Genomic DNA, 115343 nt, shown 5'->3' with positions numbered 1-115343 from the left:
GCGAGAGCGAGACGCGACAGTTTGCGTACTCACGGGTGAGCGCATTTGGCGGACTTACCGTCGCCGGTACGTTCGTCGTTGACTTTACGTTCATGGATCATGTCGGAGACGTGTTCTGGACGCTCGTGGTATTGGCGGGCATCAGCGTCGCGGCGGCGATGGTCCCCATTGTGATGGGTGTCGCCTACCCGCGCTGGGCGGGCCTGGTGTTCGCCACGATCCTCATCCTCGGGATTGCGTATTTCGTTGCCGTGGCAGGGGGTGAGCTTCCGGCCATCAATGCACTCATGGAGCTCCCGCTGTTCGCGCTGTACATTGGCTGGTTCTATCGCCCGGTCCTGTCACGGAGCATGCTGCTCGGCGGGTTCGCCCTCATCGGATTCGCCGTATGGTGGTCAGGCCTGCACATCAGTTCGGCTTCGACCGTGCTGTATGCGGTCCTCATCTCGCTGTTCTGTTACGAAACAGGCGTATTCCTGCAGCGAGAGACGAGTCGGCGTGCCACCACCGACCCGCTGACGGGCGCCCTGAACCGATTTGGGATCGTTGACCGCGGGAATAACGAGCTCCGTCGTGCCGCTCGGACGGGCGAGGCACTCACCGTCGCCGTCGTTGACTTTGATAATTTCAAGCGACTCAACGACACACGTGGCCACGCGGCGGGCGACGCCGCACTGCGCGACACGGTTGCGCAGTGGCGTGGGGCGGTCCGCAGCCACGACATCATTGGCCGCAGTGGGGGAGACGAATTTGTCTTCATCCTCCCCGCGACTGAGCTCGAGCAAGCTGAGAGCCTCCTGCGACGGCTGCGCGAGGACGCAGTGCACCCCTGGACATGGGGATGCGCGCAAGCGACCGCGGGTGAAGACTTAGCCCAGCTCATGGCCCGCGCCGACGAGCAAATCTACCAGCGCAAGCGGAGCGACTAACCCGTAACCGACTGATCCTCATTGTTGGTCGCATCGCGGTCGACGGTGTTCGTCTGGATGACCGCGACATCGGTCGCGTTCGCTGCGGTCGAGGACAGCTTCGTCGCGTTCGTGAGTACTTCTCCCAGGCTCTCGAAGTAGCGCGCGACTGCGCCGCGCTCCACCTTCAGCTGAGCCATGCGGTCCTCCGCCGCGGCGAGCACCTCGCCTGCCCGGTTCTCGGCGCTCGTGAACGTGAGGTGTGCCCGCTGCTCAGCCTCGCGAATGATCGCGGCGGCAGACGTCTCGGCATCCTCCCGAATCTTGCGAGCTGCCTGGCCCGACTCGGCGACGATTCGTTCGAGTTCAATGCGCTGCTGCTGACCCTGCTCGGTGAGCGACACGAGCTGCGTGCGCGCGTCCTCAAGTTCCTGCTGGGCCGCGGTGCTGGCCTCGGCGTGGCGCAGGCGGAGGTCAGTTTCCAGCTGCTCCCTGAGGCGCGTGTCCTCGAGAGTGAACTCCCGCTTCGCGGCGTCGATGCTCTCGCGCAGCTCGCGTGCATAGTCCTCGGCGAGCGTGCGCAGCGTCGCGAGCGCGGTCTCCTCGTCGCGACGGAACTGGGCAAGCTCTCCGACGGTCTGTGCGCGAAGCACATCCGTCTCCTCGGTGACTTCGCGGCGCTTCTCGGCTACCTCGAGCGCGATGCGCTCGGTCTGCGCCTGCGCCTGCGCGGCCAACTCGGCGGCGTGCTGTTCGGCAGCCGCCGCGAGGCTGCGTTCGTGCTCGTCGCGCTCGCGCGCCACATCCGTCGCGAGGCGGTTGCGACCGACCTCGATCTCGAGCGCCAACGCTTCGCGCTCGAAGCCGAGGATCGCAGCGGCTTCCTGGCGGTCCGTGGCAACCCGCGCCCGGTGCGCCTCGATCTCGTCTGTGATCTCCTGGTCGTGCAAGCGACGCGCCGTATCCAGACGCTCAGTGTGCACCTGAGTCTCGTCGCTGAGCTGCGCGTCATGCGCGGCTCGCTCTGCGGACAGCGCAGTGTCGTGGGCCTCGCGCTCCGCAGCAAGCGCAGACTGCAGCGCAGCTCGCTCGGCAACGAGCGCCGCTTCGTGCTGCGCGCGCTCGTGTGCAATGGTCGCTTCGTGTTCGGCGATTTCGGCGCTCAGTGTCTCGTCGTGCTCGGCGAGTTCTTCGGCAATCAGTGTCTCGTGTTGTGCCCGGCCCGCAGCGATCTCCCGCGCGAGCGATTCTCGCTCTGCCGCGAGGGATTCCTCATGGTCGGCGCGCTCGCGGACCAGCGTGCGCTGGTGGTTCGTGAGTTCCTCGCCCAGCTCCACTGACTGCGTCTCGCGCTCCTGCAGGATCAACGCCTCGTGCGCGGCGATCTCAGCACCGATGCGGGTCTCGTGATCCGACTGCTCGGTGGCGAGGCGCGCGTCGTGCGCTTCGCGCTCGGCAGCGATCGTCGTCTGGTGCTCGTCAAGCTCATTGGAGAGGCGCGCGTCGTGGGCTTCGCGCTCCGCGGAGATCTGTGCCTGGTGCGCCTCGAGTTCGGCGGTGATTCGTGCGTCGTGTGTCTCGCGCTCATCGGCGATCTGGCTCAAGTGCGCCTCGCGCTCGGCAAGGAGGCGTTCAGACTGCGCCGCCGCCTCCGTGAAAAGGCGAGTCTGGTGAGCCTCGAGCTCGTTCGCGATGCGGTTCTCGTGGGCGCCGCGCTCCTTCGTGAGTCGCGCCACATGCGTCTCGTTCTCGCTAGCGAGCGTGACATCGTGTTCCGCGCGAAGCGTCGCGATCTGTTCGGCATTCAGCTCCGCCAGGCGAGCGCGCTCTCGTTCTGCCTGGGCAGCGAGCGTGGCGGCCTCTTCAACCTGCGCCTGTACTCCACGCGCGAGTGCCGCTTCGTGCTCCGAGCGCTCCTGTGAAATGCGCTGCTCGTGAGCCTCGCGTTCCTGAGCCACGCGCTGCGCATGTGACTCTTGTTCGCGGGCGATCGCTGCATTGTGCTCGGAGCGTTCCTGCTCGATGCGACCGCGAAGCGTTGTGATTTCCGTCTCGAGTGCACGTGAGCGCGCATCAAAGGTTTCGGTGAGGGTGCGCTCGCGCTCCGCGAAGTTCGCCTCAAGTTCCTGTGCAAGCTTCTCGCGCTGTGCGGTGAACTCGGCGCGCGCCTGCTCGCTTGACTGCGCGAAGCGTGCGCGTTCGAGGGCAGCCTCGCGTTCCGTTTCGGCGGACTCCCGGGCGTGAGCCTCGGCCCGTCGCTCGGTCTCGGCACGAAGCTCGTCAGCAGCCTGCTGCGCTTCAGTCAAGATCATTGCCGCCTGAGCGCGTGCCTCGGCAATGGCCGAACGCGATTCGCGATCCGTCCGCTCGACGCTTGCCGCGACATCACTTTTCAGAGTGGTGCGGAGCAGGTTCGCCGCCTGCTCGGACTCTGCGCGCAGGCGTTCCTTCTCTTCATTCGCCCGGGCGGTCATCTCGGCAACGTCGTTCTTTGCCCCGGTCAGCAGCGCCTCGGCCTGCTCGGTTGCGGAGGTAACGAGCGTGTCTGCCTGTATCTGGGCCTGCGTGAGCAGTCGCTTGGTCTCGAGCTCAGTTGCTTTGCGCAACTTCTCGGCGTCAATGTCGGCCTGCGCAATCAGGCGTTGCGAGTGCGCCTCAGCGACCTGCAGGCTCTTCTCGACGCGGAGGCCGAGGCCCGAGTAACCGGTTGCCCCGAGTTCCGCGACCTGCGCCTGCAGGTCGGCGATCAGCCCGCGCTGCTCGTCGCTGTTCGATGTCGACTGCTGGTAGGCGGACTGCAACGAATCGAGGTGAGACTGCAGCGTCGCGACGTGCTCGGTCAGCGCTGCCATTCGGTCATCGACTTCGACACGGTTGTAGCCGCGGAAGACAGAGGTGAAGGGGGCGTGCTGATCGGACAAGGGGCCTCCGTGCGGCGAATGCGGGGTGTTGGGCTCGACGAGGTCCGCGAGAGGGGAAACTCGGCGTCGTTCTAAGAATAGGCCAGGGGTGTGTGTTGAGGTGAGTTTCACTGCGATTCCCCGGGAGTATTCCAGCTCTTCCGGTACCGTTGACGAGATACACCGTTCGCGGTCCGTGCCTACTGAGTGGTTCGGGCGTTGAATCGAACGCAGTGAAGGAGTACGTGTGCGCTACGTCTATGCGATCATCACCCTGGTTTTGGCTGGGGTGCTGCTGGTGCTTGGCGTCGGTCAACAGACCTTCCTCGCCGGCCCAGACGCGATTGTGAAGGACGCGGCAGACACCGGCAAGGCTAGCTACGCGGTAATTTCCGCGGACACGCTGGATGACGTCGTCGGACGGCCAGTCGTCGAGATGAGTGGGAAGAATCCGTTCGTGGCGGTGGGCTCGATGAACGACATCGAGGCCTGGCTTTTGCCGTTCGATCATGCAGTACTCTCGCTCGATGACGCAGGCACGGAGATCGTCGCTGAGCAAGTTTCTGGCGTGGCGCCGGTAGATGAAGCGGCCGACGGCGATGCTGCCGCAGCCGGCGATCCAGCCGCCAGTGATGCCGCGGCTGACGAGTCGGCGCTTGAGCCGATTGACCCCCGCGGAAGCGATTTGTGGATCGAAGAGCGCTCCGACAAGACCTCCGTATCGTTGCCCGTCGCGTTGCAGCCGAACCAGGGCGTGATCATCGCGACTGACGGCACCGAGCCGCTTCCCGGAAACATCTCAGTCAGCTGGATGCAATCTCAGCGTGCGCCCCTTGCGGGTCCGTTCCTCGTCGCTGGCCTTGTCTTTGGCCTTGCCGGTGCAGTCCTCTACCTCCTCGCCGTTGACCACGATCGGCGGGGGCTTGGCCCGCGTCGCGGGCGGGGCGGGCCGCTTCGTGGCGTGCGCGATCTGTTGGGCCGGTCCGGCACCAAATCCGCCGCGCCGGCGACCCCCGCGGCTGCGGCCGCGACTCCCGAGCATGCCAATCCGTCGGCGGCAGAACCGTCATCTTCGACGGCCGACACGGCCGACACGGCCGATGGCGCTGCTGATGATGCAGCGTCGTCGAAGCCAACTCAGATGCGCTCGCACCGCCCGGCGCGCTGGTTCGCGGCTCTTGGCCTGACCGCGACCCTCGGGTTGACGGGCTGCTCCGCCGACTCCTGGCCCGACTTCAGTCCGGCCCCCGAAGCGACGACGCCCGCAGCGACGTCGACTGGTTCGGACGAGGCGACCGTCGCACCAGTTCCGGTCGTCGATGCGCAGATCGATCGCATTATCTCGGACGTCGCCGATATCGCGAACGCGGCGGACGACGCAATGGATCCCGAGATCCTGAAAACGCGCTTCGCCGGGGACGCGCTCGAGCAGCGCGTCGCGAACTATACGATTCGCTCGGTCGTGCCCGATTATCAGACCCCTCCTCGGATCACGAGCAAGCGCCTCGACTACGAACTCGTACAGAGCACCGAGGGGTGGCCCCGAACCCTATTCGTCGTCGTCGAGTCTTCCGCCGAGGCGGAAACTGACGAAAGCACGAGCCCGAGTCAGTCGGCGGGCGAAGCCGCGCCCACGACGCCGTCCTTGGCGCTAGTGCTCACGCAGACCGACCCCCACGAGAACTTCCTCGTCACGCACGTCTCTGAGGTACGCGGCGGCATCACGATGCCTCCGGCTGCTCCGGCCTCGGAGGGCACGGCGCTGCTCGACCCAGACATCAAAACGCTGCGCCTCACGCCGGACAAGGTCGGAGAGGCGTACGCTGACATCCTGCAAAACGGCGAGGCTTCGGCCTTCACCGAGGACTTCGACCTCACCGACGACGTGCTGCTCGAAAAGCTCGGCGCGGCCTGGGCCGTGGCGGCGCAGGCCGAGGCAGACGCCGCTGGCCAAAAGGTCCAGCACAGCGTGCAGGTGAGCGAGGCGGCGAGCGTTCCCGTGACGCTGTCAACCGGTGAGGGCGGTGCCCTGGTCTCGGTCGTGATCAACGACGACCTGATCTCGAGCTCGTCGGACCCGCAGTCGAAGGTCAAGCCGACCCCGAGCGTGACCGCGCTCTCCGGCATCACCGATTCGCGAGATCGTATTGTGCAGCACTGGACTCACCAGATGTTGTTCTTCGTACCGAGTGCGGACAGCGGCGAGCTGATCCGCGTGCTGGGAGCCACCAGCGCAATGATTGGAGCGGGTTCCTAACCATGCAGCAGCAAATGCCCGAGCGTATTCCCGGCGGCGCGGTCGACCTCAGCCACCTCGTTGCAAAGGCTCAGGCCGGGCATGCGGGGGCGTCAAGCCCCGCGGGCGCAGCTTCGAGCACGTCAGTGATCGATGTTCCCGCGGCGGTGTTCGATGCCACGGACCTCACCTTTGAGCCGGTTTCCCAGCTGTCACAGGTGGTGCCCGTCGTCATCAACCTCTACTCCGTGCAGAGCGATGCCAGCGCGAAGCTCGGTCCGATTCTCGCGAAGATTACCCGCGAGACCGCGGGGCGCGTGGTGCTCGCGATGGTTGACGTCGACGCGAACCCTGGGCTCGCCCAGGCGTTCCAGGTCCAATCGTTGCCGACCGTGGTCGCGCTGATCAACGGCCAGCCGGTGCCATTGTTCCAGGGGGTTGTGCCGGAGGATCAGCTGCGCGAGCTCTTCGGGCGAATTGTGGAGCTCGGTCAGCAGCAGGGCCTGACGGGTCGCGTGAACGCCCCCGATCTCGCCGAGGGCTTTGTGGGGGAGCCGGCGCCTGCCGAGCCGGTGGTTCCGCCGGCTCACCGTGAGGCGGTCGATGCGATCGAGCGCGGCGACTATGCCGGCGCAGCGGCGGCATACGAGGCCGTCATCGCCCGGGCTCCCCGGGACGAGGAGGCGCGCGCCGCCCTCGTGCAGGTTCGGCTGTTGTTGCGCCTCGATGGTGTTGACGCCAACTCGATCCGCGAGGCGGCATCGGACGCCCCCACGGATGTCGACGCTCAGATGAGCGTGGCGGATCTCGACGTCTCCGGCGGGCACGTCGAGGACGGATTCCTGCGGCTGCTCGAGTGCTACCCGACCGCTTCCGACGAGGACCAGGCGCGCCTGCGGGAACGCCTCGTCGAACTGTTCGAGGTCGTGGGCGTCACTGACGCGCGGGTCGTCGCGGCTCGCCGTCGACTCGCGAGCCTGCTCTACTAGTCCAGATGGCAGGATCCGCGCGGCCCGCACGGGCGTACCTCGACCACGCGGCCACCTCGCCGATGCCGGACGAGGTGCGCACGCAGTACCTGCACGCGCTCGGGCTGGTGGGAAACCCCGCCTCGTCCCATGCGGATGGTCAATCATCTCTTGAGCTGCTCGAGGCGGCCCGCGAACGGATCGCCGCGACGCTCGGCGCCGAGCGTGTTGAGGTCTCACTGACCTCCGGGGGTACCGAATCGATCAATCTGGCGGTGAAGGGCCTGTTCTGGGCACGGCAGTCAGACGGACCTCGGCCGGTGATCCTGCTGGCCCGTACGGAGCATCACGCGACACTCGAGGCCTGTGAGTGGCTGCGGGACCACCAGGGAGCCGAGTTGTTTTGGCTGGACGTCGACACGGAAGGGGTGTTGCGCCCCGAGACTTTGGCAGCCGCGATCGCCGAGGTCGGTGCTGAACGGGTCGCGCTCGTGACGTTCCTCCTGGCCAACAATGAAGTTGGGTCGGTGCAGCCGGTCGCGGCACTATGCGCGGTCGCTGAGGGCGAGTCGATTCCATGTCATGTCGACGCGGTCGCTGCTCTCGGTCAGGTGCCCATCGACTTTCACGAGCTGGGCGCGAGCACGCTGAGCGTCTCCGCGCACAAGATCGGCGGCCCGGTCGGCGTTGGCGCCCTCTTGATCGCTCGGCGAACGAAGATCGAAGCGCTCCTCCACGGTGGCACGCAACAGCGGGGCCGATCAGGTACGCAGGACGCGGCCGGAGCGGTGGCGTTTGCCGCCGCACTCGATCTGGCCGCGGCGACCGTCGCGGATCCCTCCGCCCTTGCGCGGGCGCGCGACCGCCTCATCTCAGGTGTTCGCGTGCTGGTACCCGACGCGAAGCTGCACGGGACTGCCCCGGGCGCGGGTGTCAGCGCGCGCCTTCCCGGCAACGCCCATTTCACTTTTCCCGGCTGCCAGGGCGACTCACTCTTGTTCCTGTTGGATGAGGCGGGGGTCTCGGTCTCCACCGGGTCCGCCTGCCAGGCGGGAGTCGCCGAGACCTCTCATGTGCTCCTCGCGATGGGGGTTCCCGAGAGCGAGGCGCTCGGCGCGCTCAGGATGACGCTTGGCGGATCAGACGCCGAGTCGGCGGTCGACCGCTTCCTGGATGCGCTGCCAGGGGCCGTGGAGAAGGCCCGGAGGGCGGGGCTGAGCTAGCCGCCCGTCCCAGGAACCACCGACCAGCTCGGCGTAGACTTGCCCGATGAAGATTTTGGCGGCGATGAGTGGTGGCGTCGATTCTGCGGTCGCTGCGGCGCGCGCGGTTGACGCAGGTCACGAAGTGGTGGGCGTACACCTGGCGCTCAGCCGCATGCCCGGGACCCTGCGCACCGGTTCGCGCGGCTGCTGCACCATCGAGGACTCGATGGACGCGCGCCGCGTCGCCGGCCTGCTCGATATCCCGTTCTACGTCTGGGACTTCAGCGAGCGCTTCAAGGAGGACGTCGTCGACGACTTCGTCGCCGAGTACGAGGCGGGTCGTACCCCGAACCCGTGCATGCGCTGCAACGAGAAGATCAAGTTCGCGGCGCTGCTCGACAAGGCGATCGCCCTCGGATTCGACGCGGTCGCGACGGGCCACTACGCAATCATGGCCGAAGGCCCGAACGGCCGCGAGCTGCATCGGGCGAGCGCCTGGGCGAAAGATCAGTCCTATGTCCTCGGGGTGCTGACCGAAGAGCAGCTCGCCTATTGCTACTTCCCGCTCGGTGACACCCCGTCGAAGGACCTCGTGCGCGCAGAGGCAGCCGAGCGCGGCATCCAGATCGCGCAGAAGCCGGATAGCCACGACATCTGTTTCATCCCCGATGGCGATACGCGCGGCTGGCTCTCCGATCACAGCGAGCGCACGCCCGGTGACATCGTCGACGAGGCAGGTGTTGTTCTTGGACAGCACGACGGTGCGAACGGGTACACGATCGGTCAGCGCAGGGGCCTGGCGATCGGACGGCCGGCGGAGGACGGCAAGCCGCGCTTCGTGCTCTCGATCCGGCCGGTATCGAATCAGGTCGTGGTGGGCCCCAAGGAGGCTCTCGCCGTGAGCCAGATCTCGGGCGGCCGCTTCAGCTGGGCAGGAGAGCCCGGTATCGATCTTGCAGAGGCGTTCGACTGCGAGGTGCAGATTCGCGCCCACGCCGACCCCGTGCCGGCGGTCGCGCGGCTGGTCGAGATCACCGACGACGCGCGCACCGAGCTCCACCGCGTCGACGCGACGCACGAGGTTGTCGTCGATCCCATCGATCCGCTTGTGGGTGTCGCTCCCGGCCAGACCGCGGTGCTGTACCTGGGCACGCGTGTGCTCGGTCAGTTCACGATCGATCGCTCGGTATCGGCGACCTCGGTTTCGGCATAGCCAGTTGTCTGCGGCTACTTCTACACTGGTCATGTGACCGAGCAGCCCCTGAACTTTGAGTCCGCCCGCGCCGAGGCCGAGGAGCTGAGCGCGAAGATTGACGCGTACCGCTTGGCCTATCACTCGAGCGGAGTCAGCCTCGTGAGTGACGCCGAATACGACGCGCTGATCCGACGAGTCGAAGAGATCGAGCGAGCGTTCCCGGAGCTCGCGGGCCAGGACAGCCCGACGCGCCAGGTCGGCGCCGCGATCGTGTCGGCCGGATTCCCCGAGCACGAGCATGCGGAACGCTTGCTGAGCCTCGACAATGTCTTCTCGATCGACGAGTTCCGCGAGTGGGCCGAGAAGACGGCCGCCTCGGCCGGCCGCGCCGTGCACTGGCTGACCGAGCTGAAGATCGACGGCCTCGCGATCAACCTCGCATACCGCAACGGCGTGCTCGAAACTGCGACCACCCGCGGGGACGGGCGGGTGGGTGAGGACATCACCGAGAATGTCGACCTCATTCCGGCGATTCCGCGGAGGTTGAGCGGCACAGATGCGCCGCCCGAGTTCTTCGAGGCCAGGGGCGAGGTGTTCTTGAGCGGCGAGAACTTCGCCTGGCTGAACGAACGCCAACACCAGCTCCAGGCAGCGTACGTCGCCGAGCAACTCGCGAAGGGCAAGAGCGAGGAAGACATCCCGGTGAAATACCCGGAGTTCGCGAACGCCCGCAACACCGCGGCCGGCAGCCTGCGCCAGCGCGCGGACAAGAAGACCGAAGCCGAGCTCGTACTCATGCGCGAGCGCCTGGGGCGGCTGTCGTTGTACGTGCACGGCATCGGCGCCTGGGAACGTCCTGACTTCCAGAATCAGTCCGATGCATACGCCGCGTTGGAGGCGTGGGGCCTGCCTGTCTCGCCTCACTCAGCGGTGCTCGACTCGATCGACGAGGTGGTCGACTTCATCGAGTCCCGCGGCGAGCGGCGGCACGATTTTGAGCATGAGATCGACGGCATCGTCGTCAAGGTGGACGAGCTCGAACTCCACGCGGAGCTGGGTGCGACGAACCGCGCGCCGCGTTGGGCGATCGCGTACAAGTTCCCGCCCGAAGAGGTGCATACGAAGCTGCTCGACATCAAGGTCGGCGTCGGGCGCACCGGGCGGGCCACGCCCTATGCCGTGATGGCCCCCGTGCATGTCGCCGGTTCGACGGTGAGCCAGGCCACCCTCCACAATCAGGACGTGGTGAAGGCAAAGGGTGTGCTAATCGGCGACACGATCGTACTGCGGAAGGCCGGCGACGTGATCCCCGAGATTCTGGGCGCAGTGGTGGAACTGCGGGACGGCTCCGAGATCGAGTGGCACATGCCGAAGGGGTGCCCCGAGTGCGGCACCGAGCTGCGCGCCATGAAGGACGGCGACATCGATCTGCGCTGCCCCAACGCAAGGAACTGCCCGGCCCAGCTGAGCGGTCGAGTCGAGCACATCGGCTCTCGCGGCGCGCTTGACATTGAGGTGCTCGGTGAGATCACCGCCGACGCCCTCACCCGCCCGGAGGAGCCCGCCGAGCCGCCGCTCGCGACGGAGGCCGGCCTGTTCGACCTGACCCTCGAACAGCTCGTGCCGATCGTGATGATCGTTCGAGACCCCGAGACCGGCGAGCAAAAGGCCGACCCCGAGACGGGTGAGCTGGTTCGGCGGGCGCCGTTCCAGAAGGTCACCCTCAGCTACCCTCCGGGGGCCGAGGAGATGACGGCGGCCGAGCGCAAGCGCGACGGCATCCGCAAGAACTTCCGCAACATCTCGCCCTCGAAGGACGCGTACACCCTGCTCGCCGAGCTCGAGAAGGCGAAGACCAAGCCGCTCTGGCGCCTGCTGGTCTCACTGAACATCCGTCACGTCGGCCCGGTCGCGGCGCGTGCCCTTGCCGAGTGGTTCGGCTCGCTCGAGGCAATTCGCGAGGCGACACCCGAGCAGCTAGCCGAGGTGGACGGGGTGGGCGGAGTGATTGCCGAATCGCTCGCGGACTGGTTCGAGGCCGACTGGCATCGGGAGATCATTGAGCGCTGGAGCGCCGCTGGGGTGCAGTGGTCGACGCCGGGTCACCCCGGCCCGGGGGCGGCAGCAGAAGCGGGTGGCGTGCTCGCCGGCCTCACCGTCGTCGCGACCGGCACGCTCGACGGCTTCACGCGTGACGGCGCGAAAGAGGCGATCCTGCAAGCGGGCGGGAAGGCCGCCTCGAGCGTCTCGAAGAAGACCGATTTTGTGGCGGCAGGCCCCGGCGCCGGATCGAAGCACGCAAAAGCGCTCGAGCTCGGCATCCCGGTGCTCGACGCTGCCCAGTTCGCGGTGCTCGTGAGCGAGGGCCCGGCGGCGCTGCAGCTCGGAGCCGATGCGGATCCTGCGGGGGACAGCGCGCCCTAGAATAGTGGGGTCCCCACGTCACCCCCAGACCCGCGGAGCAGCATGCCTGAAAACAGTGCCGCGAGCGGCGAGATCACGGTCGAAACCGTGCAGCACCTCGCCGGACTCGCTCGAATCGCCCTCACCGACGAAGAAGTTGCGACGCTTACCAGCGAGCTCGGCTCGATCGTGCGAAACATCGCCAAGGTGAGCGAGGTGACCACGCCGGATATTCCCGCGACGAGCCACCCCATTCCGCTCTCGAATGTGACCCGCCCCGACGTGATCGCCGACGTGCTGACACAGGAGCAGGCGCTCTCCGGCGCGCCCGACGAATTTGATGGACGATTCCGTGTTTCCGCGATCCTGGGGGAGGAGCAGTAGTGACTGCCGAACTGATTCACCTGACCGCTGCGGATCTCTCCGCGAAGCTCGCCTCGGGCGAAGTTTCCTCGGTCGAGGCCACGCGCGCGCACCTTGATCGCATCAACGAGGTCGACGGGACGCTCAACGCGTTCCTCGCGGTGAACGAGGAGAACTCGCTCGCCGCCGCGGCCGCGATCGACGCTCGCCGTGCCGCGGGGGAGCAGCTGGGCGAACTCGCCGGCGTGCCGCTCGCGATCAAGGACGTCCTCGTCACGACGGACTACCCCTCGACCAGCGGCTCGAAGATCCTCGAGGGCTGGATGTCGCCCTACGACGCCACCGTCGTCCGCAAGACGCGCGAGGCCGGCCTCGTGCCGCTCGGCAAGACGAACATGGACGAGTTCGCGATGGGCTCGTCGACCGAGAACTCGGCGTACGGCCCGACTCGCAACCCGTGGAACCTCGACCGAATCCCGGGTGGATCGGGCGGTGGCTCCGCCGCGGCCGTGAGTGCGTTTGAGGCGCCACTCGCCCTCGGTAGCGACACTGGCGGCTCGATCCGCCAGCCTGCGGCCTTGACCGGAACCGTGGGCGTCAAGCCCACCTACGGCGGCGTCAGCCGCTACGGCGCGATCGCCCTCGCCTCGTCGCTCGACCAGGTTGGCCCGTGCGCCCGCACGGTGCTCGACACCGCGCTGTTGCACGACGTGGTCGCCGGCTTTGACGCGCACGATTCGACCTCGCTGCAGGTCGCGTGGCCGTCGATGGCCGCAGCTGCCCGCGAGGGTGCCGCAGGTTCCTCGCTGAAGGGCCTGCGCGTTGGCGTCGTCAAGCAGCTCATGATCGACGGTGTCCAAGCGGGTGTAAAGGCCCGATTCGAAGAGTCGCTCGCGCTGCTCACCGCCCAGGGTGCCGAGATCATCGAGATCGACGCCCCGCACTTCGAGTACGCGGTCTCCGCGTACTACCTGATCCTGCCGGCCGAGGCCTCGAGCAACCTGGCGAAGTACGATTCGGTGCGGTTCGGCCTCCGAGTGAACCCCGCGGGTGGCGGCACGGTCGAAGGCGTGATGAGCGAGTCTCGCGCGGCCGGGTTCGGTGCAGAGGTCAAACGCCGCATCATCCTTGGTACCTACGCACTGTCTGCTGGTTACTACGACGCCTACTACGGCAGCGCCCAGCAGGTGCGCACGCTGATCCAGCGTGACTTCGCTGCGGGCTTCGCCCAGGTCGACGTCATCGCGTCCCCGACGGCGCCCACCACCGCGTGGAACCTCGGCTCGCACCAGGGCGATCCGATGCAGGACTACCTGAACGATGCCACGACGATCCCGGCGAACCTCGCAGGGATCCCGGGGATGAGCCTTCCCATCGGCCTCGCGGCCGAGGATGGGCTTCCCGTCGGCCTGCAGCTGATGGCCCCCGCAACCGAGGACGCGCGCCTGTACCAGGTCGGCGCGGCCATCGAACAGCTCATCGCGGAGCGCGACGGCGCCCCGTTTTACGCTCAGGCGCCGGCGCTCTCGGCAGCCTCGCTCGGAAAGGCGGCCCTGTAATGGCGAAGACCAAGCTGATGAGCTTCGAGGAGGCGCTCGAGCGCTACGAGCCGGTCATCGGCCTCGAGGTGCACGTCGAGCTCAACACGCAGACGAAGATGTTCTCGTCGGCACCCAATACGTTCGGCGCCGAGCCGAACACGAACCTCACCCCGGTGTGCCTGGGCCTTCCCGGTTCGCTGCCAGTGGTGAACGAAGAAGCGGTGCGCTATTCGATCCGTCTGGGGCTCGCCCTGGACTGCGACATCGCCGAGGTGTCGGGGTTCGCGCGCAAGAACTACTTCTACCCGGACATGGCGAAGAACTATCAGATCTCGCAGTTCGACGACCCGATCGCGGTCGACGGCTCGGTCGAGATTGAATTGGCCAGCGGCCGGGTGGTGCACGTTCCGATCGAGCGCGCACACATGGAGGAGGACGCCGGCAAGCTGACCCACGTGGGCGGTTCGACCGGTCGCATCCAGGGAGCCGAGTACTCCCTCGTCGACTACAACCGCGCGGGCGTTCCGCTCGTAGAGATCGTCACCCGGCCGATCTTTGGCGGAGAGGCCGACACTCCCGAGATCGCGGCAAACTACGTGTCGACCATTCGCGACATCGTGCTCGGGCTCGGGATTTCTGACGCGAAGATGGAGCGCGGGAACCTGCGCTGCGACGCCAACGTGTCGCTGCGCCCCCGCGGGAACGAGGACGCCGGCATGTCGGTGCTCGGTACGCGCACGGAGACCAAGAACGTGAACTCGCTGCGCTCGATTGAGCGCGCGGTGCGCTTCGAGATTCAGCGCCAGGCCCGGATCCTCTCCGAGGGCGGCTCGATTACCCAGGAGACGCGCCACTGGCACGAGGACACGGGCGAGACCTCGCCCGGCCGTCCCAAGAGCGACGCCGACGACTACCGCTACTTCCCGGAGCCCGATCTCGCGCCGCTCACGCCGTCGCGTGAGCTGGTCGAGGAACTGCGTCTCACGCTGCCTGAGCACCCGACGCTGCGTCGTCGCCGGCTGCGCGCGGACTGGGGCTTCACCACGCTCGAGTTCCAGGACGTCGTGAACTCGGGTCTGCTCGACACGCTCGAGCAGACGGTCGCCGCCGGGGTTCCCGCGCAGACCGCCCGCAAGTGGTGGACCGGCGAGATTGCGCGAATTGCGAACGAGCGCGGTGCCGAGGCATCCGAGCTCATCACGCCGGAGCAGCTCTCCGCGGTTGTCGCGCTGGTTGACGCGGGGACGCTCAACGACAAGCTGGCCCGCCAGGTCATCCAGGGTGTCATCGACGGCGAGGGTACGGCGACCGAGATCGTCGAGGCCCGTGGCCTCGCCATCGTCTCGGACGACGGGCCGCTCATTGAGGCTATCGATGCGGCGCTCGCGCAGCAGCCCGATGTGCTCGAAAAGATCCGCGACGGTAAGGTGCAGGCGGCCGGCGCCGTCATCGGCTCGGTCATGAAGGCGATGCGCGGCCAGGCTGATGCCGGCCGTGTACGCGAGCTGGTGCTGGAGCGTGCAGCTCAGCTGTAGCCCCTGCGACGTTCGGGGAGCAATGTCGGTGGTGTGTGAGGGAATGGGACGATGAGTTCCCTCCCTCGCACGCGGGCGTCGATGCTGCACGTTGACATGGACTCGTTCTTTGTCTCTGTCGAGCTCCTGGATCGGCCCGACCTCATCGGCAAACCCGTAGTGGTGGGCGGTACGTCGGGCCGATCAGTCGTTTCCAGCGCAAGTTACGAGGCGCGTACGTTCGGCGTCCGCTCCGCCATGCCGATCGGCCAGGCGCTCGCTCGGTGCCCGCAGCTCGTGATCCTGCCCGGCAGCTACGACAAGTACCGGATCGCCTCGCGTGCGGTGATGGCGATCTTTGCCGAGTTCACCCCGCTCGTCGAACCGCTGAGTATCGACGAGGCGTTTCTTGATGTCGAGGGCTCGCGAAAGCTCTTCGGGGAGCCGATCGAAATTGCCCGCGCAATCCGCGAGCGCGTGCGTGAGGTGACCGGGCTCCCGGCGTCGGTGGGATTGGGCGGGACGAAGTTCATCGCCAAGCTCGCCTCCCAGCGAGCCAAGCCCGACGGGATCTTGGAGATTCCGCCAGCGCGCAGCCTTGAGTTTTTGCACCCGCTTCCCGTGGGGGCGATGTGGGGAGTTGGCGCCGCGACCGAGAAGGCGCTGCGGTCGCGGGCGATTCACACTGTCGCCGATCTCGCGCGCGAGCCGATGGAGTCCCTCAGGCGCCTGGTGGGCGCGGCCTCGGCGCAGAAGCTCCACGAACTCGCGAACGGCCGCGATGCGCGAGATATCGTGACGAGTCGGATCGAGAAGAGCATCGGCCATGAGGAAACGTTTGCGCAGGACGTCGCTGATCCGCGGGTCTTGAATCGCGAGCTTCTCCGTCTGTCCGCGAAGATCGGGGAACGGCTGCGTGCGGCCGAGGTCGAGGCGCGCACGGTAGCGATCAAGGTCCGCTGGGCAAACTTCGAGACGATCACGCGCTCGCGCACATTGCCGGAGGCGACGAATTCGTCGAGACGCCTCTTTCAGACGGCGCACGAGTTGTTCGAGGCGCTCGATGTAGCGGGTCGGCCTGTGCGCCTGATCGGCGTGCGCGCGGAACAACTCGTCGCAGAGGGAAGTGACCCTGCCGGACTGTGGAGCGACGACGACGGCTGGCGTGCCGTCGACTCAGCGGTGGACGAGCTGCGCGAGCGTTTCGGTGCAGCGGTCGCCCCGGCGCGCCTGCTCGAAGGTCGGGGGACCGTCGTGGACCCGCGGTCCTTGCAGAACCCGCAGTAGCCCGCCACCCCGCAAGCCGGGCTATTCGATGGGCTCGTCGCCGAGGACTGACTCGAAGCGAAGCAGGGAATCGACGATGGCCGCGAGCCAATCAAAGACGAGCACGGTGCCGTGGGTCTCGTCGTCCTCGAGCGCGCGTTCATGGTCTTCTTCGCCGTCGATGCCCAGCCGGGCCGCGATGGCGAGGCGCAGCGCGCTGACCGTGCGAACCCATTCCGGCAGCGACTCGGCGGTGATGGTGACGCGCACAGGCTCGTGCGCCGCGGCGTCGACACCGGCGCGATCTGGGGCATCGATTGCGAGCGCCGTGACGACACTCGTTGCGTCCTGCAACTTGCGGTTGAGCAGGCCCTGCTCCGTGACGCGACGAAACTTCGCTGCTTCCTCGGCATCGGAGTAGGCATCGGGGAACAGGCGTGCGAGTGCGGGATCCTCGGGTGTTTCGTCGGTGCCGCCGATCTCGAGGCTCGCGAAGAGCGGATCTGGGTCCAGGCTCGTGCCGCTGTGGCTCTGCAAGAGCTCGATGAGCTGGTCGAGGAGGTTCTCGAGCAGGGTAGCCTCTTCGTCGAAGAGCTCCAGGGTGAGTGCGCCGGCCCGGCCGGCGACGATGCGCACTAACTCCCCGCCTGGCGGAGTGTTGCCCAGAGGCCGTAGCCATGCATCGCCTCGACGTGCATCTCCATCACCTCTCGCGGGCCGACAGCGACGACCGCGTTGCCGTCGTTGTGGACCTCGAGCATGAGCGCTTCCGCTCGCTCGAGCGTGCAACCAAAATGGGTGCGGAAGACGTACGACACGTACGACATCAAGTTCACGGGGTCGTCCCACACGACCGTCTGCCAGGGTCGCTCCGTGACAGCGACGGGGGAGTTCTCCCGATTGATTCCTGTTTCCGGCATGGCGCTACCCCCAACCCAGCTCGTGAATGCGCTTCTCCGAGAGGCCGTAGAAGTGCGCGATCTCGTGGACGAGAGTCACGCGAATCTCGGCGACCAGGTCTTCTCGATTCTCGCAATGGGCGAGCAACGGCTCGCGGTACAACACAATGCGATCGGGCTCCTCGCCGTACCCGTAGTGCTCACGCTCGGCGAGCGAGAACCCGTGGTACATGCCGAGGATGTCAGAGCCGTCGGTCGGCCGATCCTCGACGAGAAAGATCACGTTGTCGAGTTTGGTGAGCATGTCCTCGTGGAGGGAGTCGAGGCCCTCCGAGACCAGGGTCTCGAACTCGTCGTGTGACATCGTGAGCATGTCTTCACCCTACACATCTGCGCTCGGTGCGTGCCGCGAAAATAGTGAAGGCCCGAACCCCCGTCAGGGGATTCGGGCCTTCACTATGTCTTGCGACTTTTCTTCGGGTCCCTGCGTAGAAAGTTCTCAAACCCCACCCCGAAGCTGAAATCGTTGATTTCTCGCTGGAAACGAGGGGTATACCGGGTATCGCGGCGGGCCGATAATACCCCGATTCACGACGTACGAGGGCCTTGCGTAAGGAGGATTGGGAAACCTCAAACCTTTCTCACCCCCGCAGAAGTAGATCGACTTGTCGACGATTACCTCACTGGTTTCAGCGTCGGATACCTCGCTCAGAAGTATGGTGTGCACCGTGCAACCGTCTCGAAACATCTCACCCTGAGCAACGTCGTGCGCCGCCAGCACGGCCTCACAATCGAGGAAGCCGCAGAGATAGTGAAGCTGCACGGCGGTGGCATCTCAATGCGCGCTATCTCACGCACTCTCGGTGTCGACCGTAAGCAGGTTCGCATCTCCTTAGTCGCAGCTGGTGCACTCGTCGATCAAGCCTCGACTATGAGAATTTAAACGAAGCCTTCCTCGACAAGCACACAACCGCTCTCGGTAATGACATGGGCCTGGCCTGAACCGCCAACGACTCGGCTCCAACTCTCAACCAGCAATCGACCCTTGAATATCGACATCGAGAAGCCGCCGTACATACCTGGATAACCAAAGTACAGATTGTCCAATGTCTCCAACGCGATGATCTCGGAAGGGATTGGCCGAATCTTTACGGGCTCCAAAGACTCGGTACGTTCCTGAATCAGTTCAGATAGGTACTTGTCCCATGCAGCAAACTTTCGCAACTCGTTGTCGCTCAGATCACGCACGGTCAGCGCATCAGCAAGATGCTGATGATTGCGTTTCAAAGCAATATCGATTGGACGATCGCCTTCAGCGTTCCGTAACGAACGCCATGCTCCGCGCCGGATGAGTTCATCCACGACCTCCGATGAGGCGCCGAGCCAAACTGCCTGGTGAAGTGGTGTGAACCAAGAGTCACCAGCGATTCTCCATTGATTTACGCTCAGAAATCGCTCTCGATCAAGAAGACGAAATACCGCCTCCCAATTGCCGACTTTGGCAACGTCCGCAAGACGATTGATGTTGTCGACGTGACTCTCCTTGAGAAGTCCCGCCTCTATCACGCCTGGCCAATCAACTTCCAACTGCCACCCTACGCTCGACATTCGGACGGTGTAACCAGAACTACTGCTGCCGGATCTACATCACTTGCCGTTGCAAGAGTCGGCAACTCGGCAGAATCAAGACCAGCAAGTTCAAGTGCTGCCTGTCCAGCTAAGTGAGCCGAACGCACAGACGGGACTGCTGCACGGATAGGTGACAGTTCTAGTCACGCCGCCAGTGCGACGGCACTCGATCTCCTCTGCAACCCGTCAGACCTTGACCGAACCTTTTGCGACCGGCGCACGGCAAAGTAGCGCTTGGTACTTCTCAACGGCTTCTGCCATTCGCTCTACAAGTCTGGGTCGGAAGACGAACTGCTTGAAGGTCGGTGAGTAAAGGCAGTAGCGCGGCGATCTGCGGAGCGCTGTCGATGTGATCCGACTCTGACGCAAGACGCTCGGCACCATCAAGACGAACCTGTCTTGGGCGTTCGCCTATAACGTGGCAGCGATTCCGGTCGCAGCGTTCCGTATGCTTAACCCAATGCTCGCCGGCGATGGCGTTCTCGAGCGTCTTCGTCGTTGGCAACAGCCTGCGTCTGCGCGGCTTCACGTCCATCACCAAGCAGGCTGCCTAGCACACCGGGCCGGGTCGCCCAGCCGAGAGAAGACACCCATGACGAAGCCACACGCGGGCCACGGGCACGACCACGGGCCTCACAGTGGCCACGAGCACCATGAGCGCACTGGACACGAGGATCACGATGGTCACGCTGGCCATATGGGCCACTGCGGCCACGGCGATCATGTGGCACAGTTTCGGCGCCTGTTCTGGGTGAATCTCGTGCTCGCGGTGCCAGTCGTCGCGTTCTCGCCAATGTTTGCCATGATCCTCGGCTATTCAGTACCAGGCTGGGCCACCTTGATCGCACCTGTTATCGGCACCGTGATGTATGTCTGGGGCGGCTCCCCATTCTTGACGGGCGCGGTGAGCGAAATCAAGGCCCGCAAACCGGGCATGATGCTGCTGATCGCCCTGGGCATCACCGTGGCCTTCCTCGCATCGTGGGGCGCAACACTCGGGCTGTTGCATCACGAGCTCGAATTCTGGTGGGAACTCGCGCTGCTGGTGGTCATTATGCTGCTCGGGCACTGGATCGAGATGCGTTCGCTCGCCCAGACCACTTCTGCGCTCGACTCCCTCGCGGCGCTTTTGCCCGACGAAGCCGAGCGGGTCGAGGGTGAAACGGCCGTCACGGTGAGCCCGGCGGAGTTGCGCGTTGATGATCTCGTGATCGTGCGCCCGGGCGGCAGCGTGCCGGCCGACGGCATGATTGTTGACGGACGTGCGGCCATGGATGAATCGATGATCACCGGCGAATCGCACCCCGCGACCCGCAGCGAGGGCGATGCGGTGACCGCCGGCACGGTCGCGACCGATTCGGGGCTGCGGGTCAGAGTCACCGCCATCGGAGACGACACGACACTTGCCGGCATCAACCGACTCGTCGCCGACGCACAGAACTCGTCGTCTCGTGCGCAGCGCATCGCCGACCGGGCTGCAGGGTGGCTGTTCTGGTTCGCCCTCGCCGCAGCGGTCATCACCGCGATCGTTTGGATGCTCGTGGGCGACCCAGATGCGGCCGTGATGCGCACCATTACCGTGCTAGTGATCGCCTGCCCGCACGCGCTCCGCTTGGCGATTCCGCTCGTGGTTTCCATCGCCACCGAGCGCGCGGCTCGCGGCGGGGTGCTCGTGAAAGATCGTCTCGCGCTCGAGACGATGCGCCAAGTCGACGCGGTGCTCTTCGACAAGACGGGCACACTCACCAAGGGCGAACCGGTTGTCACCGGTGTCGCGCCAGTCGGCGATGTTGACGAGCACGCCCTGCTGGCCCTGGCCGCCGCGGCCGAGGCCGACAGCGAGCACCCCCTCGCCAAAGCGATCGTCGCCGCGGCGAGCGACCGAGGCCTCAGCCTTGCACCCGCCACCGGGTTCTCTTCTTCACCGGCGGTTGGCGTCACCGCCACCGTGGCCGGCCACGAGATTCGGGTCGGTGGGCCCCGGCTTCTGGAAGAAACCGGGCAGCCCGAGATCGGTGCAGCCGATGCCTGGCGGGCCGAAGGTGCCATCATTCTGCATGTCGTTCGTGACGGAATCATGATCGGCGGGCTGAAGCTCGCCGATGAGATTCGCCCGGAGTCGCGCGATGCCCTCGCCGCACTGCATCGGCTCGGTGTTGAGGTCGTGATGATCACCGGTGACGCTGCAGCCGTCGCGGGGGAGGTTGCTCGCGAACTCGGTATCGACCGTGTGTTCGCGGGCGTGCGCCCCGAAGATAAGGCCGCGAAGGTGGCCGAGTTGCAGCACGAAGGCACGGCTGTCGCGATGGTCGGCGACGGTGTCAACGATGCCCCCGCCCTCGCGCAAGCCGATGTTGGTATCGCTATCGGGGCGGGCACCGATGTGGCGATCGCGTCGGCAGGGGTGATCCTCGCCAGCTCTGACCCGCGTTCGGTGCTCTCAGTGATCGAACTCTCACGTGCTGCCTACCGCAAGATGAAACAGAACCTGTGGTGGGCGGCGGGGTACAACTTGATTTCGGTGCCGCTTGCCGCCGGGGTGCTCGCCCGCGTCGGGTTCGTGCTGCCGATGTCGGTCGGAGCGATTCTGATGTCGCTGTCGACGATCGTCGTGGCGCTGAATGCCCAGCTCTTGCGCCGCATCGATCTCAGTCCAGAAGCCAGCACTCGCGCCGTGCTCGAACGCACGAACTGACCTCACGCAGCCCAGGATCAGCACATGTCATCAACCACTGAATCGCACGCGTCGCACCACGGGTATATCGGCGATAAGAAGCGCTACCTGCAGCGCATGAAACGAATCGAAGGTTTGGCCCGGGGCATCGCGAACATGATCGACGAAGAGCAGTACTGTATCCACATTCTGACCCAGGTCAGTGCGCTCACCCGCTCGCTGCAGGGGGTGGCGACGGGGCTGCTCGATGATCACCTGAAGCACTGTGTGCTCGATGCCGCCAAGCTTAGCGACGAGGCCGCCCACGAGAAGATTCAGGAGTCCACTGCCGCGGTCAACCGGCTGATCCGATCGTGACTGTGTGAGTCGGCCTCGCGGGTTAGCCTACCGGCACTTCCCGCCGAGCAGGGCCCTCGCGCCGCGCACCCCGGTGCGCTCGGAGCGCGCGGAGCGCCGACAGAATGGCCACAAGGTCAACAATCTCTTGCAGGAGGGCCCCCACAACTGCGGGCAGGTAACCGAATGCGGCGACGAGCATCAAACCGACTGAGATGATGATGCCCATCCAGATCGACTGCAGGGCGATCTGCACCGTGCGCCGCGAGACATAGGCAACATCTGCCACGCGTGCGATGTCGTTCGAGGTGATCACCGCCGCTGCTGACTCGCTCGCGACCGTTGCACCCCTGCCCGCCATCGCAACACCGACATCGGCTGCCGCCAGCACCGGGGCATCATTGATCCCATCGCCGACCATGAGTACGGGTCTCGGCCGCATCGCCTGCACGATCTCGACCTTGGTCTGGGGAGTGGTCTCAGCGTGCACCGTCTGAATGTCGACCGCGTGTGCGACAGACTCCGCGGTCGACGTGATATCACCGGTCACCATCGCGATCTCGGCTACGCCTGCTCGGCGAAGACGGGACACCGTGTCTGCAGACTGCTCACGAATCGGGTCGGACAAGATGATCACTCCGGCGAGCTCGTCACCGACCGATACGTAGACGGCCGTCTCCCCAGCTGAGAGTACGGGTCGATCGATCGCCCCGGTCACCACTTCGATAAATGAGGGCTTGCCCACTCGCACCGAAGTGCCGTCTGCCAGGGAGGCGAGGACACCGTTCGTTGCTACCTCGTCAGCGTTCGTGACTGCTGGCAGCTCGAGTTGTTGTGCTCTTGCGGCTGCGACGATCGGGTCGGCGAACACATGCACGGAGTACTGCTCAGCGGCTGCTGCGAGGCGAAGCGTTTCGGTCGCGGTGCGGGAGGACGGGTGAATGTCGACGACGTCGGCTTTACCTTCGGTCAAGGTGCCGGTCTTGTCGAATGCGACTGCACGGACCCGGGCGAGCACCTCTAACACGCCACCGTCTTTGATGATGACGTTGAGCTTTGCTGCGGAACTCATCCCGCCCATGAACGCGACCGGGGTGGCGATGAGCAGCGGGCACGGCGTCGCCACGACGAGCACCTCGGCAAATCGCACCGGATCCCCGCTGAGAAACCACGCGAAGCCCGCAATCAGCAATGACACAATGGTGAACGGCACCGCGTAACGGTCGGCGAGTCGCACCATCGGTGCCCGGGAGTCCACGGCCTCCTCGACCAACCGTACGATCGAGGCGTAGTTCGAATCGGCTGCCACCTTCTGCGCGCGCATCGTGAAGCTCGTCGTGCTGTTGACCGTTCCAGAAAGCAGTGGGTCGCCCGCGTGGTAGTTCGCCGGGATCGGTTCACCGGTCACGGATGATTCATCAATCGTCGCGTGATCCGATAGGAGCACCCCGTCGACGGGGAGGATCTCTGAGGAGCGCACCAGCAGTTCGTCGCCGACTTTCACCTCTTCGATCGCGATGCGTTCGACCTCACCTGTTACCGGGTGAATTCGACCCGCGAATGCTGGGGCTCGGTTCAACAGTTGGTCGAGTTCTCGGCTCGCGCGGCGAGCGGCGAGGTCTTCGAGTGCTTCCCCTCCGGTGAGCATCAACGCGATGATGAGCCCCGCGACATATTCCTGTACGGCGAGTGTCGCGATCATGGCGATGACCGCAAGAATGTCGAGCCCCCAATGCCCGCGCATCAGATCTTTGAACATGTCGATCGCGGTGATCACGATCACGATACCGAGCACCAAGTATGCGGTGACCCCGAGAGCCATCTCTGCGCCGGTCAGCCAGAGCATAACCCCGGTCGCCAAACCGACGAGCACGAACATCATGAGCTTGCGGTTGCGAAGAAATTCCACCGTCGATGACATTGCGTGTGACGCTTCCGAGGTACGTGGGGCGATGGTCTGGGCTGGCACGGTGCTGTTCTCAGTCTCTCTTCGAGAGGGTTGAGAGTGCGGTGAGCGCGGTCACATCAGTGATCGTGATCCGCCCCTGTTCCTGTTGTGAGATCACCCCGGTGTCGGTGAGTTTGCGAAGTTGCCGACTGAGGGACTCTGGTGTCGTGGACAGGAGCGAAGCGATGTCCTTCTTTGCGAGCGGCAGCGTCACGTCGATGGCTCCTCGCGGCCCTGGCGTCGCAGGGAGCGAGAGCAGGTAATCGGCGAGACGAGAGCTCACGTTTCCCGAGATGACAGAAGCCAGTCGCGCCTCAGTATCATCCAAGCGCTGACTCACTCCTTGCAGCATGCGCAGCCCGATGCTCGGATGCTTCTCGACGAGACGCCCGAGATCGGCATGACGGAACACGCACAGTTCGGTATGCACGAGCGCTTCTGCTGCGTGATCGGGTCTCGTGCCGGTGAGAAACGCGGATTCTCCGATGAAGTCGCCCGGCCCGAGGACCCGGATCACCTGCTCGTGCCCAGCCGCACTTGTGCGAGCGATCTTCACCTGACCGGTGTGCACCACCATCAACTGCGATATATCCGAGCCTGCTGTATACGCCTGCTCGACAGCGTCTAATCGGACGGTACGTGCAAATCCCGCAACTTCCACTTGCTGCGCATGTGTGAGCCCTTGAAACAGTGGTACACGGGCCACGCAGAGATCATTTGCTGGATCAGCATCCACATCGGTTGAAACAGCCAACGGCATCCTTCCCTTCCCTTCTAGTATGGCAACTCGTGGCACAACACCCGCGCTTCAGCTGAAGCCAGGGGTGGCGCGTGCAGTGATGTACGCGTGTGGCGTCCGCGGGTTCGAGCGCTGCCCGATCACCTCAAACCCGGCGTGGGTGAGGGCTTCGACCATTTTGTTCATCGGCCACCGGTATGCGGCGGCGATCGGATGGTCGAATGCCTCTAGCCGCGGCCCCGCGAAAAAGGACATCAGCAGCGATCCGCCGTCACCCAGCCGAGTGCGCAGTGTTGCGAGCGCGTGTAGAAGCTCTTCTGAGCTCATGTGAATGGTCGAATACCAGGCGAGGATCCCACCCCAGCGGGTCTCGCAACGGGCGAGACCTTCGATGGAATCGTGATGGAACACAATCGCAGGATGTCTGGCTCGGGCAATCGTGATGAGGCGATCCGATGGCTCGAGCCCTTCCACCGTGTGTCCGAGGCGTGCGAGGTGACCGGTCCAACGCCCGGTACCCGCGCCGACATCGAGAATGGGGCCATCGACTGCCGCGGCCCACGGCTCGATGACCGCACGGTCAGGGTCATCCGGTGAGATCTCGGCACCGAGAATGCCCTCGATATCAACCTCAGGCGACCCGTATGCATCGGCCACCCGGTGTATTGAGGCCACAGGATCAGACGTCCGTGCTGCTGTGAATACGGCGTCCGTCGGTGCCTCAGGCCGCTGGGTCATGGTTCGATGATCACTTTGCCGGCAGTGTGCCCGGCCTCCACCATGGCGACGGCTTCCGCAGCCCGATCGAGACTGTACCGGTCCGTCACCTGCGGATCGACGAGACCGTACTGGGCGACGCCGGTGACCTTCTCGAGCCCTTCACGCGTGCGCACCACCGCTACGCCACCGAGTTGCTGCACGGTGGTCGGGTCTGCGGTACTGATGATGACGCTCGGGTCTTTGGCGACGACCGCGAGATCACGAAGCGCCTGCCCACCGACCAGGTCGATGAGCACATCAACACCCTCCGGCGCGATGGCACGCACCCGGTCAGCCGCACCCTCCCCGGAGGCAACGAACGTCGCACCGGTCGACTCCACCAGTTCCTGCTTCGCTGCACTGGCCACACCGATGACCGTGAACTTGTGCACATTGCCGATCTGCGCCGCCATCAGCCCGACCCCACCTCCGGCGCCAAGAATCAGCATCGTCTGACCAGGTTCCAGCTCGATCTGATGCGTCACGTCATACGCAGTCGCCCCTGCGACAGGCAGTGCTGCAGCGTCAGCAAAGGAAAGCTCTTCGGGCTTCTGGACGGTTTGTGCCGCATCCAACACCGTGTGCTTCGCGAACGTTCCCTGTCCTTTGGCCGCGAGGCCGAGCACCATGTCACCGACAGCGAAGTTCTCGACCTCTGCGCCTACGGCGGTGACGACACCGGAGGCCTCTCGGCCCATCGGTGCGGGAATCGGCCAGAGGGAGCCCATCTGCCCGGCACGGATCTTCCAGTCAGCAGGGTTCACCCCGGCCGCTTTCACTTCGATCGCGAGCTCTCCAGGCCCAGGTGCCGGAGCGGGGCGTTCAACGAGTTCCTGCGTCTCGGGGCCGCCATAGGCGGCGAAGACCAGCGCTTTCGACATTATTGACTTCTCCTCGTTCTCCAGGTGAGTGACACTTACGTGGTTGCCTGTGGCGGAGCGTCTTCACCCGAAGCCTCTGCCGCATCAGCGAGTTCCTTCGTGGCATACTCCGCGTCAATTGCGTGCTCCGGAGGTGAATAAACGGTGTAGAGCACCAAAGGCTCATCGCCAGTGTTGCGGAAGTTGTGGCGAGTACCGGCCGGGACAGCGCACAGGTCGCCAGCATCAACGGTGTGCGTCTCGCCGTCAAGGTCGGCTTCTCCGCTGCCCGACACAAAACTCAGCAACTGGTCGGTGGTGTCATGCACCTCGTCGCCGATCTCCCCGCCCACCGGAATCGTCATCGCAACGAGTTGGGAATGCTTTCCCGTCCAGAGCACCTGACGAAAATTCGTGTTTGCTTTCGCGACCTCGTCGATGATGAAGTGCGTCGCCTTCTCGCCGACGCTGAACTGGTTCTCACTCATGTGTGTGGTCCTTTCTTAAGATGGAAGTTCGGATGAACTCTGGGCCGTGGCTGGTTCGACCGGGCGGCCTGTTTCATGTGCGGCTCGGGCGCGTTCACTCCTCGACAACGCAGTGGCTCCTTGGGTGTTGCGCAGCAGGCGCATCGCGTTGAGGATTACGATGAGCACCGATCCCTCGTGCACGAGCATGCCGATAGCCATCGTGACACCCCCTGCGAAAACCCCGACGAGCAGCACAACAACGGTGATGAGCGCGATCCAGATGTTCTGGCGCATGACGTTCACGGTGCGTTTGGCGAGGCTGATTGCTTCGGGCAGTTTCAAGAGGTTGTCGCCCATCAGGGCAATGTCTGCCGTCTCCACGGCCACCGCTGAGCCCGCTGCACCCATGGCAACACCAATGTCGGCGGTCGCGAGGGCCGGGGCGTCGTTCACGCCGTCGCCCACCATCGCGACCGTGTGCCCCTCGCGCTGCAACCGCGCGACAGCGTCGAGCTTGTCCTCGGGTAGCAACGAAGCATGGATCTCATCGATACCGACCGCCTCACCGATGGCTTCGGCGACAAGGCGCGTATCTCCGGTGAGCATCACCACCTTCCGCACCCCGCCAGCGTGCAAGCGCCTGATCATCTCGGGGGCATCCTCGCGGATCGTATCTGCGACACCGATTACGCCAAGCACGCTCTCATCGACCGCGACAATCATGGGGGTCTTGCCTGCCGCCGCCAGTTTGTTCGCAGCCACAGCCGCCCCCGCGTCGTTCACGATCCCGTACTGTTCGAGCAGCGGCACGTTACCGATGAGTACCCGCTTGCCGTGAGCGTCGGCCACGATCCCCTTGCCCACGACCGGTGTGACCGATCCCGGAAGGCCCTCGGGGGCCACTCCTTCTTCTCGTGCGGTGTCGAGGATCGGGCGGGCAAGTGGGTGCTCGGACCCTGCTTCTGCGGCGGCTGCCCAGCGAAGCACCTCGCGCCGATCCGCTTCAGGATTGAGCACAACGATGTCGGTGAGTACCGGGCGGCCCTCGGTGAGAGTCCCCGTCTTATCGACTGCGACGGCCGAGATCTTGGCCGAGGTTTCGAGGTACTCGCCGCCCTTGATGAGAATCCCGTTGCGGGCCGAGCGGCCGATTCCCGCTACGATCGCCACGGGAATCGAGATGACGAGCGCGCCCGGGCAACCGATCACGAGCAACGTGAGGCCGAGCACTACGTCACCAGAGATGAGGCCCGCCGCAAGCGCGAGTACCATCACCGCGGGCGTGTACCACTTCGAGAATCGGTCGATGAATGCCTGCGTTTTCGCTTTCGCATCCTGCGCTTCTTCGACACGGTGAATGATGCGCGCGAGCGTCGTGTCGGCTCCGATGCCGGTCGCCATGACCTGTAGGAATCCGCCCCGCGAGATCGTGCCCGCAAACACGTGATCTGACTTCGTCTTTTCGACCGGGATCGACTCACCCGTGATCGATGCCTCGTCGATCGCTCCGGTGCCTGACACGACCTGCCCGTCGACGGGAACTTTCGCTCCGTTTTTTACGAGCACGATCTCGCCCATGCGCACCTGATGTGCGGCGATCTCGACCTGCTCACCGTCGCGCATCACGACTGCAACGTCGGGGGCCACCGCGACCAACTCAGCGAGCGCTGCACGGGTCTTGTTCATCGTGCCGGCTTCGAGTGCGTGACCGATCGCGAAGAGGAACGTCACGGCGGCAGCTTCCCAGAAGTTGCCGATGAGTGTCGCGCCGATCGCTGCAATCGATACGAGCAGGTCGATACTGATGAACTTTACGAGCAGTGCCCGGACGGCCTTCACGACGATTCCGTACCCCGCGACAATTGCTGCGGCGAGCATGAACGCGTTCGCAAGGGTAAACACATGACCAGAACCGTGGGCGTGTTCGCCAGCGTCGATCCACCAATGCGGACCGACCGTGACGTTCCAGCTGCCGCCGAAGAGCTTTTCGACGCCGAACGACACGAGAATGAGGAGGCCCGAGACAACGGGAATGAACCAGTTGCCATACCGCCACTTACGGAACGCCTTCACGAATGTGCCGCCTTTCGAATTGGTGAACTTAGTGCGTGAGGAGCCGTTTGGCTAGAACGCGGAGGCCTTCGACTTATAGCCGGCCTTATTGACAGCAGCAATGAGATCGTCGACGGAACTTCTTGTCTCATCGTGGTCGATCTCAACGCGACCCGAGGCGAAGTGCACCGTCACGTTCTCGACGCCATCGAGCTTGCCGACCTGCTTCTCGATCTTGGTCACGCACGACGGGCACGAGAAACCCTCGGCGCGCAGCAGAGTGTGGGTGGTGTCAGTAGCGTTCGCCATGATGAGTCCTTTCGCTTCACCCCGAAACGGGGATCGACCAGGAGGTTCCTGGCCTTCACGACCCAGACTATTGTGTTGACAGAGCCTCAGCCTTGACCTAGATCAAGTCGTGCTCGGAGCTCCTCTCTGTGGCTCACCAGCTACTTGGGTGCTGTGAGTCGCTTCTTGGTTGATCTGCTGGGCGCCATGAAGGTCTACAAGACCGAACTGATCCGTCAGCAAGGCCCTGGCGGACGGTCGAGCAGGTCGAGCTTGCGACCCTCGAATACGTGTGGTGGTGGAACCATGAGCGGCTCCACGGGGAACTCGATATGCGTACTCCGATCGAGGTCGAACAGGCGTACTACGCTGAAACCGAGACGCTTCTGTCACCGACCGGCTGACAGGGAAACCGGTCGGAACAAGAACCAGGCCAATTCAAAATGCTTCTTCCTGCCAAGCGTAGAGACCAAGGCGCCCGTCTTCGAGCGGATGCAAAGGAAGAGCTGTACTCAGCTCGGGCTGCACCATCATCGGCATCGTCTCCATATAACTGATATTGCCATTACCCTCCGACATTCTTGGATTGAGTGCGTGGGATTCTGTTTTCGGTTGAGCGGCTATTTGGAATTTCGGGTTCCCAGCGCACAAGCCTTCGACGTATGCTGAGGGCAGGCGGCCTCTACCTGCTACGTCATCGCCCCAAGCGATGACACAACTCAACGGCCTTGGCTGAACAGTTTTCTTCCTCCTGTCGCCCTCGACTTGGGGAGGTCTGTCACCATGTTTCGCCTGATCTGGATCATCAGCATCTACGTTCGCAGCTTCATGCGACGCTTCATGCTCAGCAATATTGCAATCACCGCACTCCGCACTCGCAGCGGCCTCAAGTGGGCCGCACCGGCGATGCTTCTGTCAGTGCCGTACTTGTTCGCAGCAAGCTACGTCTCGAATCTTGTCGACGGTGGCGCATCGAAATGGCTCTATGTCATCTTCGTCGTGTGCATCTGGAACGCGTTGAAGTTCGTAGCGAACGGCATTGTGTGCATGGGGATACTTGCGCGGGTTCGTGTTCACGAGCGGCGACTGCGTAAGTCTGCCGAAGCACCTGCCGTGCACCCGAACGAGCAATTCGTCGGAGGCTGAACACGAAGCAGCTAGCGTCGCTCAGCGTTCTACGCCGCCGCGACGAGTAGCTCGTCCCAGTTCGTGAGGCATCGCCGAGAAAGTAGCTCGCGCTTCATCTCCCAACCGGGTGGGACCTTCATGCCGCCCAGCCCAACCCCAACAGCAGTGGTCGCAAATTTTCGATTGATCTTGTCGAGCGCTTGCCCAACGCCGCGACCCTCGAATTCTGGTCTGAAGAGGTCGAGCGGTTGCACTCCGCCAGCTTGTCGCAGGTCGGTGAGCACGACACCGGCGCGGGCGTACCTGATGCCCTCGGCCGGGAACAGCTTCGGTATCAGCGCGCGTGCGGCTTTGGTGAGTGTGATCGGATCGTCAGTTGGTGTGGAGAGCCCCACGGATACTTGAGCGCTGTGGGCAACGGTGTCGGTATCTGCCCAGCCAGTCATTGCCCAGGCAGACAAATGCCCTGCGAGTGATCCCTGTGCTCGTAGTCTCGCCGATACTCGTTGCGCGTACAGCGAGATCACCTGTCCCATCTCACGGTTGTCGGTGATCTTCTTCGAGAAGCTGCGCGAGAAGATGAGTTGGTCTTTGGCCGTCGGTGGGAACAGTTCGAGCGAAATGCATGGAGTGCCGCGGAGTTCGAGCACGATGCGTTCCATGTTCACGTTGAACTTCTTCCTTGCCCATTTCGGATCGAGTTCGCGTAGATCTTTCGCGCTGTGCACGTTCATCGCGGCGAGCTTTCTTCCGCTGCGCCCTGCAACGCCCCAGAGGTCGGTCACGGGGATGGTGTCGAGGATCCTGCTCATTTGTTCTTCGCCGTATCGCCCGAGGTGCAGTACTCCGTTCATAGCGGGCACCTTCTTGATGCCGATGGCGGCGACCTTCGCAAGGGACTTGGTGGCCCCCATCGCGACGCGCACCGGCACCCCCGTGAGCTGACCAACTGCCTGCCTGATCTCGGTGCCGACTCGCTCCAGCTCGGCAGGGGTGCCTCGGAGCCCAACGAATGATTCGTCGATCGAGTACACCTCTTGCCAGGCGGAATAGCGCGAGATGATCTCTACTGGTAGTGACGATTGTTCAAGAGTGCACAATTCGGGAACTATCCGACCCCAGTCCAGATGACGACGACGACGATAACCGGGCGCAGAGGATCGCAGTGGCCAGTGCCTGCTCGATCATCTGCTGCGCATCTGCTCGGCGGGTGGGGTTCGCCAGGTGAGTGCTGCTCCAATGATCGTGACGACGACAGCGACGTCGTAGCTTGCCAGGGTGTAGGTCCACACCGCGGTCTCGCCAGCAAACTGTGTATCGCTGAGGATGTGGCTCATGATGAGCGCCGGTCCGAGCACCAACAGCACTCGTCCCAGGCGCACGAGCCGGCGGTGCGTCCGTTCGTTATGTGGAACCGTCGATGTCGTTACAGACGGGGACAGCGAGATGTCAGCAAGAGGCCGGAGGTGCCGCAATGAATCCGTGGGTCTCCCGTCTGGGTGTAGGTGGGGGTCATTGGAACATCGCCCCGATAGCGAGGTAGCTCGCGATCGCCACGACTATGAGGGCGATGGTCGCGGCGGTGATGAAGATCACCGGGGTGCTAAGAGGATTCTTTCGCTGTTTCATGATGCCTCGATCCGAAGAGTAAAGCGTTGCCTACCGTGCGGGGCTGAGGACGGTGGTGTCATCTGCGATGATGTCGACGATGCCTCGATCGTCGACGAGAACGATTCGTTCATCGCCGATCGCGGCGAAGGCCTGAACAGCACCGTCGACGGCCTCGAGGCGTTGCCAGGTCTGGTCGGCGTCTTGTTCCCACAGAGCGCCGTCCGTGCCGACGCCGACGAGGACGCCGTCCGGGCGGGCGTCGAGCATGTATAACAGTGGCGCGCCCTCGACGGGGACGAATGTCATACCGTGGTCGTCGCTGCGCAGGAGTCCTTCTTCGGCTGCGGCGTAGATGCCGTTGTCCGTGGCGACGAGATCTGCCGCTCCGATCGATGCTCCTGCTGTCCATTCGTGGCCGCCGTCGGTGCTGATGAGGAGCTCGATGTCGCTGGACGCGATTCCGTAGAGGGTGCCGTCGGGGCCGGCGGTGAGGACGTGGAAATCGGTGCTGCCGTTGAGCGCGACGGGTGACCAGGTCTGGCCGTAGTCGTCACTTTGGATGATGCCGAGGTTGGGGGCGCCGAGTTCTGCGGCGGTTTTGGGGCCGGGGTGCCCGGAAGCGAACAAGGTGTCTTCGGCGATGGTGAATCCCATCGCGTCGAAGTCGTGGCCGCCAATGGGGCCGGAGACCTCCCCGTCCGGGGTGACGGCGTAGATGCCGTTGTGGGTGGCGACGAGCAGGTCAGTGCCGCGGGGGTCTTCGGCGATGCCGTGGACATGTTCGATACGGGGTGTGGCAGCGTCGGGTTCGGTGGTTGGGGTGTTGGCGCATCCGGTAATAGCGAGAGCGAGTGCGGTGAGCGTGGTCAGGGGCAGGAGGCGGTTCATTGGTGCTCCGAGAGAAGTAAGTAGAGGGCCCTACGAGACGGCAGATCACGGGTCGTAGGGTGCGCGGCAGAGGGGGTTCGCGTCGAGACCTGCTGTGTGAGGTTACGACGGGGCCGGGCGGGTCGTGTCGAGTGTCGGCCCGCCCGGGGTGCGTCAGAGCTCGTTGAGGAGGTCCTGCATGGTGGAGATCTCGGCGGTCTGGTCGTCGATCACCTGCTGGGCAAGGTCAAGGACGTCCTGGTTTTGACCGTCTTCGAGAGCAGTGCGCGCCATATCCACGGCGCCGTCGTGGTGCACGATCATCTGCTCGAGGAAGATGCGGCTCGCTTGCGTCGCGTCTGCCTCTTCCAGCGTTGCCATGTCTTCTTCGGACATCATCCCGTCGCCGGAGTCGTCCATTGAACCGTGGTCCATGCCACCCATGTCGTCGGGTTCGTACTCGACGCCCCAGTCGTCCAGCCACCCGAGCATCCGCTCCATTTCCGGGCCTTGGGCATCCTTGATCTGCTGAGCGAGCTCCGCGACGGCCGGGTCGAGTCCATCCTTCGCCAAAACGATGTCGGCCATCTCGATGGCCTGCTGGTGATGCGGGATCATCATCGTCACGAACATCTCATCGGCGTCGTTTGCCGTGACGGTCGATGAGGTGTCCGACGGTGCAGTGTTCTCGCCTGTCGGCGCGGATGCGTCAGAGCAGCCGGTGAGAACGAGAGCGAGGCTGAACACGCCAGCACCGAGGGCAAGGGGAAGCTTCTTCATGAGTAAATCCTTCGAATGAGTAGATATGAGGGGTCGTGGACACAGCGCCGCGCAGAGGGCGACGCCGGGGTGTCGGCAAGATGCCGACGATGACCGATCAGGTTCGACTAATCGAAAGGAATATGAGTGAGGGTGTGCGCGGCAGGATGCTCACAGCCCGCAACCGCAAAGACGACGCCAGCGCCCGCAGGGGCGGGCCGAGATGCTCCAGAAGCATCGGGCGAACCAGCAGAAGAAGAGCTGCAAGCAATGCGAGGACGCACGCGGTGACCATGTCCGAATGGCTTTGCCCGGTTCCCATCAGACAGGTGTCATCACACGCGATAGCGCCGCTGATGTCAGAGGTGGCCGCCATCGGGGTGGAGTGCTCGGGGGCTGTTGACGCTGTCGCGGAATGGTGGGCGTCGTGGCCTGCCACGTCGGCGCTGAAGGTGTGCATGCCAAGCAGCCCCACGATGATCATGAGTGCGGCACCGGCGATCAGCAACAGGGCACGCAACGATAGCTGCTGACGCGCGATGCGTAGCGTGATCTGCATATGCTCGGCCCTCCGTTCCTTCTCCCACGCTAACACCACCAACTTCACGAACACCCTGGGGAGATGCCCACCGCCGACGGTTGAGTGATGGGTCTGACACAATGAGCGGATCTCACTCACCAAACCGTCACGCGATGATGGTGAAGCCTGTTCCGCTCACTCTACAGGAATACCCTCGGGGGGTATATGGTTGTACGTGTCAGAGTCGAGCCGCAAGCCTGAAAGAGGAAAACAATATGTCCGATTCCCCCGCTGGATCCTGCTGCAGCCACAACAGCCACGTGGCGGTCGCGGCCGATGGGCGCAAGGATCTGCTCGCCCCATCCGCGGACGAGCTCGCTGAATGCCCGGTGATGGTCGGCAGCACCGTCGTCAAAGCAGACGCAGAAGCCGCGGGCCTGTTCCGTGACTACGAGGGCGCCCGCTACTACTTCTGCTGCGCAGCATGCGGCCCCCGCTTCGACGCGGACCCCGCCAAGTACGTTGCCGCCGCCTGAACACGCACCACCCCCGCGGTACTCGCTACCAAACACCCCTGTTTAGCGTCACTATTTCGAGGAGGATCGATCCATGAGTAACTCGCACCACGACGGCGTTGAACACACCGACGGACATCACGAGTCCCACACACCCGCGGAGCACGAGTCCCATCATGAGATGGCGCATCATGCCCATACGGATGTGGCCGATGCCGCGACATCGGGCTCCTCGCACCATACACATCCCGACACGATGTCTCACGGTGCGCACGGCACCGATGGAGGGCACGACACTCACGGGGCCCACGAGGGGCACGGTGGTCATGCGGGGCACGGCGACCATGTCGGGCAGTTCCGCCGGTTGTTCTGGATCATGCTCGTCCTGGCGGTCCCGACCGTTGCGCTGTCGGGCATGTTCTCGATGATCCTCGGCTATTCTCTCCCGGACATCTCCGGGATCATGTGGGTGTCTCCGGTGCTGGGAACGGTGATGTATGTCTGGGGCGGGAAACCGTTCCTCGTCGGCGCCGTCAGCGAGATCCGCTCCCGAAAGCCCGGGATGATGCTCCTCATCGGCCTCGCAATCACGGTCGCATTCCTCGCATCGTGGGGTGCGACCCTAGGGATGTTGCATCACGAGCTCGACTTCTGGTGGGAGCTGGCGCTCCTCATCGTCATCATGCTGCTCGGTCACTGGATCGAGATGCGCTCCCTCGCCCAGACCACCTCCGCCCTCGACTCTCTGGCCGCTCTCCTCCCGGATGAGGCGGAACGGGTCGAGAATGGCGAGGTCGTTGTCGTCTCACCCGCCGACCTTGTCGTCGGCGATGTTGTCGTCGTTCGGCCCGGAGGCAGCGTCCCCGCGGATGGGCGCATTGTCGATGGACGCGCGTCGATGGACGAGTCCATGGTCACCGGTGAATCTCGCACGGTCACCCGCGGCAGCGGTGATCCGGTCACAGCGGGCACTGTCGCCACCGATTCGGGATTGCGTGTTGAGATCACTGCGATCGGTGATGACACCACCCTCGCCGGCATCCAACGCCTGGTGACCGAAGCGCAGAGCTCCTCGTCCCGCGCCCAGCGACTCGCCGACACCGCCGCCGGATGGCTGTTCTGGTTCGCACTCGGATCTGCGGCCATCACCGCGCTCGTATGGACCCTGGTGGGATTCCCGGATGCCGCCGTCATCCGCACGATCACCGTCTTGGTGATCGCTTGCCCCCACGCGCTCGGTCTGGCCATCCCGCTAGTCGTGTCGATCGCGACCGAGCGGGCCGCGCGCGGTGGCGTCCTCGTCAAGGACCGGCTGGCGTTGGAGAGCATGCGCACTGTCGACACTGTGTTGTTCGACAAGACCGGAACTCTCACGAAAGGCGAGCCTGTCGTCTCCGAAGTATCGATCACCGACGGGGGCGACGCGGATCAGGTGCTTGCGCTGGCGGCCGCCGCGGAAGTCGACAGTGAGCATCCCCTGGCGAAGGCGATTGTCCGTGCCGCTGCCGAGAAGAAGCTCACGGTGCCCGGAAGTCGCGACTTCACCTCATCTCCCGCGGTTGGCGTCACTGCAACCGTCGACGGGTCGACCATCCGCGTCGGTGGGCCGCACCTTCTCACGGAGGAAGGCGCAGACGAACTCCCCATTGCCGACGCCTGGCGCACGGACGGCGCCATCATCCTCCACGTCATTCAAGACGGGCGTGTGATTGGTGCGTTGAAGCTCGCCGATGAGGTGCGTTCGGAGTCGCGCGAAGCGGTCGATGCGCTCCACGTCCTCGGCGTGCAAGTGGTCATGATCACCGGAGACGCAGAGGCCGTCGCACATGCCGTCGCTCAAGATCTCGGCATCGACCGGGTCTTCGCCGGGGTCCGTCCAGAAGACAAGGCCGCGAAGGTCCAGGAGCTTCAGCGAGAAGGTCGGAAAGTCGCGATGGTCGGCGACGGTGTTAATGATGCTCCCGCACTCGCCCAAGCCGACGTCGGGCTCGCAATCGGCGCGGGCACGGATGTCGCGATCGCCTCGGCCGGCGTCATCCTCGCCAGCGACGACCCCCGCTCCGTGCTCTCGGTAATCGAACTGTCCCGCGCCGCGTACCGAAAGATGAAACAGAACCTCTGGTGGGCTGCGGGCTATAACCTCATCTCCGTCCCCCTCGCAGCCGGTGCCCTCGCCCCTATCGGGTTCGTGCTGCCGATGTCGGTCGGCGCCGTCCTCATGTCGCTGTCCACGATCGTCGTCGCGCTCAACGCGCAGCTGTTGCGGCGCCTGGACCTTCGTCCTGAGACCACGACTCGCGCCATCCTCGACCGATGACCATGACGAATCAGGAGAAGACGATGACCGACGTCATTAAACCTGCAGCTTCGTGTGACCACGGCGAGCACGGCTACATCACCGACAAAGCCCGCTACCTCGCCCGACTCAAACGCATCGAAGGCCAAGCACGTGGCGTGCACCGCATGGTCGAAGACGAGCAATACTGCATCGATATCCTCACCCAGATCTCCGCACTCACCGGCGCCCTGCAAGGCGTCGCCATCGGACTCCTCGAAGACCACCTCCGCCACTGCGTCGCAGACGCCGTCCGCGCAGGCGGGGACACTGCCGAAGAGAAAATACGAGAGGCATCTCAAGCCATCGGCCGCCTCGTCCGGTGAGGTGAGAGCCGCGGAATCACGCGGAGGTTGTGATCGACGCTCTGACTGCCTGTTTCACGAAAGGTCACAACGTCTGCGGCGTTCATACATGCGCGCGTCCGCAGTGCCAAACGCCGCCTCGTTGAGCTGCGACCTATTCACAGCCGCCCCGAGTCGGGAAACATCGTGATTGGCGCAGGCTGACTGTCATGCATCTTCCTCTCCGCGCACAAGGCACGACGCTTACCGAAGAGCAGGCGAAAATGCTCGATGACGAGTTCTTCCGCTCGAACCCGCCGGGATGCCAGACGCTGACGCATCGAGGCGCAACTGTGGGTCGCGATCTCGCTGCCGAGCCGCATCGTTGAATCGCGTGTTCAGCAGATATCGGGTGCTGTGTCGCTTGGCGGTGGAGCACTGATTGATCAGTCAGTGCTGTATAGTTCAGCGTGTGCTGACTATTGCTTCACGCCTCGACGTCATGAACCGGCTCGGCCGTGCCATGGCGGATCCGACGCGTTCCCGGATCCTGATGACGTTGCTCGATGGTCCGAGCTACCCGGCCGTGCTCTCGCGCGAGTTGGAGCTGACGCGCTCGAACGTGTCTAACCATCTCACCTGCCTGCGCGACTGCGGGGTCGTGGTCGCTGAGCCTGAGGGTCGCCAGACTCGCTACGAGATCGCAGATCCGCACCTTGCTGCTGCGCTCGTTTCCCTCGTGGACGTGACGCTGGCTGTCGATGAGCACGCACCTTGCGTGGACTCAGCATGCACGGTACCTTGCTGCTGCGGGACGGGGGCGGACGCGTGAGCGCGGCGTGTGGCTGCGAACACGAGCCTGCTACTGCGGCGGATGATGAGAATGAAGAGGTGGGGCGACCCTGGTGGAAGGACCGCGGCATCATGGTGCCGGTCTTTTCAGGTGTCGCATTCCTCACCGGTCTAATCCTTGAATGGTCCGGCCTCGAGATCCCGGCGCTCGTGCTGTTCTGGGCCGGCCTGTTGCTGGGCGCGTCGACGTTCACTCCTGGCGCGATCCGGAAGCTGTTAAAGGGCAAGCTCGGGATCGGGCTGCTGATGACGATCAGCGCGATCGGCGCGGTCATTCTCGGTTACGTCGAGGAGGCCGCAGCGTTGGCCTTCCTATACTCAATCGCAGAGGCCCTCGAGGACAAGGCGATGGACCGCGCCCGGGGAGGGCTGCGGGCGCTGCTGAAGCTGGTGCCGGAGACGGCGACAGTGCTGCGCGACGGGGTGTCCGTGCAGGTTCAGGCGAAGGAGCTGACGGTCGGCCAGGTCATGGTGGTCCGACCGGGCGAGCGGATCGCGACCGACGGGATCGTCCGTGCGGGGCGCTCCAGCTTGGACACCTCGGCGATCACCGGGGAATCGATCCCGGTCGAGGTCGAGCCCGGCGATGCGGTGTCGGCCGGCGCGATCAACAGCGCCGGCGCACTGGAGGTCGAAACGACCGCGGCGGGTACCGACAACTCGCTAACCACGATCGTCGAACTGGTGGAGCAGGCGCAGACGGAGAAGGGCGAGCGTGCTCGTCTCGCGGACCGGATCGCTCGCCCGCTGGTGCCCGGTGTGCTGATCCTCGCCGCCCTCGTCGCGATCCTCGGATCGCTGCTGGGCGACCCGGAGATGTGGATCACCCGCGCACTCGTCGTGCTAGTCGCAGCCTCACCCTGTGCGCTGGCGATCTCTGTTCCGCTGACGGTCGTCGCCGCGATCGGCGCGGCGAGCAAGTTCGGCGTGATCATCAAATCCGGAGCCGTCTTCGAGCGCTTCGGCACGGTCCGGCATGTAGCCGTCGACAAGACCGGCACCCTCACCTGCAACGAGCCCGCGGTCACCGCCGTCCTCACCGCGAACAGCGTGACCGAGACACAGGCGCTGGCCTGGGCGGCGGCGCTGGAACAGCACAGCACGCATCCCCTCGCCTCCGCTATCACCGCTGCGACTCCGGGCATTGCGGCAGCTGTAGACGTGACCGAGAAGGCCGGGCACGGCATCGAAGGCACCGTCGACGGGTCGAGAATCACCGTCGGCAGCCCCCGCTGGCTCGACGCCGGGGAGCTCGGAGACCGGGTCGCGGGTCTCGAGGAACAGGGCATGACCGTCGTGATCGTCCACCGGGACGGATTCCCGGTCGCGGCGATCGGTGTCCGCGACGAACTGCGCCCCGAAGTTCCCGAAGTCGTCCGCACGCTCGCGGATCAGGGCATCGACATGACCATGCTCACCGGCGACAACGCCCGCACCGCACGCGCCCTCGCCGCACAGGCTGGCATCAAGGATGTGCGTGCGGAGCTGCGTCCCGAGGACAAGGCAGCGGCAATCGGTGAGCTGTCGAAGGCGGGATCGGTCGCGATGATTGGCGACGGCATCAACGACGCCCCGGCCCTCGCCTCCGCGGACATCGGCATCGCGATGGGAGCGACCGGTTCCGACGCAGCGATCGAGTCCGCCGATGTCGCGTTCACGGGCCACGACCTGCGCCTCATTCCGCGGGCGTTCGACCACGCCCGCCGGTGTCGGCGGATCATCAACCAGAACATCTTCCTGTCGTTGCTGATCATCACCGCGTTGCTCCCACTCGCGCTGTTCGGAGTCCTGGGGCTGGCCGCCGTCGTCCTGGTCCACGAGATCGCTGAGGTCATCGTGATCCTTAACGGCCTGCGCGCCGCGCGCGCCAAGTCGCCCGCGCTGTCGTCGGTAACGCCTTCTTCACCTGTCGCGGTCCACGCGGGTCGGAACTGAGAGGAGTTGGTCATGGAGATTACGTTGCAATACTTCGACGGGTGCCCGAACTGGGAGATACTCGATCGTCGGCTTGCTGGGCTGCTCGACGGCCGATCAGATGTCCGCGTCACACGTCAGTTGGTCGAGACCCCGGAGGACGCTGTGCGACTCGGGTTCCACGGGTCACCGACCGTTCTCGTCGACGGGGTCGATCCCTTCGCAGACGAGCACGCGCCGGTCGGGCTCGCCTGCCGGGTGTTTAGTACCCCTGCCGGGCTGGGAGGGTCTCCGACCGTCGAGCAGTTGCGCGAGGCGATTTCCGGGCGAGCGCTGACGGGTGATGCTTGATCAGGCGCGGGTGGAACGAAGAGCCGGGTAATCGGACCACTCACCGCCGGCGAGACGTGACCATGAGGCAGCGGACGCCGTCGTGATGCCGAGGAGGTCCGAGACGATCCGGGGATGCAGTTGCCGTGTGAGTTCGATGAGCGCTGTTGTGCGGGCGCTCCCGGCAAGCAAGCCTTCGGCGCGAAGACGACGGCTCAGTGGGCCCGGGGTGAGGTGGCGGCCTGGGTTCCTGCCGGGGAACAGCCATCCGAAGCGCACCACGATGAATACGCATCAGCAAGGGCAAACCTCGATGAAGCGCCCTGGGTTTGATGGAGACTCGCGCTATTTGATTCCCACCAACTGAGGGCTCGTGGTTTGGTCAGCATAGAACCTCTGCTCGAACTCGATGGGCGGGACGTCGCCGAGATAGCTGTGGAGGCGTTGCGTGTTGTGCCAGTGCACCCATCCGAGGGTCGCGAGCTCGAGATCCTCAACCGTCTTCCACGGGCCGGGGCGAGCCGGGCCGCGGACGAGTTCTGTCTTGTAGTACCCGTTCACCGTCTCTGCCAGGGCATTGTCATAACTGTCGCCGACCGTCCCGATCGACGGTGTCGCACCGATCTCGGCGAGACGCTCGCCGTAGCGAATCGACGTAAATTGACTGCCCGCATCGCTATGACATCGCAGATCATTGTGGTGAGCGCCGCGGCCCCACCTCGCCATCTCGATCGCATCGAGGACCATCTCGGTACGCATATGAGACGCGCACCGCCAGCCGACGATCATCCGGCTGAACACGTCGATGATGAAACAGACGTAAGCGACGCCAGCCCACGTGGGAACGAAGGTCAGGTCGGTGACCCAGAGTCTGTTCGGTGCGGTCGCGGTGAACTCCCGCTTCACCAGATCCGGGTGCCTCGCTGACGTTGGATCGGGCCGTGTCGTCTTCACCCGCTTCGAACGGGTCGCGCCCTCGATCATTGCGGCCCGCATGAGCCGCCCGGTCTGGTCGCGCCCGATATCGATTCCAGCACGGCGGGCGCACTTCCAGAGCTTGCGGACCCCGTAAACGGAGTAGTTCGCCTGCCACAGCGTCACCAGTTCAGGACCGACAACAGCATCGCTGACCGCGCGCGCCGACGGGGCGCGATCACGGGCTGCGTAATAGGTACTCGGAGCCACCTGCAACAGTGCGCAGATGGGCTCGACTCCGAGCGGACGGCCCTCGACGATATCGTGCTTGTTCGCGTCGATGAACGCGGCTACTTCCTGTGTTGGCGGTCGAGCTCCGCCCCGAAGAAAGACGCCGCTCGCTTGAGTATCTCGTTGGCTCGTCGCAGCTCGCGGACCTCTTGCTCGAGTTCCCGCACCCGGCGGGCCTCAGCGGTGCTGACCCCGACGACGTGACCGTCGTCGACATCAGCCTGCTTCACCCACATCCGCACGGACTCGACTCCGTACCCGAGTTGCGTTGCGACCCGATGCACCGTCCCATGGTCGGTCCCGAGCTCCACCCGTAGCGTCCGCACCATTCGGACCGCGGCAGCCTTCTCCTCCTGCGAATACCGACGTCCCGTCGGCTTCCCAAATCCCTGCTTCGACACCATGACTCCATCCTCGTTCCCAAGGTCAGGAGTCTCCATCAAACCCAGGGCGCTTCATCTCCGCTGGAGACGTGGCGTTTACCGGGTGTCGAGGCGGTGCGATGTCGACCCAATTCGAGACGTTCGTGGGCCGGTTATTCGGAGGATTGCAAATCCTCAAACCTTTCTCACGGCCCTTCAGATCGACCGATTGGTCGATGATTATATCGCCGGATTATCAGTTGGGCAGCTGGCTCAACAGTATGGTTTGCACCGTTCTACCGTGTCAGCGCATCTCACTCGGCGTGGTGTTGTACGTCGACTTTCAGGCCTCGATGACCACGACGCCGCTGAAGCGGTCAAACTGCACCGCGCTGGTGCTTCGATGCGCGCGATCTCACGCACGATTGGCGTCGATAGAAAACAGGTGCGCAACTCCCTTGTAGCAGCCGGTTCGCTAGCGACTAGGTCAACTGAAAGCTTCCCCCATCAGTCCTCTAGCGCATTGGTTTCGCCCAGCCAATATCTAAACTGAACGCCCGAACACTGCAAGGCTGCAGTCGTCTTTGGTAGCTTCCTTGACTTTCGTAGCCAAGAACCGCCTGAGTTGGTACCTGACGCTAGGAAGGCTCAACCCGTGAGACGAGGCTGCTACGAGATTGATGATCTTTGAACATGCGGGTGCAAGCTTCTGTGTTTGATGGCTGTACAGACTGTTTTCGGTACCGTCGCTCATCAGCACAAACCCAGTGACACCAGCTGTCGATCCCCGCAGCAACCGCATCGAGTGTGCTGCACCTAGAGACGTAACAAACGTGGTCTGATTCACGAACTCAGAATTATCGGGGGCAGAGATAACTTTGAGTTCTCCATCCTTCTCGTATCCAATGACGCCATCTCCGATGTGGATAGCAATGAAACGGTCGCCCGAAACTGCCACGGCTAAGAAAGTGGCAGCCAAGTCTTTGAGCGACACCTTGCGTCGACGAGAGGTCCTTTCCAGCTTCGTCAAAAGACGTTGCACCACCTCGACTTTGACATTCCGTCCGTCATCGCGCAAGGTGAACTCAACAAATTGTTCAACAAGCATCTTGGTTCCCTCGTTGACAAGTGCCTGAGCGCCAATCTCCGAGTGCGCTGCTGAGCCAGCACCATCCGATAAGCACAAGACTTGCACGCCCTCTCGGTTTGCGTACGAAGTTTTGTCCTGGCAAGGCGACCCGGTATCGGCGTGCCCTTTGCCTTTGACCTGATGATGGAATTCGCGAAACAACTAGAGTTCCGCCCAGCCTGCAAGACCTTCCAGGTCAAGCTTGGGCGGAGCATCACCAGGACTGGACTGTGATACCCGCGCCACGGACTTCGATAGCCATTCGAAGAACTCCTTGAAGCTAAGGCCTTGAAGTCGGAGCGGCGGCTTAGTTGGGCTGAATCGGGCAAGAATGTTCATGTCCGCTCCTGCGCCAATCCCGATCGGGAAGATGGTCAACTTCCTGTTACCGATCAGGTCTGTCACCCGTGTCACGGCACGCTCCAGTTCGGCAGCGCTCCCGTTCGGCGCGCCATCTGTCATCAGTACCAGCCAGGGCTGGTAATAAAGAACGCCGTTGTCAGAGTAGAGCCGCTTACGCTCTTCGAGGGTGTCAAGCGCAAGATTGACACCCTCGCCCATCGAGGTGCCACCGCTGGCAGTGATCGAGTTGATACGTTGAAGCCGTTCGATGCTCGCGAACTCTTGGATCACTTTGGCACCGGAGTTAAACTCCACGATGCACACTTCTGCAGCGTCAAGGGCATCGTCGTCTTCTTCGATTGCGTCGTAGAATTGGTTAACTCCAGCTACTAGCTCTTCAATTGGTGCCCCTCCCATTGACCCACTCGTATCGATGCAAAGTGCGACGGGCACGCGTGGTGTCGGGTTTTCGACTAGGTCTTCCGTGTTGATGTCCAGTTTGGCCATGTTGTTATTCCGATCTACTTGTAAATGTCAGCGGTCTTGATACGGGGCATCCGACACGCCTGTTCGACGAAGGCGGTGCACCAAGCGGTTGAGGAAGAATCTCGCAGGCACGTGGAAAGCGTCATGGGCACCAAACCTCTTCACAATTTGCGGGCTCCAACGGTAGTAACCCTTTATGAACAAGCGTCCGAGGGCGGACCGGCTGAGGAAATTATCGCGCCATCTTCGAAGCACCCATACCTGTGGAGCATCATATGAGCCGTAAACGGCCGTCGCGATGTAGCAGCCTCCAGACTTTTCTGGCTTTGGTGCTTTTTGTGAAACCTTCGGCGGAATCGGGAGGGGAACACACTCCGGCGGATAGGTGTATCCGTAACCCATTTTGTGCGTGGTTGGGACTTCCTTACCCATTCGCTGATGCCACGCCACGTTCCCACGCGAGATGAAGGCCTTACCGCAACGTGTACAGAGTCGCGACGAGTCAGGTTCGGCGTCTCGACGTGCTTTCTCCGCCGCTTCGGCCTTGTTTTGCTGCTGGCGCTCAAGGTCTCGTTGGTGGCATTCCGTGCACCGACCATAGTTCATCGCGGACTTTATGAACTTACGGCCACAATTCTTGCAGCTCACGGGTACGCATCGGTCGCACAGGCCATCAGCAAGATACCGCTTGGGTACCTGGCGACCACAGTCGGCACAACGTCCCTGATTGCAATCAAAGCATCGTCCGTCGACGAGCGATTTCTTTGGCTTCTCCTGCCCGCATTCGGCACAGGCTACGAAGTTTCGTTTACGGTTACAATCCCAACACACTCCATCTTTCAACGACGATTTGTGTTTACCGCAGTCCGAACACTTCGGAAGTTTTGACCTACATGCCTGACAAAGTCGAGGCTGCATGTACTTCTTCGTCTTGTCATTCCAGATACCGGCCATTGACGTGCCACATTCGCTGCATTCATAGATTGGCGTATCGCGAGCCATTGCCTTGAATCGCGTTGGATACACGTCATTCGACATCGGGTCAAAGTTCTCGGAACCTGATAGATAGCGTCGGAAACGTCGGAATTCTGAGAGCCATTCTTCATCGGTGGGCCGATCAGAGTACCGGTCGCCTTCGCGATGGAACGTGTGCCAAAAGAGCCCTTTTAGGTCTGGTTGTATATGGCTCCACATGTACTTCCAGTTACCCGCAGGTTGGTCCTGATTGGAGTTTTCCTTGTACTGAAAGGCGAAGTTACCCTCTCTGATCAGCTTAACGATATCCCCATCGGAACCGGACCTTGCATACGGGAACTGCCCCGTAATCAGAATCATGAATAGCATCGTCGCTACCGAGAATTGCTCATCTTCCATGGTGCGAAGGAAATCTGGGTAGCGCCTGCCGATCACTTCGGGTGCGCTGAACATTTCTGTACCCACAGGGCACGGGAATCCGTCGACCTGCCATGAATCGGCGTCGATGATCCAGACATCTTTGTTCGAGTCGACCTGGAGATTCTTCGGGTTGATATCGCCTAAGACAATGTTTAGGGAATGGAGAAATGCGACCTTGTCCAAGAATGAAATAGCCACATCCACGAGGTCTGTCTTCGTCCAGGTGGGGTACTCCTTCCGGAAACGGCGCGGGTTGAAGAGAGCCTTCGAAAAGTCACGTCCATTCGCGCGCGGCATCACGTAGCCAACAAACTCGCCCTGAAGGTTTCTGACGACTGCCTGAGGAAAACAGATCCCAGGTGCTGAAAGTCCGCGGTTAGAAAGTAGCTCGATCTTGGCTTTGCGATGAGCAGTAATGTGTTCTTCATCAAAGACTTTGATGACTTGCGTGGGCGAGACGGAGAACACGCTTCCTTCTCCGCCAGTTCCGAGCTTGTCGGAAAGCTGAAGCCTTTCCGTGCCCGTTGGTGTCTCGACGAGGACTTCATCACCTTCGCCTGGAACTTCGGTCACTGAGAGCAGAGAATCGTCTCCACGATACGGTGAGTCGGGCGGAAAAGGATCTACGCCCACTGAAGCTGGGGATTCAGGTGTTCTTACGTTTCCAAGCTTAGCGGCTCTCTCAGGCTCAACCACGTTGGTTGCGCCTGCAAATTCTTGCAGCACAGCTTGTAGGCTTTCTGCTTCTAAGCCGTCTTTCGCATCTGCCTCTGGCGTGTCAAGCCGACGTTGCACTCGACGAAGCTTCGCGAGTCCACGCGCATAGAGAACCTGCGGGACCTCACATTCGATGAGCCCCTCGCTGGTCAGTCTTCCTGCAATCAACCAAACCCCTCGTTGGATGCCGAGCAAGTTGATTCGAAGTAGAAGGGTGATGTCATTAGTGAGCAGGGCCATTGAGTAGCGACCGGCGTATGCGGTGAATAAATCTACGAAGAGGTCATCAGCGTACGGGTTGGAATCGTCCCCAAGGTCCTTGCGGACGAGCCCGTGTTCACTAGCTGCCTTTAGAAAAACGAGCGCGTTGGCAGCCTTCTTGATGGCTTTGGAACGGCTTGGTTCGTCCTCAAACGCTTCTTGACCGCTCTGCTTCGTAAGCTCGGTCACAACCTTGGTTGGAACAATGACGGGACTGCCACCTTCTTCGATCTTTGGCGCAACACGCGCGAAGAGTTTTTGCAGTCCACCCTCGCGTTCAGGTGAGGTTTCCATGAAGACATTGGTGTCAATGAATAATCGGGCGTCGGGGGCGACGAGGTCTACCGGATCAAAGATCAAAGTATCTTCAGCAGTGTTAGTCATTGAACACGACACCGCTCTGGAAGCCTTCTGGTTTCGGGGCTGGTGGGGCATCACCGAACTCGACATTGCTCGTGAATTGGACACCTATCTCAATGTCGCCACTGTGATCAGGATTCCGAGACACTGCGGCGTCCACCTGGATGCGAGGATTTTTTGGATCTTTCTCATCGGCTGCGAGAGTGAAGACGACTGACTCGACTGGATCGATCAAGTCGGCGGGAGCCTGAGCGGCGTGATCCAGTGCCTGGCCCAAGAGCGCATCCATCGTTGCTGGTACGCCGAGTAGGTCGGCAACTAGCGAGCTGAGCGACTCCCCAGATGGCGCGGTCGAAGTTGGTCGCGCGTAGGAACTGGATCTCCCAGATCCATTTCCACGAGAAGAACCGGTGGCTACTGACTTGCCGATTACTTGGCTCGCGCGACCCATCGAGTAGTACTTTCTGTCGTAATTTCCGTGCGCCTTGAGCGCAGCAATTTGACGTCCGGTTGCGGGGCGAGACCACCGGCCAGAAGAGTAGCGAGCCATCGACATCCTTTCCAGTGCGTCATCGACTCTTGGTGCTTTCGAGTCTATCGGGCACCTATGACATCCATCCGTTGGGGATACATATCGGTCGACTCTGAGCATCGCTGTTTCAAGACACAACTTGAGATCGATTACCGATGTTGAGAGGTTGACCAAGGCAAGGTAGACGCGGGTCGAGGACTTCCATTCCTCAACGAAGAGGCGTAATTTGGGGATAGGCGACCTCTACCTGCTACGCCATCGCCACAAGCGGTGACACAACTCAACGGCCTTGGCTGAACAGTTTTTCTTTCTCCTGTCGCCTCTCGACTTGGAGAGGACTGTTCCCATGTTTTGCATCATCTGGACGCTCAGCATCTACACCCGTATTTTCATGCGCCGGTTCATGCCGACCAACATCGTGCTCGATGCGCTCCGTACTCGCCGTGGCCTCAAATGGGGCGCACCAGCGATGCTGATCGCGATCGTCTACTTCTACGTGGCGAGTTTCATCACGGTGCTCATCGCGCAGGGTTCACCAAAGTGGCTGTATCTTGTGGCGCTGGTATGCATTTGGAACGCGGTGAAGTTCATCCTGAACGGCGTCATCTCAATTGGTGTGCTCGCCAAAGTGCGGATCGCAGAGCGGCGCATTCGCCGGGTAACGCAGCAAGCAGCGGATCAACAGCTTATTTCAGCTTGAACCGCGAGCCATGCACCTCTAATACCGACGCAAAATCAGCTACAGAACGAATCTCCTGGCTGATGACGATCGCGCTTATCTTGTTGCCAGTGCCAGTGCCAGTGCCAGTGCCATGGCAAAACTCATTTAATGCGATGCATGTCACCGTACTGACAAACTGTTCGCTTGCCCATCGGTCGTGGAGGTCCCCGAGGTCAAGAGAAGGCGCTTCAACTGTGCGCGATTACTAGCAAATTGGACTGAGTGTCAGAAGTCTTCTCTTGTGCCGCAACTGTTGCCTAGTTGGGGTCTGCTGCACGGTTAGGTGACAGTTTCTAGTCACGCAGCCAGTGCGGCTGGCGTGTTCATGATGGCCTCGAAATCGATCGGGGTCAAACGGCCGAGTCGGGGTTGGCGTCGGCGGCGGTGGTAGGTTCGTTCGATCCAGATCACGATCGCTATGCGCAGCTCCTCGCGGGTGGCCCAGGAACGGCGGTTGAGGACGTTCTTTTGGAGCAGACTGAAGAACGATTCCATGGCAGCGTTGTCACCGCATGAGGCGACTCTGCCCATCGACCCGACGAGGCGATTGCGGGTCAGAGCCCGCAGGAACTTCTGGCTGCGAAATTGCGATCCACGATCGCTGTGAACCACACAGCCGGCGACGTCACCGCGCATCGCGATGGCATTCTCCAGAGCGTTGACGGCCAGACTGGACTTCATTCTGGAGTCGATCGAGTACCCGACGATCTTGTTCGAGAACACGTCTTTGATCGCGCAGAGGTAGAGCTTGCCGTCCGTGGTGGTCCTGTGCTCGGTGATATCGGTCAGCCAGAGTTGGTTCGGCTTCTCGGCGGTGAACTCGTGCCGGACACGACCATTCTCGTCGGTGACCGTGCAGAGATCGTCGTGGACGGCCGGGCCGGGCTTCTTGCCGTTCCTGCCCCGTTTCTTCCCGAACACGCTCCACCACGCGTTGTCACGGCAGATGCGCCACGCTGTCCGGTCAGCCATTGCCTCCCCGACGTCGCGGGCCTCGTCCGCGAGCAGCCGGTGACCGAACTCGGGATCGTCGTGGTGGGCATCGAACAGCGCGTTCGCACGATATGCCTCGACCACCTCACTACCGGCGATCGGGTCGAGCAGCCACCGGTAGTAAGGCTGGCGAGCAAGCTTGAGGACCCGGCACGTCACCGCGACAGGGATCCTGTCCTCGGCGAGCTCCTTCACGAGCGGGTAGAGCCTTTTCCCGGCAGATTCGCCTGCGACAGATATGCCGCAGCCCGCCGGAGGACCTCGTTCTCCTGCTCAAGGAGGCGGATCCTCTTGCGCGCTTCGCGCAGCTCCACCGCCTCGCCGCGGGCCTGGCCCGGCTTAGAGCCGTCATCGACCGCAGCGCGTTGCAACCATTTCTGCAGCGTCATCGGATGGACCCCGAAGTCTTTCGCGATCTGCTCAATCGTCACTCCGGGTTCGCGACCTCGAGCGACTTTCACAACACCGTCACGGAACTCACTGGGATAAGGCTTAGGCACAATGACATCCTTCCAGGCCGCCCTCCCGGGCAAGCCAACTCAGATGTCACCTAACCGTGCAGCAGACCCTTCGCTTCAGGCAGGTGGACTCTCTCACAGCTGCACCGAGAACTCGAACGCCGAGGGCTCACGACACTGCCGACACCGAAGCGGCCATCAAAGCCGATCAGCCTGTCGGGCTTGCAGCGCATCCTCACAAACCCCTATTACACCGGAGTCGTCAGATTCAAAGGCGCAACCTACCCGGGTGCGCACGAGGTGATCGTGCCGAAAGAGGTCTGGTATCAGGTGCAGAACGTGTTGGATTCGCACAAGTCAGCGGCCGACGCGACCCAGGTGCATGACCATTACTTGAAGGGCACCGTGTATTGCGGGCAGTGCGGTGAGCGGTTGATTATTGTCAACGCAAAGAACCGGCACGGCAAGATCTACCCATATTTCGTGTGCAACGGTAGGCATTCAAAGAAAACAAACTGCACGCGGCAGGCCGTGCTCATTGAAGATGTCGAACGGCTCATCGAGGCGTACTACGAGCGCATACAAGTGAGTGGCGAGGTGCGGCAGTCACTTGCTGGCATGCTGCATGCCGAATTCGATCGGCTAATGGCCAGCGAATCGGCTGAGCTTGCAAACCTTGCTGTCGAACGAAACCAGCTCGATGAAGAGCGCACCAAGCTGTTGCAGGCTCACTATGCAGGGGCAGTGCCGCTTGATTTGTTGAAGCGTGAGCAGGGGAGGATTTCGAACCGGCTCGAAGATATTGAGCATCGCATAAACGCGCATCACGAAGAGTACGCGTCATCACGTGAAAACCTTGAAGATTCACTCGCGTTACTCGCGAACGTGTCGCTAATCTATGGGCGCTGCGATGATGCGAATCGGCGGATCTGCAACCAGGCGTTCTTTCGTAAAATCTTCATCGATGAAAACGGGGAAGCGCGGGCTGAGTACCAGCGACCGTATGGGTCGCTGTGTGATGCCGAGCAGCAGGCGAACGCACTGAACTGGGCAGCGGCGGCAAACGAAGCAGTAGCTGCATCAACAGGTGCAAAAACAAAAAAAGGTGAGGCCCAAACCTTCATAAGACTGGATAATCTTGTCGAGGGTTTGAACCTCACCACTATGGGGTGGCTAACGGGGCTCGAACCCGCGACCACCGGCACCACAAGCCGGTGCTCTACCAACTGAGCTATAGCCACCATGTGTTTTCTCGCCGATGCGAGGCAACCTGACCATCATAACCGACGATCTGGGGGAAGTTCCAATCGGCTACCCCCGGGCGGGTCGCGCGGGCTATTCGGGCGTTCCTGCGGACTCAACGAGCGAAGCGAACTGCTCGACGGTGGCCGCGGACAACTGACCGGCGCGCTTCGAATCGGGACCGGGGGAGTCAACGAGCGACGCTGCGCGGAAGTACGCGAGTTCCTGGATCGACTCGGCGATATCCGCGAGTGCGCGGTGCCCGCCGTGCTTGTCTGGGGCGTTGAAGAAGGCCTTCGGGTGCCAGCGGCGGGCGAGTTCTTTCAACGTAGAGACGTCGACACTGCGGTAGTGCAGGCGCTCGTCAAGCGTCGGCATGTAGCGCGTGATGAAGCGGCGATCCATGCCGATCGTGTTGCCGGCGACCAGTGGGCGGCGGCCTGCGGGGACAAAGCGATCAATGTAGGCGATCACCTGTGCCTCGGCTTCTTCGAGGGTGGCCCCTTCCTCGATGAGCTCGGAAAGCCCCGATGTCTCGTGCATGTTGCGGACGAAATCGTTCATCTGCGCGAGCGCCTGCGGTCCGGGGTTGATCACGAGCTGGAATCCTGGATCGAGCGGGACAAGGTCGAAATCGGTCACGATGACGCCGATTTCCACGAGGCCATCGTTCTCGACGTCCAGGCCGGTCATCTCACAGTCGATCCAGACGAGTTGCTCGGCGGGGGTGTTCGACATGACGTGTGCTCCTTCTGCGGCGCATGCGGGGTGCTGGCGCGGGGACGAGTCTATCGCCCACTGCGTCCGCCCGAGCGGCCAGGGATGGTTAGGCTTGACGCATGGCCATTCTTCCCATTCGCATCTCGGGCGAACCCGTGCTGCATCGCCCCGCTGCTCCCGTCACCGAGTTCGACCAGGAACTGCGGACGTTGGTGAGCGACATGTTCGAGACGACCGTCGCCGCCCCCGGCGTCGGGCTCGCGGCGCCGCAGGTGGGCGTGGGCCTCCGCGTCTTCGTCTGGGACTACGCCGACCAGGACGAGGCCCCTGCCCGGGGCGTCGCGATCAACCCCGAGCTCTGGATCTCGCCGCCCGAGCCAGGCCTGCCCAGCGAAGAAACCGAGGAAGAGGGCTGCCTCTCCTTCCCCGGGGAGCGGTACGCGCTGCGCCGGTCCGACCGCGCGCTGCTGCGGGCGCAAGATATCGAGGGCAAGCCGTTCGAGATCACGGCGAGCGGTTGGTTCGCCCGCATCCTGCAGCACGAGTACGACCACCTCGAGGGGCTGCTCTACGTTGACCGCCTCGTGCTGCCGTTCTCGCGTCGCGCGATGAAGGCAGAGCGGCGCAACGGCTGGGGCGAGCCCGGCATCAGCTGGACCCCGGGAATCGACGACCTCGAGGGCTAGGCGGTTCGCCGGCGCGAGTCGGGAGACACGCCCCAGAACGACAGCGCGACCACGAGGAGTGCCGCCGTTGCGGCGAAGGCCCAGCCAAAGCCGGCGAGGTCCACAATCGCACCGGCGATGAGTGGGCCGAGCACGCCACCCAGGTCTGCGGACATCGAGTACGCGGCGACCACGGTTCCACCCGGTCGCTTGCCCACGACGTCGGCGAGCACTGCCTGCTGCGCCGGGTTCGCGAGAGCGGATCCGGCACCGGCAACGAACATGCAGGCCATCGCGAGGCCGACCGTCGGCGAGGCGGGAAACACCAGGTAGCCGAGCGTCATGATCGCCATGCCGATGATGAGCAAGGGCTTGCGGCCTAGCCGATCAGTCCATCGGCCGGCGGGGAAGATGAGCAGCGCGTTCCCTGCGGCATACGCGGCGAGCACCCATGCCGCGACACTGGCATCGCCGCCGAGCGCTGCCGCGACAAAGAGTGGTACTACTGAGACGCGCACGCCAAACGATGACCAGCCGAAGCTGAAGACCGAGAAGAGGAGCGCGCGAAACTCGGGGAGGCGAAGGGCTTCTCGTAGCGGCAGCGGCTCCAGGTCGCTCGCGAGGCGCGGCCCGGCAACACCCGCGACCTTCGAGCCCCGCAGGGCGACGCTGACGATGGTGGCGGCGGCCACCAACGTAATGAAGTAGAAGACGAAAGGCGCTCGGATCCCGAAGCTCGCCACCAGTGCACCGAACACGGGTCCGAGCAGGCCGCCGAGGAGGAAGCCAGCCGAATTGATGCTGGCGACCCGCCCGCGAGCCTCGACCGGGCTGACCTTCACGAGCAGCGCGGTCGCCGCGATGCTGAACATCGCGGATCCGATACCGCCGAGGCCGCGGAGCACGATCAGCTGCGGATAACTCGCCGCGAGGGCGCAGGCTCCGGTGGAGAGCGCGACGATCAGAATGCCGATTGTGTAGATGCGCCGTTCGCCGAAGCGGCTGACCAGCCATCCAGCGAGTGGAGCCGACACGAGTCGCATGAGCGCGAATGCGCTGACGATCGCGCTGGCCGCCAGGTTGGATACATCGAATGCCTTGGCGAACTGCGGAATCGCCGGCGCGACGACGCCGTAGCCCAGCGCGACGGTGAAACCGCCTGCGACGAGCGCCCACACCTCGAAAGGGAAGGTTTTGCGGGTTGCGGGCACACCACATTCTATCGACGCGAGGTGACCTCTCGGGCCGGGCCGCTACTCGTTCATGGGGGCGTCAAACTGCGCGTTGTACAGCCGCCAGTACGCACCCTTCGCCGCCAGAAGTTCGCCGTGCGTGCCCTGCTCAACAATCGAGCCGTCCTCCATGACCAGAATGAGATCGGCGTCGCGGATGGTGGACAGGCGGTGAGCGATCACAAACGCGGTGCGATTCTCGCGGAGCTTCGACATCGCGCGCTGAATGAGAAGCTCGGTGCGTGTGTCGACGGACGAGGTGGCTTCATCGAGGATGAGGAGCCGCGGGTCGGCGATGAAGGCGCGCGCGATGGTGATGAGCTGCCGTTCGCCGACGCTCAGATTGGTGGCCTCGTCATCGAGCAGCGTGTCGTACCCCTCGGGCAACATGTGCACGAACCGGTCGACGTAGGCGGCAGATGCCGCCTCACTCAATTCCTCCTCGCTTGCGGAAGGACGCCCGTACAGGATGTTCTCGCGAATGGTTCCGGCGAACAGCCAGGTGTCCTGCAGCACCATTCCGGTGCGGGCGCGGAGGTCGTCCCGGCTCATCCGCCGAATGTCGACCGATTCTGCGGCTGCATCCTCACCCGTGCTGAGGGTGATCTCGCCGGAGTTCACGTCGTAGAAACGCATGACTAGGTTGACCAGCGTCGTCTTGCCCGCGCCCGTCGGGCCCACGATGGCGACGGTGCTGCCCGGGTGCACGGACAGGTTCAACCCCTCGATGAGTGGCTTGTCCGGGGCGTAGCGGAACGAGACGTCCGTGAACTCGAGGTGGCTCGCTGTCGGGGACACCGTTGCGGCAGGATCGTCGTCCGGGGTCTGTTCCTCCTCGTCGAGCAACTCGAATACCCGCTCGGCGCTCGCGACGCCCGACTGCAGCAGGTTCGCCATCGATCCGAGCTGAGTGAGCGGCTGGGTGAACTGCCGCGAGTACTGGATAAACGCTTGTACGTCGCCGATGGACATCTGGCCTGCAGCCACGCGGATGCCGCCCACCACGGCGATCGCGACGTAGACGAGATTGCCGATGAAGGTCATGCTCGGCATGATGATGCCCGACACAAACTGGGCGCCGAAGCTCGCCCGATACACGCGGTCGTTCTCGGCGGCAAATGCTTCCTCGGCCTCTCGCTGGTGTCCAAAGACCTTGACCACGGCGTGGCCCGAGAAGGTCTCTTCGACCCGGGCGTTCAGGATGCCCGTCTGCTTCCACTGCTCGGTGAAGAGCTTCTGCGAGCGCCGGGCGACCAAGACTGTGATGAGAATCGTCAGCGGAATGGTGACGAGCGCGATCGCGGCGAGCAGGGGTGAGATGAGGAACATCATGAGCAAGACGCCAATGACGGTGAGCAGCGAGGTGATGATTTGGGACAGGGTCTGTTGGAGTGACTGACCGATATTGTCGACATCGTTCGTGACTCGGCTCAGGAGCTCGCCGCGCTGCACACGGTCGAAATAGCTCAGCGGAAGCCGATGGATCTTGTCCTCAACCTGGAGCCGTATCCGGTGCGTCGCCCGCTGCACCACGACGTTCAAGATGCGCGCCTGGAAGAGCGCGAACACGCTGCCCAACGTGTACACAGCGAGCACCAGAGTCAGGATCCACCCGAGGTGCGCAAAGTCGATGCCCTGCCCGGGGGTGATCGCCATCGAGCGCAACATGTCCGCCTGGTCCGTGTTCCCGGCTGCCGTGAGCTGATCGACAATCTGCGCCTGTGTGGTCCCTTTCGGGAACTGCAGCGAGATGAAACCGTTGAACACAATGTTCGTGCCTTCGCCCAGCAGCTTCGGCCCGGTCACCGTCAGCCCGACGCTCAGGACCCCTAACACGAGCACCAGGAGGATCCTGCTGGCATCCTGACGAAGCGTTCCGAGCAGCCGCTTCGCCGACGGGAGAAAGTTCTTCGCTTTCACGACCGGCGCACCCGCCCCGCCACCCATCGGGCCGCGACCGCCCATGGGCCCGCGTGCCGGGGGAGACTGCTGTTGGCTCCGTGTCTCGCTCACTGGGTGGCCTCCACGCTCTCCTGCGACTCGACAATCTCGCGGTACGTTTCGTTCAGTTGCACGAGCTCGTCGTGCGTGCCGATTCCCACCACCTCGCCATGATCGAGCACGACGATTTGGTCCGCATCGCGGATGGTGCTGACGCGCTGCGCAACCACCAGGCGGGTCGCGTCGGGAACGCCCGTCGTGAGCGCTCGGCGCAGCGCCGCATCGGTCGCCACGTCGAGCGCCGAGAACGAGTCATCGAAGATATAGATCTCGGGCCGCTTCACCAGCGCTCGCGCGATGGCCAATCGTTGGCGCTGTCCGCCCGAGACGTTCGTGCCGCCCTGGGCAATTTCGGACCCGAGGCCCTGTGGCATTGCCTCGACAAAGCTCCGCGCCTGCGCGATCGTGAGGGCGTGCCAAAGCTCCTCGTCCGTCGCGTCTGGGTTCCCATAGCGGAGGTTCGAGGCGACCGTTCCCGAGAACAGAAACGCGCGTTGTGGGACAAGGCCGATGCGCTGCCAGAGCTCGTCCGGGTCAAGCTCACGCACGTCCGTTCCGTCGACCCGCACTGATCCGGCGGTGACGTCAAACAGGCGCGGTACGAGCCCGATCAGCGTCGTCTTGCCCGAACCGGTGGAGCCGATGATGGCGGTCGTAGTGCCGGGCGCGACGCGGAAGCTCACACGCTTGAGCACGGGCTCCTGCGCGCCCGGATAGGAGAACTCGACCGCGTCGAGCTCGATTTCCCCTGTCGTCCGCGCGGGACGAACGGGGCGGGCGGGGGCCTCGACGGACGGATCGGTGTCGAGCACCTCGCCGATCCTGTTGGCACAGACGGCCGCGCGCGGGATCATGACGAACATGAAGGCGGCCATCATGACCCCCATCAAGATCTGCATGAGGTACTGCAAGAAGGCGAAGAGTGTGCCGATCTGGGCGCTCCCGTCCTGCACCTGGAAGCCGCCAAACCAGATGACGGCGACGCTCGAGACGTTCATGACGAGCATGATCGCGGGGAACATGAGCGCCATCAGGTTGCCCGCCCGAATACCGACCTCGGCAACCCCTTCGCTTGCCGCCTCGAAGCGGCGACGCTCGTCCGGCTCTCGCACGAAGGCTCGAATCACGCGGATGCCGGTGAGCTGCTCTCGGAGGATCTGATTGATCCGGTCGATTCGCTTCTGCATGAGCTGGAACGCGGGCACCATGCGCGTCACGATGAGGCTCACCACAATGAGCAACGCCGGGATACTCACCGCCATCAGCCACGACAACCCGACATCCTGTCGCAGTGCCATGATTACGCCGCCGATCGCGAGCATGGGGGCTGACACCATGAGGGTTGCGGTGACCTGGACAAGCATCTGCACTTGCTGGACGTCGTTCGTGTTGCGGGTGATGAGCGAGGGGGGTCCGAATTGGCCGACCTCTCGCTGGGAGAACGCGACGACGCGGTGGAACAGGTCCGAGCGGAGGTCCCGACCGACTCCCATCGCAAGCTTCGACCCGAAGTAGACCGCGATGATTGCGCAGATCACCTGGACGAGCGTGATGCCCAGCATCAGGAGCCCGGTGGACCAGATGTATCCGATATCACCCGTGACGACGCCGTCGTTGATGATGTCGGCGTTCAAGTTCGGCAACATTAGTGACGCGATCGACTGGGCCAGCTGGAAGACGATGACCGCGCTGACGAGGGGCCATGCCGGGCGGAGATAGCGCTTCAGGAGAGTCCAGAGCACGAGATGTCCTTTCCTGCGGCGGCACAGCGTCGACCCCTCCACGCTAATGAAAGTGGGCTTCGAGCACTAGTGGGGGAAAGGTCGCCGCGAAGCCAGATCTCAGATTGGCACCCAGCTCGCGAGCCAGCGCGCGTCACATGTGACCGGGTGCTCCGGGGAACGTGTTTGATGGAGGCATGACTACCACGCACAACGGAGCGGCCGCAGCGCGGCTGCACGCGGCTCTGGGCGCTGCTGATTCCTCCGATCGTCTGCAAGCGGCACTGACCGCTGGAACCTACCCAGAGCCCGAGTATCTCGAGGTGCTGGTCGCCCGGTGCGCCGACGAATCCGACTTCGGCGTGCGCGAAATGCTCACGTGGTCGCTCACTCGGCAACCGGCAGATCTGGTGGTGCCTCGATTGCTGCTCGAGGTTCGGGCTCCTGCTACCCAGGCACGCAGCCAGGCGCTGCACACGCTCTCGAAGATCGGTGACCCGCGCGGGTGGGCTGCGATTTCCGTGGCTCTCCTGCAGGATCCCGACGACGACGTCGCACGCAGTGCGTGGCGGGCAGCCGTCGTGCTCGTTCCCATCGATCACGCGGCGTGGTTGGCCGAGCAGTTGACAACTCAGCTGGACCGGGGGAGCCGGGAGGTGCAGCTCAGCCTTGGTCGAGCGTTCTCGGCGCTAGGGGACGCTGCCGTTCCTGCGCTCGAGCAGGCGGGCGCTCGGGGTGGCGCCGAGATTGGTGTGCGGGTGGCGGCGGCGATTCGGCTAATTCGCGACCCGGACGAGGGCTACGAGTCGGCGCTGTACGAGGCCCGGCGGGCGCTCGAGGGATGGGGCTGAGCGAAGCCGTCCCGGCCGGCATAGTACGCTGGTCGAGTCGCCTCCGTAGCTCAGGGGATAGAGCAAGAGCCTTCTAATCTCTTGGTCGCAGGTTCGAATCCTGCCGGGGGCACCCAATGTTCGACGTTCGAAACTGCGACACGTTAGTGCGTGTCGCAGTTCGGCCGTCGGTCTCCGCTCCGTCGCCCTGCTCGCTCCACGCAGCCGCTCCGCGCTGCACTTCCGGGTCGAGGATTACGTTGAATGGCTTCGCCAGTTCACCTTTTATCTCTTTGTGCTCGCCAATGCGGATGCGAGTAAAGAACGCCTGGTTCGCTAGGCGTCGATTCTGGTCGTCACACCCGGCGTAAATCCGCCCAATGTCGGCCGCAAGGTCAAGACAGTCATCGATGTGGTGCCGTGCTTCGGCGTAGTCGTTGTGGTGCTCTGCAAGACGGTCATCGATCGCGGCGACCTCAGCACGGAGTCGATCTTGGAACTTCGCGAACTGCTCCAAGCTCAAGGCATCTTTCAGGTGCGCTTCGAGGAGCCGGTCTTGCTCTGTGATGTTCTTTGCACGCCTGCGAGTGAGGTCGGCGACCTCGGTTGACGAGGACTTAGTGAGGCGGTCAAGTTCGTGGTGGAGCATGCCGCGCAGCGCATCCCGAGTAGCCGGCGTGATCTGCACACGCTGGTAGTAATCAACGATGAGCGCTTCGACGTCGGTCGTCAGGATCGCTGCTTGCGTGCAGTCGGTGCGCTTTCGATGACGACCGAGGCAGACGAAGTACGGGTAGATATCACCGTTGCGAGCTTTGGTCTTGTTTACCATCAGTCGCGCCCCGCACTGCTGGCAGAACACGCTGCCTTTGAGGTAGTGGTCGTGCTTCTGCGTGCGATCACCGGACGCGTTGTGCGAGGCGAGCACGGACTGCACTTGGTACCAGACTTCAGGCTCGACGATCCGTTCGTGGGCACCGTCGTAACGGACCCCGCGGTAGACGACGTCCCCTTTGTAGTAGGGATTCTGCAGCATCCGATGCACTGAAGATAGCGGGATCGACCTCGAAGGTCGTCGCGGGCTTGGCACGGAGATGAGCCCTCTGCCCAAGAGCTCAGCGGTCAGTTTCGCCAGTGAGTAGTTTCCGGCTGCGTATGCTTCGAAGGCCCACTTCACGAGCGGAGCACGTTCCGGGTCGAGTGCGACGGAGCGGACCTCACGGCCGAGTTCGTCGCGTTCGAGCGTGTTTAGGTATCCGAGTGGAGCCTTCGACGGGGTGCCACCGGTCATGGCTTTCTGGGTCATCCCTTTGACGACTTCGGTGGCGAGGTTTCGCGAGTAGAACTCCGCGATCGTGGACATGATGCCGTGGAGCAGCATCCCCGAAGGGGTTTCGTCGATGTTCTCCGTCGCTGAGACCAGCATCACTCCGGCTTCTTGGAGGGCGAAGTGGATGGCGACGTCATCGGCACGGTTTCGTGCGAGGCGGTCGACTTTGTGCACTATGCAGTACGCGACCCGGTGGGTTTTCACGTACTGGATCATGCGCTGCAAGGCAGGCCGGTCAGCCTTCTTCGCGGACTCACCCGCATCAACGAACTCTTCAATGACGACCGCCCCAAGCTGGGAGGCTTTGTGCAGATTCGCGTCCCGTTGCGCAGGGATTGAGAAACCTTCGTCCTGGCCTCCTTTCTCAGCCTGCTCTTTGGTAGAGACGCGCAGATAGGAGACGGCGAAGGCTTCGCCGGAGAGGGCAACTCCGAGCGGTCTTGTCGCTGTTCCGAGAGGAGATTGTTGACTCTGGGCTGGAGCCTGGAGGGTGCGAGCGCGCATGGCGGGCCACCTTTCACTCGACAGAAACAGAAATGGAAATGCCCTGCCAGCAGGTGCGTGCGTCGAGTGTGGTGGCTGCCGGCGATGAGCCTGGCGTCTGCGTTCCGGTTCGGTGAGGAGCGGTTCGCGTGTGGTTAGTGCGCGCCCCGACCGTTCAGGTTGGAAGGGCGTGTAGTTGTTCGATGGTACCTTGCGGTGCCAGTGAGTTACAGGTGCTGAGGAGATTTGAAAGATGACGGCGGCTTTGCGCCCTCACGCTGCTCGCGGGCTTCAGCGACACGTTCGAGCGTAAGACGGATAAACAGTTCCGTGAGGACCCCAAGGTCGGGCTCAGGCCTGTGAACTGCGTCGACGAAAAAGCGTCGCTCCGCGTACGGCACGTATCCAGTTCGGCGCTCATACCGCTTCGTACGGCTCATTGCCCGCGCCTCTCATCCTCTACTACTTTCCGAATGACCGCGTCCAGCTCTGCCAGCCGACCCGCAACCTGCTCGGCGACGAAGGAAGCGAAATCGTCCGTACGATCGGCCACTGGTCGTTCAGCCGTGTCGGGTTCGACCCAATCTTCAGCTTCCCCGCCGGGCCATGGCGTGACCCTGGTGGGTCGGTCGCGGTCAAGCCGAGTACCGGATATCGTGACCCAGTCGCGGAGGCGTTCCCGGGCGACAGCGAAGTCGTGATGCCAGGCAAGGGCCTGGTTCCCTTTGGCTTGCGGGTCGAAACAGAACAACCAGTGTTGCCTGAGTGCCGAGAGTTCCCACAAGAGTTCGGGGTGACGGTGCCACATCGGCGGCACGACCTGGGCGGGCAGGCCGTAGGTGTGACGGAGCCAGTCAACCCAGGCATTCAGGGCGAGGAGTTCGTGTTCGACATCATCAGGTGGCAGGGTGAGCCAGTTAATCGGACGAGGCACAGCGGCAAGCGTCGCGGCGAGGTCGTTCACGTAGGCCTGTTTCGCGAGCTGCCGGGTCTTCGCTTCGATCTCCGGAGGCAAGTCAGACAGGTCCACCCCATCGAAGTCAGGCTTTGGCTGGGGTAAATGAGGCGAGGTGTTATCGGGGTTCATGAGAAACTCCATCGGCGAAGAAGTCGTACGCACCGGGACAGTGCGCCAAGTAAGAAGTCGAGTGCGGCGACCAGATGGAGGTGTACGGGGTACTGGTCGCCGCACCCGGGTCATCGGGCCACGGCCTCGCGAGGAGGGGTGTTGTCGCGGGCAGCTGTGGCAGGTTCAGGGTCCAGCTGCGCTTCTCGCTCCGCGAGTGCCTGTTGCACTTGTTCCTGTACCGGGGCCTCCCGCTTTGCAGCGTCGCGTTCCGGGCCGGTGCGGTCAACCGTGTAGCGGGTGATGTTGTTGTCATGTCCGATTCGGGACGCGACAAACTGTTCTCGGTCGGCCCCTTCGTTGCCGGTGTATGTGCGGGTTTCACCCTCGGCGATGAAGTTGTCGCCTTTACGGAACTGCGCATGCGCGAGTTCAGCGGATTTACGGAACATCACGAGGTCAGTGAATGCCGGATCCAGGTTTGTGAAAGTACCGTCTTCTTCGAAGCGGGCCTGCGGTTGCCCGACACGCATATACAAACGCGCATCCCCTTTGCTGGTGAACGTCAGTTCCGGGTCGGATGCGATGAAACCCGAGAGGGATTCCTTCGTGCGAATAGTCATCAGCTTCACTCCTATCGATCATCGCCCCCGCGGAATCGCTGGGACTACCCGACAGGTACGATCCCGATCCGGACTATCTGGCACGGCCCTGAAGTGTCTGCTCGATCTCGGCCCGGTCGGTGCGGAGTTGCTTCGAGTCGGCGCGGTTCGGCCAAGGCCGCAAGTTCGTGATGATGGGGCGTGCGGTGCGGAGCATCACCACCCCGGTTCCGAACGGGAGCGTGCGCAGCACATCGGGTGGCAGGATCGGCACGCGTCGGATCGATCGCTGGCTCGAGTGCGCTCCGTACGCGTCGGTGGTAATGGAGTCGGTGGTTTCGTCGCGGTCCCCGATGAGGGTGGCGAGGTCTTGCAGGTCTCTGCTGTTGGATGCGCCTCCGAGGATGATCTTCACGATGGAGGCGTCCCAGATCGCGTTGGCCTGGTTCTCGCCCCACTTTTCCCGCGCTTGGGCCAGCGACTGCAGCACCGGCAGCGGGGTGATGCCGGTGCCGCCGCCTTCCGCCATCAGCGTCGGCAGACTGGGTAACGGTGCGAGGTTCCCGATCTCGTCGAGCGCGAGCAGGAGAGGTGGGTCCATGCGGGCTCCCGGTGAGTGTGCGGCGATCTTCCTCGCGGTCTCGACGAGGTCTTCGATGAACGCCGCCACCAGCGCAGATGCCGCCCCAGCACCGGCCCCCGTCGCCAGTAGGTACAAAGTTCCGTTACCCAACAGGAATGATTCCGGGTCGAACTCTTCGCCCGGGGCTGGGCTCACCGCGTCAAGGACGCGAGGATCGGCCAGGGCGGAGAACGCGAGGGAGACGCCTTGCCAGATGGAGTCCCTGGTGCGTGGGTCGGCTTGCACCATCGCATCCAATGAGTCTGCCCATCCTTCCGCTGCTCCCGGGTGTGAGGAGAGGATCCGGACAGCATCGGCGGCGAGAGTCGGGTTTAGTGCCCACTTGTAGAGCGTTCTCGCGCCGCGCCCATCCAGTGCTGCCGCGTGCAGGAGTCCTTGGATTGCGGCAGTGGTCTTTCCTTCCCAGAATCCGGCATCTTGGACACCACCGAACCCGGTGGCCGTGGCAAGGCCTTTCGCGCGGATCATCGCCGTCAACGGGTCCTGGCAGCCCCTCACCGGTGACCAGCGCATCCCCGCGGGCAGTCCCGGGGCCAGCTGCTGCGGGTCGAAGACGGCAACCTTTCCCTTCCGTGCCCGCGCTTTCAACGTCGCGGTGAGATTGTCAGGGCGGGTGGAGGTTGTGATGACAGCACCGGGCGCGTCGAGAATTGCGTTGATGACCACATGCAAACCTTTCCCGGAACGGGGCGGACCGATCAACAGGATGCTGTCTTCAACGGTCGCCCACACCTGCCCGCCTTTGCCGGTGCCGAGGAGATATCCAACATCGGCAGGGACCGGCTTTCCGGTCAGTGACGGCCGCAGCGTTGCAGCCTTCTTTACCAGGGCCTTTGCCGAGGCAACCCGGGCGACCTCGGCTGCTGTTGCGGTGCCGGCCAACCAGTGCGGGTCGGTTTTTGAGTGGGCCTGGTGGATTGCCCGCCAGACGAAGAAGCCCGCCGTTCCGAGGATCCCGAGGAACAGGGCGACGATGACCCAGTAGAGGATCGGGTTGAGGCCGTCAGCACCGAGTGCTTTCCCTGGATCGGTGGGGGTGGCGAGAACGCTGACGCCGGAGGTGAACCCTTCGGTGGGTTCCGGCAGGCCACTGAGGAACGCTGCCACGCTGCCTGCGATTCTTATGAGTCCGGTGAAGCCGGCAGCGGCAATGAGGGTGCCGAGGGCGAGGTTGATGAAGAGATCGTTGGCGGGTTTCGCCTGCACAGGGCCAGACATGACGGGCCACCTTCCTGACCCCGAGACAGGGCGTGCGGGGTCAGGAGAACAGGTGCGGGGCGCTGTGCCGGGTCAGTCGATGCGCTGCACCGATGTGGTGCCGGAGATCCGGCCGAACAGAATCACCTCACCTGTCACGACTGGTTTCTCTCCACGATCCAAAAGCGCCCGGGCGGTGCCCGTCGGTCCTGCGGAGGAATGGCGGAGAATCAGGGCGAGGGCAACATCCTCGCCGGGTACGAATCCATCGGCGGCGAACTCCAACAAGCTCGGTAGCACCACCGCTGCGGGTACGTCGGCGGGCGGGGCAAACGGTGACCGAGGCTGCGGTGCGGGCGCGGTGAGGATATCGGCGTGGACGCTGCCATCCAGCTCCCGCACCTCCACCCGTGTCGGTGATCCGAGCCGGGCGATGAGCTCGGTGAGGGTCTGCGTGATATCGCTTCGCCGGATCGGGGTGGCCGAGAGCTTATCTCCGTTGACGGTGGCGATGAGTGTGTCGGCATTGATGGCCTCGAGGAGGATCTGCGGAAGCACCGGTGGCACCACGACCATCTCTGCGCGCTGGTCTGACGGTGGGACGGGTGGGACGGGTGGGTTCTGTGGGGTTCGGCGGGCACGGCGCAGACTCATACGATCACGTCCGCACGAACGAAAACGAGCGAAGACATTGGAGGGTGATTTCTTGGGTTCATGACAACAAGGTGCGCGGCCCGCCCGCCCGGTCGACGGCCGTCGTCGTGATGGGATCAGCGGTGAGGGCCTGTTCCCGTTCTGCATGATCGTGAGAAGTCTTCGCCCATTCCTTGGCGAGGTCCAGTAGCTGCTGATAGTCGCCGGCCTTGACTTCGCCATGCGCGAGAGACCTCCAGGGATAGCTGCCATCAGCTTGCCGAACTCGTGCCTGTGAATCCCATGTCCACGAGGTTGCCACCCGATCGTCGTCGGACCAATCGGTGCCCGTGTATTGCTCCTCGACCGCGAACCGGGTCATCGAGCCTGCTTCTGGATACAGGAAGAAATGGCCGCTCCCGAAGGTGACGGGGTCCTCCCACGCGAGAATGACGTGCTCTGGGTATCTCTGCGCGATCTCTTCCAACCCGTCCACCAACGCGGTCGAGTGTTGGGCGAGTTCCTCCTCGGACAAGCCGCTCATCGCGCCGCCGCCCCTACAGGCGACACCGTTCGCGGTGACGAGATGGGTGCGCCCTGCATGCTCATGACAGGCCCGCAGTGCTACCGGGAGCTGTGGGGTTAGGCGGATTTGTCTCTATTCCCGCGTCTTCGTGAGTTGCTTCCATGTGGTTCAGGTGCGTCCTGCCCGCTGTAGCAACGAAGCCACGCCGGATCAAGATTCCTGACAAACCATCACGATTCCTGACGATTCGGGCGTATTCTTGATGCATGGTCAGGATTGCTGAAGTAGCGGGCTGATGAACCTCGCTGTCGTTCGGAGTATCGGGACCGCTCGCGGGTGGCGGTCCGAGGAAGATGCTGCGGACTTCGAGCAGGAGATCATCGACCAGTACGCGCTCGCGATGGCCGCAGCTGGGCTCAGCGACGCTTACATCTCGCACTCACGAACAGCGATCTTCGAGCTCCGTTCGCACGTGAATATCCCGCTGTGGCAGGTCAAGCCCGCCGACGCGGACGCGTTTCTTGCCGGGCTTCGCCGAGCGGGTCTTGCGGCTTCGACGCGTGCGGGCAAAGCGGGCGTGATCGCCCAGTTCTTCGACTTTGCGATCAGTCGGTATCAGGCCGACATCAACGCGCTTACCGGGTGGGTGATCGAGCAGCCCATCGATGAGTACAACCGGCAATCGGGTTCGTCGCTCGGCAAAGTCCGCGTCCCGCCCTCGGACGCGGAGGTCGACCGACTCTTCGGCGGCTGGGCGGCTTCGTTGCAGGATGAGCGGCGATTTCTCCCGGCGGCGCGGAACTACTTCGCGGCGTCGTTGTGGCGGCGAGTCGGGCTGCGGATCACGGAGAGCACGAAACTCGATCTTCGCGACTGGCGGCCCGATCTCGGCACGCTCGGGAAACTGCATGTCCGATTTGGGAAAGGCTCGCGCGGGCGCGGCTCGAAGCAGCGCCTGGTTCCCGCGATCAACGGTGCCGACAAGCTCATGGATTGGTGGCTCGGCGACGTGCGGCACAGGTTCGGCCCGGATTGGGATGACCCGGATGCGCCGCTGATCCCGTCGGAACGGTTCGATCATGAGCTCGGCCGCACGGGGAGGGCCAGCGACGATGTGCTCCGGCGCGGGCTGGTGCGTGCGACCGAGCGGTTTCTGCCTGCGTGGTCGGGTGATCTGACTCCGCACGTGCTGCGGCACTATTGCGCGTCGTCGCTGTATCTGGCGGGTATGGACTTGAAAGCCCTCCAAGAACTGCTCGGGCATCAGTGGCTGTCGACGACGACGCAGTACATCCACGTCTCGAGCCAGCACATCGAGGATGCGTGGGCGCACGCGAACAAGAGCGTTGAGGAACGATTCGAAGGGATGGCGTGACTGATGAAGTGGAACCTGAGAGTCCAGGCCGCTGAGCGCGGCATCTGGAAGTCTGCGGAGTTGCGGCGCATGCTCGCCGCCGCTGGGTTGGAGATGAGCCAGGGCAAGATGTCGGGGCTGTGGACGGGCACTCCGACGACGATCCGCCTTGATGATCTCGACGTGATCTGCCACGTCCTGGACTGCCAGCCGACAGACCTCCTCGTGCCCGAACCGGAAAAGGTCAGCGCGCGCACGCGAAGGCTCGAGCAGCACAGCGAGGCCAACGGTTCGACACCGCGAGTGACGCCACGGTTGGGCGCGAAGGATGACCGGCCCGCCCCGCCACTATGAGTCCGGCACGCGGTCCGAACGGGCCGCTGAGCCCGCCGCTGCCCTGCACGGGGTGCGGCGTGAAACCGGCCGCGTGGCTCCAGCCTCGCGTCGACTACTGCTACGACTGCATCCCCGGCGGCCCCTTCGCTCCGCCGCTATGCCGCAGATGCGGATCGAGCGAGTACTACAGCCAAGGATTGTGCGCGCATTGCCATCCGGGAAGTCCCGGCTTCATGGGGTCCTGCCGTGATTGCCTGGCCTGGGGCGTCTACCGGAATCGCAACTGGCGGTGCCCGAAGTGCCGCTGGTGGTTCAAGCACTACCCGCAAGGCGAATGCGTCTCGTGCCATCGCGACGTCACCATCGGTGAGCAGGGCTACTGCCGCCTCTGCCTGGAGACCGCCCGGATGCTGCAAGTACTCGGCGAACCGCTCGACCTCGACGCACCGCGAAAGTTCGGGGCGCAACTGTTCTTCGCCGTGATGAACGATCCCCGCAGGCCTGCCGAGAAGCACCGGCCGATGGCGATGAGCCTGCGCCAAGCGATCCGGCTCGTCGCCGCGCCGCCGCCGGTCGCCGAGAGCACCCAGCCGGTGCTGTTCGATCTGGATCCCGACCCGGAACGGGTGCGGCAGCGCTCGAACGAGATCCGGCTGCGCGACATCACCTCCCGCACCGATCACTTCCTGTACGCCCGCGCCGCCGAGTATGCGTGGAGCAAACGGCAGACGAACCAGGTGCGGCGCACGTTGAAGATTCTCCAGCTCGTGTTCCCCGGCGCGAATCTGCACTTCCGTGCTTCCGACATTCTCGCGATGCGCCGCTACGACGATGACGGCAACATCCGCTCCACGATCGAAGTCCTGGGCGACGCCGACCTCCTCATCGACGACCGAGTGCCGACGTTCGAGCAGCTCTTCGCCCGTAAGACCAGGCATCTGCCCGAGCCGATGCGCTCCCAGCTCGAACTCTGGCGCGACATCATGGCCGACGGATCGAAGACCACGCCGCGCCGTCAACCCCGCGACACGATGACCGTGAAAGGGCAGATGTACGGCATCCTCCCCGCGATCACCCGCTGGGTCGAGGAAGGCCGCACCAGCCTGACCGGGATCAGCACTGAAGACATCCTCGACGCGCTCCCGGATGATCCGAGCCGCCAGCACACGATGATGCTCGGCTTCCGCACCCTGTTCACGATCCTGCGCGGCCGCAAGATCGTCTTCGCCGACCCGACGAAACCGATTCCGCTGCGCGGCCCCAAACGCACGATCCCGCTCCCGATGGAGAAGTCCGCGATCCGTGACGCGCTCACCAGCCCTGACCCCGCAATCGCTCTGGCCGTCGCCCTCGTCGCTTTCCACGCCCTCACCACGCAACAGGTGCAGCACGTCCAGCTCACCGATATCATTGACGGCAGACTCCGCATGCCCGACGGCCGTACGATCCCGCTCGCCGAACCCGTGCGGGTGCGCCTGGCCGCCTGGCTCGACCATCGCGCCACGCGTTGGCCCGAGACGAAGAACCCGTACCTGCTCGTCACGATCCAGACCGCGCCGCGCCTGTCGCCACCGGGCCGGAACTTCCCCTGGAAGAAGGCCGGAGTCACCGCGCAGGCGCTGCGCACTGACCGCATCCTCTACGAGGTCGAACAGGCCGGCGGCGATGTGCGACGCATCTGCGACCTGTTCGGCATCGGCATCGACACCGCCCTCCGCTATGCGCATCCCGCCCGAGTCGACCGTCCTGTAGATGACGGCGGCGACTCCGCCGGGTGAACACTCGGCGAACAACCTCCCGAACGCACCTACCCGACTTGCCGCTTGGTTCGATGAATGTCAATATAGAGACATGTCGATGCAACAGGTGGTGATCGTCGGGTCTGGTCCGGCGGGGTATACGGCCGCGGTCTACGCGGCCAGGGCGGGGCTTTCTCCCGTCGTGGTCGCTGGCTCGGTGACCGCCGGCGGTTCGCTCATGACGACCACCGAGGTCGAGAACTTCCCGGGCTTCACCGACGGGGTGCAGGGCCCGGACCTGATGGACGCGATGCGTGCGCAGGCCGAGCGCTTCGGGGCGCGTATCGTCTACGACGACGCGACCCGGCTCGACCTCGCAGGCGAGGTCAAGACGATCGAGACCGGCTCGGGCGAAACGTTCGAGGCGCGTAGCGTGATCCTCACCACCGGTTCCGCTTACCGCAAGCTCGGCCTCGCCGAGGAAGCTCGGCTCTCCGGTCACGGCCTGTCATGGTGCGCGACCTGCGACGGCTTCTTCTTCCGCGAGAAGGAGATCGCCGTCGTCGGCGGCGGGGACTCCGCGATGGAAGAGGCACTGTTCCTCACGCGCTTCGCGTCGAAGGTCACGATCGTGCACCGGCGTGATGACTTCCGGGCGTCGAAGATCATGGCCGAGCGGGTGCGCGCCGATCCGAAGATCGAGGTCGCCTGGAACAGTGAAGTCGCCGAGCTCGTCGGTGAGAACGCCGTCGAAGCGCTCCGCCTGCGCGACACCGTCACCGGTGACGAGCGTGCCCTTCCGATCTCTGGCGTGTTCGTTGCGATCGGGCACGACCCGCGCTCGGAGCTGCTGACCGGGCAGGTCGATCTCGACGACGACGGCTACGTGCTCGTCGACCATCCGTCGACCGCGACGAACCTGCCTGGCGTGTTCGCCGCGGGTGATCTCGTCGACCGCCGTTACCGGCAGGCGATCACGGCATCGGGCACGGGCTGTGCCGCGGCCCTTGACGCGCAGCATTTCCTCGCCGGCCTGCCTGCCGACGAGACCGAGACCGAACTTCTGGAGGTGTCCGCATGAGCGCGACCATCACCGTCACCGACGCCACGTTCGAGGCCGAGGTGCTGCAGTCCGACATCCCCGTCGTGGTCGACATCTGGGCGACCTGGTGCGGGCCGTGCAAGGCGATCGCACCGATCCTCGACGATCTCGCCGGCGAGTACGACGGCCGCGTGAAGATCGTGAAGCTCGACGCGGACGCCAACCCGCAGACCGCGATGGCTGCTGATGTCACGTCGATCCCGACTCTCGGGTTCTACCGGGGCGGTGAGCGCGTCGACGTGCTCATCGGCGCACACCCGAAGCCGATCATCGCGGGCAAGATTGACGAGCTGATCGTATGAGCACCGCAACCCAGACCCGCGCGATGCCGGCGAAGCTGTCCACCCTTGACCGGTGGCTGCCGCTGTGGATCGGGCTCGCCATGGTCGCGGGCCTCCTCCTCGGCCGCTTCATCCCCGCACTGTCCGACCTGCTCGCGCATATGGAGGTCGGTGGTATCTCGGTGCCGATCGGTCTCGGACTGCTGGTGATGATGTATCCGGTGCTGGCGAAGGTCCGCTACGACAAGGTCGCCGCTGTCACGGGAGACAAAAAGCTCCTCGTCTCATCGCTGATCCTGAACTGGATCGCAGGGCCTGCCGTGATGTTCGCCCTCGCGTGGCTCTTCCTGCCCGATCTGCCCGAGTACCGCACCGGTCTCATCATCGTGGGGCTCGCGCGTTGCATCGCGATGGTGGTGATCTGGAACGACCTCGCTTGCGGCGAACGTGAAGCGACCGCGGTGCTGGTGTTCATCAACTCCGTGTTCCAGGTCGTCGCGTTCTCGCTGCTCGGCTGGTTCTACCTCACCGTGCTGCCGGGCTGGCTCGGCCTCGACTCCCAAGGCCTGGATATCTCGATCGGGCAGATCGCGATCAACGTGCTCGTATTCCTTGGCGTCCCGCTCGCGGCTGGGTTCCTCACTCGCTTCTTCGGTGAGAAGGCGAAGGGCCGCGACTGGTACGAGGCGAAGTTCATCCCCTTTATCGGCCCGTTCGCGCTCTACGGCCTCCTGTTCACGATCGTGCTGCTATTCGCGCTGCAGGGTGAGGCGATCACGTCGCAGCCGTGGGACGTCGCCCGGATCGCGCTGCCGCTGTTGGCGTACTTCGCGATCATGTGGTTCGCAGGCCTCCTGCTCGGGAAGGGCATCGGCCTCAACTACGCCCGCTCGACGACCCTCGCGTTCACGGCGGCAGGCAACAACTTCGAGCTCGCCATCGCCGTCGCGATCGGCACCTTCGGCGCGACCAGCGGCCAGGCCCTCGCAGGCGTCGTCGGCCCGCTCATCGAGGTGCCCGTGCTCGTGGGTCTGGTCTATGTCTCGCTCTGGGCCGCCCGCACGTGGTTCCACACCGACCCGTATGCGGTTCCCGCCGTCACCAAATCGAGGGCATCATGACCACCACCGAGCTCTGCACACCGACCCCGACGCACGTCATCGGCGAAGACGCCGCCGATGCTGTCGCTTCAACGCTCAAGGCGCTGGCCGATCCGTTCCGGCTGCGGATGCTGTCGGCGATCGCGACGGACCCGCGCGGCGAGGCCTGCGTGTGCGACCTCGCCGAGCTCGCCGACGTCTCCCAGCCCACCGTCTCGCATCACTTGAAGAAGCTCAAGGACACCGGGCTGCTGGCCTCCGAGCGGCGCGGCACCTGGGTGTACTACAGCATCCTGCCGGCGCGGAAGCAGGCCGTGACCGCGCTGCTGGACGCGTTCGCGCCCGCCGCGATCGCCGACGCGCAGGCCGAGCAGGAAGACCGCGCGACGGCACTGGCCGCCCTCGACGCGAAGGTCGAGCACCTCGCCGCCGAGCTCGCCGACGAGATGACGCACCTGAACCGCAACCTCGTCGTCACGATCGTGCGCGAGTCGTTCGCGGGTCTCGTCCGCTCGGCGAAGCTCACCCAGCATATGATCCCGCTCACCGAACGTTTCGCCCGTCAGCGTCTCGCCGACCTCACACGGGATCGCGAAACGGGGATGCCGCAGGTGCTGTTCGTGTGCGTCGCAAACGCGGGCCGTTCTCAGCTCGCCGCCGCCCTCGTCAATCAGCTCTCCGGCGGTGCGGTTGTTGCCCGGTCGGCCGGGTCGACGCCAGCGGCCGAGGTGCACCCGCACGTGCGCTCGATCCTCGCCGACATCGAAGGCGAGCAGGACGCCGCGGCCGCGTTCCCGAAGCCGCTCACCGACGACGCCGTCCGCGCCGCGGACGTCGTGGTCACGATGGGCTGCGGGGACGTGTGCCCGATCATCCCCGGCGTCCGCTACGAAGATTGGGCTGTCGGTGACCCCGCCCTCGCCTCCGAAGACGGCGTTGCGGCGATCGCCGCTGACATCGAGGCCCGCGTCCGTGGCCTGCTCGCCGAGCTGTGCGTTCCCGTCGACGGTGACGGCGCATGACAAGCGAGACGCGACGTGCGCCGGTGCGCGGGTCGGCGTGGGAAGTGTTCCGGGTGTTCCTGCGCCTCGGGGTGACCTCGTTCGGCGGGCCGATCGCGCACCTGGGCTACTTCCGCACCGAGATCGTGGAACGCCGACGCTGGATGGACGACCGCGCCTACGCCGACCTGGTCGCGCTGTGCCAGTTCCTTCCCGGCCCGGCCTCGAGCCAGGTCGGGTTCGGCATCGGCCTGCACCGCGCCGGATACCGGGGCGCGCTGGCCGCATTCATCGCCTTCACGCTCCCGTCCGCGGCCCTCATGCTCGCCTTCGCCTCCGGCGCCGCCCTGTTCACCGGCACCATCGGGGAAGGCATCCTCGCCGGGCTGAAGATCGTGGCGGTCGCGATCGTCGCGCAGGCCGTCCTCGGCATGGCGAAGACACTCACCCCGGACCGGCAGCGCGCCGCGATCGCAGCCGTCGCAGCCCTCGCCGCGCTGCTGCTGGCCGGATCGCTCGGCCAAATCATGGCGATCGTCCTCGGCGGGATCGCCGGATACTTCGTCTGCCGCGCACCCGCCGCGAACACGGCGACAGCGGTGCGGTTCCCGGTGACCCGGGCCGCGGGGATCGCCGCGCTCACCCTGTTCGTCGCAATCCTGGCCGGGATGCCGATCCTCGCCGCCGTCACCGGCAACGACAGCGTCGCCCTGTTCGATGCGTTCGCGCGGGCCGGAGCGCTCGTATTCGGCGGCGGGCACGTCGTGCTCCCGCTCCTGCAATCCGGCGTCGTCGATCCCGGCTGGGTCACGAACGCGGACTTCCTCGCCGGATACGGTGCAGCCCAGGCCGTGCCCGGCCCGCTGTTCACCCTCGCCGCTTTCCTCGGCGGCGCCGCTGACGTCGGCCCGGGCGGGGCGGCGGGGGCGGGCATCGCGCTGGCCGGGATCTTCCTGCCCGGCTTCCTCCTCCTCATCGGCGTGCTGCCGTTCTGGAACCGCCTGCAGCACCACGAGCGGGTTCAGGCCATCATGCGGGGCGCGAACGCGGCCGTCGTCGGCATCCTCGCCGCCGCCCTCTACACACCCGTGTTCACCACCGCGATCCTCACCCCGCCCACCTTCGCACTCGCGCTGGTCTGCTTCGTGTTGCTCGTCGCGTGGAAGCTCCCGCCCTGGATCGTCGTGATCATCGGAGCCGCAGGCGGCATCCTCGCCACCACCCTCACCTGACCGACCCGATCGGAAACGAGAACCCTCATGTCTACTCCCACCGTCCTGTTCGTCTGCGTCCACAACGCCGGCCGTTCCCAGATGGCCGCAGGCTACCTCCGCCACCTCGCGGGCGACCGCATCGAGGTCCGTTCGGCAGGCTCGATCCCCGCGGACCAAATCAATCCCGTCGCCGTCGAGGCGATGCTCGAAGAGGGCATCGACATCCGCGGCGAGGCCCCGAAGATCCTCACCACCGACGCCGTGCAAGACTCCGATGTCGTCATCACGATGGGCTGCGGCGACGCCTGCCCGTTCTTCCCCGGCAAGCGCTACGAGGATTGGAAGCTCGATGACCCCGCGGGCCAGGGCATCGACGCTGTCCGTCCGATCCGCGACGACATCAAACGCCGCATCCAGGAACTCATCGCCTCCCTCGAGCCCGCGAGCACCGAGGCGGCCAGCGCATGAGCGCGTCGGTGCTGTTCGTCTGCAAGAAGAACGGCGGCAAATCGCAGATGGCCGCCGCGCTCATGCGGCAGCACGCCGGCGACGCCATCACCGTCTATTCGGCCGGTACTGCGCCGGGCGATACGCTTAGTGCCCTCGCCGAGGAAGCGATCGTCGAGGTCGGTGCGTCGATGGAGGGCGAGTATCCGAAGCCCATCGATCCCGAGATCCTCCGCAGCGTGGATCGGGTCATCGTGCTCGGCGACGAGGCGAAGGTCGCCCCGGTCGACGGCATGGCCGGAACGATCGAGACCTGGACCTTCGAAGACCAGGCTGCATCCGACGTCGGCGGCGGCGACCGCACGCGGGCGATCCGGGATCAGATCGCCGAACGCGTCCTGCGCCTCGCCAGCGAGCTCAGCGCCGCGATGTCGTAACTCTGAACGGGAGGGCAGGAGTAGTCGCTGGCCCTCCCGTCCAGCGCGGCGGACGGCCGATGAGCCTTGCATGAGCCGAGCACGCAGTCGGGTCAGTGTGAGGGCAGGTTCCCGCTCAATCGTGCGTGGAAGGTTCCGCTCGCCTCGTTCAAGCCGATGATCTCGACCTCGATGTCGTGTTCGCGGTACTTCTGCTCGATTCCATCGAGCGCTGCGACGGTCGAGGCGTCCCACACGTGCGACTTCGACATGTCGATCACGACACGCTTCGGGTCGTCGGCGTACTCGAACTGGGTGGTCAGGTCGTTCGAGGACGCGAAGAACAGCTCGCCATCGACCTCATAGTGCGCCGTGTCTTCGTTAGCGCTGAAGGTGCGGGTGACGGTGGTGAAGTGGGCGACGCGGCGCACGAACAGGATCGCGGCGACGAACACGCCGATGATGACCCCGACGGAGAGGTTGTGGGTGATGAGCACCGGGATGACGGTGACGAGCATCACGATCGTCTCGCTCTTGGGCATCCGCTTCAGCGTGGAGGGTGCGATGGAGTGCCAGTCGAAGGTGAGGAACGCGACCATGAACATGATCGCCACCAGTGCCCCGATGGGGATCAGGTTCATTATCGGGCCGAGGAACCACACCAGGATCAGGAGGAACACGCCGGCGGCGAACGTGGAGACGCGGGTGCGGGCGCCGGAGGCGCGCACGTTGATCATGGTCTGCCCGATCATCGCGCAGCCACCCATGCCACCGAAGAGGCCAGAGAGGATGTTCGCGCCGCCTTGCCCCATCGCCTCGCGGGTCTTGTTCGAGTGCGTGTCGGTGATGTCGTCCACGAGCTTCGCGGTCATCAGTGACTCCATGAGCCCCACCGCGGCCATGCCGAGGGCATACGGGGCAATGATTTGCAGTGTCTCGAAGGTGAGCGGTACATCGGGGAAGAACGGCATCGGCGGGCCGCCGGGCAGTTCGCCGAGACCGCCGACGGTCTTCACATCGAGGTTCAGCAGCCACACCGCGAGGGTCATTACGATCACGACCACCAGAGGCGCGGGCACAGCCTTCGTGAGCTTCGGGAAGAGCCATAGGATCAGGATGCTGACGATGATCATCGGGTACATCAGCCAGGACGCGCCGGTGAAATGCTCCAATTGGGCGACAGCGATGAGGATCGCGAGGGCGTTGACGAACCCGACCATCACGCTGCGCGGGATGAACCGCATGAGCTTGCCGACACCGAGCAGGCCGAGAACGATCTGGAAGATGCCGCCGAGGATCACGGTCGCGATGAGGTAGTCGAGGCCGTACTCGTCGGCGACCGGCCGGATGACGAGCGCGATCGCTGCGGTCGCCGCGGTAATCATCGCGGGCCGCCCACCGAGGAACGCGATCGAGATTGCCATCACGATCGAGGAGAACAAGCCCACCTCGGCCGGCACGCCTGCGGCGATCGCGAACGCGATGGCCTCCGGGATGAGCGCGAGGCCGACCACCATACCCGCGAGGACTTCCTTCGTCAACAGCTTCGGCGAACGGAACACATCCATCACGGTCGGCCGAGGCCAGTAGCGTTCCTTGTCGCGTGCGGGCGCGCTCATTCTGCCTCCCAGAGAGGTGCGGGAAAATAGGGTGACGGCGGTCGAGGTCGGAGCCCGCCAAACCCAACTCTACCGTTACGTGAGGGTTGGGTGCCAAATCGAGGCAGAGGAGTACCCGATGGCAGGAACGATCCATATCGGCGAGGTCGCTGAGCGCACCAGCCTGTCGCTGCGCACCCTCCGCCACTACGACGAGATCGGGCTCGTCTCCCCGAGCGACCGCACCAGTGGCGGGTTCCGCCTCTACACCGACGCCGACGTCGAGCGGCTCCTCCTGATCCGCCGGATGAAGCCGCTCGGGTTCTCCCTCGACCAGATGGGCGAAGTCCTCGCCGCTGCTGACGCACTGGCGGATGATCCGTCAGACAGCGCCGCGCGCGCAGCGCTGGATACGTTCGTGACCGACGCAGAGGAGCGTCGCGAGAAACTCGCGAAACAACTGGACGCCGCCGACGAACTCATCGCGCGCCTCCGCGACGTATAAGCCTGCGGCAGATGCACGCCCGGCCCAAGTGTTCACCGGTGGGGTTGCATGTTCGCGGAACATGCAACCCCACACCTCAGAAACCATGGCCTGAACCCGCATCTTCCGGCGATTTAGCCTTCAGGAATCGTGAACTTGCGGGTTTCCTGGCTCATCCGTTGCGTCGTGTCGAAGACCCGGAGCTCTTCCGGATGGAGTTGATGCTGAACCACATAGCTGGACTCTTTAATCCGCCACAGCCCCTGCCCGGTGCCGAGGCTGGGGAGCAGTTTCTGTTCTGTACCGGTGAGACCGAGCGTCTTGCCGGTGGTTCCGATCTGATCAGATTCTTGTCGATAGATGATCCGGGACTCTGCGTTGGCAAGGAGGCTGTTGGCGAGGGCGCGCATGGCGGATCCCTGGTCACCAACGTTGTCAAGGTCGGTGAGCTTATGGAAAATCAGGAGGTTCGCGATGCCGTAGTGGCGGGCAAGCCGCCAATGCGCATCCATTCGCTTCAGCAGCGCCGGGTGGGACATCAGCCTCCACGCTTCGTCGTAGACCACCCACCGTTGACCCCCGTTAGGGTCCAGGAGCGCAGACTCCATCCATGCACTCGAGCACGTCATCAGCACGCTGATCAGAGTCGAGTTCTCCACGACACGAGACAAGTCGAGGGTGATCATCGGCAGCGTCGGGTCAAACGTGACAGTCGAAGGTCCATCGAACAGCCCCGCGAGGTCACCAGACACGAGGCGGCGCAGCGCATGGCCGACGAGACGTCCGTCCTCAGCCAGGCGCTCGTCATCGCCCGGATCAGGGGTGAGAATCCGGTCGACGATCATCGGGAGGATCGGCACCGACGCTGACGCGACGACGGCTTGCAAGGCAACGTCAATGACGGTGTGCTCCAGCGGTGACAAGGCACGCTCCAGCACCGTCTCGGCGAGGGCCCCGATCAGGTCGCGGCGGCGTGAAGCAACGGTGGAAGCCCATTCGGGGTCGGAGAGCCCACCAGGCCGGTATCCCTCATCAAGCGGGTTCAGGCGGTTACGGAGTCCGTGGCCGAGAATGATCGCTTTCCCACCGACAGCTTCGGCGACCGCGGTGTGCTCACCCTTCGGATCACCAGGGACATAGACGCGGCGACCGAACGGGATCGACCGGGTGTAGAGCGATTTCGCGAGCGACGATTTCCCGGAGCCGACGATACCCGCCAGGACGAGATTTGGGGCGGTGATGATGCCGCGCTGGTAGAGCACCCAGGGGTCGTAGACGAAGCTGCCGCCGGAGTACATATCCTGCCCCACGAACACACCCTGCGAGCCAAGTCCGCCCTCAGCCAAGAACGGATAGGCTCCCTGCAGGGTTGCGGAGGTGTCCTGGTGCGGTGGCACCCGAAACTGTCGATACGAGCGCAACGCGGCAGGTCCCGGTTCCCCGCCTCTGGGGAGATAGTCGGTGCTGCGAGCAGCTGCTCGTTCGGCGGCAACTTTCGCTCTCTCCGCCTCCAGCTGGGCGAACCGGTCGCGGGCGATCACCTGCACGGCAGCACGCTCTCGGGCCTTGCGCGAGCGACGTTTACCTTTCCCGTCCTCGACGAGGACGGTGGAGTAGAGCTTCTTTGGATTCGGTCGCGGTCCCATGTGGATGCCTTTCCTCAAGACGAGCAGTGACATCCGTCAGGTGCGGACTGCCTCAAGCTCAGCCCCGCACTGTGGCTGAAATATCGTCGCCACGAACGTCCTAGTACGGCTGGTCGGGTTTTGAGAGAATGAGTACCTACAGCAGCAAGAAGAGGCTGGTCATTTCACCGCGGAACTTCTGCTTTTGGAACGAGTGGGGCAGTTTTAGGCCAATGAGAGAGATATCCCAAGAGAAATTTGACGCCTTTGCAGGATTCTGCCGCCAACCTACTTCCGTACTCTTCGGCCAAGAGGTTGCTTGGTTTGAGAGCAAGTCGAGGTCAGTTTTTGCTCTCCTGATGCTAGATACAGATGAAGAGTTCTCCGGCATCCTGTTCGCCAGGGACCTCGCTAGCCGCTTTCGCTGGGTGAAACAAACCGCCTATTACACATCATCGGCAGATGCACTCGCGGAGCTTCGCCGTCTGATGAGGCAAGTCGAAGCAGACATAGAAGAAGAGCGTGTTCAAGGCGATGAAGCTGATCCAGTCGACTTCTTTGCGCCCGTTGTCAAGGAACAACGATTCCATGAGCGATTCCAGCATCTCGCATTTGGTGAGGGGTTTGCTGCAGCTCGTGAACTGATCAATGTGATGATGTGTTGGTATGAGAATCAGGACGGCAACTACATAGAGCAATTCCAAACGACCGGATTCGACGCGCGCATCTGGGAATTATATTTGTTCGCAATGCTCGTTGAATCACGATACGCGGTATCACAGCCGAGCCCTGCACCAGATTTTCTCGCTCGTGGCCTCGGAGGTACCTTCTTCATCGAGGCCACGACAATCAACCCCTCAATCATCAACGGGAAACCTGCCACTTCCCAGAAACCCGAGTCTGTCGAGGAAATTGCTGATTACGTCCAGAACTATCTCCCAATTCGGTTCGCTGGTCCGCTCAGTGCGAAATTGGAAAAGCGTTACTGGGAAAGCCTGGAAGTCGCTGACGCGCCGCTAGTGATTGCAATTCAAGACTTTCATGACGAGTTCTCGATGACATACAGCGGGCAGTCGCTGCTGCGGTATCTATACGGTGTCGAGTTTCTTGAAGTTCAGAATGATCAAGGAGTAGAGATCGTTAGCCGTCCGGTCACGCATCACCTCTGGAAGGGCAAGAAGATTGCGTCAGGGTTCTTTAGCCTTCCAGACGCGCCCAACATCAGCGCCGTGCTTTTTAACGCCAGCGGTACTCTCGCAAAATTCAACAGAATGGGAGTCAAGGTTGCTTTCGGCCGACCGGGAGTGACTCTTATCCATAGCGGAATTCGCGTGTCGAGTGACGGCAGATTAGAAGAAACTTTTTCGAACGAAGTCAATGAGGGGTATGAGGAAGCATGGATCGACGGGATGGAGGTTTACCACAACCCGGCTGCCACACACCCCTTGAATCCGGATCTACTTCCAGGTGCTAGGCATCACTTTCAAACAGACTCAGGCTTCGAATCTTGGACGCCAGTCGGGCATCTAGTGACGAGCAGAACCGCAGTAGTGACCACTCGTTAGATCATCCGGCTCATTTTCGTCCAAACTCGCCGCTTACCTGAAACTAGACGTAGAGAAAATACAGCCACTTGATCCGCCAACAACTGGCTCCAGAGCTTTATAGGCCGAGATGATGACGTTCAACCGTCAAATGCCTCGGCATAAAGGCAATGCGGCAGCAACGAACGCTTGTGCCTGTTGGCCGACCAAGCGTCGGGTCTCGCAAGACGCTTGGATGGCGGCCTGTTCGATCGCAGACACGGCAGCTTCGAGTTCGTCGTTGCTGGTGGCGGAGACGGCGATGAGGCCGGTGTAGCGGATGACCCCGTGCCCGGAGGTGAGGTCGGCCTCCTGCTGTAGCACGTCCTGGTACTCGGCGGATTGTTGGGCGTCTTCGATCTGCCCGACCCGCTGGCGTTGCGTCGCATCCGAGATGTACTCGGTCTTCTTCTTGCGAATATCCCGTGCTGCCTGATCAGAGCGGATCGGGTCACACAGCAGCGTGAACGAACGTCGGATTCCCGAGGACAGCAGCACTGGGGCAAGAAACCCTGGATAGACAAGAGACCTCGGCCATTCCGATATCCACAGCACCGCATGATGGGCGCTATCCGAGCGCAGCCCCTCCCACGTTTCCTCCACCGCAACAGGACCAGCAGTAGCAAGGTCGTGTCCGATCGTTCCAGAACGTTCCAGGGTGGCGGCGACTCCCGGGTCGTAGGCACTGCGGAGCATCACGGCGAGTTGGCCGGGTGTGTACCACTCGGAGGGTTTCAGATCCGCGGTGCGTAGCGCCGTCGTGAGCGTGTGCATCTCTTGTTTGAGGACTTCGGCTGCGCCTTTGAGGCTGCCGCCCGCGGTGCGAATTGCGCGGGAGGCGGCCCGCATGTCCAGGCTGAGCGAGATCGTGGAGATGTGGCGTTCCCCGGCAGGGCCTGCCCTCTCGATCAGCTCCCGGTAGGTTTGGGCGACCCAGGACCCGTCATCGTTGCCGTGCTCCGCCCACCACTGCGATAGTCCGGACCCGGAATCGGGGACCGTGCGCTCCAGCACTTGCAGACGAGCGATGCGGGTAGAACGGCAGGTGGTCGAGAGGACCCGGCCCCACGCGTGGACACGGCGCTCTTGCTCTCCCGGGTCTAGCAGGATGAACGAGGGGTGGGTCACCTCCAGCAGCGCCGTCAATGTTTGAGCATGCGGATCGTGCACCATGATTGCACCAGATTCCTTGTCCTGATACTGCCGCAGTGCTGCCGCGTCGCCCGGGAGCGCGAGGGTTCCTGCGGGGCGGGGCTTCACGATCTTGCGCCGGTAACTGGTCTGGTGGGCTCGGGTCCGCCATATCCAGTGCAGAGTGATCGGCACCCACTCGACCATCTTTCGGCCGCCGAATGGAACCACGGCTAGCCCGAGGGCGATGCCCCAGATCGGTGCCGTATAAAGTGCGGCGGGGCCTCCGATGTAGAGGGAGGCGACGAACACGAGGACGGCGATGCTGACGGCGATGACTTGCGGTAGTGAGAGTCCGAGGATGATGCCCCGGCGGGTGAGTCGGGAGAACTTCACCGGGGACAGATCGAACTCGGTGCTGGATGCGGTGGCCATGATTACTCCTCGAGGCGGGAATGGGTATCGCCGGTCAGGTACGAACAGCAAGAAAGAACGGCGGTGCGTGAGCGGGATCTAAGTCAGGTCGCTGGCTGACTCGGATGCCTGCGCTCACGCACCGCCAAGGGGTTGCGGTGTCACCTCCTCTCGGGAACGTCTGGGGGTCTAACTCTTCGGCTCCGCCCGCGGTGGCGGGGGTGCAGATGAGGTGCGAGCAGCCGCCTGGGAAGGCGGAGCGGATGAGGGTGTAACGGGAGGTGCCGCCGGTGGTACGGACCGGTCAGGGGGCGGCGGAGGCGTTTGCCCTTCTCCCGCTGCGTCAGCGTGTCCGTCGGCTGTACGTCCGATTGCGCCGCCGAGTTTCGGGCCGGCCTCTGCCGCACCCTTGGCGATTGTTGCGCCTGCGACCGCGGCGATCCCGATCGGACCAGCGGCGGCGGCACCAGCTGTACCTCCGGCCGCTACACCACCGCCTCCAGCCGCAGCGCCACCTCCTGCACCAGCGCCTGCAGTACCGCCTCCAGCTGAGCCAGCAGCAGAGTGCTTAGGGGCTGAGCTCGGCGGCGGGGCACCACCGCCCGAGCCTTTGCTGTCGCCTCCTCCGTCGAGGACTTTCTGCGGTCCAGCACCGTCTGGTTTCCCGGGCATCGGAACCGGCCGGTTCATCGCCTGCTTCGACTCCTGCTCCGCGGACATCACGTGGTACATGTCGAAGCCGACGAAGGAAATGAATTTGTACACCATGTATGGCGCGAACGCGGCGATGAACATCAGCACGATCCCCGCGATGGGATCCGCGATGGATGACAAGTCCATGTCGATCGGGGCGTTGACCTGGTTGGTTGCCACTAGGAAGACCACGACGATCACGAGTTTCGAGAAGATCAGGGCGAGCACGAAGGATGCCCATTTTCCGAACCAGCCCTTCGTCGCATCCCAACTCGCCCCGGATAATGCGATCGGTGCCATCACGACCGCAACCAGGATGAGGGCTTTGCGGATGAGTAGGGAGAACCAGACGATCGCTGCCGCGCAGATTGCCAGGAACGAAAGGAAGATGGTGATGATCGCCCCCGCTCCGGGTGCGGTGAGGTTGATCGCGGTGAGGCCGGCGACGAGGATTCCGATCTTCCCGCCCATTTCTTCGATGGTCGTTCCCGTGGCTTGGATGATCCCGATGGAGAGTTGGTCGACGACCTCCAGCAGCGTTGCGGTGAGCGTGATCACCAGGAATGATCCGAGCACTGACTTCGCGAGCCCCAGGGCTGCTCGGCCAAGGGAGCCTGCGTCTCGACGGATCAGGCCGGTGATCAGTTGCAGGCAGAAGAAGATCAACATCAAGAAGATCGCGATGCCGAACATTACGTTGTAGACGCCGATGTATCCGGCCCCGGTGATGTCGACCAGAGTGGTGGAGTCAAACAACGACCACACACCTTGGAAGAGCCAGGACGCGGCCTGGCCGATGGCTTGGGCCAGCCAATCAAACGGGGCCGCAACCAGGGTCGCGGCACTTTCGCCGACGGTGTCGCAGACGTTGCTGATGATGGGGACGTCACAGATACCAGCCACAACACCCCTCCCTTCGTATGTTCGGGGTGTGGGTTAGGAGACGGTCTGTCCGACGTTCCAAAAGAAGTTGATCAGCGTCACAGATGCGCCGGTGATGATCGCCGCCGCGCACGAGATGAGTACGCCGATCTTCCCGCGGGAGGCCAGGTGCGGGTTGGAGCTGTTGGAGCCGAAGCCCCAAACCACGGCGCTGATGATCAGTGCCAGGACGGAGAGGATCAGTCCGATTGTCATTACCGCCCCGACCACGGTCCGGAGGGCAGCGATGCCGGGCAGCCCGGAGTCGTTCGGGGTGATGTTGATATCCGCAGGTAACACCGCGGTGATAGCGATGAGGGTGTCGAGGGCAGCAGACATGGGAGGGGCTCCTTCACGAGAACTGGTGAGCCACCAGGCGGTGGTCACCAGAACAGGTGCGGGACGCAAACGCGCTTAGAGTGTGTCGCCGAGGTTCAGCAGGAAGTTCATCCAGGCAACTCCCGCCCCAGCTAGGACGGCTCCGCCAAGAGCGACGAACACCCCGACCTTGCCTTTCGCAGCAGCCTGGAAATTGCCACTGGAAGAAGACACCGCCCAGACGATTCCTGAGATCACCATCATCAGTACGGCGATGATCAACGTGATGGTCAGGAGTGCACCGACTATGCCGATGAGGGTGCCGCGTCCGCCCACACTGTCGATGTTCGGGTAGACGTTCTCCGCCAAACGGATCAAAGGTAAGACGGGCGAGATGCGCATGGGGTTCTCCTGACGGGGCACGAGTGAGTCGGGTACTGGTCAGGTGCGCACGCTAATCGAGCCTCTGTCAGGCGGTGCAGCCCGGGCCGCCGCCGACGGGAGCGTCCAGGCCTTCGATGCCGCGTGCGGCGAGCCATGGTTCCGCGTCTATCGCAGGATGGTTCGCGCCGCCGGGGTGGACTTGGAAGTGCAGATGAGGGCCGGTGGAGTGGCCGGAGGAGCCAACGTCGCCAATGTGTTGACCCGCGATGATGCGTTGCCCAGCAGTGACGTGGATGCCGTGCTCCCACATGTGGATGTATCTCGTCGCGACTTTTTCACCGCCGATCGTGTGTTCGATGGTGATCTCTCCGGAGAACCCTTCGACCATGCCTGCGTAAGTGACGATCCCGTCTGCGAGGGCGAAGATCGCAGTCCCATCGGGGGCAGCCCAGTCGGTGCCGGAGTGCAGGCGGGCTTCGCCTGTGATCGGGTCGATTCGCGGGCCAAACGTTGAGGTCTGCACGTAGCTGCCGGTCGGTAGTGGGAACACCAGCCGGGACGTTTCTGGAATCGCGATGTCTCCAGGGACACCATTGCCTTTGCCTCCGCGGAGGGTGAGGGCGTCGAGGATGGTCCGGGCAACAGGTTCATAGTTTTGGTACCGGTCCGGGTAAGCGGAGACTTCTACCGCTTGGGCAGCCTCGCCTTTATCCATCTGCTGCCACCCTGGAATATCCAGAAGCCCTCGAGGGCTCGGATAGTTGGGGCCATCTGGTCCGCCGTAGAAGGCGCGAGCCTGGTACTTCGGATCCATGAGCTCGGCCACGGTTCCCCACCCGGATTGTGGGCGCATCTGGAACAGTCCGAGCGAGTCATGATCGGATCCGTTCCCGTCATTCGGAAAGTCCCCGGATTCGGGGTAGGTGCCGGTGTTGGCGAGCTGGCGCAACGTGGACTCGGTCAGTGCAGCCATGAGCGCGATCAGAACTCCTTCCCGCCCTACCCCGGGAATGTTCGATCCGGTGGTGATGATCGTGCCCGCGTGGGTGAGTTGCTGCTTGTTCAGCGTGAACGTGTGCCCGTCCTTCATCGTCACTTCCAGGGAGTCTGGGATCGGACCGAGGGTGATGCCGGAGGCGATGCAGTGCGCCTGATTGAGCACTGCAGGGTTGACCAACACACCGACCCCAAGGAGTCCAATCATTGGGGTGAGGAGCATCCCAATGAGGGCGAAGACGAGCAACTTTTTCATCAGAGCGCTCGCTTACCGGAGGGGGTTGTCGAGTTCGGACAGTCGCAAGAGATGGCAGCGATCGAACACCGGTTCACATGAGATGAAAATAGTGAACGCGACCGGATGCGCGGAAGTCACGGGCTCGTCGTACCAGACACCTTCGCGATGCCGGATGCCCTCGACGGTTAAGGCGTGGGTGCCCTCGACGATTTGCCCACCAGACGCTACGACTGCTTCCGTCCACAGGTCCGGAACGAACACCTGCTCAATCTGAATCTGCTGGGAGGTGCGATACTCCGCGAGGTCTCGCCACGTCGACGCTGAGGGGAAATAGTCATCGAGATCCGAGATGAGCCCTGGGGCTTCGGTGCCCGTGGGATCGGCGTCCGCAATCAGCACACCCCGGTGATCGGCCGGGGTGAGCAAGGTGAACGTGTCCCACTCGAACAGGGCGACCGTAACTGCCCGCGCGTACGCCTCCGGGTCATTCGTTTTCGGGAGCGAGGGAAGCCGGGCACCCAACTGGTCGTCTGCAGCGACAGTAGGTTCCGACGGCGCGGCGGGGCTTGTCGCAGGTGGGGTGCTTGCCTGTTGAGGGCCGGTGACGAGGCCGTAGATCCCGACGGCGGCGAGACACGTGACGACGAAGCCGGTGATGGTCAGGATGATGAGTAGTCGCTTCCTGCGATGCTGCTCAGAGTGTGGCGATGACATGGGCGCGGGCCTTCCTGCCAGGCGAAATGGGGTCACCCGGTAGGTGCGCGCCCCACCCGGAAGAGCGGTTCAGCGCGAGAGGCCGCGCTCGTTTCCGGTCACACCGCTGGGGTTGTTCTCCTCAGGAGTGAGGGTTGCTTCCCGCGCCGTGAGTGCTTCGGCGAGGGCAGCGAGTTGGTTCGGCGCGGCAACGATGTGGCGGTCAGGCTGCCACGCGATGTACCCGTTCTCGGCTTGAGCTTTCATCACGAGATGAATCACCTGTTCGGTGGAGGCTGCCGCGATCGTCAACCAGCCCGATGCATTGACTGCGTGTTCCTGCCCAGCCGTCCGGTCCCCGTTGTCCGTGGCAGCGAACTGGCCGTGTCCCTCGTGCCAGGCCGCCAATTGCTGCAGCGACTGCTGCACCCCTGACAAAGCATGGTGCAAGGAACCGAGCACCTCGTAAGTGTCGACGGGAGTCTCGAAGCTCCGGGTTGCGTAGGCAAGACCTCGAGCGGCTTCTCCGAGCTCGTCGGCGTCGACCTTCGGATCCTCAAACGTCGGCATCACGAGCCTCCTCCCGTAGTTCACGGGCACCGCGCGCGAAGTCGAGAAAACGGTGACTTTCGATGATGTAGCTCTCGACGAGTTCCCACTGGGCGTCATCGGCGTGCTTACCGAAGTCCTCCGGGTCGTAGCGGTCCCACCAGCCGTGCTCGCGGCGCAGCAGATCGACGAGCTTACGGATCGCGTGCTTTTCCCGTAGCAGCGGATCCACGTCCTTCCATCCGACCAGTGCAGGATCGGTCGCGGCCTTGTGGATCTCGGTCACCCGGGCCAGGGCGAGGCCCGATTCTTTCGCCGCTTCTGCAGGAGATGCGACGTCTTGCAGGGTGCGGAGCTCCGCCGCGGCAGCGGTGCGAGCCTGCTCGGGAGTGTCCGGATGTTCAGCCATACGGGTGAGACGGGCTACGTTCTGCCTGGTCTTCACTGCCTGGTATCGGCCATTGACCTTCCGGTCCTCGTTGATCTCCAACAGTGCTTCGGCCGCGTGTTGGCGCACATAGGGGTCTTCGGCGTCGTCGGCAGCGATCTGTTTGAGCTGGTTGATCTGTTCCAGCATTGTCCGTGAGTCCCTGCCGGTCACCGCTCGCGCAGCCTGCACCCGGGCTTTCCCTTCATTGGGTGAGCGCCACGGGGGTGCCGACTCGGCACCCCCGGCCACACCCTCTCTGGAGCCCGGGTTCTCGGTGAGTCGCTGCTCGCGGCTTGCCGCCCCGAACCGGGTGGCGGCCTCTCGTCGTTCGGCGTCTTCGGCATAGAGCGCTTTGAGTTCTTCATAGAGCTCCGCCTGCTCAAGCGGCCTGAGTGTCTTCTGAAGCGTCTGCTCGTCACGGATCGCGAGAACGTAGGAGAGCTTGTCGGAAACACCGGGAACTACCCAGACGGGGGTGACACGCATCCCGAGTTTCTCCATCGCCGCGACCCTGCGGTTCCCGGTGATAATCACGTACTCCTCGGTGACCGCGGGAGGGTTCAACACCCCGGTGCGTTGGATCGACGCACACAGCTCGTCCAGATCATCATCGAGGTCACGCCGGTACTGTGAGCCCCTTTTGAGTTGGTCGATCGATTGTTCCAGAATCAGATGTCCCCGAGTCACAACGACTGCCCTCCGTCCCGCCCGTCAGGCAGGCAAGCACTGCGCCGGGAGGTTTCGACGAGGTCTTCGTCGCGGAGGAGATCGGCGACGTCATCCCCGAGGAGCACACGGGCGAAGAGCCCGTACTGACCGGTCTTCCGCTTCCCGGTCTTGGTGCCGATGACCAGACGGACGAGCGCCGCCCATTCTTCAGGGGTGTACCCGAGGCGGATCGCGATGTGCCGTTCTTTCGACACGATCTCAACCGCAGATCCTCGCGAGGACAGCCCCGTAACACGGTGGGCGATGTAGTCCACCGCCTGCTCGACCGGGCGTGCGGGCCAGTCGGTGAGGACGAGGAACACGCAGGTGGCGCGGATGACCCGATCTGCCGAATGATCCTCGTCGCCGAGTTCTCTGGCGTAGAGGGAGTGGGCGTGCGGGTGGACATCGTAGAAGAACTCCTCGTAGTGGCCGGCGCGCATTGGCTCTTCGCGGGGGCGTTTCGAGGGTCTGCGCGCCTTGTCCTGGGAGGTCATGTTGCGGTCGGCGTGTACTTCGGCGGCGATGCCGAGCGCGACTGCCCGAGTGACCACCGCCCACGGGTCATCAGCGCGCAGCGTGGTTCGCTGCCTCATTGCGACGAACGCCTCATATGCGGCATCGGCCGGTTCTCGACGCCACGCTTTCGCAATCGGCGTGTACTTCTGAGTGGCGTAGAGCATCAGTTCTGCAGCGACCGGGCTCGTCGCCCACGCGTTGTGTTCGTTCAACTCCGTGAGCAGCTCACGGAGCCCTTCCCCGGTGGTGAAATCCGGGATCGATGGGTGGTTCTGGGATGAGTGGTGATGGTTCATAGCGACTCCCTCAAGAGAAAATTTCTGTCGGTGATGTGTAGGTACGATTCCCATCCCGCGAAACCTCGAAAGGGACCACAGCCCACAAATCGCATCCGCTGCGGGTATGCCTGCCGGGCCAGTTTTTGGCGCGGTGGCATGGGGAAAGCAGCAGACGTGCCCGGTGTCGGGGGTCTGTGATGGTGCCGGCCGGGGTGTGTGAACGGCCTGGACGGCATAGGTTTTGGTTAGCGGGTCGGGGTGTCGTGCGGCACCTGGGTGGTGCCGGGACGAGGATCATTCATCGGCTCACCCCCGTTCTCCCGAGCGAACGCCGGAGCGTTGCCGTCTGGGTGATATCTGGGTCCAACTGGTCTTGCCGTTTGGCGAGTCGTTCCTGCAACTGGGCACGTCCGTCACGGACGCCTTCTAAGACAGCCTCATGGAGGCGGGTATTCAGGTCCGCGCCGCGGTCAACGATGGCCCCCGCCGTACGGGCGGCAAGATCGGTGGGTCGCACCCATTGCACTCCCGGACGTTGCGACGCCGGATCAACGTCGTGGAGGGAGAGCGTCGGGTCCCCGTGGGTCGCGAACTCGCTCGCCCGCCGCTCCGCCGCCGTCGCCGCAGTGGTCTGCGGGGTCGGATCGGCATCGGGGTGGCGTCGATCTGGGGCCGGGGTAATGAGGTTCATTGGGTCAGTCATGGGTGTCTCCGTTCTGTCGACGGTCAGGTGTGTTCAGCCAGCGGCCCACGGTCGTGGGATGCACACCGAGCTCGGTGGCGATCTGTCGCTTCGACACCCCGTCGGCGTTCAGCGTCAAAGCCCGCAACCGTGCGTCCTCTCGCGAAGCAGGAGCCGTGCCGTTTGGTGTGGAGTGTGGGACATGAGGCGTAGAAGTACGATCCGCCTCCGAAGGAACAGGCTTCGCAGTGGGCGTCACCGATTGGCGGCCTGTGGGTCTAGCTTCGTCGATCACGGCATGCTGCTTCGTGTCCATCGAAGCGACGACCGGGGTGGTGTTGCGGGTTAGTTCGACCGTGAGATGTGTCATCGCCAGCAGCACCAACGGTGGCACCGACGCGACCAACGCGGCTATGAGTGCCGGGACACGGGTATCAGCAGAGACGACAGCGTGGGTGATGTTGGCTGCGACCGACACTCCTGCCCCGGCAGCGAGGAGCAGCCAGGCGAATCGCCGCGCTGATGGTGTGGAGTTTCGCAAGGCGACGACGCTGACGGTGGCTTCCAGGATCACGCCGTCGACTATGAGCGGCCAGATCCATGCCTGCTCTGAGGGGATCCCGGAGAGCACAGCAAGGTCTTGAAGTGTGGTGAATGACAGCCAGAACGCGCCGAGCGCGAGAAGAATTGTCCCGGTTACGGCGAGGACAATCACAAACCGTGACACCCCAGAACCCGCAGGCGGCCCTGCCGTATCCGAGCCCGGCACACCGTCACTCCAAGTGGGGGTGCTAGGCGTTAGGGCGTGTGTGGTCATCGTCCGACCGGAGCCTTCACGATCAACGTGGATACAGTGCTTTCGCCAGGGTCGTAAGGGACTTGGGCACTGTGGTGCGCGGACCGGATCGTCGCCGCAATCTCCCGTGAGGCAAGGCCCGCCCGTGTTGCCGCCGGCCCCAGCACAGTAGTGGTGCGTAGTTCGGTCATGCCGGCCTCGGCGAGGCGGCAGGCCGCCCAGAACAAGCCCGCGTTTCGGTTGCCCTCCGGCAGGAGCGCTACCCAGTCGGCAATCCGTTCCACCGATTTGTCCTGCACCAACGAAGAGCCAGATGAGGATCGGGACGTCGGAATAGGCTGCGGAGTGAGGAAGTCTCGGATCGCCTCGGCGTCCACGGGGCTTGGTTTCTTGCCGAGAGCGATCACTTCGTAACCGCGGTCGCCACGGTCGGTGGTGACCGTGGAGGGCGGTGCGATGATGTATCCGCCCGTGCTCCGGAAATCGACATGTGTGTGTCCTCGCGACCACGATGGAGATGCTTGCGCCGGGTCTGCCGGGTAGTAGAGGTGGAGGCCACCCGAGGGTGAGCGGACCGCTTGCCCCCATCCATGGACCAGCCCACGTTTTTGCAGGCTGTGCAGGATTGGAAACCCGGTGCCCGCCGCGTGCACATCGACGTCTAGGACATCAACCAGGCTGCCGGTGGGGATGCCAATATTCGCGGTCGGAACCCGATCCCACCAGCGTGCGACTTGCCTCGGGTCGGTGCTGGCATCGTGGAACCCGCGCTTCGTGAGGGGTCGTTTTCCGCCGGGCACGCAGGGAAACACTGCCACCCCGGCGGTCGCGTATGCAGCCGCAGCGTCGGATAGGTTGGCAGGGAGGCGCATGGGCAGCGGCCAGGCGATGGGGTCGTTGATATTCATGTGCGCCTCCCTCGTGACACCGGTTCCAGACTCTTATGAATGTGGTGTCACCAATCCAGGTGCGGCAGCGCCACTGCTGCCCCCCACGGCAAGGTGTCACCCAGCGGTCAGCTACTCCGCGTCAAAGCATTCGTTCAGATCTCAACGCCTACCCGAGCCTTCGATCGTTTGGCCAGCATTTCGGGTAAAGATGCGCGGATTTGTATAGAACATGCGTCAAATCGTCAAGTCCACCGCACCACGCTGCCGCGATGGTCGAGTATGAATTTGCTACAAATGCCGCCCCGGATGACGGTCTGTGGATGGCGATTCGGGGTCCTCCGGGCCGGAGCCGAGGTGCTGTTCTCGGTCAGCGAGGAGGTCACCTAAGAGGACTCCACGCTCGAGTCTTGTCAACGGTACTTCGGAAGTTGCGTCACTGAAATTTGCAGGGGTCACCCCGGTGCGACCGGTGCGGAGAACCGCCGCGTTCACCTGCCGCAGTACCGCCGCTGCATCGTGCTGTTCGGTGTGCTGTTCGATGATGCGTGCGACCTCGTTCAGTGTGGCGCTGTCGTGCTCGACTGGAGGGAATGCCGCTGATGCTGTAGTCCCCTCACCGATCGGCATCCTGCCGACAACGACCCGAAACTCACCAGCGCCATCGAGTCCCTCCGCGTCATATACGCCCGGTGGAATCCAGTCATGAGCTTCTGATGCAGGCCCGGCATACAGCTCGCCTCGGTCTGGGTCTGCGGGGTCGGAGATGCGCACATCTGGGTCCGCAGCGAACAGCATCGCCTCCAACTGTTCCCGTTGCGTTCGGTCCAGCAGCGGTACCCCTTGCCCGGCCGTCTCCCGTTCCACGACCGTTCGGAGAGTTTGGATCGCGATCAGGTCCGCGGGAAGCCACTCCCGATGGAACTTTTCCGGCAGGAACATCGTCCGCGGTCCGCCCTCAGCAAGTAACCCCTGGAGGGCATGTTCTCGATGCCTAGCGAGGTCGGTGAACGCGGTGCGCCACTGCCCGTGATCCCACGCAAACCGCATATCCTCAAATTCGCCCTCGTACGCGGGCGCAACGGTGACGAGGTAATCCTCTTTCACCGGCTCCACGGGCAGCTGTTCTCGTTCGATGAGGTCGATGAGCCCATCACGAACACGCTCCGCTCGCTCCAGCTTCGTGAGCGTGTCTGGGAGTCGTGAGGCTTGGATTGCGAGTGAGAGGCATTCGTCGCGCCACTGTTCGTGTGCTTCATCGAAGCCTTCGGTGTCGGGTGCACCGTCGGGGAGGCTGAAATTGCTGGTGTGGGGTTCGGGCGGGAACATCTCGGCCACGATCTCCGGTATCCCGCTCTCCTCGAATGATTCCCACCCCGGCGACGGAATCACAACCTGGCGAGGTGTCGCTGCCGGAGTGCCGGTGACGGGGATCCACGAAGTGATGCTCGACACGTCACCGCCGAAGTCCTCCCCGAACACCCGATCCCCATCGGTGCGAATCGTCTCAGGTTCACCGGCAAGTTCTTCAACAAGTACCTCATTCACGATGTAGTCAGCTTCGGCCTGACTGCGCGCGAGGACATCGAACTCGATCACCACCCGGTGCGGGGTCAACGGATCAGGAACATATCCCAGCGGTGGCGTGACGTTGATATCAGACATGGCAAGTTTCTCCTTTATTTAGTGGCCCGACTATCTGCACGCGATGCGCACGTCAGGCGCGGGTCAACCGCAGGCAGTACTTCCGGGATAGGCGGCCCCACCGGTGTTGTCCAGCGGATCGGGTGAAGATGCGGCTCTGAGTATGAAACATGCGTCAAATCGTCATGTTCGCGGGCCTCACTGAGACCGAGTATCTCGACGTAGTGCCGGTGGGTCATAGGCTGTGCGCAGGGCCGGGATGCTGGCGTCGGGGGTCATCTGGAGCGTCCACACTCAGTGACTGCTCACGCGCCTGGAGCGCACTGTCCAGGTACCGGTTCACAACGGTACGGTTCGTGCCATCGGCCCCACCGGTCGTCGGGATCTGGTGGAACGAATACGACGGATACGGGGTTGCCTCCCGCAACGCCTCCAACCAGTCGTCGACGTCTTCGGGTAGGACCCAATCTTGCGGTGGCGGATTCGATTCCAGGAACTCCGTCGCACCCTCGTAGGCGGGTGAGTCGTCGATCATCTCGTGGATCATCACCGCCATGGTCCGTGCCAACGTCACCGGGTTTCGGTCGGCGATCACCGTTGGATCTTCCTCGGTGTCATCAGACCAGAGGATCACCCCGAGGAACAGATATGCGGGCACACTTCGTGGCGTCACGTTTGCTTCCAGGGAGGCTGGGGTGTTTGGTTCTTCATCAGGGAGGCCGGTGGCCATGATTGTTCCTTTCCATATGCTGGTGCGCCGCCCGTTGTTACGGGGCGGTATACCTGTCAGGTAGGCAACCAATCAGTGCATGCCGTTGTCGCTGGCGAGTTGTTGATGATCCGTTCCTTGGCGATCTAGTTGTGATGTCCAGGGACGTTTTTGAGTCGGTCGAAGGGTGTGCCGGCAATCGCAGAGTGGTGTCGGTGGTGGTTGTAGAAGTGGAGCCAGCCGGGCAGTGCCAGGCGTCGTTCGGCTTCTGAACCGTAAAACCTGGCATAGGCCCATCCGTCCCCGAGCGTGCGGTGGAATCTCTCGATCTTCCCGTTCGTCTGCGGCCGGTAGGGGCTTGTCCGCTTGTGTCGGATGCCGAGCCGAGCGCAGAAGTCTCTCCATGCGTGGGATCTGTAGGCCGACCCGTTGTCGGATAGGACTCGCTCGACGGTCACGCCTCGTTCGGCGAACCAGTCCACGGCGCGTTCGAGAACTCCCACCGCTGTGCTCGCCTGCTCGTCCGAGCAGATTTTTGCATATGCGACGCGGGAGTGGTCGTCGATGACTGTGTGAACGAACGCCGTTCCGGTGCGCGGCTTGTGGTCTTTTCCTCGTGGCAATCCCGGAGTCGCGAGCTTGTCCCGTGCGCCTTGCTGCCGACCTACGTAACGATGTCCACCGCCGTCGGGGATGTTGCCGAACTTCGTGACATCGACATGAATCTACAATCCCGGATAAGGATGCTCATATCGCCTCAAGGGCTCGCCAGTGACACTATCGATATGCGAGAGGCAGTTTACGACGCGGCAACGGACGAGGACCGCGTGAACAGTGGACGTCGAGAGGCCAAGTCGCGCAGCGATCTGGGCTGGCCCCAGTCGAAGCCGCCAGCACAGGTTGATGATCTTCTTCTTGACATGCTCGGGCGTCCTGCCTGGGATCCGGTGCGGCTTGCTGGAGCGATCCTGCATCCCAAACTCACCCTCTTCCTGGTAGCGACCGGCCCATTTCCGGGCCGTGATCGGGAGACCATGAACATCTTTGCGGCGATCGTGGCCGGATAGCCGTCTTCGATAATCAGACGGGCTAACCGGAGACGGGTACGAGGAGTGAGAAGCGCATTTGGATGATTCATCAATTGGCCTCCACCGCGGTCTTCGTGAGCGCGCGCCCTGTGAGAAGCATGATGACGAGAGCGATCGCTGTCAGCACCGAGGCGACCCAAATCGGCGCGATCAACCCCAGCCCGGTCGCGAGCCCGAACGCACCAAGCACCGGCCCCGCGGCAGCTCCGATGTTCAGCGCCGCGGTGGCGTATGAACCGCCCATCGTTGGCGCACCCGATGCTGCATACAGCACGCGCGTGATCAGAGTGCTGCCAACACCGAACGACAGAAAGCCCTGAATCAGGACGAGGACGATAAGCGCAACGGGATGGGACGCGACCACTGCCAACACGATCCAGCCTGTCAGCAATAGCGGTCCGCCGACTGCGAGCACGAGGCCAGGTCGTTGATCTGATAGGCGTCCTGCGATCGTGACGCCAAGGAACGATCCGATGCCGAACATCACCAGCACGATGGACACCCACCCATCAGTCAAGCCCGCGGTCTTGGTCACGACGGGTGCCAGGAAGGTGAATGCTGCAAAGGTCCCTCCGTTGATCAGCGCCCCGAGTGCCATGGCCAAGATGAGCCGCGGCGTCGCCAACTGGCTGAGCTCGACACGGAGCCTTGGTGAGGTCGCGCTAGTCGCGCTCCGACCAACGTTGTTCGCGACTCCACGAATGACTCCAACGGCCGCGGGAATACAGAGGATGGCGATCGCCCAGAACGTCGTTCGCCAACCCAGCGCTGTGCCGAGCAGTGCCCCGGCGGGGACGCCCACTACGGTTGCGATCGTCGTGCCGGAGAGCAGGATCGACAGTGCACGCCCCTTCTGATTCGCTGGTACGAGGGTTGTGGCCGTGCTCAGTGCTACGGCGAGGAATCCTGCGTTTGCGAGAGCGCTGAGCACCCTGGTGATGAGCAGGAGAGAGAACACGGGTGTCATCGCTCCGATGACGTGGCTTCCCGCGAAAACGATAAGGCAGACGATCAATGTGAGCCGCGGTGGCCAACGGCGAGCGAACGCCGCCATCACTGGTGCGCCGATGACCATACCGACCGCGAATGCAGAGGTCAGCAGGCCTGCAGTGCCGACCGAGACGTCAAGTTCGGTCGCGATCGCAGGGAGTAACCCCGCGAGCATAAATTCTGAAGTGCCCATGACGAAGACCGCCAGGGCAAGCATGTATAAAGCAAAAGGCATCGAGTACTCCGAGGTGTGAGATCAAGAGATGGTTCTTCTTGTCACCACGGCCAGCGCCCCGGGTACGCCAGACATACGCCCACAGAGATCGTGGGCGTTGTAACTAGTGGTTCAAGGGGCTGGCGGCGTGACCGACAACCCCTGACCTGTCTGATTCGGGACTCGACATACCCCAAACTCTACACGCCTTCAATGGCGAGCGGTCTGGACAGATACTTCTTGAATAGGCACGGGGTCATTGCGCGCGGGGGCAGAACAACGTCCCTGGACATCACCGGACTGACGAGAATGCCGGAGAGTCCGCCATGACCGCGGTCGTCTCGTGAGCAATCCGTCCGTCTCCGCGTAGCTAGCTGCAAGAATCGGGTTTGCCGCCCTCCAGTGATCTGGCGAGGACCGATGTGGCCGAATTGATGTTCAGCGGCCCAACCGAGATTGAATCAACGGCAAGTATGCCGGATCCTTCTCCACCGCCACCACTCGAAACCCAGCGCTGACTGCGGCCTCGATGGTGGTCCCGGATCCGGCGAACGGTTCCAACACGGTGCCGCCCGGCGGGGTGAGCAGGGTGATCAGCCAGCGCATGAGTCCGAGCGGTTTCACTGTCGAATGCGACACCCCGAACGCGCGGGGACGTTCGGCCTGTGAAGGCTTGTGTTCAAAACGGAAGATGGGGAATTTCCGTGACAGCGACTCGCCCTGCCACGTCCCCGTCAACACATCTAAAGAGTCCGCCTGGGACGCATCGAAAGCGACATTCGTCGGCCACCGGTCATCGGCAAACCGGGCTCCGTCAATGTTGATCCCGCCGACACCATGCGCGAGCACGTTCCGGACTGTGTTCTGCTCGGGTGGCTTGCGGGCGATGATGATCGGCTCGAACGCCGGACGCAACGCCGTGCCCCACCCCTCCCAGAGCTGTGCGTCTTCCGTCACGGGTGTGCCCTTCGAGAGCACCGTGCGCGTCGCACCGAGCACACCATCATGCTCGGTGGTCTGCACCGTACGGTCGGGACGGTGCGCACCGTGGTGTTTGTCGAGTGCGTGCGAAAGGTCCATCGACTTCGGCATCCCAGTGGTGTGCAGCCAGGCAATCTGATCCCGGATCTCAAACCCGGCGTCCTCGATGCCGCGCACCATCCTGTGCCATGTGCGTGCACCACCGAACACTGCAATGTGTGCGCCCGGCTTCAGCGCGTGCAATGCGCCGTGCGCCCAAGCGGTGCACCAGGCCTCGAATATCTCTGGCCCAGTCATTGCGCTGGTATCGAGGTGAGAGAGGGAGTCGCGGAACCCACTGGCGTCGTCCCAGGAGTGCCCGTTGAAGCTGAGCCCGTAGGGCGGGTCGGTGACCAGGGCATCGATACTCGCCGCCGTGAGGAGCGGGAGGAGCTGGACGGTATCGCCCTCGTAGAGCGTGACCTGGTCGTCGGCGTAGCTGGGTGCGGGTAAGTGCCCGGCGGGCATAGCCGGTGGCGGCGTGGGGTCGGGCATGGTGGAGCTCCCTGCTGTTCGGGGCATGTCCGCCGCTGTGTCGGCATGACAGGCTCACCCAGCAGGTACGGGGCCAACCGCAGAACGACGAGGCGACACAAGCCACGTGTCGCCTCGAGCCGAGAGCGCCGATTTCACCGCTTCGTGCCATCCGACGAGCCGATCGAGTTTCGCTGATTCCCAGTGCCTCAGATCTCCCACACACGATCGGCAATCAACGTGAAATCGCCGACCCGGCCACCACCATTCGCTACCTGGCGAAATTGGCGGAGGTGGTCCGGCCACATCCTCCCAATGCTGACAGCTTAAAATGTTGGGCCGGAAACCTGCCGAGTATCCCTGCGGCACAAGTCGGTAGATTTTACCATCTTGTATGCGAACCTGCTGTCATATGCTGATTGACATGGCACCGAAACCTGAGTTCACATCCGACGACTACGTGGATCCCAACGTTCCCGAAGACGAATTGCGCATCCGCTCCGACCATCCGCAGGTCCGAGACCTGTCTTACGACCGCAGTCGCATGCGCCAGCTAAATGACCTCTACAAAGGCGCAATGTTCGACCCCGGTTGGGATCGAAATGATGCACTCGATCCCGATGACGAATCGACTTGGCAAACCGAGCGCCTCGAGCTTTACATCAAGGAACGTGCGCGCGGCAAAGGATACGTCTCTGACTTCATCTACAACAGTCGAGACTTACCCGTCACTGTTTATGGCATTCTGATCAATCGCGGCCGGGGGCTGGAGATTGCTGAGCTAGAACTCTTCCGAACCTCTTGGGGATACTTTGATGACTGGGGCGACTTCGTCGGCGAGGATGGCAACGACCAGCAGAAAGAACGCAGCGAACCTGAGCAGCTCATCACCAGCGATGTCTTGCGACGGATCCCACTTGGAAGAATCGTCGCAATGGCGCAGCAATCCCTGGCCCACGAGGCATGGCGCACCGATGGCCTCCAGGTTCTCATGGGACGGGATCGTGGACCCGACGAACTTACTTCCGAAGAAGTCAACGCCCTCGAGTCAGGCGCGCGTGCCGCCAAGCAGACCAAACGAGGACGCCCGCCACTTCCGGACAGCACCCTCACCGAGATTGCACACGCATATCTCGAAGAAGCACCTGCTGGAGTCGGTCTCCTCAAACGTCTCGCAGCACGCTTCGATCGTCCAGAGGCGACCGTCAGAGACTGGATCGCCTCTGCACGCCGCGAAGGGTTCCTCACTCCCGCGATTCCCGGAAAACGGGGCGCAGGTCCGGGACCTCGGCTCACCACGGATCAGACGCGACGTAGCCCGGGAGTGGACAATGCAGGTTGAAATGGACCCAGAGGAGACTGTCGCAAAGCTCTGGCAGGCGTGCGACCGTTGGACGGAACGTGCCGAGTGCTTCGAGAAGCTTGCGGATGCAGGGTTCCCTGACGGTTCACGACTACACCGAGATAATGCCGGCGCAACCGTCGGCGAGGACTCGCTCGCCGTATCGAGGTATGTCCAGGAGCGAGCGAGGAACGCTGCACGGATGCTGCGTGCACTACATCGGGATATCTTCAAGACTGAACCAGGGCGTTTCCACCTGGACGCGACGGTGCTGTACCCGCTGATGCGCGCTGCCATCGAGGATGCGACGACGATCGCTTGGCTTCAGGCTCCCGAGGATCGCAAGGAACGCCTCACCCGAGCGTTCCGTGCGCTATTCACCGACTCGCTCTATTTCACAGAGAACCACCTGCTTCTGGCTACTGCTGCACCTACCGTCGGCGCTGTGCCTGTGGAGATGGGTGAGGCACTTTCGGCGCACATCACTGCTGAGAGGACAGCAACACGGACACACTTCGAACGCCTCGCGGGCGAGTTGGGGCTCGACGTTTCCGAGTCGACGAGGAAGCTGACTACCAGCGCGCCGGTAAAGGTCCACTACGGCGATAACAGCGTGGAGTTTGCTACTTGGAAGTTTCTGAGCGACCTGAGCCACTTCTCTTTCATGATGTTGCGACACCTCGCGACCACACCGATCCCTGGCACACCGACACCTTTGCTCCATGCAACGATGCTCCAGTTCGCTCAGACAGTTAACCGAGTGTGCAGTGACGCAGCCGAGCGGATCGAACAGTCCGCATCCATCAGATAGAAACGACTCTTACAATGGCACATTCACTCCATTCGTCAATGACCCGCGCGCTAAAATGTCGGTTCGCGAAGCCCTGGGAACGCGAGACGGATAGGTTACGACCATGACGAAGCGGCGGTCCAGGACAAACCCTCAACTTGCCGAGGACAACGAGTGGCTACGTCGGCTAGATCGAATCTCGTTGGCCGTCGACGCCTGGCGGAAACGCGCCGAGAACCCGACGTCGCCTGAGCATGGAAGCTCGCTCGCGGCCGACTCCATGGAGGGGCTAAGTGTCGAGAACCCCATCTGGTACTCGATGTGCATCTCTTCCGAGCACCTAGATTTCGCAATCGACGCCATGCGGGCAACGAGCACGATGTATCCGACCGCCTATATGACCGTCGCGCGAACTGCGTTTGTCGCGGCCGTGAACGCGGTGTGGATGCTCGCACCGTCAGCGCGGCAAGAGCGTCGCGAGCGTGCGCTCAAGCTCCGTGCCGATGATCTTCGCGTTCAGGTGACATCTTTTCGCGATATGAAGATCCCGGACGGTAAACCCCAGGAAGCTCGCGCCGACCTCTTGGACCAGCTGCGTGAGCGGCAGGCCAGCCTGCAGTCGGTGGCGAAGTCACTCAGCATGACGGAAGATGTCACAAAGATCAGGTTCAATCAGACCAAGGCGATCGACTGGGTGGCTGAGCATATGCACGGCGTCGACGATGATCTCCTCATCGGTGCCACGCAATCCGTCTGGCGATCAGGCAGCGCGGCGGCTCACGCGCAGTACCACTTCGGCATTATGCGAGTCGACCGTAACGAGACGGTACGCGATGCTGGGGGCGGTTCGGTCGTGCGGCTCCGCGGCGATCTTGATAGCGACGTTGGCCCGGCCTTGGCAGCGGCAGCCATGACGCTGAGCGAAGCATTTCGGCTGTACGATCTCCGGCGCGTATCCCACGACCGCACTTGACTGTTGGCCGACCACGGAGGGCGTCGGGAGTTGCGGGTCTGCCACGGTGACGCAGACGTTTCTTGACTGAGGCTCAAGGTTGCGCGTAGTTCAAGGGAGCCGCGCGGGTATCGAATATAGTTCGTGACTTTCGTTGTGCTTGAAGCGCGCATAGGCGCGAGGGGCCACCCCGTATCTTTGCTTGAAGGCTCGCGATGCATCAGCAGGGTCGCTCCACCCGACGGCTGAAGCGATCTCTCCCACACCGAGTCTCGTGGTGGCAAGAAGCTCGGCCATTTGGTCTGTTCTCAGCTGACGAAGATATGCCGCCGGTGATATCCCAACCTGGGCACGAAATAGTCGGGCCAGTTGCGAGCCTGACAACGCGACCTCGCGGGCCAACACGTCAATCCGCCATGGACGCCCCAGATCGGCACGCATCAGTGCGATAGCCAGCGTCACCTCCCGACGCGGGGTTACCCCCGTAGCCATCGACACCTCGCTGAAATCCGATGGGATACCGTTCAGATGCCCCACCGCATGGAACACACTCGTTGCCATCGACAGCAGTGCGAAATCCCCGCCGTCACTATTACCCAGGCGCGCCAAGCGTCCAAGCGTTGGGGCAAGGTCACGCATCGCTGAGGCGGCCAGTTGCAACTGCTGGAGTTGTGGTTCGCATTTAAGCGCGCGGTGCAGATTGTGCACAAGGGGATGCGTAGCCGATAGCCATCGCATTTGATCGACCAGATACTCAGGATGGAAATAGAACGTCACCGTTCGTGCATGTCCGTCAGGGAATCCTCGACATTCGATACCTGCCGGAATCGTAAGAATGCTCCCCGATTCTAATAGCACCTCTCCCAAGGGTGAGGACACTCGCGCCCATCCCGAGATCGTGAACACAACCTTCACGGAGTCCACCACCACTGGCCCCGAATCGACATACGCAGTCTGTTCACGCACCGCCAGTGGGATCATGCCCGGATCGGGCATGATCCCCTCAGAAACGATTGTCATTGACCCTCGCTTCGGTGAAGACGACCTTCAGCTGATTGGTCGGCTGATGGACCTTCCAGTAGGCAGCACCGCACATCGCGCCTGAGCATGGAGAAGCAGCGTGCCCGATACTCGGACGCGGCACGGCACAATGAAGCGTTCTGCTTTGAGCCACGAGTGGTTCAAAGCAGAACTTCTCAGTCGTCATGTTCGACATAGCTAGGTGGTCAGTCGAAGTTCGGAAGTATCCGCACGATTCTCCATTTTGCGTGGATGATCTGTGTCATGACGCGGTCACTTCTGCGTCGCTTGATACAGCTATCCGGATTCGGGAGGCTAGGAGGCCCGCGGCAACGAGTCCGATGATCGCCAAGATGCTGGCGACAAAGTACGGAGTATTCCCAGAAAATGCTGGCGCAAACCCGATCCCGAGATAGATTGCTATCCCGGTTGAACCGCCTAGCTGGTCAGCAGCTCTTTGCACTCCGGAAGCGATGCCTGCATCCTGTTCAGTGACACCAGTAACAGAGACATATTGAAGCCCGACGAGACCGAAGCCCATGCCTGCTGCGATCAGGATCATGGCAGGGATCATTGCGGGTGCCGGTGCGTGCAAATGGACGACTAGGGCAATTGATGCCATGGCCAGTGCTGTGAATACAAGGCCAGCAAGGATGCACACGCGAGCACCCCAACGGCCAAGCAAGCGCGGCACGTATGTCACCGCAACTACCAGTGACACAGCCAATGGGACGAGCATGAGCCCTGTGGCGAGCGGGCTCAGGCCCAGACGATCCTGAAGGTAGAACGTGAAGAGCAAGAATGATGTCGACAATGCAGCGCTCAACAGCGCAGTTGACGCGTTTGCCAGTGTTCTCGCACGGTGTCGGAAGAAGCTAATCGGAACCATAGGGTTCGCGGCTTTTCGTTCGAACACGACGAAAAGTGTGCCGCATATGAACGACGCCAGAATCGCGAGGATCCAGATCATCGGATAGCGGCTTGACCCCGCTTCGACGATGCCGAAAACAAAAAGGAGGGGTGTAACCGTGAGCAAGACCGCACCGCGCAGGTCGAGCGGAACGCGTTCAAGTGAGCGTCCGGGCGGAACGAGGAAACTTGTAGCGACGAGAACAATGGCGACAAATGGAATAGCTACCAAGAAGATCGATCGCCATCCCAAGAACTCTGTGATGATTCCGGAAAGTACGAACCCGAGCACCAAGCCACAGCTGGCGACAGCAGCCCATACGCCCAGCGCGCGTGAACGCGGAGTCCCCTCGGGGAACAGCATGACAATAATGGCCATTGCCGCGGGCAGAGCGAGCGCTTCGCCAACGCCTTGAAGAAGTCTCGCCGCAACAAGGATAGGAAATGACCATGCTGTTCCCGCGAGCAGTGAGGCTGCACCGAAAATTGCAGTCCCAGCAAGGAGGATGGGGTCTGCTGCACGGTTAGGTGACAGTTTCTAGTCACGCAGCCAGTGCGGCTGGCGTGTTCATGATGGCCTCGAAATCGATCGGGGTCAAACGGCCGAGTCGGGGTTGGCGTCGGCGGCGGTGGTAGGTTCGTTCGATCCAGATCACGATCGCTATGCGCAGCTCCTCGCGGGTGGCCCAGGAACGGCGGTTGAGGACGTTCTTTTGGAGCAGACTGAAGAACGATTCCATGGCAGCGTTGTCACCGCATGAGGCGACTCTGCCCATCGACCCGACGAGGCGATTGCGGGTCAGAGCCCGCAGGAACTTCTGGCTGCGAAATTGCGATCCACGATCGCTGTGAACCACACAGCCGGCGACGTCACCGCGCATCGCGATGGCATTCTCCAGAGCGTTGACGGCCAGACTGGACTTCATTCTGGAGTCGATCGAGTACCCGACGATCTTGTTCGAGAACACGTCTTTGATCGCGCAGAGGTAGAGCTTGCCGTCCGTGGTGGTCCTGTGCTCGGTGATATCGGTCAGCCAGAGTTGGTTCGGCTTCTCGGCGGTGAACTCGTGCCGGACACGACCATTCTCGTCGGTGACCGTGCAGAGATCGTCGTGGACGGCCGGGCCGGGCTTCTTGCCGTTCCTGCCCCGTTTCTTCCCGAACACGCTCCACCACGCGTTGTCACGGCAGATGCGCCACGCTGTCCGGTCAGCCATTGCCTCCCCGACGTCGCGGGCCTCGTCCGCGAGCAGCCGGTGACCGAACTCGGGATCGTCGTGGTGGGCATCGAACAGCGCGTTCGCACGATATGCCTCGACCACCTCACTACCGGCGATCGGGTCGAGCAGCCACCGGTAGTAAGGCTGGCGAGCAAGCTTGAGGACCCGGCACGTCACCGCGACAGGGATCCTGTCCTCGGCGAGCTCCTTCACGAGCGGGTAGAGCCTTTTCCCGGCAGATTCGCCTGCGACAGATATGCCGCAGCCCGCCGGAGGACCTCGTTCTCCTGCTCAAGGAGGCGGATCCTCTTGCGCGCTTCGCGCAGCTCCACCGCCTCGCCGCGGGCCTGGCCCGGCTTAGAGCCGTCATCGACCGCAGCGCGTTGCAACCATTTCTGCAGCGTCATCGGATGGACCCCGAAGTCTTTCGCGATCTGCTCAATCGTCACTCCGGGTTCGCGACCTCGAGCGACTTTCACAACACCGTCACGGAACTCACTGGGATAAGGCTTAGGCACAATGACATCCTTCCAGGCCGCCCTCCCGGGCAAGCCAACTCAGATGTCACCTAACCGTGCAGCAGACCCATGCGCCGCCGCCCAAACATGTCACCAAGACGACCGCCGAGCATCAGAAGGCCACCACCAGCGATTGTGTACGCGACCACGACCCAGGTGAGCTGACGCTCGCTAGCGCCGAACTCCGCTCCGATCGAGGGCAATGCGACATTAACAACAGTCACATCGATAGCGATAAAAAACTGCAGCATCGCAAGGCAGACCAAGGTCAGCCAAGCGCGCACCGATGAGTCACTTCGGCGCGAAGAAAAAGTATGAAAAGACACTAAAGGCTCCGTTGTTCGAGAATGAACCCCGGGCAGCACAAAACGCCGCTCCGGGTAGATCACGAAGCGTCGGAAACGTTAAAAGAAGGAACGCTCCGCCGCTAGCGGAGCGTCTTCGTTACTGCGACAGCAGTCGCACCTGAAGGACTTGACATACCAGCCACCATACCGGCTGTCTGACCTTCTGTCACAGCAAATCTCGGTGCTGCGTAGCCGCGCAAGCGTTGGAGCTGAAAGTAGCGGAGTCTACAACGTCCACGTGTTGCACACCACCGGCCCCACTCATCAGCACATTCGATTCTGCGTGCACGAAGAACAACCTCATAAAATTCGTGCGTTCAATGTGATGGCAGTGCAGGCCGTCTTGTTTCGAGTCGATGGTGGTTCGAAAAAGACGGCCTGCGCCGACTTTGAAATCATGTCGTCTAAGGAACGTCCAGGAGGTACTTCTTCTCGCTTTCACGCATGCGTCCAGCCAGCATCGCGATTAGAGCCAAGGATGGTGGGATGGTCCCCGCGATCACGAAGATCACCGGGATAGGTACTAGCAGTGAAAGTGGCCCTGCGATGGCGATCGAGATGGGCATGAACGCGATTGACACGAAGAAGTCGAGACTGGCGACTCGGCCGATCATGTCGAGCGGCACCAATCGTTGTAATAGCGTTCCCCAGATGACTACGCCCGCTCCAGTAAGCGCTCCCACAATGAACAACGCTGTCAGCATCAGAATCAAATTATCGGCAATGCCGATCACCACGAGCGGAAGTGTGCCACCGCCCCAACATACGATCATGAATGTTAGATAGCGACGAGGGAGTCTCAGAGACGAGACCACCAACGAGCCGATCGCCCCGCCGATGCCGTATGCGGCTAGAAGGAAACCGAAAGTGGCTTCGGCGTCCTCGAACCGCGCACGGGTGAGGAAAGGTAGGAGTACTTCGATGGGGCCTTGAATGATGAGTGCGAGCGAGCACCCGAAGATCAGCGTCCAGAGGAGCCAGCGCGTGTCCATCACATACTTCACTCCCGCCCGGAGGTCTCCCCAGACGCTGGGACGTTCCACCGGTAGCACGGGCTTGGTCACTTCCTGACGTCGACTCAGGAACAAAGTGATGACGAAAGCGACCACATACGATGCCGCGACAACGGCTGCCCCGACGGCAGGGAAGAACAGACCGACGACCATTCCTCCCAGTGCAGGCCCGAGACCCTGCCCCATCGACGGACGAAGAGCACCTTCGAGCCCATTCGCGGCAAGTAGTTCTTCTGGCGGAAGCACCTGGGGCAAATATGCACTGTAGGCCGGATAGAAGAATGCGCTCCCAGCACCCATCGCAAAAGATGCAGCGCCGACATGCCACAACTCGATAGCCCCGCTGAACGACAAAACTGCCGCCGCCGTCATCACAGCGGCGGTGCACCCCTGCACGATGATAATGATGTGCCGCTTGGAGAACCTGTCGGCGACCACGCCCCCCAAGATCGCGAAGGCAAACAGACCAAGACTCATCCCTGTTGCCACTGCCGAGAGCGCAAGCGGACTGTCGTCAAGTGCAAGCACTTGAAAAACCATAACGATCGTCCACATACCGGTGCCGAAGACCTGAATTCCAACTGCGCCGAACAACAGACGATAGTCCCGGGAAGCCAACGGGCGAAGGGCGCGTATACGAATAGGATTCTTTGCGATCATGCCAGCACGTCGCCTTCGGCCCTGGCGGTCAGCTGAAGTTGTGGCCAGCTGGCGACATCGCGTAGGAGTTGCCGGTCATGACTTGACAACACAACAGCGGCTTGAGTTGCCCCGAGCGCAATGGTGAGTTCGTCGACAAGAGTGAAGGAGAGGTGGTTGGTGGGTTCGTCCAGGAGCAGCAGATGAGGGCGTTTCGAGAGCACGAGCGCGAGGTCGAGACGGCGCTGTTGACCCATCGACAGTTCGCCCACACGCTTGCCGGTTTCGCGGGGCCGCAAGAGGCCAAGCTGCGAGAGGCTGACCACTTCCGATTGCAACAGCACTCCTGCAGAGACGAGTGCACCGATATGCGCGGCATAGACTTCGCTCGCCCGCCGGTCCAAAGGTAGTGCGGATTCTTGATGCAGAAACCCTATGCGGGTGCTGCCCGGCCTCTGAATGGTTCCCGTGTCCTGCACAAGCTCGCCGCTGACCACACGAAGCAGCGTCGATTTTCCTGCCCCGTTCGGGCCAGTGACAACGAGTCGGCCACGGTGCGACAGCGTAAACGACACCGACGTTGCCAACCGACCGGCCACACTAACGTTATCGACGCTAAGGAGAGCAGCTCCGGTTCGAGTTGGAAGGTCGGGGAATCGGAACAGCTGCGGTGGCTCAGGCACTGTCACCGGGTGTGCTTCGAGCGCTTCCCGTCGACGATGCACGTTCTGAACGTGTCCACCTGCTCGCGTGGCTCGGCCGTGCTTGTTGGTTCCCTTCTCAGGTCGCCACCCAGAGATGAGTCTGTTTTGCGCGGCGCTGAGACTTTCTTGCAGCCGTGTATGCTCCGCCTGCTGACGCTCGTAATCCTGTTCCCAACGTTCTCTTTCGCTCAGACGCCCCTCCTGATAGCCGGCATACCCGCTGCCGTAGATGCGTGGACGATTATCGGGTGCTGGGTCGAGATCGATGATGGTCTCAGCGATGTCAGACAGCAAGGCTCGATCGTGGCTGACGATAATCACGCCACCACTGCGTGCTCGGAGCTGCGCGGTCAAGAATTCCAGTCCACTTCGGTCGAGATGGTTGGTGGGCTCGTCGAGCAACAGGAAGTCGTCCTCACTGCCAAGGAGACACGCCAACCTCACCCGATACCGTTGCCCCACAGAGAGGTCAGCAAGCAGTCTGGTCATGTCTGTTTCTGCGTCGAGCGCTTCGAGGGCGATCTGCACGCGGCGTTCGGCGTCCCAAGCCTGGATCGCTCCGGCAAACTCCAACGCAGCCGCATATTCCTCTGCAGCTCCTTCTCTGTCATCGGCAAGAGCACTAGCGGCGGCATCAAGCGCCAAGACGGCAGCGCGAGGCACTGCCATCGCCTCCGCAACGGCTTGCCCCACCGTCCGACTGTCAGTGGCGGTCATTTCCTGTTCTGCGAGGCCAAGAGTGCCTGTGCGCTGGACACTTCCGCTATCGGGTGAAAGCACACCAGCGAGCACATAAAGGAGAGTCGACTTTCCACGTCCGTTTTCGCCAACAATTGCGATACGTGATTGGGCCGTAACGGTGAGATCGACGTGATTGAGGACAGGTGTGGCTCCACGCATGAGAGACACATCAGCGAGGGTGAGTTGCGCGCGATGGCGCGCCGGATGTACATAGGTATGGGTAAGCATTCGAATCCTTCGAAACGACGCACCACGAGCTTGAAAGCAAACGGGCACGCAAATGACGGCGACCCCGAAGGGTCAGAAAAAGTGGCCGCCGCCTACTCGGAGCTACTCAACGAGCGCGGTGGGCCTACTTAGCCGTCACAGGAAATATAAATGCATAAGGTCAAGCGTACCGTACGATATCGCGTGCTTCCAGTTGGGGCGTCCGTCGTGCTTCGTCGCCACAAGGCTTGATCAACGTGACACAACCCAATTCCTGCATACGTGGGCGATTCAAAAAACACTTTGGCCGCAGGTGAACGAACCAATATCAGCTGGAACTCGTCGATGTGTCGGCATACCTTCCGTGTGTGACGGTGTCAATCAGAGTTATGGCGGCCGGTGCTGGGTACCGGTACCTACTGAACTCCGTCGTAACCGGTGACGGTGATCGCGATGCTGCTTCGTCCCTAACGAGGTATTACCTCGAATCCGGAACACCACCGGGCAAATGGATCGGATCCGGCATCGGAGGCCTACCTGGCGGAGTCCAACCAGGCAGCGAAGTGCATGAGACTCAGTTGCGTCGGTTGATGGGGTTCGGTCAGGACCCGAACACCGGTGAACAGCTTGGACGTCCCTACCGGAAGTTCGCCACTGCAACGGAGCGTGTCGAGCGTCGTCTCAATCGCCTTACGGTGAATCTCTCTCCAGACGAAGTCGCAGCTCAAATGGTGCTGATCGAGGCTGAGGAAGCGGCGAAGCCGACAGGTGCTCCGGTTGCCGGGTTCGATCTCACCTTCTCCGTTCCCAAATCAGTTTCAACATTGTGGGCAGTCGCCGACGGAGGAACACAGACCCTCATCGCCCGCGCTCACCACGCAGCAATCCAAGACGTGCTCGGGCTGCTCGAACGAGAGGTCGCAGCGACTCGCGTTGGTGCGGCCGGGCCGCGGGGTGCGGTCGCACAGGCCGAGATTCGTGGAGTGATCGCTACCGCCTACGATCACTACGATTCCCGCGCCTCCGATCCACAACTGCACACGCATGTAGTGGTCGCGAACCGTGTCCAGACGGTGCGGGACGGGAAGTGGCGCACACTGGACTCTCGAGCTCTTCACGGGGCGATAACTGGATTATCGGAGCACTACAACGCCGTCCTTACCGATCACCTCGCTGTACTACTTGGCGTTGAATGGGAGGCGCGTGAGCGTGGCGCGGGCAGGTCGACGGCGTGGGAGATCGCTGGGGTCCCACAGAACCTGATGGATGAGTTCTCATCCCGCACCCGAGACATCGAACTCGTCAAGGACCGGCTGGTCGCGGAATACCTCGCCAAGCATGGCCGTCAGCCGTCGGCAAAGTTGTTGTGGCAGTTCCGACAGCAAGCCACTCTCGCTACGAGGCCGCCGAAGGAAACGCACTCGCTGCGTGCGCTGACCCAGGATTGGCGTGACCGGGCCACCCGAGTTTTGGGCGAGGACGCGCCGACGTGGGCATCCGCATTGGTTGCAGGCAGCGTACGAGAACCGTTGCTACGGGCCGACGATATTCCGCTGGATGACCTCCGTCTGGTCGCTGAAGCTGTGGTGGAGCGGGTGGGTGATCGTCGGGCGACGTGGAAGCGCTGGAATCTGCATGCCGAGGCCGTGCGGCAGACGATGGGGCTGCGGTACGCCTCAACTGCGGACCGGGACGCTATCACCGGGCTCATTGTGGATGCGGCCGAGCAAGCATCATTGCGGTTGACGCCGCCAGAGCTTGCGTCGAGCCCGCCCGTTTTTCAGCGAGGCGACGGCACGAGCGTGTTCCATCCGAAAGCCTCGACGGTGTACTCCTCCGAGCAGGTCCTGGCCGCTGAGTACCGGCTCCTCGCCGCCTCGAATACGCGCTCCGCGCCTACCGTTTCACTATCCCTGATAGAGCAGGCAGCACGTTCAAAGAGCGGTAGTGGCCCTGTGTTGTCTGCGGATCAGGAACGCGCGATTGCGAAGATCGGGGTCTCTGGCCGGGTGCTCGACGTCCTCGTAGGCCCAGCAGGAACCGGGAAAACGACCACTATGAGTGCTCTCCGCAGGGCGTGGGAGAAGGACCACGGTGCCGGGTCGGTGGTCGGCTTGGCTCCGTCCGCGGCCGCAGCGGATGTACTCGCCCAGGACCTCGGCATCAGTACCGAGAACACCGCAAAATGGTTGCACGAGCACCGCCGCGGCACCTGGAACCTCACCACTGGTCAGCTGGTGATCATCGATGAAGCCTCCCTCGCGGGGACCCTCGCGTTGGACACGCTCACCGCCCACGCCGCCGACGTGGGCGCGAAGGTACTGCTGGTGGGTGATTGGGCTCAGCTGGCCGCGGTCGACGCGGGTGGGGCATTCGGGATGCTCGTCCGGGATCGTGGCGATGCGCCGGAGCTGTTGGATGTGCGCCGCTTCCGCAACGACTGGGAGAAGCACGCCTCCCTCCAGCTGCGTCTCGGAAACACTGATGTCATCGACACCTACCTCGAGCGTGACCGCGTCACCCCGGGAACCTATGAGGACATCCTCGACGCCGCGTACCAAGCCTGGCTCGCTGACCAAGTTGCGGGGAAAACGTCGGTGCTGATCGCGGAGACCCTCGACACGGTATCCGAGTTGAATACGCGTGCCCGCACCGACCGTATTCTCGCAGGCGAAGTCGCGCTGGAAGGGGTGAAGTTGCATGACGGGAACGAAGCTTCTCGTGGTGATCTAATCATCACTCGCCGAAACGACAGGCGTTTGCCGCTCGGCAGGGGGTGGGTGAAGAACGGCGACCGGTGGGAGGTTGTCCGTGCGGGCAACGACGGCTCCCTCGCCGTGAGGCGGGCGCACTCGAAATGGCGGACCACGATCACACTCCCGGCCACGTATGTCGCCGAGCACGTTGAGCTCGGGTATGCGATCACTGCCCACCGTGCTCAAGGCTCCACCGTCGACACCGCGCACGCGATCGTGCATTCACCAGAGGTAACCCGTGAATCGCTCTACGTCGCGATGACCCGTGGCCGGGAGTCCAACCGCGTCTACGTCGCCACCGATCAGCATCACCTTGAGGAGCATCAGCACCGAGACGATCTGGAGATGAGCGCACGGAGCATCCTCTACGGCATCCTCCAACATGTCGGTGCCGAACAGTCCGCGCACGACACCATCACGACTGAGCAAGAGGCATGGGGTTCACTCGCGCAGCTCGCCGCCGAATACGAAACCATCGCTGGGGAAGCCCAACAATCCCGCTGGGTCACCCTCCTTGAAACCTCTGGTCTGGAATCCGAGGTCATTGATGACCTGGTCGAGACAGACTCGTTCGGGATTCTTACCACCGAACTGCGCCGCCTCGAGGCCGACGGGCACAACATCGAAGCCCTCCTCCCACGAGTGGTCCGCGCAGGCAACCTCACTGACGTGGATGATCTCGGTTCCCTGCTCCGATATCGGATCCAGAAAGTCACCGCGAGCTACCCGCCCGCACCGCGGCAGGCTCCCGGGCTGATCGTCGGCCTTGTCCCACGGGCCACTGGCATCACCGACCCCGTGATGCGGCAGGCCCTTGAAGAACGGGAACATCTCATGCAGAACCGGCTCGATGCACTCACCCAAGAGGTTCTCGAACACTCCGCGCCGTGGGTCGACGTTCTCGACGTCGCCGACCCAGTGGCGCGGGGGCGCGGGGTCGAAGCGGTGGTCGCATATCGAGACCGGTGGGGCATCATCGCCGCCAGTCCTCTCGGGGCAGTCCCAGTCGATGATGCGCAACGCATCGACTATGAACGCACCCGCGCACGCATCTACGGACTAGGAAATTCCGACCAGGCAGCTGGTACGTCCATCATCCGCGAGCAGGACGGACGCACCCTCGGCTGACTCGTAAGCCGCGCCTCGTCACCTCGCCTTCGCCAGCTGCGTCCCGTGGTTTACACGGTCGCCTGGCACGCACACCGCAACGGCAGGTGAACAGACGACGGTGGGGCTACGTCACCCAATGACGCAGCCCCACCGTATCTCCTTTCGGGTGCGAGTTATCCCTTCGTCAGGTCGTCGAGATCCGCTACGAGATCTTCATCGCGGACATATCCGGTGCGTTCCCGATACAGGGCGAGACGGCGGCCGAACCAGAGCGTTGCACCGGTCGCGAGAAGCACCAATGCGGTGATGATCCCGGCCCAGGTCCATCCGGCCCCGGTGACGGCCAGCGACGGTGGTCCGGGCGGTGTGACGGGCTTCTCGACCACCTTCGTGGTCTCACCCTCCGCACCGCACTCGCCGCGATGCAGCTGCTCACCGTCTGGGCTGTAGAGCGTCTCGACCCAGAAGTACGTCCCTGCCCGGTCGAACACCAACTCCGCAGAGGTATATTCGCCGGGACCAGTGACGGTGATCAGCTGATCGTGCGTGTCGAACACCAGAGTGTCCGCCTCACACTCTGCCTTACTGCCGGTTTGCAGGTAGGCCTGGAACGCGAGGACCGTGCCTTCCGGGACGGTCCCTTCCACGATGGCGACATCATGCGCCGGATCACCGAGTGTCGCCTCGGGCACCGCGCGCGTGGTCACTCGGAGATCGGTCGGACGCTCGTGAACGAGGGTGGTTTCCCCAGGAGCACCGATGAACCCTTCCGCGAGTACCTCACCGTCCGGGCCGTGCAGGGTTTCGACCCAGAACACCAGCCCTGCCGCATCCACTGTCGTGGTGCCGGACTCGTACTCGCCAGGCCCCTCGACGGGGATCTCCTCGGAGATGAAGAACGGCTCCAGCTCCTCATCTATGGCGGGTTGCTCCGGGTAGGGGCCGTAAGCGCGGAACACGAGGTACGCGCCTTCGGGTAGATCCCCAGCAACGATGGCAGTGTCGCTGATCGGTTCGCTAACGAACGCTTCCGGTGTCGCCTTTGTCGTCACCGATACCTCCACACTTGGTGCGGGAGGCTGGGGTACGTAGAAGCGTTCGAGGATGTCCGCCGGTGAGGACCGGAACGGCTGCACCCGGTCATCTCCTGCGAAGTCCGAGACGATCACGTAGTAGCCAGGCTGCGTGGGGCGGATCTGGTCCGCGTCCGTGTAGCCGAGCTTGTAGATGCCGTTTCGTGCCGGAGTCGTCAGTGCCGTCAACGTCGGAGCCTCGTCGAGGATCAGATCATCGGTGAGCACTGTGTCGGTGGCGAAGGGGCCATAGACGGTGTGGGTGATGAGATCGAGGTCGCCGCCCCAGTAACCGTCACCGGTGAAGTCGCCATGGTTGTCGGGAAACCCGGCCACTTGGATCGTGTCGAATGCGCGCCCGTTCGGGTGCACGTTGTACTCCCGCACCTCCGACGTCACACTGACCGGCCACCGCACACTGGTCGATTCCAGCGGAATACCGTAGTTATCCGCCCAATCCTCCGCGATGTAATCCCGGTACTCATCGGGCTGGCTGGCCAGGCGCATCTCCCACACCCAGGTCACAAATCCCGCATTCGGGTGCGCCACCGGAGGCGACGTGTATGTCCCTGGGCCGGTCGCGGTGACCTGCACGTGTCCGATCGGTGTTGCGTCGCTGGGCACTCCGGCCTGCTCAAGCGGCGGCAGGGTTCCCGGCACCTGATACGCGATGCCGTCGAAAATCACGGGGATGGGTTCCCCGTCGATGCGCAGCCAGACTCCGTTGGTCGACGACACGGTGATCGTGTCCGTCACCGCATCCCCAGGCAGCGCGAGCCTGGCATCGGTCTGTGAGACGGCTTCAGGTTGGAACGGGGACACATGGGTTTCGGCGACCCGCCCAAACCAGTCGGTGAACGACCCGCGAATGTACTTCCCGTTCTCGCCCTGCGCAGCCTGGTCGATGCCCCACACCCAGGTGTAGAAACCTGACTCACCTGCAGTCAAGGACCCTGACGATGCATATTCGCCCGGCCCCTGATTCAGTAGCAGCGTCTCGGTGCCCACCACGGGTGCGCCGTCTGGTGCGGTCTCGGCTTCGACCGGCTGCTCATCGAACGGCCCATAGAGGGTGCCGTTTGCGGTCAGTTCCACCGGGTGCCCGTCGATGACGATCCAGTGGCCGGTACCGACCGTGGAGACGGTGAGGAGATCGACGAAGCTGTCACCCTCGGCGACATATTTGGAGGCGACCTGAGTGCCGATGACCGGCTGGAAATCCAGTGCGATCCACGGCGACTGCGCGGTAGCGGTCACCGCGGCCGGAGTCCCGTTCGCGAGCAGCCGCTGTTGCCCGGGCGTCTCATACAAGTTCACCCGCGCCCCGAGTCCAGCCGCACTGTACGACGCAGACGCGGACACCCGATACTCCGGAACGCCAGGGGTAGGCTTCCCGACGATCGGGTACGTGCCGGTGGTTAGCGCTTTCGAGGTCGTGCCGTCGGTGAAGGTCGCATCCGTGAGCACCACGTTCCCATTCAAGACGGTCGGTGACACAGTGACGGTGAGGGTGCCGTTGTACTGATCGGCCATCGTGACCGCCACATCAACCGATGGGTTCACCGCATGATTCGCGTTCGCTTCCGCGCGCATGGTCGCGAGGTTCCCAAGCACCGTGGCACGGTTTGCCACAGGAACGCGGCCGATATACCAAGAATCACCGCTCATCCCATGCGAGTTGTACGTGACGGGGTCAGCTTCTGCCCACACATACATCTGCACAGCCGCAGTGATGTCGGGGTTCGTGGAATCGCCCCATTTGGAGAGCACATAGTTCAGCTTCGCCAACGTCGTCGAGGAAAGCTGCTGCCCGGTGTGACTGACCAGTTCGGTGACTGTAGTCGGCCCCGTCGTCATATTCCACGGCGCGGGTGCTCCCGCATCCATGCAGTAGACCTGCCGGCCATCGGACTCAGCGATAAACGCACCGACCGTGCCGGTGGTATTCAGATCGCCATACCCAGGACCGAGTGATGCCGCCGACGCGGGACCGGCGGCGATGATGCCTCCGGTGACGAGCACCGCGGTCGCTGCGAGCAATGACCCGAACTGTCGTAGCCGCTGCCTAAACCGTGCTCGTGGCCGCTCGGGCAGATCGCCCGGGCCTCGGAGCGTCGGGGGTGATTGAGATCGCATTCCATACCTCTTTCTGCACCACACCAGGTGGTTGCCTCCTTGTGAGACGGCAGCAACCCCAGACCGGGGGTGCCACCAGCAGACAGGTACGACACCGCAAAGCTCGACACCGGTTGCCCGGTCGACCAGCCCTACCGGGAACCCCGCTATTCGCGTAGAATCGAGGTAGGCAGGACAAACCACACGCCGAGACGAACTGAAAGGTTCAGCAACGCAGACCGCCCAGAGGATCGGGCACTCACCCACACAGGACCAGCCGGCCACCTGATATTCCGTGTGCGAAAGTGAGACCCAGATCATGCTCCTGACCCGACTGTGGAACGCCAGCATCCGCACCCGTAGATTCCTGCGCCGGTGGATGCCGACAAACATCCTCCTCGACAAAATCCGCACCCGACGCGGCCTGAAATGGGGTATCCCCGCGATGCTCCTCGGCGGTATCTACCTCTTCGCCGCCGCCTACTGCACCACCCTCATCGATCACGGCTGGAGCGAATGGCTCTACTTGGTGTTCTTCCTGCTGCTGTGGAACGGCCTCAAGTTGCTCCTCATGGGACCAGTCAGCCTCGTCCTCCTGGCTCGTGTCCGCTTCCAAGAAGCACGCGCCCGCAGTCACAGTAAGCGAGCTGCGGCAGCATGGGAAGTGGCACCCGTCAGCAACTAACTGGCCTGCCGGTCCGCCAGTCCGCCGGACCGGCGCTACGCGTTTGTGATGTGCAAACGGATTTTTAGAGGGCTCCTCGCCAGCAGGCTCCACAGAGTCAGGGACGACCAAGTCGAGATGCCCAGCGTCGATGAGGTACTCGTGGCCTGGATCGGGGCGGAAGTATCACCGAAAGCGGTGTCTACGAGGCCGGAGAACAATAACCCAATCGAGTTTGCGGTCGCCACGCTAGGCAGAGTCATACTCGGGCCCAAAAACCTGAGTCAACCAAACCCGCAGCACGCCCGAATGCCGCTGCTAGCGTGTCGGTGGCCGCTACGCAGCAGGCGTCTGGTTTGATTGGGTAGAGGCTATTGACGACGACGGCGTCGTGTGTAACAGAGAGTAATAGATGACGAGATCTACGACGCGAATGCAGGACGCAGTTCGCATCCTGATGCTCATCGACAAGGCAGCGGAACCCATCGACGGAGCTGCTCTCGCTGCCTCGGACCCGCCGCTCGCAACCGCAGTCGGAGTCGTGCGAACCCAGGTCCGACTCCAGAAACTCGATTTCTGGGTCCGAAACCCCGACTACCTCGCCAACGAACTCCTCAACGACTACGAAGACGGCGATAAGGACCCCACACTCCTCCAAATAGCGGGCGAAATCCTTGACAGCGAAGAGCCTGAACTCCGCCGCTACCCGATGCTCCGTTATTTGTTCGGCGCGTACGAGGACCTGGAAGACGCCCTCTCGATCCTCCGCCAGGCCGACCTTGTTATCCGCCGGAAAAAAGGCCGCCCGGGCAACATAACGCGCACTGACTACTACCTCACCCAAGCCGGAGAGGCTCTGGCTGCCCAAATCCGCCAGGAATACCCCGAACTCGCCTGGTACTCCACCCGAGCAACACTCGTAGTACTCCTGGCCGACGGACAAGGTGCCACCACCCTCAAAGATCGCCAATACCTCATTGATGAGTACATCAAGACCCCACACGGCGTTCGCATCCCCAGCATCACCGGCCGAGCTCGCCGCCGGATAGCAGATATCAGAGCCAACCTAGAAGGACAGCAGCCATGAGCGTCCCTACCCAAGACGAACTGAGGGCCTTGATTGCGGAGAAGTCCGACCTCCCCATCACAAAAGTCGATGAAGTTCTCACCGGGCAAGGCGTCTCGCTCGTCCCGGTGCCGCCCGTCAGCCGCTCAATTGACATCAGCCGACTCCAATTCAGCGGAACCCGAACGAATACCCAGTGGGATGGCCCGTTCGATGAGACATTTGAATTCCCATACGGCGTCACCGCGCTCATCACGAGCGAGAACCTCCGCGGCAAGTCTTCCGTGCTGGAATTGGTCACCTGGGCCTTGCGTGGCAAACCCAGAGACCTTCGTAGCGACGTTAAACCCTGGTTCGACCGGATCTCTCTTGAGTACGCCATCAATGGCATCTCAATGGCAGTCGTCTTGACCAAAAGCGAATCCGGCTTCGTCGCTGACGTTATCCGCGCCACGGATGCGGCAACTTTGCGCGCCTATCTTGCAGGAGAAGGAAACCCCGCTGCCGTCAACATCGTTGGCTCAGGCATGTCAGAGTCGCAGTTTGCCAACTTCCAGGATGAAACCATGATGTCGCTCCTCGGTTTCGACCCCATCACACACTTCCAGAAACACAATGGCAGTGATCAAGGAGCACCACGAACCAACACTTGGCCCGCATACTACGGCGGAATACACCTTCCGCGGAACTCCGATCTCCTATTTGGCGACACCGTCTTCGCAGGCCTCCCTGCCCGTATCCTTCAGATGTACTGCAACGTGCCTCTCATGGGCACCTACATCCGCCTCAACACACTTGTTCGGGTACAACGCCAGGACGAAGCGAATATCGTCCGAAGAGCTACCGAAGATGCCGCCGCGCGTACCAGCAACCGCGCCTCCATCCAAGCTGAACTCGATGCGCTCGACACCAAATTCAATGCCCTCCCGTCAGCATCAGGCCGCCCCTTTGCTGTCGTTGCCAATGAGCTCAGAGAAGCA

At 63.0% G+C, this 115343-nt stretch carries 100 protein-coding genes, 2 tRNA genes, 4 pseudogenes and 1 other annotated feature (2 of these 107 cut by a window edge); of the genes and pseudogenes, 46 read left to right on the top strand and 60 right to left on the bottom strand.

Features of this window, described 5'->3' with window-relative positions; genetic code table 11:
* Positions 1-929 carry the 3' portion of a sensor domain-containing diguanylate cyclase gene (locus JW030_RS07570; RefSeq protein WP_188046149.1) on the top strand. Its footprint begins 52 nt before the window's first position, so only the last 929 of its 981 coding nucleotides appear in the window; its start codon lies beyond the left edge, outside the window; its stop codon occupies positions 927-929.
* Here the strand turns inward: JW030_RS07570 and JW030_RS07565 are convergent.
* On the bottom strand, positions 926-3829 hold the full coding sequence (locus tag JW030_RS07565; RefSeq protein ID WP_188046150.1) for a hypothetical protein: 2904 nt from the start codon (positions 3827-3829) through the stop codon (positions 926-928). The two genes, JW030_RS07570 and JW030_RS07565, sit on opposite strands and share 4 nt — an antisense overlap.
* 226 nt (positions 3830-4055) lie before the next feature.
* Here JW030_RS07565 and JW030_RS07560 point away from each other — a divergent pair, with 226 nt between their 5' ends.
* The 9 genes from JW030_RS07560 to dinB are packed head-to-tail and all read left to right on the top strand — an operon-like array spanning position 4056 to position 16520.
* Positions 4056-6065 (top strand): glycosyltransferase, encoded by a 2010-nt coding sequence (locus tag JW030_RS07560; RefSeq protein ID WP_188046151.1) that lies wholly within the window; start codon positions 4056-4058, stop codon positions 6063-6065.
* A 2-nt stretch (positions 6066-6067) separates the two neighbouring features.
* Positions 6068-7033 (top strand): tetratricopeptide repeat protein, encoded by a 966-nt coding sequence (locus JW030_RS07555; protein WP_188046152.1) that lies wholly within the window; start codon positions 6068-6070, stop codon positions 7031-7033.
* 5 nt (positions 7034-7038) lie between these two features.
* The gene (locus JW030_RS07550; RefSeq protein ID WP_188046153.1) at positions 7039-8235 is read left to right on the top strand and encodes a cysteine desulfurase family protein; all 1197 of its coding nucleotides are present in this window, start codon (positions 7039-7041) and stop codon (positions 8233-8235) included.
* A gap of 46 nt (positions 8236-8281) precedes the next feature.
* Positions 8282-9430: a tRNA 2-thiouridine(34) synthase MnmA gene (gene mnmA, locus JW030_RS07545; RefSeq protein ID WP_188046154.1), complete on the top strand. Its 1149-nt coding sequence runs from the start codon at positions 8282-8284 to the stop codon at positions 9428-9430.
* Positions 9431-9463: 33 nt separating this feature from the next.
* Positions 9464-11836 (top strand): NAD-dependent DNA ligase LigA, encoded by a 2373-nt coding sequence (gene ligA, locus JW030_RS07540; RefSeq protein ID WP_188046155.1) that lies wholly within the window; start codon positions 9464-9466, stop codon positions 11834-11836.
* Positions 11837-11878: 42 nt separating this feature from the next.
* Positions 11879-12199 (top strand): Asp-tRNA(Asn)/Glu-tRNA(Gln) amidotransferase subunit GatC, encoded by a 321-nt coding sequence (gatC, locus tag JW030_RS07535; protein WP_188046156.1) that lies wholly within the window; start codon positions 11879-11881, stop codon positions 12197-12199.
* Positions 12199-13737, top strand: a complete 1539-nt coding sequence (gene gatA / locus JW030_RS07530; protein WP_241095365.1) for an Asp-tRNA(Asn)/Glu-tRNA(Gln) amidotransferase subunit GatA — start codon at positions 12199-12201, stop codon at positions 13735-13737. Before gatC ends, gatA begins: the two co-directional genes overlap by 1 nt.
* On the top strand, positions 13737-15254 hold the full coding sequence (gene gatB / locus JW030_RS07525; RefSeq protein ID WP_188046157.1) for an Asp-tRNA(Asn)/Glu-tRNA(Gln) amidotransferase subunit GatB: 1518 nt from the start codon (positions 13737-13739) through the stop codon (positions 15252-15254). Before gatA ends, gatB begins: the two co-directional genes overlap by 1 nt.
* A 51-nt stretch (positions 15255-15305) precedes the next feature.
* Positions 15306-16520, top strand: a complete 1215-nt coding sequence (gene dinB / locus JW030_RS07520) for a DNA polymerase IV (protein WP_188046158.1) — start codon at positions 15306-15308, stop codon at positions 16518-16520.
* A gap of 21 nt (positions 16521-16541) precedes the next feature.
* On the opposite strand, the gene JW030_RS07515 is transcribed toward dinB, so the two are convergent.
* The 4 genes from JW030_RS07515 to JW030_RS07500 form a co-directional block, all read right to left on the bottom strand.
* Entirely contained in the window at positions 16542-17135 is a 594-nt protein-coding gene (locus JW030_RS07515) for a DUF2017 family protein (protein WP_188046159.1), read from the bottom strand.
* Positions 17135-17419 carry an ATP-dependent Clp protease adapter ClpS gene (clpS, locus tag JW030_RS07510; RefSeq protein WP_188046160.1) on the bottom strand — a complete coding sequence of 95 codons (285 nt, stop codon included), beginning with the start codon at positions 17417-17419 and terminating at the stop codon, positions 17135-17137. The genes JW030_RS07515 and clpS overlap by 1 nt, the downstream gene beginning before the upstream one ends.
* Before the next feature lie 4 nt (positions 17420-17423).
* On the bottom strand, positions 17424-17771 hold the full coding sequence (locus JW030_RS07505) for a metallopeptidase family protein (protein WP_188046161.1): 348 nt from the start codon (positions 17769-17771) through the stop codon (positions 17424-17426).
* 566 nt (positions 17772-18337) lie between these two features.
* Positions 18338-19006 (bottom strand): ankyrin repeat domain-containing protein, encoded by a 669-nt coding sequence (locus tag JW030_RS07500; RefSeq protein WP_206348534.1) that lies wholly within the window; start codon positions 19004-19006, stop codon positions 18338-18340.
* Between the two features lie 343 nt (positions 19007-19349).
* On the opposite strand from JW030_RS07500, the pseudogene JW030_RS13665 reads away from it, so the two are divergent.
* The 3 genes and pseudogenes from JW030_RS13665 to JW030_RS07490 form a co-directional block, all read left to right on the top strand.
* Positions 19350-19581: pseudogene (locus JW030_RS13665) on the top strand (hypothetical protein); the annotation flags it as partial.
* A gap of 38 nt (positions 19582-19619) precedes the next feature.
* A complete protein-coding gene (locus tag JW030_RS07495; RefSeq protein WP_188046162.1) occupies positions 19620-21722 on the top strand; it encodes a heavy metal translocating P-type ATPase in 2103 nt (700 codons plus the stop codon).
* A 24-nt stretch (positions 21723-21746) separates the two neighbouring features.
* Positions 21747-22058 carry a metal-sensitive transcriptional regulator gene (locus tag JW030_RS07490; RefSeq protein ID WP_188046163.1) on the top strand — a complete coding sequence of 104 codons (312 nt, stop codon included), beginning with the start codon at positions 21747-21749 and terminating at the stop codon, positions 22056-22058.
* 22 nt (positions 22059-22080) lie between these two features.
* On the opposite strand, the gene JW030_RS07485 is transcribed toward JW030_RS07490, so the two are convergent.
* Genes JW030_RS07485 through JW030_RS07455 form a run of 7 tightly spaced genes read right to left on the bottom strand, consistent with a single transcriptional unit; the run spans position 22081 to position 29174 of the window.
* On the bottom strand, positions 22081-23958 hold the full coding sequence (locus tag JW030_RS07485) for a heavy metal translocating P-type ATPase (protein WP_188046164.1): 1878 nt from the start codon (positions 23956-23958) through the stop codon (positions 22081-22083).
* Between the two features lie 58 nt (positions 23959-24016).
* Positions 24017-24745 (bottom strand): Crp/Fnr family transcriptional regulator, encoded by a 729-nt coding sequence (locus tag JW030_RS07480; RefSeq protein WP_188046165.1) that lies wholly within the window; start codon positions 24743-24745, stop codon positions 24017-24019.
* Between the two features lie 48 nt (positions 24746-24793).
* Positions 24794-25462, bottom strand: a complete 669-nt coding sequence (locus JW030_RS07475; protein WP_188046166.1) for a bifunctional 2-polyprenyl-6-hydroxyphenol methylase/3-demethylubiquinol 3-O-methyltransferase UbiG — start codon at positions 25460-25462, stop codon at positions 24794-24796.
* Positions 25459-26364 carry an NADP-dependent oxidoreductase gene (locus JW030_RS07470; RefSeq protein WP_188046167.1) on the bottom strand — a complete coding sequence of 302 codons (906 nt, stop codon included), beginning with the start codon at positions 26362-26364 and terminating at the stop codon, positions 25459-25461. Before JW030_RS07470 ends, JW030_RS07475 begins: the two co-directional genes overlap by 4 nt.
* A 35-nt stretch (positions 26365-26399) precedes the next feature.
* Positions 26400-26831, bottom strand: a complete 432-nt coding sequence (locus tag JW030_RS07465) for a cupin domain-containing protein (RefSeq protein ID WP_017791817.1) — start codon at positions 26829-26831, stop codon at positions 26400-26402.
* 15 nt (positions 26832-26846) lie between these two features.
* Positions 26847-28886 carry a cation-translocating P-type ATPase gene (locus JW030_RS07460; protein WP_188046168.1) on the bottom strand — a complete coding sequence of 680 codons (2040 nt, stop codon included), beginning with the start codon at positions 28884-28886 and terminating at the stop codon, positions 26847-26849.
* A 51-nt stretch (positions 28887-28937) separates the two neighbouring features.
* Positions 28938-29174 carry a heavy-metal-associated domain-containing protein gene (locus JW030_RS07455; RefSeq protein WP_188046169.1) on the bottom strand — a complete coding sequence of 79 codons (237 nt, stop codon included), beginning with the start codon at positions 29172-29174 and terminating at the stop codon, positions 28938-28940.
* A gap of 239 nt (positions 29175-29413) precedes the next feature.
* Between JW030_RS07455 and JW030_RS07450 the strand changes: the two are divergent.
* Positions 29414-29557 (top strand): annotated as a pseudogene (locus JW030_RS07450) (IS3 family transposase); the annotation flags it as partial.
* Positions 29558-29936: 379 nt separating this feature from the next.
* Positions 29937-30299, top strand: coding sequence for a sulfate permease (locus JW030_RS07445; RefSeq protein ID WP_188046170.1), 363 nt, complete (start codon positions 29937-29939; stop codon positions 30297-30299).
* A gap of 29 nt (positions 30300-30328) precedes the next feature.
* On the opposite strand, the gene JW030_RS07440 is transcribed toward JW030_RS07445, so the two are convergent.
* The 5 genes from JW030_RS07440 to JW030_RS07420 all read right to left on the bottom strand — a co-directional run bounded on the left by JW030_RS07440 (position 30329) and on the right by JW030_RS07420 (position 34077).
* Complete coding sequence (locus JW030_RS07440) at positions 30329-31381, bottom strand: DUF4113 domain-containing protein (protein ID WP_223159950.1); 1053 nt, start codon at positions 31379-31381, stop codon at positions 30329-30331.
* 84 nt (positions 31382-31465) lie between these two features.
* On the bottom strand, positions 31466-31663 hold the full coding sequence (locus JW030_RS07435) for a hypothetical protein (RefSeq protein ID WP_147271159.1): 198 nt from the start codon (positions 31661-31663) through the stop codon (positions 31466-31468).
* 277 nt (positions 31664-31940) lie between these two features.
* Positions 31941-32780 (bottom strand): F510_1955 family glycosylhydrolase, encoded by an 840-nt coding sequence (locus tag JW030_RS07430; protein ID WP_188046171.1) that lies wholly within the window; start codon positions 32778-32780, stop codon positions 31941-31943.
* 153 nt (positions 32781-32933) lie between these two features.
* Positions 32934-33539, bottom strand: coding sequence for a DUF305 domain-containing protein (locus tag JW030_RS07425; RefSeq protein ID WP_017884931.1), 606 nt, complete (start codon positions 33537-33539; stop codon positions 32934-32936).
* Between the two features lie 97 nt (positions 33540-33636).
* Positions 33637-34077, bottom strand: a complete 441-nt coding sequence (locus tag JW030_RS07420; protein ID WP_206348532.1) for a DUF6153 family protein — start codon at positions 34075-34077, stop codon at positions 33637-33639.
* Between the two features lie 236 nt (positions 34078-34313).
* On the opposite strand from JW030_RS07420, the gene JW030_RS07415 reads away from it, so the two are divergent.
* The 6 genes from JW030_RS07415 to JW030_RS07390 all read left to right on the top strand — a co-directional run bounded on the left by JW030_RS07415 (position 34314) and on the right by JW030_RS07390 (position 40289).
* Complete coding sequence (locus JW030_RS07415) at positions 34314-34574, top strand: YHS domain-containing protein (protein WP_031290215.1); 261 nt, start codon at positions 34314-34316, stop codon at positions 34572-34574.
* Positions 34575-34647: 73 nt separating this feature from the next.
* Positions 34648-36870 (top strand): heavy metal translocating P-type ATPase, encoded by a 2223-nt coding sequence (locus tag JW030_RS07410; RefSeq protein WP_017884928.1) that lies wholly within the window; start codon positions 34648-34650, stop codon positions 36868-36870.
* A gap of 2 nt (positions 36871-36872) precedes the next feature.
* Positions 36873-37214, top strand: coding sequence for a metal-sensitive transcriptional regulator (locus JW030_RS07405; protein WP_370567039.1), 342 nt, complete (start codon positions 36873-36875; stop codon positions 37212-37214).
* A 430-nt stretch (positions 37215-37644) separates the two neighbouring features.
* Positions 37645-38004, top strand: coding sequence for a helix-turn-helix transcriptional regulator (locus JW030_RS07400; RefSeq protein WP_017884926.1), 360 nt, complete (start codon positions 37645-37647; stop codon positions 38002-38004).
* Positions 37962-39959 (top strand): cation-translocating P-type ATPase, encoded by a 1998-nt coding sequence (locus JW030_RS07395; protein ID WP_241095364.1) that lies wholly within the window; start codon positions 37962-37964, stop codon positions 39957-39959. Before JW030_RS07400 ends, JW030_RS07395 begins: the two co-directional genes overlap by 43 nt.
* Positions 39960-39971: 12 nt before the next feature.
* On the top strand, positions 39972-40289 hold the full coding sequence (locus tag JW030_RS07390; RefSeq protein WP_017884924.1) for a hypothetical protein: 318 nt from the start codon (positions 39972-39974) through the stop codon (positions 40287-40289).
* 324 nt (positions 40290-40613) lie between these two features.
* Here JW030_RS07390 and JW030_RS07385 read toward each other — a convergent pair.
* The 4 genes from JW030_RS07385 to JW030_RS07370 form a co-directional block, all read right to left on the bottom strand.
* A protein-coding gene (locus JW030_RS07385; RefSeq protein WP_241095363.1) for an IS3 family transposase occupies positions 40614-41878 on the bottom strand; the annotation gives its coding sequence in 2 pieces (ribosomal slippage) (positions 40614-41575 and positions 41575-41878; 1266 coding nt in all).
* Positions 41445-41579, bottom strand: a sequence feature (AL1L pseudoknot). Its footprint overlaps the gene before it by 135 nt.
* A 502-nt stretch (positions 41879-42380) precedes the next feature.
* Positions 42381-43127 carry a PP2C family serine/threonine-protein phosphatase gene (locus JW030_RS07380; protein WP_188046173.1) on the bottom strand — a complete coding sequence of 249 codons (747 nt, stop codon included), beginning with the start codon at positions 43125-43127 and terminating at the stop codon, positions 42381-42383.
* Positions 43128-43814: a VWA domain-containing protein gene (locus JW030_RS07375; RefSeq protein WP_188046174.1), complete on the bottom strand. Its 687-nt coding sequence runs from the start codon at positions 43812-43814 to the stop codon at positions 43128-43130.
* Positions 43815-43841: 27 nt separating this feature from the next.
* Positions 43842-46550: a CFI-box-CTERM domain-containing protein gene (locus tag JW030_RS07370; RefSeq protein ID WP_188046175.1), complete on the bottom strand. Its 2709-nt coding sequence runs from the start codon at positions 46548-46550 to the stop codon at positions 43842-43844.
* On the opposite strand from JW030_RS07370, the gene JW030_RS07365 reads away from it, so the two are divergent.
* Together JW030_RS07365 and JW030_RS07360 are read left to right on the top strand one after the other, a co-directional pair.
* Entirely contained in the window at positions 46540-46743 is a 204-nt protein-coding gene (locus tag JW030_RS07365; protein WP_188046178.1) for a hypothetical protein, read from the top strand. The two genes, JW030_RS07370 and JW030_RS07365, sit on opposite strands and share 11 nt — an antisense overlap.
* Before the next feature lie 661 nt (positions 46744-47404).
* A complete protein-coding gene (locus JW030_RS07360) occupies positions 47405-47758 on the top strand; it encodes a sulfate permease (protein WP_188046179.1) in 354 nt (117 codons plus the stop codon).
* A 318-nt stretch (positions 47759-48076) separates the two neighbouring features.
* On the opposite strand, the gene JW030_RS07355 is transcribed toward JW030_RS07360, so the two are convergent.
* A protein-coding gene (locus JW030_RS07355; protein ID WP_188046806.1) for an IS3 family transposase occupies positions 48077-49272 on the bottom strand; the annotation gives its coding sequence in 2 pieces (ribosomal slippage) (positions 48077-48985 and positions 48988-49272; 1194 coding nt in all).
* Positions 49273-49368: 96 nt separating this feature from the next.
* Between JW030_RS07355 and JW030_RS13520 the strand changes: the two are divergent.
* Positions 49369-49788 (top strand): annotated as a pseudogene (locus tag JW030_RS13520) (recombinase zinc beta ribbon domain-containing protein); the annotation flags it as partial.
* A 607-nt stretch (positions 49789-50395) separates the two neighbouring features.
* Here JW030_RS13520 and JW030_RS07345 read toward each other — a convergent pair.
* Together JW030_RS07345 and orn are read right to left on the bottom strand one after the other, a co-directional pair.
* Positions 50396-50471: transfer RNA gene (locus JW030_RS07345), tRNA-His, on the bottom strand.
* Positions 50472-50565: 94 nt separating this feature from the next.
* Positions 50566-51210 (bottom strand): oligoribonuclease, encoded by a 645-nt coding sequence (orn, locus tag JW030_RS07340; RefSeq protein ID WP_188046646.1) that lies wholly within the window; start codon positions 51208-51210, stop codon positions 50566-50568.
* Positions 51211-51311: 101 nt separating this feature from the next.
* Between orn and def the strand changes: the two genes are divergently transcribed.
* Complete coding sequence (def, locus tag JW030_RS07335) at positions 51312-51878, top strand: peptide deformylase (protein ID WP_188046645.1); 567 nt, start codon at positions 51312-51314, stop codon at positions 51876-51878.
* On the opposite strand, the gene JW030_RS07330 is transcribed toward def, so the two are convergent.
* From JW030_RS07330 to JW030_RS07320, 3 genes are read right to left on the bottom strand one after another with little or no spacing between them, the layout of a single operon-like run.
* Positions 51875-53068: an MFS transporter gene (locus JW030_RS07330; RefSeq protein ID WP_188046644.1), complete on the bottom strand. Its 1194-nt coding sequence runs from the start codon at positions 53066-53068 to the stop codon at positions 51875-51877. The genes def and JW030_RS07330 overlap by 4 nt on opposite strands.
* Before the next feature lie 42 nt (positions 53069-53110).
* The gene (locus JW030_RS07325) at positions 53111-55054 is read right to left on the bottom strand and encodes an ABC transporter ATP-binding protein (RefSeq protein WP_188046649.1); all 1944 of its coding nucleotides are present in this window, start codon (positions 55052-55054) and stop codon (positions 53111-53113) included.
* 44 nt (positions 55055-55098) lie between these two features.
* The gene (locus JW030_RS07320; RefSeq protein ID WP_188046643.1) at positions 55099-56832 is read right to left on the bottom strand and encodes an ABC transporter ATP-binding protein; all 1734 of its coding nucleotides are present in this window, start codon (positions 56830-56832) and stop codon (positions 55099-55101) included.
* Between the two features lie 176 nt (positions 56833-57008).
* Here JW030_RS07320 and JW030_RS07315 point away from each other — a divergent pair, with 176 nt between their 5' ends.
* Both JW030_RS07315 and JW030_RS07310 read left to right on the top strand, forming a co-directional pair.
* Positions 57009-57662, top strand: a complete 654-nt coding sequence (locus JW030_RS07315) for a HEAT repeat domain-containing protein (RefSeq protein WP_188046642.1) — start codon at positions 57009-57011, stop codon at positions 57660-57662.
* Positions 57663-57701: 39 nt separating this feature from the next.
* A tRNA-Arg gene (locus JW030_RS07310) sits at positions 57702-57774 on the top strand.
* Here the strand turns inward: JW030_RS07310 and JW030_RS07305 are convergent.
* The 6 genes from JW030_RS07305 to JW030_RS07280 all read right to left on the bottom strand — a co-directional run bounded on the left by JW030_RS07305 (position 57736) and on the right by JW030_RS07280 (position 64139).
* The gene (locus tag JW030_RS07305) at positions 57736-59475 is read right to left on the bottom strand and encodes a recombinase family protein (protein WP_188046648.1); all 1740 of its coding nucleotides are present in this window, start codon (positions 59473-59475) and stop codon (positions 57736-57738) included. The two genes, JW030_RS07310 and JW030_RS07305, sit on opposite strands and share 39 nt — an antisense overlap.
* Before the next feature lie 415 nt (positions 59476-59890).
* Positions 59891-60541: a hypothetical protein gene (locus JW030_RS07300; RefSeq protein WP_206348530.1), complete on the bottom strand. Its 651-nt coding sequence runs from the start codon at positions 60539-60541 to the stop codon at positions 59891-59893.
* Positions 60542-60651: 110 nt separating this feature from the next.
* Complete coding sequence (locus JW030_RS07295) at positions 60652-61143, bottom strand: single-stranded DNA-binding protein (protein WP_183664354.1); 492 nt, start codon at positions 61141-61143, stop codon at positions 60652-60654.
* A 73-nt stretch (positions 61144-61216) separates the two neighbouring features.
* Positions 61217-62983 carry a type IV secretory system conjugative DNA transfer family protein gene (locus tag JW030_RS07290; RefSeq protein ID WP_183664356.1) on the bottom strand — a complete coding sequence of 589 codons (1767 nt, stop codon included), beginning with the start codon at positions 62981-62983 and terminating at the stop codon, positions 61217-61219.
* A gap of 72 nt (positions 62984-63055) precedes the next feature.
* Positions 63056-63520: a hypothetical protein gene (locus tag JW030_RS07285; RefSeq protein ID WP_183664358.1), complete on the bottom strand. Its 465-nt coding sequence runs from the start codon at positions 63518-63520 to the stop codon at positions 63056-63058.
* Between the two features lie 154 nt (positions 63521-63674).
* Positions 63675-64139, bottom strand: a complete 465-nt coding sequence (locus JW030_RS07280) for a hypothetical protein (protein WP_183664360.1) — start codon at positions 64137-64139, stop codon at positions 63675-63677.
* 277 nt (positions 64140-64416) lie between these two features.
* On the opposite strand from JW030_RS07280, the gene JW030_RS07275 reads away from it, so the two are divergent.
* The 10 genes from JW030_RS07275 to JW030_RS07230 all read left to right on the top strand — a co-directional run bounded on the left by JW030_RS07275 (position 64417) and on the right by JW030_RS07230 (position 73132).
* The gene (locus tag JW030_RS07275) at positions 64417-65496 is read left to right on the top strand and encodes a tyrosine-type recombinase/integrase (RefSeq protein ID WP_026937607.1); all 1080 of its coding nucleotides are present in this window, start codon (positions 64417-64419) and stop codon (positions 65494-65496) included.
* A 3-nt stretch (positions 65497-65499) separates the two neighbouring features.
* On the top strand, positions 65500-65829 hold the full coding sequence (locus JW030_RS07270) for a helix-turn-helix transcriptional regulator (protein ID WP_054683702.1): 330 nt from the start codon (positions 65500-65502) through the stop codon (positions 65827-65829).
* A gap of 59 nt (positions 65830-65888) precedes the next feature.
* Complete coding sequence (locus JW030_RS07265; RefSeq protein ID WP_206348528.1) at positions 65889-67589, top strand: hypothetical protein; 1701 nt, start codon at positions 65889-65891, stop codon at positions 67587-67589.
* Positions 67590-67662: 73 nt separating this feature from the next.
* Positions 67663-68631: a thioredoxin-disulfide reductase gene (trxB, locus tag JW030_RS07260; protein WP_054683697.1), complete on the top strand. Its 969-nt coding sequence runs from the start codon at positions 67663-67665 to the stop codon at positions 68629-68631.
* Positions 68628-68954, top strand: a complete 327-nt coding sequence (trxA, locus tag JW030_RS07255) for a thioredoxin (RefSeq protein WP_054683694.1) — start codon at positions 68628-68630, stop codon at positions 68952-68954. Before trxB ends, trxA begins: the two co-directional genes overlap by 4 nt.
* Positions 68951-70054 carry an ACR3 family arsenite efflux transporter gene (arsB, locus tag JW030_RS07250; RefSeq protein ID WP_188046640.1) on the top strand — a complete coding sequence of 368 codons (1104 nt, stop codon included), beginning with the start codon at positions 68951-68953 and terminating at the stop codon, positions 70052-70054. The genes trxA and arsB overlap by 4 nt, the downstream gene beginning before the upstream one ends.
* Entirely contained in the window at positions 70051-71055 is a 1005-nt protein-coding gene (locus JW030_RS07245) for a metalloregulator ArsR/SmtB family transcription factor (protein WP_054683691.1), read from the top strand. The genes arsB and JW030_RS07245 overlap by 4 nt, the downstream gene beginning before the upstream one ends.
* Complete coding sequence (gene chrA / locus JW030_RS07240) at positions 71052-72266, top strand: chromate efflux transporter (protein WP_188046639.1); 1215 nt, start codon at positions 71052-71054, stop codon at positions 72264-72266. Before JW030_RS07245 ends, chrA begins: the two co-directional genes overlap by 4 nt.
* A gap of 27 nt (positions 72267-72293) precedes the next feature.
* A complete protein-coding gene (locus JW030_RS07235; protein ID WP_054683684.1) occupies positions 72294-72716 on the top strand; it encodes an arsenate reductase ArsC in 423 nt (140 codons plus the stop codon).
* Positions 72713-73132: a low molecular weight phosphatase family protein gene (locus tag JW030_RS07230; RefSeq protein ID WP_026937615.1), complete on the top strand. Its 420-nt coding sequence runs from the start codon at positions 72713-72715 to the stop codon at positions 73130-73132. Before JW030_RS07235 ends, JW030_RS07230 begins: the two co-directional genes overlap by 4 nt.
* A gap of 92 nt (positions 73133-73224) precedes the next feature.
* Here the strand turns inward: JW030_RS07230 and JW030_RS07225 are convergent, their stop codons facing one another.
* Positions 73225-74730 carry a SulP family inorganic anion transporter gene (locus JW030_RS07225; RefSeq protein WP_026937616.1) on the bottom strand — a complete coding sequence of 502 codons (1506 nt, stop codon included), beginning with the start codon at positions 74728-74730 and terminating at the stop codon, positions 73225-73227.
* Between the two features lie 118 nt (positions 74731-74848).
* Between JW030_RS07225 and JW030_RS07220 the strand changes: the two genes are divergently transcribed.
* Complete coding sequence (locus tag JW030_RS07220; protein ID WP_054687050.1) at positions 74849-75214, top strand: MerR family transcriptional regulator; 366 nt, start codon at positions 74849-74851, stop codon at positions 75212-75214.
* A 113-nt stretch (positions 75215-75327) separates the two neighbouring features.
* Here the strand turns inward: JW030_RS07220 and JW030_RS07215 are convergent, their stop codons facing one another.
* Complete coding sequence (locus JW030_RS07215; RefSeq protein WP_188046638.1) at positions 75328-76839, bottom strand: ATP-binding protein; 1512 nt, start codon at positions 76837-76839, stop codon at positions 75328-75330.
* Between the two features lie 128 nt (positions 76840-76967).
* Between JW030_RS07215 and JW030_RS07210 the strand changes: the two genes are divergently transcribed.
* Complete coding sequence (locus JW030_RS07210) at positions 76968-78383, top strand: hypothetical protein (protein WP_188046637.1); 1416 nt, start codon at positions 76968-76970, stop codon at positions 78381-78383.
* A gap of 126 nt (positions 78384-78509) precedes the next feature.
* Here JW030_RS07210 and JW030_RS07205 read toward each other — a convergent pair whose 3' ends face one another.
* The 18 genes and pseudogenes from JW030_RS07205 to JW030_RS07120 all read right to left on the bottom strand — a co-directional run bounded on the left by JW030_RS07205 (position 78510) and on the right by JW030_RS07120 (position 95198).
* Complete coding sequence (locus tag JW030_RS07205) at positions 78510-79967, bottom strand: PrgI family protein (RefSeq protein ID WP_183666631.1); 1458 nt, start codon at positions 79965-79967, stop codon at positions 78510-78512.
* Positions 79968-80135: 168 nt separating this feature from the next.
* Positions 80136-81542, bottom strand: a complete 1407-nt coding sequence (locus tag JW030_RS07200) for a conjugal transfer protein TrbL (protein ID WP_183664366.1) — start codon at positions 81540-81542, stop codon at positions 80136-80138.
* Between the two features lie 33 nt (positions 81543-81575).
* Positions 81576-81899, bottom strand: a complete 324-nt coding sequence (locus JW030_RS07195; RefSeq protein ID WP_183664368.1) for a DUF6112 family protein — start codon at positions 81897-81899, stop codon at positions 81576-81578.
* Between the two features lie 75 nt (positions 81900-81974).
* Entirely contained in the window at positions 81975-82280 is a 306-nt protein-coding gene (locus JW030_RS07190) for a DUF6112 family protein (RefSeq protein WP_183664370.1), read from the bottom strand.
* Between the two features lie 67 nt (positions 82281-82347).
* The gene (locus JW030_RS07185; protein WP_183664372.1) at positions 82348-83514 is read right to left on the bottom strand and encodes a M23 family metallopeptidase; all 1167 of its coding nucleotides are present in this window, start codon (positions 83512-83514) and stop codon (positions 82348-82350) included.
* Positions 83515-83526: 12 nt separating this feature from the next.
* Positions 83527-84210 carry a hypothetical protein gene (locus tag JW030_RS07180; RefSeq protein WP_188046636.1) on the bottom strand — a complete coding sequence of 228 codons (684 nt, stop codon included), beginning with the start codon at positions 84208-84210 and terminating at the stop codon, positions 83527-83529.
* Positions 84211-84279: 69 nt separating this feature from the next.
* Positions 84280-84759: a hypothetical protein gene (locus JW030_RS07175; protein ID WP_183664376.1), complete on the bottom strand. Its 480-nt coding sequence runs from the start codon at positions 84757-84759 to the stop codon at positions 84280-84282.
* Complete coding sequence (locus tag JW030_RS07170) at positions 84746-85855, bottom strand: ParB N-terminal domain-containing protein (RefSeq protein WP_183664378.1); 1110 nt, start codon at positions 85853-85855, stop codon at positions 84746-84748. The genes JW030_RS07175 and JW030_RS07170 overlap by 14 nt, the downstream gene beginning before the upstream one ends.
* Positions 85852-86691, bottom strand: a complete 840-nt coding sequence (locus tag JW030_RS07165; protein WP_183664380.1) for a hypothetical protein — start codon at positions 86689-86691, stop codon at positions 85852-85854. The genes JW030_RS07170 and JW030_RS07165 overlap by 4 nt, the downstream gene beginning before the upstream one ends.
* A 280-nt stretch (positions 86692-86971) precedes the next feature.
* Positions 86972-87376 (bottom strand): hypothetical protein, encoded by a 405-nt coding sequence (locus JW030_RS07160; RefSeq protein ID WP_183664382.1) that lies wholly within the window; start codon positions 87374-87376, stop codon positions 86972-86974.
* Positions 87369-88070, bottom strand: a complete 702-nt coding sequence (locus tag JW030_RS07155) for a DUF2637 domain-containing protein (RefSeq protein ID WP_241095362.1) — start codon at positions 88068-88070, stop codon at positions 87369-87371. Before JW030_RS07155 ends, JW030_RS07160 begins: the two co-directional genes overlap by 8 nt.
* 98 nt (positions 88071-88168) lie before the next feature.
* On the bottom strand, positions 88169-89059 hold the full coding sequence (locus JW030_RS07150) for a bifunctional DNA primase/polymerase (RefSeq protein WP_183664386.1): 891 nt from the start codon (positions 89057-89059) through the stop codon (positions 88169-88171).
* A gap of 270 nt (positions 89060-89329) precedes the next feature.
* Positions 89330-90703 carry a hypothetical protein gene (locus JW030_RS07145; RefSeq protein ID WP_183664388.1) on the bottom strand — a complete coding sequence of 458 codons (1374 nt, stop codon included), beginning with the start codon at positions 90701-90703 and terminating at the stop codon, positions 89330-89332.
* Between the two features lie 214 nt (positions 90704-90917).
* Positions 90918-91412, bottom strand: coding sequence for a hypothetical protein (locus JW030_RS07140; protein WP_183664390.1), 495 nt, complete (start codon positions 91410-91412; stop codon positions 90918-90920).
* A 125-nt stretch (positions 91413-91537) separates the two neighbouring features.
* Positions 91538-92529 (bottom strand): annotated as a pseudogene (locus JW030_RS07135) (IS481 family transposase).
* Complete coding sequence (gene cmx / locus JW030_RS07130) at positions 92529-93704, bottom strand: chloramphenicol efflux MFS transporter Cmx (RefSeq protein WP_183664392.1); 1176 nt, start codon at positions 93702-93704, stop codon at positions 92529-92531. Before cmx ends, JW030_RS07135 begins: the two are co-directional and overlap by 1 nt.
* 21 nt (positions 93705-93725) lie before the next feature.
* Positions 93726-93779, bottom strand: a complete 54-nt coding sequence (locus JW030_RS13660; RefSeq protein WP_011113070.1) for a chloramphenicol resistance leader peptide — start codon at positions 93777-93779, stop codon at positions 93726-93728.
* A gap of 342 nt (positions 93780-94121) precedes the next feature.
* Complete coding sequence (locus JW030_RS07120) at positions 94122-95198, bottom strand: site-specific DNA-methyltransferase (protein ID WP_241095361.1); 1077 nt, start codon at positions 95196-95198, stop codon at positions 94122-94124.
* Between the two features lie 403 nt (positions 95199-95601).
* Between JW030_RS07120 and JW030_RS07115 the strand changes: the two genes are divergently transcribed.
* The 3 genes from JW030_RS07115 (at position 95602) to JW030_RS07105 (ending at position 98282) form a co-directional block, all read left to right on the top strand.
* Positions 95602-96519, top strand: coding sequence for a hypothetical protein (locus tag JW030_RS07115; RefSeq protein ID WP_206348526.1), 918 nt, complete (start codon positions 95602-95604; stop codon positions 96517-96519).
* Positions 96509-97330 carry a hypothetical protein gene (locus JW030_RS07110; RefSeq protein ID WP_188046635.1) on the top strand — a complete coding sequence of 274 codons (822 nt, stop codon included), beginning with the start codon at positions 96509-96511 and terminating at the stop codon, positions 97328-97330. Before JW030_RS07115 ends, JW030_RS07110 begins: the two co-directional genes overlap by 11 nt.
* A 103-nt stretch (positions 97331-97433) precedes the next feature.
* Positions 97434-98282: a hypothetical protein gene (locus tag JW030_RS07105; protein ID WP_183664397.1), complete on the top strand. Its 849-nt coding sequence runs from the start codon at positions 97434-97436 to the stop codon at positions 98280-98282.
* Between the two features lie 90 nt (positions 98283-98372).
* Here JW030_RS07105 and JW030_RS07100 read toward each other — a convergent pair whose 3' ends face one another.
* From JW030_RS07100 to JW030_RS07075, 6 genes are all read right to left on the bottom strand, one after another.
* Entirely contained in the window at positions 98373-99281 is a 909-nt protein-coding gene (locus JW030_RS07100; RefSeq protein ID WP_188046634.1) for a helix-turn-helix domain-containing protein, read from the bottom strand.
* 262 nt (positions 99282-99543) lie between these two features.
* Positions 99544-100698, bottom strand: a complete 1155-nt coding sequence (locus JW030_RS07095) for an MFS transporter (protein WP_256434445.1) — start codon at positions 100696-100698, stop codon at positions 99544-99546.
* A 34-nt stretch (positions 100699-100732) separates the two neighbouring features.
* A protein-coding gene (locus JW030_RS07090; protein WP_188046806.1) for an IS3 family transposase occupies positions 100733-101928 on the bottom strand; the annotation gives its coding sequence in 2 pieces (ribosomal slippage) (positions 100733-101641 and positions 101644-101928; 1194 coding nt in all).
* A 50-nt stretch (positions 101929-101978) separates the two neighbouring features.
* Positions 101979-102317, bottom strand: coding sequence for an MFS transporter (locus JW030_RS07085; RefSeq protein WP_241095360.1), 339 nt, complete (start codon positions 102315-102317; stop codon positions 101979-101981).
* A 362-nt stretch (positions 102318-102679) separates the two neighbouring features.
* On the bottom strand, positions 102680-103948 hold the full coding sequence (locus tag JW030_RS07080) for an MFS transporter (protein WP_183664401.1): 1269 nt from the start codon (positions 103946-103948) through the stop codon (positions 102680-102682).
* Complete coding sequence (locus JW030_RS07075) at positions 103945-105600, bottom strand: ABC-F family ATP-binding cassette domain-containing protein (protein ID WP_183664403.1); 1656 nt, start codon at positions 105598-105600, stop codon at positions 103945-103947. The genes JW030_RS07080 and JW030_RS07075 overlap by 4 nt, the downstream gene beginning before the upstream one ends.
* A 347-nt stretch (positions 105601-105947) precedes the next feature.
* On the opposite strand from JW030_RS07075, the gene mobF reads away from it, so the two are divergent.
* A complete protein-coding gene (gene mobF / locus JW030_RS07070; protein ID WP_183664407.1) occupies positions 105948-109463 on the top strand; it encodes a MobF family relaxase in 3516 nt (1171 codons plus the stop codon).
* A gap of 155 nt (positions 109464-109618) precedes the next feature.
* Here mobF and JW030_RS07065 read toward each other — a convergent pair whose 3' ends face one another.
* The gene (locus JW030_RS07065; RefSeq protein WP_183664409.1) at positions 109619-112558 is read right to left on the bottom strand and encodes a hypothetical protein; all 2940 of its coding nucleotides are present in this window, start codon (positions 112556-112558) and stop codon (positions 109619-109621) included.
* Positions 112559-112952: 394 nt separating this feature from the next.
* Here JW030_RS07065 and JW030_RS07060 point away from each other — a divergent pair, with 394 nt between their 5' ends.
* From JW030_RS07060 to JW030_RS07050, 3 genes are all read left to right on the top strand, one after another.
* A complete protein-coding gene (locus JW030_RS07060; protein WP_183664411.1) occupies positions 112953-113318 on the top strand; it encodes a sulfate permease in 366 nt (121 codons plus the stop codon).
* A gap of 412 nt (positions 113319-113730) precedes the next feature.
* Positions 113731-114384: a hypothetical protein gene (locus tag JW030_RS07055; protein ID WP_241095359.1), complete on the top strand. Its 654-nt coding sequence runs from the start codon at positions 113731-113733 to the stop codon at positions 114382-114384.
* Positions 114381-115343, top strand: partial view of an ATP-binding protein gene (locus tag JW030_RS07050; protein ID WP_183664413.1) — the beginning only. It continues 1020 nt past the right edge of the window; 963 of the gene's 1983 nt are visible here — the first part of the coding sequence; it begins with the start codon at positions 114381-114383; the stop codon falls past the right edge of the window. Before JW030_RS07055 ends, JW030_RS07050 begins: the two co-directional genes overlap by 4 nt.

The organism is Leucobacter sp. CX169, assembly GCF_017161405.1.
In the GTDB taxonomy this organism is placed as follows: Bacteria; Actinomycetota; Actinomycetes; order Actinomycetales; family Microbacteriaceae; genus Cx-87.
Note: the sequence above shows the minus strand (reverse complement) of the source record. Positions and strands in the feature narration are given on the sequence as shown.

Bases quoted from the DNA above. Each gene is read 5' to 3' on its own strand.
- JW030_RS07555 (WP_188046152.1), top strand. From the start codon at position 6,068: ATGCAGCAGCAAATGCCCGAGCGTATTCCCGGCGGCGCGGTCGACCTC.
- JW030_RS07550 (WP_188046153.1), top strand. From the start codon at position 7,039: ATGGCAGGATCCGCGCGGCCCGCACGGGCGTACCTCGACCACGCGGCC.
- mnmA (WP_188046154.1), top strand. From the start codon at position 8,282: ATGAAGATTTTGGCGGCGATGAGTGGTGGCGTCGATTCTGCGGTCGCT.
- gatC (WP_188046156.1), top strand. From the start codon at position 11,879: ATGCCTGAAAACAGTGCCGCGAGCGGCGAGATCACGGTCGAAACCGTG.
- gatB (WP_188046157.1), top strand. From the start codon at position 13,737: ATGGCGAAGACCAAGCTGATGAGCTTCGAGGAGGCGCTCGAGCGCTAC.
- dinB (WP_188046158.1), top strand. From the start codon at position 15,306: ATGAGTTCCCTCCCTCGCACGCGGGCGTCGATGCTGCACGTTGACATG.
- clpS (WP_188046160.1), bottom strand. From the start codon at position 17,419: ATGCCGGAAACAGGAATCAATCGGGAGAACTCCCCCGTCGCTGTCACG.
- JW030_RS07505 (WP_188046161.1), bottom strand. From the start codon at position 17,771: ATGCTCACGATGTCACACGACGAGTTCGAGACCCTGGTCTCGGAGGGC.
- JW030_RS07500 (WP_206348534.1), bottom strand. From the start codon at position 19,006: ATGTCGAGCGTAGGGTGGCAGTTGGAAGTTGATTGGCCAGGCGTGATA.
- JW030_RS07495 (WP_188046162.1), top strand. From the start codon at position 19,620: ATGACGAAGCCACACGCGGGCCACGGGCACGACCACGGGCCTCACAGT.
- JW030_RS07490 (WP_188046163.1), top strand. From the start codon at position 21,747: ATGTCATCAACCACTGAATCGCACGCGTCGCACCACGGGTATATCGGC.
- JW030_RS07485 (WP_188046164.1), bottom strand. From the start codon at position 23,958: ATGTCATCGACGGTGGAATTTCTTCGCAACCGCAAGCTCATGATGTTC.
- JW030_RS07480 (WP_188046165.1), bottom strand. From the start codon at position 24,745: ATGCCGTTGGCTGTTTCAACCGATGTGGATGCTGATCCAGCAAATGAT.
- JW030_RS07475 (WP_188046166.1), bottom strand. From the start codon at position 25,462: ATGACCCAGCGGCCTGAGGCACCGACGGACGCCGTATTCACAGCAGCA.
- JW030_RS07470 (WP_188046167.1), bottom strand. From the start codon at position 26,364: ATGTCGAAAGCGCTGGTCTTCGCCGCCTATGGCGGCCCCGAGACGCAG.
- JW030_RS07465 (WP_017791817.1), bottom strand. From the start codon at position 26,831: ATGAGTGAGAACCAGTTCAGCGTCGGCGAGAAGGCGACGCACTTCATC.
- JW030_RS07455 (WP_188046169.1), bottom strand. From the start codon at position 29,174: ATGGCGAACGCTACTGACACCACCCACACTCTGCTGCGCGCCGAGGGT.
- JW030_RS07445 (WP_188046170.1), top strand. From the start codon at position 29,937: ATGTTTCGCCTGATCTGGATCATCAGCATCTACGTTCGCAGCTTCATG.
- JW030_RS07430 (WP_188046171.1), bottom strand. From the start codon at position 32,780: ATGAACCGCCTCCTGCCCCTGACCACGCTCACCGCACTCGCTCTCGCT.
- JW030_RS07425 (WP_017884931.1), bottom strand. From the start codon at position 33,539: ATGAAGAAGCTTCCCCTTGCCCTCGGTGCTGGCGTGTTCAGCCTCGCT.
- JW030_RS07420 (WP_206348532.1), bottom strand. From the start codon at position 34,077: ATGCAGATCACGCTACGCATCGCGCGTCAGCAGCTATCGTTGCGTGCC.
- JW030_RS07415 (WP_031290215.1), top strand. From the start codon at position 34,314: ATGTCCGATTCCCCCGCTGGATCCTGCTGCAGCCACAACAGCCACGTG.
- JW030_RS07410 (WP_017884928.1), top strand. From the start codon at position 34,648: ATGAGTAACTCGCACCACGACGGCGTTGAACACACCGACGGACATCAC.
- JW030_RS07405 (WP_370567039.1), top strand. From the start codon at position 36,873: ATGACGAATCAGGAGAAGACGATGACCGACGTCATTAAACCTGCAGCT.
- JW030_RS07395 (WP_241095364.1), top strand. From the start codon at position 37,962: ATGCACGGTACCTTGCTGCTGCGGGACGGGGGCGGACGCGTGAGCGCG.
- JW030_RS07390 (WP_017884924.1), top strand. From the start codon at position 39,972: ATGGAGATTACGTTGCAATACTTCGACGGGTGCCCGAACTGGGAGATA.
- JW030_RS07375 (WP_188046174.1), bottom strand. From the start codon at position 43,814: ATGGCCAAACTGGACATCAACACGGAAGACCTAGTCGAAAACCCGACA.
- JW030_RS07370 (WP_188046175.1), bottom strand. From the start codon at position 46,550: ATGACTAACACTGCTGAAGATACTTTGATCTTTGATCCGGTAGACCTC.
- JW030_RS07360 (WP_188046179.1), top strand. From the start codon at position 47,405: ATGTTTTGCATCATCTGGACGCTCAGCATCTACACCCGTATTTTCATG.
- orn (WP_188046646.1), bottom strand. From the start codon at position 51,210: ATGTCGAACACCCCCGCCGAGCAACTCGTCTGGATCGACTGTGAGATG.
- def (WP_188046645.1), top strand. From the start codon at position 51,312: ATGGCCATTCTTCCCATTCGCATCTCGGGCGAACCCGTGCTGCATCGC.
- JW030_RS07325 (WP_188046649.1), bottom strand. From the start codon at position 55,054: ATGGGCGGTCGCGGCCCGATGGGTGGCGGGGCGGGTGCGCCGGTCGTG.
- JW030_RS07315 (WP_188046642.1), top strand. From the start codon at position 57,009: ATGACTACCACGCACAACGGAGCGGCCGCAGCGCGGCTGCACGCGGCT.
- JW030_RS07305 (WP_188046648.1), bottom strand. From the start codon at position 59,475: ATGCGCGCTCGCACCCTCCAGGCTCCAGCCCAGAGTCAACAATCTCCT.
- JW030_RS07300 (WP_206348530.1), bottom strand. From the start codon at position 60,541: ATGAACCCCGATAACACCTCGCCTCATTTACCCCAGCCAAAGCCTGAC.
- JW030_RS07295 (WP_183664354.1), bottom strand. From the start codon at position 61,143: ATGACTATTCGCACGAAGGAATCCCTCTCGGGTTTCATCGCATCCGAC.
- JW030_RS07290 (WP_183664356.1), bottom strand. From the start codon at position 62,983: ATGTCTGGCCCTGTGCAGGCGAAACCCGCCAACGATCTCTTCATCAAC.
- JW030_RS07280 (WP_183664360.1), bottom strand. From the start codon at position 64,139: ATGAGCGGCTTGTCCGAGGAGGAACTCGCCCAACACTCGACCGCGTTG.
- JW030_RS07275 (WP_026937607.1), top strand. From the start codon at position 64,417: ATGAACCTCGCTGTCGTTCGGAGTATCGGGACCGCTCGCGGGTGGCGG.
- JW030_RS07270 (WP_054683702.1), top strand. From the start codon at position 65,500: ATGAAGTGGAACCTGAGAGTCCAGGCCGCTGAGCGCGGCATCTGGAAG.
- trxB (WP_054683697.1), top strand. From the start codon at position 67,663: ATGTCGATGCAACAGGTGGTGATCGTCGGGTCTGGTCCGGCGGGGTAT.
- trxA (WP_054683694.1), top strand. From the start codon at position 68,628: ATGAGCGCGACCATCACCGTCACCGACGCCACGTTCGAGGCCGAGGTG.
- arsB (WP_188046640.1), top strand. From the start codon at position 68,951: ATGAGCACCGCAACCCAGACCCGCGCGATGCCGGCGAAGCTGTCCACC.
- JW030_RS07245 (WP_054683691.1), top strand. From the start codon at position 70,051: ATGACCACCACCGAGCTCTGCACACCGACCCCGACGCACGTCATCGGC.
- chrA (WP_188046639.1), top strand. From the start codon at position 71,052: ATGACAAGCGAGACGCGACGTGCGCCGGTGCGCGGGTCGGCGTGGGAA.
- JW030_RS07235 (WP_054683684.1), top strand. From the start codon at position 72,294: ATGTCTACTCCCACCGTCCTGTTCGTCTGCGTCCACAACGCCGGCCGT.
- JW030_RS07230 (WP_026937615.1), top strand. From the start codon at position 72,713: ATGAGCGCGTCGGTGCTGTTCGTCTGCAAGAAGAACGGCGGCAAATCG.
- JW030_RS07225 (WP_026937616.1), bottom strand. From the start codon at position 74,730: ATGAGCGCGCCCGCACGCGACAAGGAACGCTACTGGCCTCGGCCGACC.
- JW030_RS07220 (WP_054687050.1), top strand. From the start codon at position 74,849: ATGGCAGGAACGATCCATATCGGCGAGGTCGCTGAGCGCACCAGCCTG.
- JW030_RS07215 (WP_188046638.1), bottom strand. From the start codon at position 76,839: ATGGGACCGCGACCGAATCCAAAGAAGCTCTACTCCACCGTCCTCGTC.
- JW030_RS07210 (WP_188046637.1), top strand. From the start codon at position 76,968: ATGAGTACCTACAGCAGCAAGAAGAGGCTGGTCATTTCACCGCGGAAC.
- JW030_RS07205 (WP_183666631.1), bottom strand. From the start codon at position 79,967: ATGGCCACCGCATCCAGCACCGAGTTCGATCTGTCCCCGGTGAAGTTC.
- JW030_RS07195 (WP_183664368.1), bottom strand. From the start codon at position 81,899: ATGTCTGCTGCCCTCGACACCCTCATCGCTATCACCGCGGTGTTACCT.
- JW030_RS07190 (WP_183664370.1), bottom strand. From the start codon at position 82,280: ATGCGCATCTCGCCCGTCTTACCTTTGATCCGTTTGGCGGAGAACGTC.
- JW030_RS07185 (WP_183664372.1), bottom strand. From the start codon at position 83,514: ATGAAAAAGTTGCTCGTCTTCGCCCTCATTGGGATGCTCCTCACCCCA.
- JW030_RS07180 (WP_188046636.1), bottom strand. From the start codon at position 84,210: ATGTCATCGCCACACTCTGAGCAGCATCGCAGGAAGCGACTACTCATC.
- JW030_RS07175 (WP_183664376.1), bottom strand. From the start codon at position 84,759: ATGCCGACGTTTGAGGATCCGAAGGTCGACGCCGACGAGCTCGGAGAA.
- JW030_RS07165 (WP_183664380.1), bottom strand. From the start codon at position 86,691: ATGAACCATCACCACTCATCCCAGAACCACCCATCGATCCCGGATTTC.
- JW030_RS07160 (WP_183664382.1), bottom strand. From the start codon at position 87,376: ATGACTGACCCAATGAACCTCATTACCCCGGCCCCAGATCGACGCCAC.
- JW030_RS07150 (WP_183664386.1), bottom strand. From the start codon at position 89,059: ATGAATATCAACGACCCCATCGCCTGGCCGCTGCCCATGCGCCTCCCT.
- JW030_RS07145 (WP_183664388.1), bottom strand. From the start codon at position 90,703: ATGTCTGATATCAACGTCACGCCACCGCTGGGATATGTTCCTGATCCG.
- JW030_RS07140 (WP_183664390.1), bottom strand. From the start codon at position 91,412: ATGGCCACCGGCCTCCCTGATGAAGAACCAAACACCCCAGCCTCCCTG.
- cmx (WP_183664392.1), bottom strand. From the start codon at position 93,704: ATGCCTTTTGCTTTATACATGCTTGCCCTGGCGGTCTTCGTCATGGGC.
- JW030_RS07120 (WP_241095361.1), bottom strand. From the start codon at position 95,198: ATGCCCGACCCCACGCCGCCACCGGCTATGCCCGCCGGGCACTTACCC.
- JW030_RS07115 (WP_206348526.1), top strand. From the start codon at position 95,602: ATGGCACCGAAACCTGAGTTCACATCCGACGACTACGTGGATCCCAAC.
- JW030_RS07110 (WP_188046635.1), top strand. From the start codon at position 96,509: ATGCAGGTTGAAATGGACCCAGAGGAGACTGTCGCAAAGCTCTGGCAG.
- JW030_RS07105 (WP_183664397.1), top strand. From the start codon at position 97,434: ATGACGAAGCGGCGGTCCAGGACAAACCCTCAACTTGCCGAGGACAAC.
- JW030_RS07100 (WP_188046634.1), bottom strand. From the start codon at position 99,281: ATGACAATCGTTTCTGAGGGGATCATGCCCGATCCGGGCATGATCCCA.
- JW030_RS07080 (WP_183664401.1), bottom strand. From the start codon at position 103,948: ATGATCGCAAAGAATCCTATTCGTATACGCGCCCTTCGCCCGTTGGCT.
- JW030_RS07075 (WP_183664403.1), bottom strand. From the start codon at position 105,600: ATGCTTACCCATACCTATGTACATCCGGCGCGCCATCGCGCGCAACTC.
- JW030_RS07060 (WP_183664411.1), top strand. From the start codon at position 112,953: ATGCTCCTGACCCGACTGTGGAACGCCAGCATCCGCACCCGTAGATTC.
- JW030_RS07055 (WP_241095359.1), top strand. From the start codon at position 113,731: ATGCAGGACGCAGTTCGCATCCTGATGCTCATCGACAAGGCAGCGGAA.